The sequence below is a fragment of the Acinetobacter sp. WU_MDCI_Abxc222 genome (assembly GCF_025514755.1).
Taxonomy (GTDB): Bacteria; Pseudomonadota; Gammaproteobacteria; order Pseudomonadales; family Moraxellaceae; genus Acinetobacter; species Acinetobacter geminorum.
In genome coordinates, this window is the sequence record NZ_JAHPVG010000008.1 from 1 (window position 1) to 115343 (window position 115343).

109 protein-coding genes and 2 pseudogenes (1 of these 111 running past the window's edge) are annotated in these 115343 nt (G+C 38.8%); 73 read left to right on the top strand and 38 right to left on the bottom strand.

The window, feature by feature from the left end; translation table 11 throughout:
* The first annotated feature begins 183 nt into the window (after positions 1–183).
* A complete protein-coding gene (locus tag KTJ10_RS12740) occupies positions 184–495 on the top strand; it encodes an ankyrin repeat domain-containing protein (protein ID WP_262442138.1) in 312 nt (103 codons plus the stop codon).
* Between the two features lie 44 nt (positions 496–539).
* On the opposite strand, the gene KTJ10_RS12745 is transcribed toward KTJ10_RS12740, so the two are convergent.
* The 5 genes from KTJ10_RS12745 to ribF all read right to left on the bottom strand — a co-directional run bounded on the left by KTJ10_RS12745 (position 540) and on the right by ribF (position 6127).
* A complete protein-coding gene (locus KTJ10_RS12745; RefSeq protein WP_199978338.1) occupies positions 540–1082 on the bottom strand; it encodes an NADPH-dependent FMN reductase in 543 nt (180 codons plus the stop codon).
* 137 nt (positions 1083–1219) lie between these two features.
* Positions 1220–1702, bottom strand: a complete 483-nt coding sequence (locus KTJ10_RS12750) for a peptidylprolyl isomerase (RefSeq protein ID WP_086376339.1) — start codon at positions 1700–1702, stop codon at positions 1220–1222.
* Position 1703: 1 nt separating this feature from the next.
* Entirely contained in the window at positions 1704–2234 is a 531-nt protein-coding gene (gene lspA / locus KTJ10_RS12755) for a signal peptidase II (protein ID WP_005804840.1), read from the bottom strand.
* The gene (ileS, locus tag KTJ10_RS12760) at positions 2227–5064 is read right to left on the bottom strand and encodes an isoleucine--tRNA ligase (protein ID WP_262442139.1); all 2838 of its coding nucleotides are present in this window, start codon (positions 5062–5064) and stop codon (positions 2227–2229) included. The genes lspA and ileS overlap by 8 nt, the downstream gene beginning before the upstream one ends.
* 61 nt (positions 5065–5125) lie before the next feature.
* The gene (gene ribF, locus KTJ10_RS12765; RefSeq protein WP_032005779.1) at positions 5126–6127 is read right to left on the bottom strand and encodes a bifunctional riboflavin kinase/FAD synthetase; all 1002 of its coding nucleotides are present in this window, start codon (positions 6125–6127) and stop codon (positions 5126–5128) included.
* 207 nt (positions 6128–6334) lie between these two features.
* Between ribF and KTJ10_RS12770 the strand changes: the two genes are divergently transcribed.
* Together KTJ10_RS12770 and KTJ10_RS12775 are read left to right on the top strand one after the other, a co-directional pair.
* Positions 6335–7468: a TDT family transporter gene (locus KTJ10_RS12770; RefSeq protein ID WP_086266094.1), complete on the top strand. Its 1134-nt coding sequence runs from the start codon at positions 6335–6337 to the stop codon at positions 7466–7468.
* Positions 7469–7548: 80 nt separating this feature from the next.
* Positions 7549–8115 carry a 5'-nucleosidase gene (locus KTJ10_RS12775; protein WP_262442140.1) on the top strand — a complete coding sequence of 189 codons (567 nt, stop codon included), beginning with the start codon at positions 7549–7551 and terminating at the stop codon, positions 8113–8115.
* A 36-nt stretch (positions 8116–8151) separates the two neighbouring features.
* On the opposite strand, the gene KTJ10_RS12780 is transcribed toward KTJ10_RS12775, so the two are convergent.
* From KTJ10_RS12780 to ubiG, 12 genes are all read right to left on the bottom strand, one after another.
* A complete protein-coding gene (locus KTJ10_RS12780) occupies positions 8152–8772 on the bottom strand; it encodes a TetR/AcrR family transcriptional regulator (protein ID WP_009387703.1) in 621 nt (206 codons plus the stop codon).
* Between the two features lie 259 nt (positions 8773–9031).
* Entirely contained in the window at positions 9032–9832 is an 801-nt protein-coding gene (locus tag KTJ10_RS12785) for an ABC transporter ATP-binding protein (protein ID WP_069141599.1), read from the bottom strand.
* A 13-nt stretch (positions 9833–9845) separates the two neighbouring features.
* Complete coding sequence (gene ssuC / locus KTJ10_RS12790) at positions 9846–10643, bottom strand: aliphatic sulfonate ABC transporter permease SsuC (protein WP_002120785.1); 798 nt, start codon at positions 10641–10643, stop codon at positions 9846–9848.
* A complete protein-coding gene (ssuD, locus tag KTJ10_RS12795; protein WP_231762202.1) occupies positions 10640–11815 on the bottom strand; it encodes an FMNH2-dependent alkanesulfonate monooxygenase in 1176 nt (391 codons plus the stop codon). The genes ssuC and ssuD overlap by 4 nt, the downstream gene beginning before the upstream one ends.
* A gap of 26 nt (positions 11816–11841) precedes the next feature.
* Positions 11842–12825 (bottom strand): sulfonate ABC transporter substrate-binding protein, encoded by a 984-nt coding sequence (locus KTJ10_RS12800; RefSeq protein ID WP_262442141.1) that lies wholly within the window; start codon positions 12823–12825, stop codon positions 11842–11844.
* A gap of 72 nt (positions 12826–12897) precedes the next feature.
* Positions 12898–13866 (bottom strand): sulfonate ABC transporter substrate-binding protein, encoded by a 969-nt coding sequence (locus tag KTJ10_RS12805; protein WP_032063257.1) that lies wholly within the window; start codon positions 13864–13866, stop codon positions 12898–12900.
* A 334-nt stretch (positions 13867–14200) separates the two neighbouring features.
* On the bottom strand, positions 14201–15556 hold the full coding sequence (gene argA / locus KTJ10_RS12810) for an amino-acid N-acetyltransferase (RefSeq protein ID WP_057085049.1): 1356 nt from the start codon (positions 15554–15556) through the stop codon (positions 14201–14203).
* A gap of 120 nt (positions 15557–15676) precedes the next feature.
* Positions 15677–16006, bottom strand: coding sequence for an RcnB family protein (locus tag KTJ10_RS12815; protein ID WP_057085047.1), 330 nt, complete (start codon positions 16004–16006; stop codon positions 15677–15679).
* A 242-nt stretch (positions 16007–16248) separates the two neighbouring features.
* On the bottom strand, positions 16249–16662 hold the full coding sequence (locus tag KTJ10_RS12820) for an RcnB family protein (RefSeq protein ID WP_009387402.1): 414 nt from the start codon (positions 16660–16662) through the stop codon (positions 16249–16251).
* A gap of 217 nt (positions 16663–16879) precedes the next feature.
* On the bottom strand, positions 16880–17626 hold the full coding sequence (locus KTJ10_RS12825; RefSeq protein ID WP_057085045.1) for a YciK family oxidoreductase: 747 nt from the start codon (positions 17624–17626) through the stop codon (positions 16880–16882).
* A 68-nt stretch (positions 17627–17694) separates the two neighbouring features.
* Complete coding sequence (locus tag KTJ10_RS12830; protein ID WP_081035361.1) at positions 17695–18396, bottom strand: HAD family hydrolase; 702 nt, start codon at positions 18394–18396, stop codon at positions 17695–17697.
* The gene (ubiG, locus tag KTJ10_RS12835; RefSeq protein ID WP_005804826.1) at positions 18393–19106 is read right to left on the bottom strand and encodes a bifunctional 2-polyprenyl-6-hydroxyphenol methylase/3-demethylubiquinol 3-O-methyltransferase UbiG; all 714 of its coding nucleotides are present in this window, start codon (positions 19104–19106) and stop codon (positions 18393–18395) included. The genes KTJ10_RS12830 and ubiG overlap by 4 nt, the downstream gene beginning before the upstream one ends.
* 180 nt (positions 19107–19286) lie before the next feature.
* Between ubiG and KTJ10_RS12840 the strand changes: the two genes are divergently transcribed.
* Positions 19287–19904 carry a thiol:disulfide interchange protein DsbA/DsbL gene (locus tag KTJ10_RS12840; RefSeq protein ID WP_002120747.1) on the top strand — a complete coding sequence of 206 codons (618 nt, stop codon included), beginning with the start codon at positions 19287–19289 and terminating at the stop codon, positions 19902–19904.
* An 88-nt stretch (positions 19905–19992) separates the two neighbouring features.
* Here the strand turns inward: KTJ10_RS12840 and KTJ10_RS12845 are convergent, their stop codons facing one another.
* Complete coding sequence (locus tag KTJ10_RS12845; RefSeq protein ID WP_025464204.1) at positions 19993–20640, bottom strand: TetR/AcrR family transcriptional regulator; 648 nt, start codon at positions 20638–20640, stop codon at positions 19993–19995.
* Between the two features lie 138 nt (positions 20641–20778).
* Positions 20779–21417: a TetR family transcriptional regulator gene (locus KTJ10_RS12850; RefSeq protein ID WP_262442142.1), complete on the bottom strand. Its 639-nt coding sequence runs from the start codon at positions 21415–21417 to the stop codon at positions 20779–20781.
* Between the two features lie 173 nt (positions 21418–21590).
* On the opposite strand from KTJ10_RS12850, the gene KTJ10_RS12855 reads away from it, so the two are divergent.
* The 6 genes from KTJ10_RS12855 to KTJ10_RS12880 all read left to right on the top strand — a co-directional run bounded on the left by KTJ10_RS12855 (position 21591) and on the right by KTJ10_RS12880 (position 27666).
* The gene (locus tag KTJ10_RS12855; protein WP_262442143.1) at positions 21591–22616 is read left to right on the top strand and encodes a ferredoxin reductase; all 1026 of its coding nucleotides are present in this window, start codon (positions 21591–21593) and stop codon (positions 22614–22616) included.
* 30 nt (positions 22617–22646) lie between these two features.
* Positions 22647–23789, top strand: coding sequence for a fatty acid desaturase family protein (locus KTJ10_RS12860; protein WP_262442214.1), 1143 nt, complete (start codon positions 22647–22649; stop codon positions 23787–23789).
* A gap of 159 nt (positions 23790–23948) precedes the next feature.
* On the top strand, positions 23949–24665 hold the full coding sequence (gene rph / locus KTJ10_RS12865; protein ID WP_002120794.1) for a ribonuclease PH: 717 nt from the start codon (positions 23949–23951) through the stop codon (positions 24663–24665).
* 133 nt (positions 24666–24798) lie between these two features.
* Positions 24799–24933 carry a hypothetical protein gene (locus KTJ10_RS12870; RefSeq protein ID WP_262442144.1) on the top strand — a complete coding sequence of 45 codons (135 nt, stop codon included), beginning with the start codon at positions 24799–24801 and terminating at the stop codon, positions 24931–24933.
* Between the two features lie 21 nt (positions 24934–24954).
* The gene (locus tag KTJ10_RS12875) at positions 24955–27123 is read left to right on the top strand and encodes a phosphocholine-specific phospholipase C (RefSeq protein WP_262442145.1); all 2169 of its coding nucleotides are present in this window, start codon (positions 24955–24957) and stop codon (positions 27121–27123) included.
* Between the two features lie 375 nt (positions 27124–27498).
* Positions 27499–27666, top strand: coding sequence for a hypothetical protein (locus tag KTJ10_RS12880; RefSeq protein ID WP_000938938.1), 168 nt, complete (start codon positions 27499–27501; stop codon positions 27664–27666).
* Here the strand turns inward: KTJ10_RS12880 and nadC are convergent.
* Entirely contained in the window at positions 27663–28508 is an 846-nt protein-coding gene (gene nadC, locus KTJ10_RS12885) for a carboxylating nicotinate-nucleotide diphosphorylase (RefSeq protein ID WP_262442146.1), read from the bottom strand. The genes KTJ10_RS12880 and nadC overlap by 4 nt on opposite strands.
* 171 nt (positions 28509–28679) lie before the next feature.
* Between nadC and ampD the strand changes: the two genes are divergently transcribed.
* Together ampD and murJ are read left to right on the top strand one after the other, a co-directional pair.
* Complete coding sequence (gene ampD / locus KTJ10_RS12890) at positions 28680–29249, top strand: 1,6-anhydro-N-acetylmuramyl-L-alanine amidase AmpD (protein WP_039765932.1); 570 nt, start codon at positions 28680–28682, stop codon at positions 29247–29249.
* Between the two features lie 72 nt (positions 29250–29321).
* A complete protein-coding gene (murJ, locus tag KTJ10_RS12895) occupies positions 29322–30872 on the top strand; it encodes a murein biosynthesis integral membrane protein MurJ (RefSeq protein ID WP_262442147.1) in 1551 nt (516 codons plus the stop codon).
* Positions 30873–30920: 48 nt separating this feature from the next.
* Here the strand turns inward: murJ and KTJ10_RS12900 are convergent, their stop codons facing one another.
* The 5 genes from KTJ10_RS12900 to KTJ10_RS12920 form a co-directional block, all read right to left on the bottom strand.
* Positions 30921–31616, bottom strand: coding sequence for an FKBP-type peptidyl-prolyl cis-trans isomerase (locus KTJ10_RS12900; RefSeq protein WP_262442148.1), 696 nt, complete (start codon positions 31614–31616; stop codon positions 30921–30923).
* Between the two features lie 48 nt (positions 31617–31664).
* Positions 31665–32390, bottom strand: coding sequence for an FKBP-type peptidyl-prolyl cis-trans isomerase (locus KTJ10_RS12905; RefSeq protein ID WP_262442149.1), 726 nt, complete (start codon positions 32388–32390; stop codon positions 31665–31667).
* Between the two features lie 190 nt (positions 32391–32580).
* Positions 32581–34764, bottom strand: a complete 2184-nt coding sequence (locus tag KTJ10_RS12910) for a polysaccharide biosynthesis tyrosine autokinase (RefSeq protein ID WP_262442150.1) — start codon at positions 34762–34764, stop codon at positions 32581–32583.
* A gap of 18 nt (positions 34765–34782) precedes the next feature.
* Positions 34783–35211: a low molecular weight protein-tyrosine-phosphatase gene (locus KTJ10_RS12915; RefSeq protein WP_262442151.1), complete on the bottom strand. Its 429-nt coding sequence runs from the start codon at positions 35209–35211 to the stop codon at positions 34783–34785.
* Positions 35212–35215: 4 nt separating this feature from the next.
* Positions 35216–36316, bottom strand: a complete 1101-nt coding sequence (locus tag KTJ10_RS12920; RefSeq protein ID WP_262442152.1) for a polysaccharide biosynthesis/export family protein — start codon at positions 36314–36316, stop codon at positions 35216–35218.
* Between the two features lie 332 nt (positions 36317–36648).
* Between KTJ10_RS12920 and KTJ10_RS12925 the strand changes: the two genes are divergently transcribed.
* The 21 genes from KTJ10_RS12925 (at position 36649) to galE (ending at position 58727) form a co-directional block, all read left to right on the top strand.
* Entirely contained in the window at positions 36649–37521 is an 873-nt protein-coding gene (locus tag KTJ10_RS12925; protein ID WP_262442153.1) for a hypothetical protein, read from the top strand.
* A 291-nt stretch (positions 37522–37812) separates the two neighbouring features.
* Entirely contained in the window at positions 37813–39108 is a 1296-nt protein-coding gene (tviB, locus tag KTJ10_RS12930) for a Vi polysaccharide biosynthesis UDP-N-acetylglucosamine C-6 dehydrogenase TviB (RefSeq protein WP_262442154.1), read from the top strand.
* A 32-nt stretch (positions 39109–39140) separates the two neighbouring features.
* The gene (locus tag KTJ10_RS12935; RefSeq protein ID WP_014208044.1) at positions 39141–40091 is read left to right on the top strand and encodes a Gfo/Idh/MocA family protein; all 951 of its coding nucleotides are present in this window, start codon (positions 39141–39143) and stop codon (positions 40089–40091) included.
* The gene (gene wbpD, locus KTJ10_RS12940) at positions 40088–40666 is read left to right on the top strand and encodes a UDP-2-acetamido-3-amino-2,3-dideoxy-D-glucuronate N-acetyltransferase (protein WP_262442155.1); all 579 of its coding nucleotides are present in this window, start codon (positions 40088–40090) and stop codon (positions 40664–40666) included. The genes KTJ10_RS12935 and wbpD overlap by 4 nt, the downstream gene beginning before the upstream one ends.
* Before the next feature lies 1 nt (position 40667).
* Positions 40668–41747, top strand: a complete 1080-nt coding sequence (locus KTJ10_RS12945; protein ID WP_262442156.1) for a DegT/DnrJ/EryC1/StrS family aminotransferase — start codon at positions 40668–40670, stop codon at positions 41745–41747.
* Between the two features lie 7 nt (positions 41748–41754).
* Complete coding sequence (locus tag KTJ10_RS12950; RefSeq protein WP_262442157.1) at positions 41755–43032, top strand: lipopolysaccharide biosynthesis protein; 1278 nt, start codon at positions 41755–41757, stop codon at positions 43030–43032.
* Position 43033: 1 nt separating this feature from the next.
* Entirely contained in the window at positions 43034–43684 is a 651-nt protein-coding gene (locus KTJ10_RS12955; protein ID WP_262442158.1) for a hypothetical protein, read from the top strand.
* A 19-nt stretch (positions 43685–43703) separates the two neighbouring features.
* A complete protein-coding gene (locus KTJ10_RS12960; RefSeq protein ID WP_410468415.1) occupies positions 43704–44198 on the top strand; it encodes a hypothetical protein in 495 nt (164 codons plus the stop codon).
* Between the two features lie 20 nt (positions 44199–44218).
* Entirely contained in the window at positions 44219–45112 is an 894-nt protein-coding gene (locus KTJ10_RS12965; protein WP_262442160.1) for a glycosyltransferase family 2 protein, read from the top strand.
* A gap of 30 nt (positions 45113–45142) precedes the next feature.
* Positions 45143–46270: a glycosyltransferase gene (locus tag KTJ10_RS12970; protein WP_262442161.1), complete on the top strand. Its 1128-nt coding sequence runs from the start codon at positions 45143–45145 to the stop codon at positions 46268–46270.
* Positions 46263–47297: a polysaccharide biosynthesis protein gene (locus KTJ10_RS12975; RefSeq protein WP_262442162.1), complete on the top strand. Its 1035-nt coding sequence runs from the start codon at positions 46263–46265 to the stop codon at positions 47295–47297. The genes KTJ10_RS12970 and KTJ10_RS12975 overlap by 8 nt, the downstream gene beginning before the upstream one ends.
* 2 nt (positions 47298–47299) lie before the next feature.
* Positions 47300–48409 (top strand): UDP-2-acetamido-2,6-beta-L-arabino-hexul-4-ose reductase, encoded by a 1110-nt coding sequence (wbjC, locus tag KTJ10_RS12980; protein WP_199978316.1) that lies wholly within the window; start codon positions 47300–47302, stop codon positions 48407–48409.
* Positions 48410–48421: 12 nt separating this feature from the next.
* A complete protein-coding gene (wecB, locus tag KTJ10_RS12985) occupies positions 48422–49552 on the top strand; it encodes a non-hydrolyzing UDP-N-acetylglucosamine 2-epimerase (RefSeq protein ID WP_056484122.1) in 1131 nt (376 codons plus the stop codon).
* Between the two features lie 10 nt (positions 49553–49562).
* On the top strand, positions 49563–50750 hold the full coding sequence (locus KTJ10_RS12990; protein ID WP_199978315.1) for a glycosyltransferase family 4 protein: 1188 nt from the start codon (positions 49563–49565) through the stop codon (positions 50748–50750).
* A gap of 15 nt (positions 50751–50765) precedes the next feature.
* Entirely contained in the window at positions 50766–51704 is a 939-nt protein-coding gene (locus tag KTJ10_RS12995) for an NAD-dependent epimerase/dehydratase family protein (protein WP_199978314.1), read from the top strand.
* A gap of 7 nt (positions 51705–51711) precedes the next feature.
* Positions 51712–52713, top strand: a complete 1002-nt coding sequence (locus KTJ10_RS13000; RefSeq protein ID WP_262442163.1) for an MraY family glycosyltransferase — start codon at positions 51712–51714, stop codon at positions 52711–52713.
* A 452-nt stretch (positions 52714–53165) separates the two neighbouring features.
* Complete coding sequence (locus tag KTJ10_RS13005; RefSeq protein WP_004795444.1) at positions 53166–53786, top strand: sugar transferase; 621 nt, start codon at positions 53166–53168, stop codon at positions 53784–53786.
* 20 nt (positions 53787–53806) lie between these two features.
* Positions 53807–54682, top strand: a complete 876-nt coding sequence (gene galU, locus KTJ10_RS13010; protein WP_262442164.1) for a UTP--glucose-1-phosphate uridylyltransferase GalU — start codon at positions 53807–53809, stop codon at positions 54680–54682.
* 106 nt (positions 54683–54788) lie between these two features.
* Positions 54789–56051, top strand: coding sequence for a nucleotide sugar dehydrogenase (locus tag KTJ10_RS13015; protein WP_262442165.1), 1263 nt, complete (start codon positions 54789–54791; stop codon positions 56049–56051).
* Positions 56048–57718 carry a glucose-6-phosphate isomerase gene (pgi, locus tag KTJ10_RS13020; RefSeq protein WP_262442166.1) on the top strand — a complete coding sequence of 557 codons (1671 nt, stop codon included), beginning with the start codon at positions 56048–56050 and terminating at the stop codon, positions 57716–57718. The genes KTJ10_RS13015 and pgi overlap by 4 nt, the downstream gene beginning before the upstream one ends.
* Complete coding sequence (galE, locus tag KTJ10_RS13025; protein WP_262442167.1) at positions 57711–58727, top strand: UDP-glucose 4-epimerase GalE; 1017 nt, start codon at positions 57711–57713, stop codon at positions 58725–58727. Before pgi ends, galE begins: the two co-directional genes overlap by 8 nt.
* 47 nt (positions 58728–58774) lie before the next feature.
* Here galE and KTJ10_RS13030 read toward each other — a convergent pair whose 3' ends face one another.
* Positions 58775–60145 (bottom strand): phosphomannomutase CpsG, encoded by a 1371-nt coding sequence (locus KTJ10_RS13030; protein ID WP_262442168.1) that lies wholly within the window; start codon positions 60143–60145, stop codon positions 58775–58777.
* A 374-nt stretch (positions 60146–60519) separates the two neighbouring features.
* On the opposite strand from KTJ10_RS13030, the gene lldP reads away from it, so the two are divergent.
* The 4 genes from lldP to dld all read left to right on the top strand — a co-directional run bounded on the left by lldP (position 60520) and on the right by dld (position 66268).
* Positions 60520–62187, top strand: coding sequence for an L-lactate permease (lldP, locus tag KTJ10_RS13035; RefSeq protein ID WP_199978307.1), 1668 nt, complete (start codon positions 60520–60522; stop codon positions 62185–62187).
* A 19-nt stretch (positions 62188–62206) separates the two neighbouring features.
* On the top strand, positions 62207–62959 hold the full coding sequence (lldR, locus tag KTJ10_RS13040) for a transcriptional regulator LldR (protein ID WP_002120807.1): 753 nt from the start codon (positions 62207–62209) through the stop codon (positions 62957–62959).
* Positions 62956–64098, top strand: coding sequence for an FMN-dependent L-lactate dehydrogenase LldD (gene lldD, locus KTJ10_RS13045; RefSeq protein ID WP_086398827.1), 1143 nt, complete (start codon positions 62956–62958; stop codon positions 64096–64098). The genes lldR and lldD overlap by 4 nt, the downstream gene beginning before the upstream one ends.
* A 463-nt stretch (positions 64099–64561) precedes the next feature.
* On the top strand, positions 64562–66268 hold the full coding sequence (dld, locus tag KTJ10_RS13050) for a D-lactate dehydrogenase (RefSeq protein ID WP_262442169.1): 1707 nt from the start codon (positions 64562–64564) through the stop codon (positions 66266–66268).
* A gap of 48 nt (positions 66269–66316) precedes the next feature.
* On the opposite strand, the gene KTJ10_RS13055 is transcribed toward dld, so the two are convergent.
* The gene (locus KTJ10_RS13055; RefSeq protein WP_262442170.1) at positions 66317–67531 is read right to left on the bottom strand and encodes an aromatic amino acid transaminase; all 1215 of its coding nucleotides are present in this window, start codon (positions 67529–67531) and stop codon (positions 66317–66319) included.
* A 335-nt stretch (positions 67532–67866) separates the two neighbouring features.
* Positions 67867–68001, bottom strand: a pseudogene (locus KTJ10_RS13060) (hypothetical protein).
* Positions 68002–68046: 45 nt separating this feature from the next.
* On the opposite strand from KTJ10_RS13060, the gene KTJ10_RS13065 reads away from it, so the two are divergent.
* The 9 genes from KTJ10_RS13065 to KTJ10_RS13105 all read left to right on the top strand — a co-directional run bounded on the left by KTJ10_RS13065 (position 68047) and on the right by KTJ10_RS13105 (position 77460).
* Entirely contained in the window at positions 68047–68757 is a 711-nt protein-coding gene (locus KTJ10_RS13065; protein WP_001153627.1) for a GntR family transcriptional regulator, read from the top strand.
* A complete protein-coding gene (prpB, locus tag KTJ10_RS13070) occupies positions 68750–69634 on the top strand; it encodes a methylisocitrate lyase (protein ID WP_005071840.1) in 885 nt (294 codons plus the stop codon). The genes KTJ10_RS13065 and prpB overlap by 8 nt, the downstream gene beginning before the upstream one ends.
* A gap of 259 nt (positions 69635–69893) precedes the next feature.
* Positions 69894–71051 carry a 2-methylcitrate synthase gene (gene prpC / locus KTJ10_RS13075; RefSeq protein ID WP_002120737.1) on the top strand — a complete coding sequence of 386 codons (1158 nt, stop codon included), beginning with the start codon at positions 69894–69896 and terminating at the stop codon, positions 71049–71051.
* The gene (acnD, locus tag KTJ10_RS13080) at positions 71051–73657 is read left to right on the top strand and encodes a Fe/S-dependent 2-methylisocitrate dehydratase AcnD (RefSeq protein ID WP_262442171.1); all 2607 of its coding nucleotides are present in this window, start codon (positions 71051–71053) and stop codon (positions 73655–73657) included. Before prpC ends, acnD begins: the two co-directional genes overlap by 1 nt.
* An 80-nt stretch (positions 73658–73737) precedes the next feature.
* Positions 73738–74487, top strand: coding sequence for a hypothetical protein (locus KTJ10_RS13085; RefSeq protein ID WP_262442172.1), 750 nt, complete (start codon positions 73738–73740; stop codon positions 74485–74487).
* Between the two features lie 4 nt (positions 74488–74491).
* The gene (locus KTJ10_RS13090; protein ID WP_262442173.1) at positions 74492–75238 is read left to right on the top strand and encodes an alpha-ketoglutarate-dependent dioxygenase AlkB family protein; all 747 of its coding nucleotides are present in this window, start codon (positions 74492–74494) and stop codon (positions 75236–75238) included.
* Between the two features lie 473 nt (positions 75239–75711).
* Positions 75712–75846, top strand: coding sequence for a zinc ribbon-containing protein (locus tag KTJ10_RS13095; RefSeq protein WP_001983336.1), 135 nt, complete (start codon positions 75712–75714; stop codon positions 75844–75846).
* 122 nt (positions 75847–75968) lie between these two features.
* Entirely contained in the window at positions 75969–76544 is a 576-nt protein-coding gene (locus KTJ10_RS13100; RefSeq protein ID WP_262442174.1) for a DUF4126 domain-containing protein, read from the top strand.
* 406 nt (positions 76545–76950) lie between these two features.
* Positions 76951–77460 (top strand): GNAT family N-acetyltransferase, encoded by a 510-nt coding sequence (locus KTJ10_RS13105; RefSeq protein ID WP_262442175.1) that lies wholly within the window; start codon positions 76951–76953, stop codon positions 77458–77460.
* Positions 77461–77826: 366 nt separating this feature from the next.
* Here KTJ10_RS13105 and KTJ10_RS13110 read toward each other — a convergent pair whose 3' ends face one another.
* Together KTJ10_RS13110 and KTJ10_RS13115 are read right to left on the bottom strand one after the other, a co-directional pair.
* Positions 77827–78111 (bottom strand): hypothetical protein, encoded by a 285-nt coding sequence (locus KTJ10_RS13110; protein WP_262442176.1) that lies wholly within the window; start codon positions 78109–78111, stop codon positions 77827–77829.
* Positions 78112–78781: 670 nt separating this feature from the next.
* Entirely contained in the window at positions 78782–79474 is a 693-nt protein-coding gene (locus KTJ10_RS13115) for a tetratricopeptide repeat protein (RefSeq protein ID WP_262442177.1), read from the bottom strand.
* A gap of 258 nt (positions 79475–79732) precedes the next feature.
* Here KTJ10_RS13115 and KTJ10_RS13120 point away from each other — a divergent pair, with 258 nt between their 5' ends.
* The 6 genes and pseudogenes from KTJ10_RS13120 to KTJ10_RS13145 all read left to right on the top strand — a co-directional run bounded on the left by KTJ10_RS13120 (position 79733) and on the right by KTJ10_RS13145 (position 85128).
* Complete coding sequence (locus KTJ10_RS13120; RefSeq protein WP_262442178.1) at positions 79733–82495, top strand: type VI secretion system Vgr family protein; 2763 nt, start codon at positions 79733–79735, stop codon at positions 82493–82495.
* Between the two features lies 1 nt (position 82496).
* Positions 82497–83327: a triacylglycerol lipase gene (locus KTJ10_RS13125; RefSeq protein ID WP_086266257.1), complete on the top strand. Its 831-nt coding sequence runs from the start codon at positions 82497–82499 to the stop codon at positions 83325–83327.
* Entirely contained in the window at positions 83324–83812 is a 489-nt protein-coding gene (locus tag KTJ10_RS13130; protein WP_262442179.1) for a hypothetical protein, read from the top strand. Before KTJ10_RS13125 ends, KTJ10_RS13130 begins: the two co-directional genes overlap by 4 nt.
* Before the next feature lie 8 nt (positions 83813–83820).
* Positions 83821–84230 (top strand): annotated as a pseudogene (locus KTJ10_RS13135) (hypothetical protein).
* Complete coding sequence (locus KTJ10_RS13140; protein WP_086266254.1) at positions 84184–84606, top strand: hypothetical protein; 423 nt, start codon at positions 84184–84186, stop codon at positions 84604–84606. Before KTJ10_RS13135 ends, KTJ10_RS13140 begins: the two are co-directional and overlap by 47 nt.
* 45 nt (positions 84607–84651) lie before the next feature.
* Positions 84652–85128 carry a hypothetical protein gene (locus KTJ10_RS13145; protein WP_262442181.1) on the top strand — a complete coding sequence of 159 codons (477 nt, stop codon included), beginning with the start codon at positions 84652–84654 and terminating at the stop codon, positions 85126–85128.
* A 78-nt stretch (positions 85129–85206) separates the two neighbouring features.
* On the opposite strand, the gene KTJ10_RS13150 is transcribed toward KTJ10_RS13145, so the two are convergent.
* The 5 genes from KTJ10_RS13150 to KTJ10_RS13170 all read right to left on the bottom strand — a co-directional run bounded on the left by KTJ10_RS13150 (position 85207) and on the right by KTJ10_RS13170 (position 89418).
* Positions 85207–86274 carry a zinc-binding alcohol dehydrogenase family protein gene (locus tag KTJ10_RS13150; protein ID WP_262442182.1) on the bottom strand — a complete coding sequence of 356 codons (1068 nt, stop codon included), beginning with the start codon at positions 86272–86274 and terminating at the stop codon, positions 85207–85209.
* A 5-nt stretch (positions 86275–86279) separates the two neighbouring features.
* Positions 86280–87173 carry an AvrD family protein gene (locus tag KTJ10_RS13155; RefSeq protein WP_199993140.1) on the bottom strand — a complete coding sequence of 298 codons (894 nt, stop codon included), beginning with the start codon at positions 87171–87173 and terminating at the stop codon, positions 86280–86282.
* A gap of 55 nt (positions 87174–87228) precedes the next feature.
* Positions 87229–87906 carry an AAA family ATPase gene (locus KTJ10_RS13160; RefSeq protein WP_199978290.1) on the bottom strand — a complete coding sequence of 226 codons (678 nt, stop codon included), beginning with the start codon at positions 87904–87906 and terminating at the stop codon, positions 87229–87231.
* Positions 87907–87989: 83 nt separating this feature from the next.
* Positions 87990–88607, bottom strand: coding sequence for an FMN-dependent NADH-azoreductase (locus KTJ10_RS13165; protein ID WP_199978289.1), 618 nt, complete (start codon positions 88605–88607; stop codon positions 87990–87992).
* Between the two features lie 109 nt (positions 88608–88716).
* Entirely contained in the window at positions 88717–89418 is a 702-nt protein-coding gene (locus KTJ10_RS13170) for an SDR family NAD(P)-dependent oxidoreductase (protein WP_199978288.1), read from the bottom strand.
* A gap of 80 nt (positions 89419–89498) precedes the next feature.
* Here KTJ10_RS13170 and KTJ10_RS13175 point away from each other — a divergent pair, with 80 nt between their 5' ends.
* From KTJ10_RS13175 to KTJ10_RS13210, 8 genes are all read left to right on the top strand, one after another.
* Positions 89499–90086 carry a TetR family transcriptional regulator gene (locus KTJ10_RS13175; RefSeq protein ID WP_199978287.1) on the top strand — a complete coding sequence of 196 codons (588 nt, stop codon included), beginning with the start codon at positions 89499–89501 and terminating at the stop codon, positions 90084–90086.
* Positions 90087–90214: 128 nt separating this feature from the next.
* Entirely contained in the window at positions 90215–90799 is a 585-nt protein-coding gene (locus KTJ10_RS13180; protein WP_199993141.1) for a TetR/AcrR family transcriptional regulator, read from the top strand.
* A 200-nt stretch (positions 90800–90999) separates the two neighbouring features.
* A complete protein-coding gene (locus KTJ10_RS13185) occupies positions 91000–92199 on the top strand; it encodes an MFS transporter (RefSeq protein WP_262442183.1) in 1200 nt (399 codons plus the stop codon).
* A gap of 487 nt (positions 92200–92686) precedes the next feature.
* Positions 92687–93190 (top strand): DUF2867 domain-containing protein, encoded by a 504-nt coding sequence (locus tag KTJ10_RS13190; RefSeq protein WP_262442184.1) that lies wholly within the window; start codon positions 92687–92689, stop codon positions 93188–93190.
* 77 nt (positions 93191–93267) lie between these two features.
* Positions 93268–93969: a DUF1003 domain-containing protein gene (locus tag KTJ10_RS13195; RefSeq protein ID WP_151283530.1), complete on the top strand. Its 702-nt coding sequence runs from the start codon at positions 93268–93270 to the stop codon at positions 93967–93969.
* 111 nt (positions 93970–94080) lie between these two features.
* Positions 94081–94746, top strand: a complete 666-nt coding sequence (locus KTJ10_RS13200) for an RluA family pseudouridine synthase (RefSeq protein ID WP_151283529.1) — start codon at positions 94081–94083, stop codon at positions 94744–94746.
* A gap of 127 nt (positions 94747–94873) precedes the next feature.
* Positions 94874–95251 carry a ribonuclease E inhibitor RraB gene (locus KTJ10_RS13205; protein WP_069035888.1) on the top strand — a complete coding sequence of 126 codons (378 nt, stop codon included), beginning with the start codon at positions 94874–94876 and terminating at the stop codon, positions 95249–95251.
* A gap of 28 nt (positions 95252–95279) precedes the next feature.
* Positions 95280–95657, top strand: a complete 378-nt coding sequence (locus KTJ10_RS13210; protein ID WP_151283528.1) for a nuclear transport factor 2 family protein — start codon at positions 95280–95282, stop codon at positions 95655–95657.
* A gap of 45 nt (positions 95658–95702) precedes the next feature.
* On the opposite strand, the gene KTJ10_RS13215 is transcribed toward KTJ10_RS13210, so the two are convergent.
* Positions 95703–97793, bottom strand: a complete 2091-nt coding sequence (locus KTJ10_RS13215) for a TonB-dependent receptor (RefSeq protein ID WP_262442185.1) — start codon at positions 97791–97793, stop codon at positions 95703–95705.
* 75 nt (positions 97794–97868) lie between these two features.
* Between KTJ10_RS13215 and KTJ10_RS13220 the strand changes: the two genes are divergently transcribed.
* Positions 97869–99014, top strand: a complete 1146-nt coding sequence (locus tag KTJ10_RS13220) for a DUF1624 domain-containing protein (protein ID WP_086376391.1) — start codon at positions 97869–97871, stop codon at positions 99012–99014.
* A gap of 41 nt (positions 99015–99055) precedes the next feature.
* On the opposite strand, the gene KTJ10_RS13225 is transcribed toward KTJ10_RS13220, so the two are convergent.
* The gene (locus tag KTJ10_RS13225) at positions 99056–99523 is read right to left on the bottom strand and encodes an Lrp/AsnC ligand binding domain-containing protein (protein ID WP_005804788.1); all 468 of its coding nucleotides are present in this window, start codon (positions 99521–99523) and stop codon (positions 99056–99058) included.
* A gap of 136 nt (positions 99524–99659) precedes the next feature.
* On the opposite strand from KTJ10_RS13225, the gene KTJ10_RS13230 reads away from it, so the two are divergent.
* From KTJ10_RS13230 to KTJ10_RS13250, 5 genes are all read left to right on the top strand, one after another.
* Positions 99660–100925, top strand: a complete 1266-nt coding sequence (locus KTJ10_RS13230) for a D-amino acid dehydrogenase (protein ID WP_025464200.1) — start codon at positions 99660–99662, stop codon at positions 100923–100925.
* Positions 100926–100945: 20 nt separating this feature from the next.
* Complete coding sequence (alr, locus tag KTJ10_RS13235) at positions 100946–102049, top strand: alanine racemase (protein ID WP_262442186.1); 1104 nt, start codon at positions 100946–100948, stop codon at positions 102047–102049.
* A 10-nt stretch (positions 102050–102059) separates the two neighbouring features.
* Positions 102060–102419: a RidA family protein gene (locus KTJ10_RS13240; protein ID WP_005037543.1), complete on the top strand. Its 360-nt coding sequence runs from the start codon at positions 102060–102062 to the stop codon at positions 102417–102419.
* A gap of 162 nt (positions 102420–102581) precedes the next feature.
* Entirely contained in the window at positions 102582–104021 is a 1440-nt protein-coding gene (locus tag KTJ10_RS13245) for an amino acid permease (RefSeq protein WP_262442187.1), read from the top strand.
* A gap of 370 nt (positions 104022–104391) precedes the next feature.
* Positions 104392–105825 carry an amino acid permease gene (locus KTJ10_RS13250; RefSeq protein ID WP_410468416.1) on the top strand — a complete coding sequence of 478 codons (1434 nt, stop codon included), beginning with the start codon at positions 104392–104394 and terminating at the stop codon, positions 105823–105825.
* Between the two features lie 57 nt (positions 105826–105882).
* Here the strand turns inward: KTJ10_RS13250 and KTJ10_RS13255 are convergent, their stop codons facing one another.
* Positions 105883–106764 (bottom strand): LysR family transcriptional regulator, encoded by an 882-nt coding sequence (locus KTJ10_RS13255; RefSeq protein WP_005071920.1) that lies wholly within the window; start codon positions 106762–106764, stop codon positions 105883–105885.
* A 166-nt stretch (positions 106765–106930) separates the two neighbouring features.
* On the opposite strand from KTJ10_RS13255, the gene KTJ10_RS13260 reads away from it, so the two are divergent.
* From KTJ10_RS13260 to KTJ10_RS13290, 7 genes are all read left to right on the top strand, one after another.
* Positions 106931–108448, top strand: coding sequence for a CoA-acylating methylmalonate-semialdehyde dehydrogenase (locus tag KTJ10_RS13260; RefSeq protein ID WP_044425017.1), 1518 nt, complete (start codon positions 106931–106933; stop codon positions 108446–108448).
* A gap of 11 nt (positions 108449–108459) precedes the next feature.
* Positions 108460–109350 carry a 3-hydroxyisobutyrate dehydrogenase gene (gene mmsB, locus KTJ10_RS13265; RefSeq protein WP_262442188.1) on the top strand — a complete coding sequence of 297 codons (891 nt, stop codon included), beginning with the start codon at positions 108460–108462 and terminating at the stop codon, positions 109348–109350.
* Between the two features lie 76 nt (positions 109351–109426).
* Positions 109427–111076 (top strand): AMP-binding protein, encoded by a 1650-nt coding sequence (locus tag KTJ10_RS13270; RefSeq protein ID WP_262442189.1) that lies wholly within the window; start codon positions 109427–109429, stop codon positions 111074–111076.
* Between the two features lie 11 nt (positions 111077–111087).
* Positions 111088–112215: an acyl-CoA dehydrogenase family protein gene (locus KTJ10_RS13275; protein ID WP_002050572.1), complete on the top strand. Its 1128-nt coding sequence runs from the start codon at positions 111088–111090 to the stop codon at positions 112213–112215.
* Positions 112216–112236: 21 nt separating this feature from the next.
* Positions 112237–113010 (top strand): enoyl-CoA hydratase, encoded by a 774-nt coding sequence (locus KTJ10_RS13280; RefSeq protein WP_262442190.1) that lies wholly within the window; start codon positions 112237–112239, stop codon positions 113008–113010.
* 12 nt (positions 113011–113022) lie between these two features.
* Positions 113023–114048 carry an enoyl-CoA hydratase/isomerase family protein gene (locus KTJ10_RS13285; protein WP_262442191.1) on the top strand — a complete coding sequence of 342 codons (1026 nt, stop codon included), beginning with the start codon at positions 113023–113025 and terminating at the stop codon, positions 114046–114048.
* Positions 114049–114168: 120 nt separating this feature from the next.
* Positions 114169–115343: the 5' portion of an MFS transporter gene (locus tag KTJ10_RS13290; RefSeq protein WP_202724736.1), read on the top strand. The gene runs 178 nt beyond the window's last position; the window shows 1175 of its 1353 coding nt (coding positions 1–1175); its start codon is at positions 114169–114171; the stop codon falls past the right edge of the window.

Sequence of the window (115343 nt, forward strand, 5' to 3'; positions counted from 1 at the left end):
GGTTACCCATGTGAGAGTAAGTCATCGCCAGCTCATTATTCTAAACACCCCCATTCCAATGAATGGGGGTGTTTTTTTATGCGTGGTATTTAATTTTTATAAAAGATAGATCCAAAATTAGATTTGTATTCTGGCTGTATTCTATGAATATAATGATAAACTCTATTATTTTTGGGTGCGTCCATGAAAATCAATTCTTTCTCTCCAATACCTGAAGATGATGAAGAGCTATCTTTGCCTGCATTGATTTATTGGGCATCTCTAGGTGATATAGATCAAGTAAAAGAATTACTAATAGAGGGAGAAGATCCTAATCAGACAGATGATGAGGGATATAGTGTTCTACAAGCAGCTGCTGAGAATGACCATTTAGAGATAGTTCAACTCTTAGTTGAAAAAGGGGCGAATGTTGCTTATAAAAGCGAATATACAGCACTACAACTTGCAGAAATGGCGGGTAATACTGATGTAGTGGAATATTTAAAGAGTTTATAAAATTAAAAAGCCTCTTTTGTTGGGAAAAGGGGCCTTTTGTTCAATTAAGACAAATGATATTTCTGTAGTTTCTCAACAATGGATTGAAGACCTTTTACTTCAAACTCATTAGCTTCGAATTTTTCATCTTTATTACGTTTAAATATATCTCTTATCTCTATTACAGCATTTGGATCAATGATACTTAAACTTGAGGTGACTTGACGTATTTGGCTAATCGAGCGAGAGCCATTTGTTGACCCATAGCCAATAAATGCAGCAGGTTTACCACTCCACTCTTTGCCTAAATAGTCCAAAGCATTTTTTAAGGCTGGACTGTAACCATGATTGTATTCTGGACTGATAAAAATAAATGCGTCTGCTTGAGCAATTTTGTCTGCCCATTCTTGTTGTTTAGGTTGATCATAAATCCCGGTAGCAGGTGGGTGAGAGCCTGAAAATAACGGTAAATTCCATTCTTTTAAATCAATTACTTCTGTCTGAAAATCTTCTAGATTAAATGATGGAATTGTGGATTCTAGCCAATTGGCAACTTTAATTGCTGTACGTCCTTCACGAACACTTCCTACGATAATATAGACCAGCATGTATTTTTCCTAAGAATTTTTATCTTTATAACTTAATTCATTATATAGGTAGGAGAGAATATAGAATTTGTAAGGATTCTTATGTCTCTAATAAAAATTGAATCATAAAAAAGCCCTCATTTAGAGGGCTTTTTTATTTACATTAGCTTAATGCCTTGTTGGCCTTCAGGAGTAACCTTGAATATTTCCACTTCAAAGGTAATATTTTTCCCAGCTAATGGATGATTAAAATCAATTTCTGTAATGTCATCATTAACTGATTTTACTACACCGAATAAGGTGGTTTTTGCCTTATCTTCAAATTCGATCATGTGACCAGGAATAGGGCGTTGCTCAAACTTAATTGTATCGAAAGTTTGAACATTTTCTGGATTCCACGGACCAAAAGCATCTTCTGGTGGAAGGTGTACTGTACGGCGGTCACCCGCACGTAAACCGAATAATGCTTTTTCGAAACCTGGTAAAAGGTTTCCGTCACCAATCGTCAGACTAACTGGCTCTTCACGGCTACGTGTATTGTCAATTTCTACACCATTTTCGATAGCTACAGAAAAGTGTAGATCGACTTTAGAACCTTCTTGGATACGAATTTCTTCGTTAGGTTGAATAATTTCGGTCATATTATGCATCCGAATTTTGGTTACGTTGCTTCTCAAGGAAGAATGTATCAATGAGTAGCAAAATCGTACCTAGGGTGATGGCACTGTCCGCAATATTAAAAGCTGGAAAGTGATGATTTTGGTAATAAACATGAATGAAATCGACCACATAACCTAGGGTAATACGGTCAATTAAATTGCCTAAAGCTCCACCTAAAATTAAAGCGATGGCTACAGGTAGTACCACCATTTTTTTAGGCATACGCATTAACCAAAATACAAAAAGTACTGAAACTAAGCCCGCTAAAGATGTGAAGAAATAGCGCTGCCATCCTCCTGCATCAGATAAAAAGCTAAAAGCTGCACCATAGTTATGTAATAGTGTCCAGTTTAAAAATGGAAGTACTGGTACAGGATCTGCATAGTTGAGATGTGTACTTGCAATCCATTTTGTCCATTGATCCAATACAATGGCAAGGACAGAAAGTCCAAGCCAAATCAGATTATGTGGATAAAACTGGAATAAGCCTTTTTTAGCTTGTGAATTAGGCATATTTTCTCACTTCGCCACGACCAGTGACGTTCACAATACAACGACCACATAAACCAGGATGATCGGCATGTGTATTTACATCTGGAAGAACGTGCCAGCAACGTGCACATTTTTCACCTTCAGCTGCAGATATTTGTACACGTAAGCCTTCCATTTCAGTTGCTTCACCTCGCTCAGCAAATGGATGTACTACTACTTGCGAAGTAATAAGAACAAAACGGAGTTCATCAGCCAGTTGGTTTAAAACTGTTTGTAATGATTCACTTGCCCAAAGTTCAACTTTGGCTGAAAGATTACTGCCGACAAGTTTAGCGTTACGTGCTGCTTCAATCTGTTTATTTACTGCAGATTTTACGCTAATCAATGTTTGCCAATCTTCTTCAGAAAGCAAGTTTGCTTTTGATGAAACAGGCAAGTCATACCATTCTGATGTAAATACATACTTTTCAGTTTGTTCTGGAATCAGTGGCCAAGCTTCTTGAGCGGTAAAGCTTAGGATTGGGCTCATCCAACGAATAAATGCTTGGACAATATGGTAAAGCGCTGTTTGAGCAGAACGACGTGCCTGAGAATCCGCTTTAGTGGTGTATTGGCGATCTTTAATAATGTCTAGGTAGAAACCACCTAAGTCATTAATACAGAAGCTCGTTAACGCACTACACACCACATGGAAGTTCATTTCTTCATAGGCAGTGATAATAGTTTGTTGTACTTCATTTGCACGCTGTAAGATGTATTGATCTAGAGCAATAAGGTCATCTACGTCCAAAGCATCAGTACTTGGTTTGAAACCATTTAGATTGGCAAGTAAGAAGCGTAGAGTATTACGAATACGACGATAGCTATCACTTACACGGCTAAAGATTTCTTTCGATGCTGCGATTTCATAACGGTAGTCACTAGAAGCTACATATAGACGTAAACCATCGGCACCAAGCTGTTTGATGATTTCTTCAAGTGGGATATAGTTACCTAAAGATTTTGATAACTTACGACCATTTTCATCCACTGTAAAACCATGTGTTAACAAGGCCTTATATGGTGCACGATTGTGAATTGCCATAGACGTTAATAAAGAAGATTGGAACCAACCACGGTGTTGGTCTGAACCTTCTAAATATAAATCGGCAGGGCTTTCTAATTCATCACGTTGCTCAAGTACAGCGTAATGCGTTGTACCAGAGTCGAACCATACATCGAGTGTATCGCGAACAGCGTTATATTGTTCAGCATCTTCACCGATGAAGTCTTTTGCTTCACGTTTGAACCATGCTTCAATGCCTTCTTCTTCGATCAGTTGAGCAACTTCTTCGATGAGTTCAGGTGTACGCGGATGTAATTCGTTCGTATCTTTATGAACGAAGAATGGAATTGGAACACCCCAAGTACGTTGACGTGAAATACACCAGTCCGGACGACCTTCGATCATTGATTCAATACGGTTTTTACCCCAGTTCGGTACAAACTCGATATCATTTTCAATAGCATTAAGCGCACCTTCACGTAACCCTTTTTGATCCATGCTAATGAACCATTGTGGTGTAGCACGGAAAATAATAGGAGTCTTATGGCGCCAGCAGTGTGGGTAGCTGTGTTTAATTGGTTGATGAGCCCATAAACGGCCTACAGCGCCCAAAGCTTCGATAATCTTTGGATTGGCTTTATAGATGTGCTCACCAGCATAGATTGGAGCAGTTGGAAGATAAACACCGTTACCACCCACTGGGTTATCTACTTTAAGGTTGTATTGAAGACCTACTTTATAGTCGTCTGCACCATGGCCAGGTGCTGTATGTACGGCACCTGTACCGCTTGTTGCGATAACGTGTTCACCTAAAATAACCGGAACTTGACGATCAGTAAGTAGAGGGTGTTGTAAGGTAAGGTTTTCAAGAGCCGAACCTGTAAAATCAGCTAAAACAACTGGATTTTCAAGCTTGTAACGCTCAATCGCAGAAGCAACTAGGTCTTTAGCAAGAATGAAGTTTTGCTTACCGCGCTCAGTTGTCACTTGTACCAATTGATATTCAATTTCGGCATGCAACGCAACTGCTTGGTTAGCTGGTAATGTCCAAGGTGTAGTGGTCCAGATCACGATATCTGTCGGATCTTGAACTTCTATGTTTAAGCGAGCACTTAAATCTTTTAGATCGACAACGCCAAATCCAACGTCAATTGCGTCAGATTTTTTATCTTCGTATTCAACCTCTGCTTCAGCAAGAGCTGAACCACAGTCCATACACCAGTTCACTGGCTTTAAGCCTGGCTGGATATGGCCATTTTTCTGGATGAGACCTAGAGCACGAACGATATCGGCTTCTTGTTTGTAATTCATGGTGAGATAAGGATTATCCCAATCACCTAAAATACCAAGACGTTTAAAGTCAGTACGCTGTAAATCAATTTGTTTTAGCGCGTATTCACGGCAAAGTTTACGGAAAGTTGCTGCGTCAACTTTTTCGCCCACTTTACCCACTTTCTCTTCGACTTTTAGTTCGATTGGCAAGCCATGACAGTCCCAACCTGGAACATATGGTGCATCAAAACCTGAAAGCGTACGGCTTTTTACAATAACGTCTTTGAGTACTTTATTGACCGCGTGACCCAAGTGAATTGTACCGTTCGCATATGGAGGGCCATCATGCAAAATATATTTTTTCTTGCCAATACGCGATGCACGAATCTGCTGATAAATGTTGTCGGTATACCACTCTTCTAACCATTTCACTTCACGTACTGCCAAATTTGCTTTCATTGCAAATTGAGTATCCGGCAGGTTTAGCGTGGCTTTGTAGTCCACTGCATTCTCAGGAGTTTGCTTATCGCTCATGCAAGTTTTCTTCCAGTTTAATCAGCTTGGGAGCTGACATGTTTTACAATCAAAATTCGAATTAAAAAGGAAATTGTGTCGTGTCGTTACGATATTGTCGTAACTGTTGCACGTCATTATCAATTCCTGCCTTAAGTGCCTCAAGCGAAGGGTAGTTCAATTCACCATGAAGATAGTGAAGAAAAGTCACCCGCATAAATAAGCCATACAGATTAGCAGAAACATCAGGGAAATGTACTTCTAATCTCCATTCTGGATGTTCTTGCTGAATGGCGGGACGTGTACCGACATGACCTGCGCCATAGAGGCTATTTTCATGATATCCGGCAATTCCCGGTTTCTCTGGTGTTTCTTGGCGTACTTTTTCAGTGAGTGAAGTTGTTTCGCAAATGACTTCAACGCCATAAATACCGTTTAAACAAGGTTTGTGGCGGTTGAGACGAACATTAATGGTTGGAAAATCAAGAGTTCGTCCAATTTGGTCGCCATATTGGACACGTCCAGTAATACTGTACGGACGGCCTAATAATTTAGCTGCTAAAGCGAGATTACCCACTTGAAGTACTTGGCGAATACGGGTTGAACTTACGCGTTCACCTTCAAGTTCAATGGTATGTAAATTTGTGACTTGGAAGCCATAATCTTTTAAAAATTCACTATTGCCTTGGCGGTCTTTACCGAAATGAAAGTCATCCCCTAAAACTAATGACTGGGCATTTAATTTATTTTTTAATAAATCTGCGAAGGCAGATGCGCTCATGCTACGGAAATGTTCATCAAATTTAGCAACCGCAATATAGTCAACGCCAAGCTCAGCTAGGTATTCAACTTTTTCCCGTAATGAATTAATACGAGGAGGTGCATCGTAACCTTTGAAGAACTCAAGCGGTTGTGGCTCAAAAATCATGACCAGTGTTTTTAAGCCTTGTGCTGCAGCAATGTTTTTGAGTTGAGCAATCATCGCTTGGTGGCCTAAATGGACACCATCAAAATTACCAATAGTTACCGCTGTTGGAGGTAACTGAAAATTGGGCGATAACGCATTAAGACGAAGCAGTTTCATGAACTTAAAATATGGCTATTTTTGCAAGGGCTATATATTGCCATAATCTCACAGATTCGTCTTGTTGTTGTGTTTTTACTCAGTTATTTTTCAATATGAATATTTTTATATTTAAAACACTGATGAATTAAATAAAAATAAATCAATTTTGCTTATTAATGGTTTGCTCTACTATGCCTTTATCCACTCTTTGATTAGAGAACTAAGATGAAAAAACCCTTTTATCAATTAAATCAAAGCAAAGATGTTATACGACATTTTACCCCAAATTGGTTTACAGCGACTATGGGTACTGGCGTGGTGAGTATGATTTTAATCCAGCTGCCATTTGCTCAATCTTTTTTATTCACGTTAGCAACTTGGTTATGGCAATTTAATATTGTCTTATTCAGTGTTTTTTCAGTTCTTTATTTATTGCGGTGGTTTCTTTTCCCTCATGAGGCGAAGCAAATTTTTAATCATCCAAATATGAGCTTGTTTTTAGGGGCTATCCCGATGGGGCTCGCAACGATATTAAACGGGTTTCTAAGCTTCGGTTTTGGGCTTTACGGTGAAGTCGCAATCCATATCGCCCAAGCTTTATGGTACATCGATGTCTTTTTAGCGCTAGCAATTGCGTGGATTGTGCCGTTTTGCATGTTTAGCCGTCAGAACCATCAGTTACATACGATGACCGCAATCTGGCTTTTACCTGTAGTTGCTTGTGAAGTAGCAGCAAGTTCTGCGGGGATGTTGGTTGCACATTTACCAGCAGATGTGCACAGCTTTCATCTATTACTGGCTGGTTATGTGCTCTGGGGAATCTCTGTTTTACCAGCATTCGCTATTTTGACAATTTTAATGTTGCGTATGGCTTTGCATCAGTTACCTGAAAAAGAAGTCGCTATTTCTAGCTGGCTCTCTTTAGGCCCGATTGGTACAGGTGCATTAGGTTTATTGTTATTAGGGCAGCAGGCACAAAGAGTAGCGCCAAACGTAGGATTTGACCAATTTGCGAATATCTTTCAAGCCTTAGGAGTTGTAGGTAGTCTCGTGCTTTTAGGCTTTGGGTTATGGTGGCTTGGTCTTGCGATTTTAACAACGCTTCGGCACGCAAAGACAGGTATTCCATTTAACTTGGGCTGGTGGGGCTTAACTTTTCCATTAGGCGTATTTATTCTCGCCCTATTTAACTTAGGACATCAGGTTGAAGTTGTATTTTTACAATACGTTGCTGTGGCATTGAGTTTTTTATTATTGGCAATGTGGGGCGTGGTAATGAAGAAAACGCTTGCAGGCGCATATAGCGGTCAACTGTTCTTTTCACCGTGTTTAATCGCTTTACAACAAAAAGTGCAGTAATGATGAAAAGGTGCAAAAAGCTTTTGCACCTGATTTATACTTATTTTCTAACTTATTTAATTTTGATTTGAGCTTTTTGAATGAACACTGATATTGCTTTAATTATGGCACTTCCTAATGAATCTAAGGGTTTATTTGAACACGCAGGTGTAGAAGTCCATTACAGTGGTATTGGTAAGATTAATGCTGCCTTTAAAGCATTTGAAGTTATTCAAAAAACAGGATGCAAAACTTTAATTAACCTCGGTACAGCTGGAAGCTCTGCATTTAAACGACATGATTTGGTCGAAGTAAAAACTTTTGTACAACGTGATATGGATGTTTCTCCCTTAGGTTTTGAAGTAGGAGTAACGCCGTTAGATGATCACTTGCCAGCTGAAATTCATCTTCAAACACATTTTGCTGATTTGCCAAAAGCAATTTGTGGAACTGGAGACTCATTTGAAACAGGTCATCCAAAAGTCGCGTGTGATGTCGTGGATATGGAAGGCTATGCTTTAGCCAAAGTATGCCATAAGTTAGGCGTACGACTAATTTCGGTGAAGTATATTACTGATGGGGCAGATGACACCGCGCATCTGGATTGGGAAGAAAATTTATTGTTAGGCGCCCAGAAACTTTTAGCTCTTTATCAAAACCATTTCTAAAAAAAGATCGGCAAATTTGCCGATCTTTTTTTTGTTTTAACGAGGCAATACGCCGTAGAGCATCAGGTGGACTGTATGCTCAATCGAACGCTGGAACATACTGCGGTTACGAAGCGTTTTACCGGTCACCATTTCCATTTGAGTTGCAAAATCTGCATAGTTTTGCGTAAGGCCCCAAATATTTAAGATTAATAATTCTGGGTCGATATCTGGGGAAATCTTTCCTTCTTCTTGCCAAGTCTGAATGACCTTGGCTTTGCGCTTAAATAGCTTTTTCAAAGGCCCTTTCAGTATTGGTAAAATATGTGGAGCGCCTTGAATAATTTCTAGTGCAAACAATCTTGATGCTTTCGGTTGGCTACGAGACAGTTCGATTTTTTGAATTAAATAGTGAGATAAGGCTTCGGCTGGTTCTAATTCAGCTTCTAAAGTTTGTAATGGGGCCAACCATTTTTGTAAAACGGTTGTGAGCACTTCTACATATAAAGACTCTTTATTTTCATAGTAATAGAAAATATTCGACTTATGCATGTCGGCGAGTTGGGCAATTTCATCCAGACTTGCTCCACTGAACCCATAGACTGAAAAGACGTCAAGGGCCGCAGCAAGAAGCTGATTGCGCTTTTGGGTACTCTTTTTTTGTTCCATCTGCTGCATAATTAAAAAAATAATATTCCCATTGTAAGGGAAATTGTTTGATTTGTGCACAGGTGTCTTGCTTTTTTAATCAAAAAACAGCTAGTTATTTGCGTAATAGATATACTATTGTGCAAAAAATAGAGAGATTCACTAGTTTATTGTTATTCTTAAAAATATTTTTTTATTTTCGCCCTAAAAAAGAGCAATAAAACAGCAGTTTTATTGCTCGTAAATTGGGCATTTTTCGGCTGAAATATTCTCATTGCTCATCGCAACCTTAAGTTGCTAAAACCGCATCGAGTACTTGTTGCTCAAGCTGAGCAAAAGTAATACTTTTTTTACGCGGACGCGGCAAATTAACTTGGAAACTTTGAGCAATTTTGCCCTTATCTAATAAGATAATACGGTCAGCCAATTGCACTGCTTCACTCACATCGTGTGTGACCAAAATTGCAGTAAAGCCTTGCTCTTTCCATAAACGTTCAATCAAGCTTTGCATCTCAAGCCGAGTTAGAGCATCTAATGCACCTAACGGCTCATCTAACAATAATATGCGGGGTGTATGCGAAAGTGCACGTGCTAAAGCTGTACGCTGACGTTGACCGCCTGAGAGTTGGGAAGGCCATTGCCCAGATTTTTCTTTTAAACCGACTTTTTCTAGTAATTCTTCTGCCAAAGCATGTTGTGATTTTGGTAACCCAAGTTGAACATTTTGAAGAATATTTCTCCAAGGAAGTAAACGAGGATCTTGGAACATTACTCGAATATCATCGTTTGTAATGCCTTCACGTAAATGTCGGGCAGATTTAAATTTGATTTCCCCAAAACTGGCTTTTTCAAGTTGGGCAATTAAACGTAGTAACGTACTTTTGCCACAACCACTTCGGCCAACAATTGCTAAAAACTCGCCCGGCTGGATATGTAGATCAAGATCTTCGAGGACCTTTACCTCACCATAAAATTTATAAAGTTGCTCAATCAGAATCTCTGCTCCTAATACAGGTTCTTGAGATTCTGTTGGTTCTTCCGGAATGAGCTGCACTTCATTCTGATTAATATTTAAATTCAGATTTGTCATGTTGTAAGCTCCCTTATTTCTGATATCCAGAATGCCAACGTAGTAAATAGCGTTCCAAAAGCTGTGCTAAAACATCTGCCAGTTTGCCTAGTAAGGCGTACAGAAGAATACCGACCAGAACTACATCCGTTTGTAAAAACTCACGTGCATTCATGGTCATATAACCAATACCTGCTTGAGCCGAAATGGTTTCAGCAACAATGAGCAATACCCAAACCAAACCTAAAGCAAAGCGTAAACCCACTAAAATAGAAGGCATCGCACCTGGTAGGATAATTTCTTTATAGAGCTGCCAACGTGAAAGTCCATAGCTTTTGCCCATTTCAATTAATTGAGGATCAACTGACCGAATACCGTGATAGGTATTAATATAAATCGGGAAGAAAACACCTACTGCGACTAAAAATAATTTTGCTGTTTCATCAATGCCGAACCACAAGATGACAAGTGGGATAAGTGCTAAGGCAGGGATGTTACGAATCATTTGTAAGGTCGTATCGAGCAGGGTAGAGGCGAAACGCGAAGACCCGTTGAGTAGACCCAATAACAAGCCTAAGCCACCGCCAATCAACAACCCTAGTAAAGCACGTCCTGCACTTACTTTAACGTGCTGCCAGAGTTCACCACTCACCAGTAGATGCCAAAAAGCGGAAACTACAGCAGTAGGTGCAGGTAAAATACGGCTTTCTAAAAGACCCGAACTTGAGGCAATTTGCCAAACAACTAATAGAAGAATAGGGAAAATCCAAGGCAGCAAACGCTGCCCGATTTGTTTTGTTCCACGTGAAACAACACTTTCAGCTTTGCTCATGCAGGCTCCTTGACGGAACTATTTTGCTTCTTCTCGTCTGGAACATAATTGTTGGCAATAATTTCCCCGAATGGACCGGTTAAATTTGGCTGAGCAAGTTTAGCGCGAGTTTCAATTGGTAATAACGGGAATACCAATTCTGCAAAACGGATTGATTCTTCAAGGTGTGGATAGCCTGAGAAAATGAAGGTATCAATACCTAAGTCAGCATATTCCTGAATGCGAGCAGCAACTGTTTCAGGATCACCTACAAGAGCTGTTCCAGCACCACCACGGACTAAGCCAATACCTGCCCAAAGGTTTGGAGATACTTCAAGCTTGTCTCTGTTGCCGCCGTGGAGAGCCGCCATACGTTGTTGGCCTACAGAGTCCATTTGTGCAAATTTTTTCTGTGCGGCAGCAATAGTCGCATCATCAAGATATTGGATAAGCTCGTTAGCTGCTGCCCAAGCTTGTTCGTTGGTTTCACGAACAATCACATGCAAGCGAATGCCGTAAGTTAATTTACGACCTTTAGTCTCAGCTTTAGCACGAACATGTTCGATCTTTTGTTTGACAGCTTCTGGTGGTTCCCCCCAAGTGAGGTAAGTATCGACTTGCTCAGCTGCAAGATCGACAGCGACGTCTGAAGAGCCGCCGAACCAAAGTGGTGGATAAGGCTTTTGAACAGGTGGGTAAAGTAGTTTTGCATCATCCACTTGTAAGCGTTCACCGTGGAATGTAAAAGCTTCACCTGTATGTGAGCGTGTCAAAATCTCACGCCAGATTTTTACGTATTCATTAGCAGTTTGATAACGTGTTGAGTGATCTTCATATAAGCCATCACCGCGTAGTTCTGCTTCATCACCACCAGTCACTAAGTTGAGTAACACACGGCCATTCGACAAACGGTCAAACGTTGCAGCCATACGTGCTGCCAACGCTGGTGTCGTTACACCTGGTCGTAATGCAACTAAAAATTTAAGGTGTTGAGTTGCATCAATTAGGCTAGCCGCCGTAATCCAAGGGTCTTCACATGAACGGCCTGTTGGAATAAGTACACCTTCGTAACCTAAATTATCTACTGCCACAGCAATTTGCTTCATATAGGCATGGTCAACCTGACGAGCGCCTTTACTTGTACCTAAATAGCGACTATCACCGTGGGTAGGAATAAACCAGAAAATTTTCATGTGCATTACCTATATGTCTATTGAAATTACTTGGCATCCCAAACAGCTTGTTTAATGCTGATTGGTTTTGGAATGATGCCTTGTTGAGTAAAAATGTCTGCGAGTTGCTGCTGCTCAGCAATCACTTTGCTGCTGAGTGGAGCTGCCGATGATGGGCGTGGACGTCGTTTAATGAATAAATCACTGGTTGTAGGCTTAAGTCCTGTGCTTTGGCCAATCGCACCTGCCGTTTCTGCTTGATGGCTTTGAACCCATTTGTCAGCTTGATTGATTTGTTTGATGAGCCCTGAAACAGCTTTAGGATGTTGTTTAACAAAATTTGGAGCTGCTAAATAAAATGTATAGTTCGGGCTTAAACCTTTACCCGATGCAAGAACACGCGCTTGGTCTTCTAGTTGTGCTGAAGCAAAGTAAGGATCCCAAATTGCCCATGCATCAACAGCACCCTTTTGGAATGCTGCGCGAGCATCGGCAGGAGTAAGCCAGATCGGAGTAATGTCACTCCAGTTTAGGCCTGCTTTACGTACGGCTTGTACAAGTAAGTAATGTGAACTTGAACCTTTTTGCAGCGCAATACGTTTGCCTTTAAGGTCTTTAAGCTGTTTGAGTTGCGAGTTTTTGGGAACTAGAATTGCCGATGCCAATGGCTTAGCCGCTTCATAAGCAATGTAATATAAAGGCTTGCCAGCCGCTTGTGCATAGACAGGAGGTGTATCTCCAGTAACGCCGACATCGAGTGAGCCAACAGCCAATGCTTCTAAAATTTGTGGACCAGCAGGGAATTCATTCCAAGTAATTTTTGCACTTGGGAATTCTTGCTCAAATAGCTTTTGCTGTTTGGCAATTGCAAAGTTAATCGAGCTTTTTTGAAAACCAATACGAAGTTCTTTCACAGTTGGATCAATTGCCCAAGCTGGCGCTGCGATTGTTAAGCCTAATACAGTGACTGCACTGAGGCGCTTAATTAATTGTGTCCACTGACTCTTACTAAATAATGACTGATGTTGCATATTGATATCCTTGTTCCCCTTGAGGCAAGACACAGCATTTATATCGTTATTTAAGCTGTGCCCAAGCTGGGGTTATTTCAGTTTTAAAATGGCGTCTTGAATGGTGAGTTTGTTTGGAATGAGCTTTTGTGCATAAAAAGCATCAGCCACATATTGTTGTTCTTGTGCCACCTTGTCAGATATTGGCTGCACTCCAAAACCCATACGTGAAATGGAAGTTTTGAGTACATCAAACTCAAGTGCGGTAGGTTTTTCGAGTAACTTGGCAGCTTCATCCTGATGTGAACTTACCCACTCAGTGGTCTGGTTAAGTGTCTGTACAACAGTGTTGAGTACTTTCGGATTATTTTCTGCAAATTTACGGTCAGCTAAATAGAACTGATGATTACTCACCAAGTTTTCACCTGTTGCTAAAACTCGGGCCTGAATTTGATGTTCAGCCGCTGCAAAGAACGGGTCCCAAATGACCCATGCATCGACTGCACCTTTTTCAAAGGCAGCACGAGCGTCTGATGGCGGTAAATAAACTGGTTGAATATCACTTAAGCTTAAGTTGTTGGCTTCTAAAACTTTTAACAATAGGTAATGAACATTCGAGCCTTTGTTAAGAGCAACACGTTTGCCTTTTAAATCTTTAATAGATTGGATTGGAGAGTCTTTTTGTACCAATAGTGCTTCAGCTTTTGGCGCAGCAGGTTGGTTTGCGACATAGACTAAATTTGGATTGGCAGCCTGAGCAAAGATCGGTGGTGCTTCACCAGCTTCCCCCAGCGAAACACTTCCTACGTTTAAACCTTCAAGCAATTGAGGGCCAGCAGGGAACTCAACCCATTTTACTTGCACGCCTTGTTCTTTTAATGCTTTTTCTAAGTCACCACGAGCCTTTAAAATAGGAAGAATCCCATATTTTTGGTAGCCAATATTTAAAGTTGTGGTGGCTTGTTCCTCTTTTTTGGCACAACCACTTAACATCATCACTCCTGCAAGGCTGGCTGCGATGACTGAATATTTTGCCCATGAAGTGGTGTTGAAAAGTGCCATGAGATTTCGTGCTCCCCGAAAGAGAAAAAGAAAAAATAATTGGATGAGCAGATACCCTAAATGGATTTTTATTTCAGAAAAAATAAGTATTCGGTCTTTATTTATGCAAAAAAAAGCTAAACACAATAGACTATAAACTTATGCGAAAAAATGATTTATCTAATAGAAATATATTTAATGAATTGCGAGTAAGTTGATGTAAATAAAATAAAAAATATTAAAATCTTAAAAAAATAGATTTTAAAAAAAGTACAACCATAAATTAATCGTGTTTACGGTTGTACTTTTTGAACTAAGCTTATCTGAAATAAGAATATCTTAAAAATAGCAAAGGCTAAGGAAGTGGTTTTTTAAAGACTAAAGAATTTCTCTGATAGTTATAGAGTGCCTGACGAGCATTGGGTAAGTCATCAACAGTAACTTGATGAAAACCATGCTCCAAAAACCAGTGAGCTGTCCGAGTCGTTAAAACAAATAATTGACGAATACCTTGTTCTTTTGCCTTTTCTTCAAGGAATTGCAAAATTTGGCTGCCACGGTTCGATTTACGATAACTTGGATGTACTGCGACGCAGGCAATTTCTGCTGAACGTGTTTCATTAAATTCTGTTGGAATTGGATAAAGTGCAGCACACGCTAGAATCGTACCATCGCGCTCAATAACAGCGAACTGGCTAATCTCTTGCTCTAAACGTTCACGTGAACGATAAACCAAGATACCTTCTTCTTCTAATGGACGTAATAAATTCATTAAACCGCCCACATCTTGAATGTTGGCCATGCGAACTTCTTCATAATGCGCATCGGTAATCATGGTACCAACACCATCACGAGTGAATAGCTCTTCAATTAGTGCACCATCATAGGCATAAGAAATAAGATGAACACGGTGTACGCCTGATAAAGACGCTTTTTTTGCTTGTTGCAAATGTAAAGTAAGTGTTGGGCTAAGGGTTTGGTATTGTTGAATATAGTAGTCCAGTTGATGTGGGCTTAATTCACGTAATATTTGCTCATCTTCATTCAGTAATCCTTGTTGCTCCCCAAGAAAAATGAGTTTATCTGCTTTTAAGTAAGTTGCTGTTTTAGTTGCCACCTCTTCAGCTCTTAAGTTAAATACCTCACCTGTAGTGGAGTAACCTGTTGGTCCTAGCAGTACAATATTATGGTTGTCGAGATGCCGATCAATCGCATCGGTATCGATAGAACGAACTTCACCTGTGAGCTGGAAATCCATGCCATCACGAATACCATAAGGTTTAGCAGTCACAAAATTACCTGATACCACATCTATGCGAGCGCCGTACATTGGCGAGTTTGCTAAGCCCATAGAAAGTAATGCTTCAATTTCAAGGCGAATAGAACCTACAGCACTCATGACACAGCTTAAAGATTCACGTGTGGTAATACGGCTGTTGTCATAAAAAGGAGTTTCGATTCCTTTTTCTTTAAGATTTTGATTAATTTGTGGACGTGCGCCATGAACTAAGATTAAGCGGATGCCAAGAGAATGTAATAAAGCAATATCATGAATGATATGTTCGAAATTAGGATGTCGGACTGCTTCACCACCAAACATCAACACAAATGTTTTATCGCGGTGAGCATTAATGTAGGGCGCTGAGTGTCGAAACCAGTGTACATAATGCTGGGTGTTATTATGCGACTTACTTTCAGGCTTACTTGGCATACCGATCTCGAATCAACAGCAAAAAGATATAAAGATGATTCTAAACAAAAAAGACTAAAGCCGCATGTTTTAGATAAAAAAACACCCAAATTGAAATTTGGGTGTTTAAATTTTTTTTGATTAGTGAACAACTCTAATGATTTTATGACTTTGTTCATTCACTAATACGTAAGTTCCGTTCACTTTATACCATTTTTGATAGCGACCCGGTTTAGTCAATTTTTGGTGTTGACGATAGTCGATCACGTAACGTGAATGTCGATACTCATGCGGTACAACCTGACCTACTCTCCACGCATTACGATGGTCGTCTTTTTTAATCACTTTAACTGTTTTTACTTCATGGTTTTGATAGTTGCCATGATGATTATGATCATTTGGTGCTGCCATTGCTGTTGTTGCAACTAAACCACTAAGTGAAAGAACAATCGCTGTTGTTAATTTTTTCATTGTGAACCTCGAATGATGAGCTAAATTTCAATAACTAAAGATTAGTGAACAATTGCAGATAAATCGTGGAGGCTAAGAAGAATAAATGTGAAAACTAATTGTGAAATAAGAAGAAATTAAGAAAATATCTAAAGTGAAAATATAAAAAAGCTTGTATTTTTAAGATAGATAAACAATAAAAAAAGGATAAAACCCAAAGGCTTTATCCTTTTTTTACTCAGCGATAGCGAGGGCCTATCGCCTTAAAAACCACGAATACTCACAATGCTATTAGAGTCTGTGTCGACTAAAATATAGTCATTGTTGATTTTGTACCATTGCTGATTACGGCCTGGTTTCGGCAAGTTACTGTCTTTATAGTCGACTTTATAGCCATTACCACGATAGTGCTGTGGCATAACATAGCCAGGCTGCCAGCGATGTTGTTTTAAGCGTTCAAAGCCACGCTCTTCGCGCATACGGCGTTCGTCACGGATACGATCCTCATCATGATCACGTCCAAATCCTGGCCCACGATCATTCCACTCACCGCGTGGCCCTCCACCTTTAGGTCCTTTGGGACCATGGCCTCGGTCAAATGGAGGATCGGCAAAGCTTGCCATACTTGTGGTCAGTACGGTTATGCAAAGGGCTAAGATGGTGAACAACTTTTTCATGATGCATCCTCGTTTACATCTGATGTCTCTCATGTTGAATACTCTACGCGCAAAATGCAGAGAAACTGTGAAGATCATTTAATGGTTCAATTAAAATTACGGATAGATCAAGAGTTTTTATCAATAATAAAAAAGGCTTGTATATATCTTTTCAGGTATAGGCAAGCCAGATTTGATGATTGGCCGTAATTTAATCTAGCTTTTCATCTTTAACTTTTTAATCCTGCGCATCAATACTTTGACCATTGAGTGCCAAGCTATCTTCACCCATTAAATAGAGATAGGCTGGCAAGATCGACTCTGGTGTAGGTAAGGTTTTCGGATCTTCTTGTGGGTAAGCTTTCGCACGCATTGCAGTACGTGTTGCGCCTGGATTAATGCAGTTAAAGCGAATATTTGGATAAGTATTCTCCGCTGCAAAAATTTTGCTCACTGCTTCAATGGCAACTTTTGAGACAGAGTATGCGCCCCATAAAGCACGTGCTTCACGACCTACACCTGAACTGGTAAATACGACAGAGGCATTTTCTGATTTTTGCAAAAGTGGCAATAAAGCTTGAGTCAGGGCAAAAGGAGCTCGTAAGTTAACTGCCATCACGTCATCCCATACTTCGGTAGGATAATGTGCTAGCTCTACACGCTCACCTAAAATACCGGCATTATGCAAAATACCATCTAGACGTCCAAATTGCTTTTCAAGTGTATCGACTAAAAAGTCATAATCACGGTCAGAGGCACTTGAAAGTTGTAATGGTAAAATCGCGGGCTGAGGTGCGCCTAGACTTTCAATTTCATCATAAATCACTTCAAGTTTATTTAAGGTTCTACCATGCAGGACAACAGTCGCACCATGTAGGGCATAACTTAGAGCTGCAGCTCGCCCAATTCCATCACCAGCACCGGTAATTAAAATAATTCGATCTTTGAGTAGATCTGGACGAGGTTGGTATTCTGAATATTTCATTGGTAAACCTCCTTCTTTTTATATTGATAAAACAAATAGCCGTTAAAAAAGTCTATAAAACTCTTAAGTTAACTTATCATACGCTGATTTTCCTGTAGAGCAGGAAGCTTTTGACGTAACATATCGTGTAATTCTGTCACTGTATTTACAATCGAATCGGCCTGCCAAGCGGCTAAATCATCACGGTGTTCAATAGGCAAATAACCGTACGCAGCCAAAATAGTGTACATATTGGCATTGCGACCAGCATCGATATCACGTGGATGATCACCTACATAAATAATTTCATCTGCTGATATATTTAACTGTTTAGCAGCCAAATACATTGGTTCAGGGTCTGGTTTGGTTTTACTGACATCTTCAGGACATACCAAAACCGCACAGCGTTCTGTCAGATTTAACTTTTCTAAAAGAGATTCACTTAAACCGCGTGGTTTGTTGGTCACAATACCCCACGGAATTTGCGCAGCTTCTAACTCTTCTAAGAGTGGATACATACCTTCAAACAGATCTGTATCAACCACAATATTATTGCCGTAAATATCTAAAAAGTTTTGACGATGTGCCAAGAAAATTGGATTGGCCATATCCAGCTCTGGATAAACCAATTTCACCATCGCACGTGCGCCTTCAGACACCTGAGTGCGAATAAGATCGGCTTCTACAACAGGGCGTCTTGCATCACGGCACATTTGCTGAATAATACGAATGAAATCCGCAGCTGTATCGATAAGCGTACCGTCTAAATCAAATAAAACAGCTTTCATCATGCACCTGTATTAATCGTATGAACCATATAGTTAACGTCAACATTTGGCGCTAACCAGTAATGCTTGGTCAGTGGGTTGTAATGTAGTCCAGTCATTTCTTTTAACGTAAGGCCTGCATTACGAATATCATGTGCCATTTCAGATGGTCGAATAAATTTATGATAATCATGTGTACCTTTTGGCAACATGCGTAGTACGTACTCTGCACCAATAATGGCAAATAAATAAGATTTTGGGTTACGGTTAATGGTCGAGAAGAACACATGGCCGCCCGGTTTAACCAGAGCCTGACAAGCTTTTACAATAGATGCCGGATCTGGAACGTGTTCCATCATTTCCATACAAGTCACCACGTCGTATTGACCTGCTTGTTCTTGTGCTAATTCTTCTACAGGAATTTGACGATATTCAATATTTTGAACATTTTCTTGCTGAGCATGCAAACGGCCGACAGCTAGAGGTGCTTCACCCATATCAATGCCTAATACATCTGCGCCACGGCGTGCCATGCTTTCGGCCAAGATGCCGCCGCCGCAGCCGACATCAAGTACTTTTTTACCAGCAAGACCGCCTGCACGTTCATCAATCCAGTTTAGACGTAAAGGATTGATTTGATGAAGTGGGCGAAATTCAGAATGTTGATCCCACCATTTGGCAGCAAGTGCTTCAAACTTTGCGATTTCTTGTAAATCAACATTCAATTGCGACATGGTGCTACCTCTAAACTTGAGTTATCTTTTTGGATGTAGTTCGCCGTTAGTGTAGCGATTATTGGGAAAAAAGCGATAAACCCAATAAAAAACTTCACAGAAGCAAAACGAATTTAGCATATTTGTTTTATATTTAGGGCATAAGCTAATGCATAACAACTTAGAGGAAAAGCTGTAGCAATGAAAAAATTGGTTTTGGGTGGTTTGAGTGCAGCAATTATGGCCGTATCGGGTAGTGCAATGGCAGCAGATTTTGTTGCTGGTAAAGACTACACCGTGATTGCCAATCCAGGCAAAGTGGAAGTTCCGGGGAAAATCGAAGTTCGAGAGTTCTTTTGGTATGGATGCCCACACTGTTTTAAACTTGAACCACATATGCAAACGTGGTTAAAACAGATTCCTAAAGATGTACGTTTTGTACGTACACCTGCTGCAATGAATAAAATGTGGGAGCAAGGGGCGCGTACGTATTATACATCTGAGGCATTAGGTGTACGTAAGCGCACGCATTTACCACTATTCCATGCGATTCAGGTGAACGGTCAACAAATTTTTGATCAGGCTTCTGCTGCGAAATTCTTTACTCGTTATGGCGTACCTGAGCAGAAATTTAATAGTACTTATAACTCGTTTGCTGTGACGGCAAAAGTTGCTGAGTCAAATAAACTTGCTCAACAGTACCAATTAACAGGCGTACCTGCAGTGGTCGTGAATGGTAAATATGTTGTGCAGGGTGAAGATGGTAAAGTTACTCAAGTTCTTAATTATTTAATTGAGAAAGAACGTAAAGCAAAATAAGTTGTTTAGGCTTTACTTCAAAAAATGGGCTTCAGATGAAGCCCATTTTTATATTTAATTTATCGTTAATTATCACGAAATAATTCAATTAATTTTTCTGGTTTTCATCTTCAATTTGAAAATTTAAAACGTCAAAATTAGCGGTTTGAGTCGGCAGTGATAATGCTTGATTAATATATAAATTAATTAATTTTTGGCGAGAACCAATCGAACGCTGATAATAAGTAGAATTTAAAAGTAGTGATGCACCATAAGTCAGTGACCAGATATAAGACAAATAATCACGAATCGACATGTCATAATTTAATGATTTTAAATACTTTTCGGTAATATCTTTAATTGCCAAAATACGCTGCTGTCGAATTTCATACAGCTCTTCGAAAAGATGCTTCAACTTAGACTCTGTCATCGTCAGATTTTCTTCAAGTTGATGCAATAGAATCGTTTTACCTGGTGCAAGTAAATGATGAAGCATGTAATGAGGAGCATACTCTTTGAAATCTGTATTATATTTTTTAGAAATTTCTAAAATTTGCTTTTCATTTTGAATAATGAGCTCAAGTAGAAGCTCATTTTTACTTCTAAAATGCTTATAAAGTGTGCCTTTAGCAATATCTAGCTCGGCCACTAACTCGTCTAGAGTAATTTCCTGATTGTTTTCTAATAACAACTTTTCTGCCACGCTCAGAATTTTTTCTTTACGCATCAAAAACTGTGTATGACGATCAAGATTCATAGGTATTCCCACACCAGTTTGGCCTAACTAATAGTTTACTTCCTGTAAAAAAGAAAAAGACTTTTCTCGAAATTTTTAGCCTTTTTCTTTCTCTCTTTACGTATTACCACATAACCTGTTTTTTGTCATTTGCCGCTTCTATCGTTCCCAGTTTGCAATCCCTCTAAAGAGTAAGCGAACTTGTGTAGAAGCATTTTCAATAAAGACAGTTTGTTGCAGCTTGAGCTGTTCACCTTGATATTGTTTCGATAGGTTGAGCCACGTCATTGCCCATGTAAATGACATATTAGTCAAAATGGTAGATAAGACATTTAAGTCTTGAGAGTTTTGAATATGTTTAAAATTTTCAAGTTTCGTAAGATCAGTTGTTAGATCTTCAATCAGAAATTCAATTTCTCGTGCAATTGCTGCACGGACTGTTTCTGAGCCGCCCCAACGTTCAGCAATCATAAATTGCCATTGCTTAGGGCTATGATTCACCGCCTGCACAAATAGCTCAATACTGGTTTGGGTTTTAGCAGACTTGTGCTGTAAATAACTTTGACCGAGTTGATGTAAGACACTTTTTAAATGTAGGGCAACTTGATCGACCAATTCCTTGCCGAGCTCATCCATGTCCTGAAAATGGCGGTAGAACGCTGTCGGTACTAAGCCTACCTCACGTGCAACTTCACGCAAACTGATACTACTGAACGAACGCCCAGACGTGCTTAGATGCAAGGCTGCATCGAGAAGTGCCTGACGACTTTGCTGCTTTCGTTCATCGCGTATCGACATTAAAAGAACCTATTTAAACCGTGAGCCAAAGTCTAACAAAAAAGAGCAAACTTTCATAAAAAAAATAGTGAACAAGTGTTGACTGAGTGAACAGTTATAAATATAGTGTACATATGTTCACTATACGAACATGTGTTCACTCAAATAAATAGCCAGATACAAAAGAGGAACGTATGAACGCAACACTTAGCTATCAACCACATTGGGTTCGAGAAGATTTCGTTGATTTTGTCTTGCAGAAAATTAACGTGACTTGGGCGTGGAAAAGGGTACTTGCAGAAGTTACTGCAGTTCAGCCACTGCATACCGATATGGTGCTCATTAGACTTAAACCAAATCGTAATTTTAATTTCGATCAGGTTCGAGCGGGTCAAAGTATTTTACTGACTTTACTTATCGATGGCGTTTATCAACAACGTAGTTACTCGATTATTGAAGTGACAACGCAAGGTGAAATTGCTTTAGGTATTAAAGTCCAAGGCTTGGTGTCTCGTGCAGCTCAACTGTTACATGTGGGTGAGTGTGTTGAAATTTCACAGCCACAAGGTGATTTCACTTTGCATCAAGGTCAACAGCCTGCCATTTTAATTGCATCAGGAAGTGGCATTACTGCAATTTATTCACTCTTGCAGCAAGCTTTGAAACAGCAGCTTGAACAAATTCATGTCATTTATTTTAATCGTGCGGAAATTTTTCATGCTGAATTAAAAGCTTTGGCAGAACAGCACCCACAGCTTCAATATCACTTTTTTAATACCAGCGAGCAAAAACAGCATTTAACTAAAAGCTTACTGCAAAAGCTGGTTCCAGATTTCGAGCAGACAGCAACTTATGTTTGTGGTCATCACGGTATGATGCAGCAGGCGAATGAAATTTATGCGCAAAAAGGTGCTCAGTCTCAGCTTCACCAAGAATATTTCCAACCACTTCAAGTGACTGGTACACATGCAGCACAGCCTGTTATTTTCCGCCGTGCGCAACACGAGTTTTTAGCTGAAACGAATTTACTGAGCAGTGCAGAGCAGGCAGGTTTACGTCCGCAACATGGCTGCCGTATGGGTGTTTGTAATAAATGCAGTTGTACCAAAGTGAGCGGAGTTACTCAAAACCTGTTAACAGGTGAAATTGAAGACCAACCGAACCGTCCAATTAAACTATGCGTGAGTCAGGCATTAAGCCCAGTCACGATTGATCTATAAAAAGAATTACAGAGGATTAACCCTATGAATATGGCATTAAAAGTTTCTATAGCTTCTAAATCTGCTCATTTAACCCCTGAACAGATTGAAGAGTTTGGTCGCCGTGTTGAGCAGATTCGTCAAGACGTTATGCAAAGTCTTGGTGAGCAAGATGCAAAATATATCTACAAAGTACGTAATTTTGTTCGCTATACCGAAATCGCATCACGTGGCATGTTGATGTTTGGTGGTTGGATTCCGCCTGTTTGGCTACTAGGCACAGGCTTATTAGGTATTTCTAAAATTGTAGAAAATATGGAACTTGGTCATAACGTTATGCACGGTCAGTTTGACTGGTTAAATGAACCAAGTCTGAATGGTAATACTTACGATTGGGATACCATTGCATCGGGTGATGACTGGCGTGAAACACATAACTATGTGCACCACACCTATACCAATATTGTCGGTAAAGACCATGATGTTGGTTATGGTATTTTGCGAGTAAGTGATCAACAGAAGTGGGAACCTCGCCACCTGTTTAATATTCCTCTAGGTCTACAGTTAATGTTTTTCTTTGAATGGTATGTGGGTGTGCAAAACTTACATCTTGAAGATGCATTAGTTTATAAAACCAAGAGCTGGAAACAGGTTTGGAAAGATTCGGCTAAAGTGCGTAAAAAAGCAACGCGCCAAGTTTTAAAAGACTATGTGTTTTTCCCTGTCATCTCTGGTCCTATGTTTTTACCAGTTTTTGCAGGAAATGTAGTTGCCAATATTATTCGGAATTTGTGGTCATCTGCGGTGATCTTTAATGGTCACTTTACTGAAGATGCAGAAACGTTTGAACCAGATAATACTGATACCGAAACTAAGGCAGAGTGGTATTTACGCCAGATTCGTGGTTCAAGTAATTTTAGTGGTACAGAATGGCTGCATTTTATGAGTGGTAACTTAAGCCATCAAATTGAACACCATTTATTTCCAGATATGCCAGCTAACCGCTATAAAGAAGTAGCCCCGAAAATTAAAGCACTTTGCGCAGAATATGGCATTAACTACAATGAAGCGAACTTTATGCGCCAGTTCTGGAGTGTATGGGTACGTTTAGCGAAATGTTCACTGCCAAACCATACCACTGGAAAAGTGATGCAGACATTGGAAAAGTTAAAAGCAAAATTCAAGTTTGCATAATCTAAATTATTTCAAAATAGCTCCTTTTTAGGGGCTATTTTTATTTTTGAATTATAAAAATTGCAGACTTACATTTGAAAGTAGGGAATAAACTCAACCTGTCAAAATCCTTTGCTATACTATGCCCAAGTTTGTATTTAAGAGAAGTTAGGAAGGATTATGCGTATTGACCAACGTGCATTAGACCAATTACGTGAAGTGAAAATTACACGAAACTACACCCGTTATGCTGAAGGTTCTGTGCTGGTCGAATTTGGTCACACCAAAGTCCTTTGTACTGCAAGCATTGATAACTCAGTGCCACGCTTTTTAAAAGGCCAAGGCCAAGGCTGGGTAACGGCAGAATATGGCATGTTACCGCGTTCAACACATTCACGTTGTGACCGTGAAGCGGCTCGTGGCAAACAAACTGGTCGTACTCAAGAAATCCAACGTTTGATTGGCCGTAGCTTACGTGCGATGGTTGATTTGAAAAAGCTTGGTGAAAACACGATTACTATCGACTGTGATGTCATTCAGGCTGATGGTGGTACGCGTACTGCTTCAATCACTGGTGCTGCTGTAGCATTGGTTGATGCGATGAATGTTTTATTGTCTCAAAAGAAAATTAAGCATGATCCGCTTAAAGGGTTGGTTGCTGCAATTTCTGTCGGTATGTATCAAGACGAAGTGTTGCTCGATCTTTGCTATGAAGAAGACTCGAACTGTCAAACTGACTTAAATGTAGTAATGACACAAGCTGGTGAGTTTATTGAAATTCAAGGTACTGCCGAAGACAAACCGTTTACCCGCGCTCAAAGCAATGCCATGTTAGAAATGGCTGAAAAAGGGATTGCCGAGCTCATTAAAAAGCAACAAGAAGCTTTAGGCTGGTAATTTTACGCTTTCTAAAAAACGCATCTTTGGATGCGTTTTTTTATGCCTTCATCAAATCGACATAAAAACATCACTTGCCTGTCACTTTTACGCTTTATTAGTAGTTCGCATTTAAACCGTTTGGAAAAAACCAATGCGAAAACTTTCACTTTTATTCATTACATCTTTAGCGCTTATGCTCAGTGCTTGTAACGATGATAACGACTCAGATAATTCATCGCCAACAACACCGCCCACCAGTAATTGCAAAATGCACTGTGCACCATAATAAGAACTCAGGATAGAACTAATGAATCGTCGCGAATTTCTTTTAAACTCTACAAAAACAATGTTTGGGACAGCTGCTCTAGCGAGTTTCCCGCTGAGTATTCAAAAAGCGTTAGCAATTGACGCCAAAGTTGAAAGTGGAACAATTCAAGATGTTAAACACATCGTCATTTTGACTCAGGAAAACCGTTCTTTCGATAATTATTTCGGAACATTAAAAGGTGTACGTGGTTTTGGTGATCGCTTTACCATTCCTATGACAGAAGGCCGAAAGGTTTGGGAACAATATGATGCGAATAAAAAGAAAGTATTGCCATACCACTTAGATAGTCGTTTAGGAAATGCTCAGCGTGTTACTGGTACAAATCATTCATGGTCAGATGGCCAAGCAGCTTGGGACAATGGTCGAATGAGTGATTGGGTAGCACACAAACAACCACAGTCAATGGGTTACTACAAAAAACAGGAAGTGGAATATCAGTTTGCCTTAGCGAATGCTTTTACGATTTGTGATGCCTACCATTGTGCTATGCATGCGGGAACTAACCCGAATCGTAAATTTATCTGGACGGGAACAAATGGCCCTACAGGTGCAGGTGTGGCTAGTGTAGTAAATGAATTTGATGGGATTGGGCCATCAACAAAAGGTTATGAATGGACGACTTATCCTGAGCGCTTACAGCAGGCTGGGGTGACATGGAAAGTTTATCAAAACATGCCAGATAACTTTACCGATAATCCTTTAGCTGGTTTCAAGCAATATCGCCGTGCAAACGAGCAATCTGGTCAGCCTGTCAGTAACGATGTGCTAACGTGCCCAGCATATGATGAAAAGATTGATGCGACTCAACCGCTTTACAAAGGTATTGCCAATACCATGCCGGACGGGGGGTTTTTAGGAACTTTTAAAGCTGATATCGCACAAGGTAAATTACCGCAGGTGAGTTGGTTAGTTGCTCCTGCAACTTACAGTGAACATCCAGGGCCATCTAGTCCTGTACAAGGTGCTTGGTATATTCAGGAAGTATTAAATGCATTAACTGAAAATCCTGAGCTGTGGAGCCAAACTGTTCTATTGGTAAACTTCGATGAAAATGATGGTTTCTTTGACCATATTCCTTCACCAAGTGCACCGTCTAAAGATATTAAAGGTGTCGTATATGGAAAAACGACTTTAAGTGATCAGCAACTAGCTTATGAATATTTTGACCATCCCGCAGTAGCGGCTTCAAAATCTCAACCTAAGCCAGATGGTCGAGTGTATGGACCAGGCGTACGCGTTCCAATGTATGTGATTTCACCGTGGAGCCGTGGAGGATGGGTAAACTCTCAAGTCTTTGACCATACCTCTATTTTACAGTTCTTAGAAAAGCGCTTTGGTGTGCAAGAGCTTAACATTAGTCCATACCGCCGTGCTGTATGTGGTGATTTAACCACAGCTTTTGACTTTAAAACACCGAATCTTCTACCTATCGCTGAACTAGACGGGAAAAAAACAAAAGCTGAAGCCGATGCGATTCGTATTGCTCAAGAATTATTGCCGCAAGTTTCTGTTCCAAGCCAACAGCAATTTCCTCAGCAGGAAATGGGGATTAGACCATCACGGGCTTTGCCATATATTTTGCACACCAGTGCCAAAGTTAATACGACTAAAAAAACGGTAAAGCTAATGTTCTCTAATACAGGTAAACAGGCAGCAGTTTTCCATGTTTATAACCGATTAGATCTAATAGCAACTCCACGCCGTTATATGGTTGAGGCGGGTAAACAGCTCGATGATGTATGGAATACTACAAATGGGCAGTATGATTTATGGGTACTTGGACCAAATGGTTTCCACCGTGCGTTTAAAGGCAATTTGAACCAGCTTAGCCAAACTCAAGCATTACCGGAAATTAGAGTATGTGTGGAAGAGTGTGATGCGAATTTGTATTTAAAAGTTCGTCACGATGGTAATAAATCAGTCAAAATCAACGTCAAGGCAAATGCTTATCTTCCAAACAAGACATGGACGATTGAAACGAATAGTTCTGAAAAAGAACTAGTTTGGGATATGTCTGAATTTGGTGGCTGGTATGACTTTACTGTGACTTTAGCTGATGACGCTACGTTTAGTCGTCGTTTTGCAGGTCGTATTGAAACTCAAGAAGATTCAATTTCTGATCCATATATGGGTTATTTAGAGTCTTAGGTTATATAGCCTGAATTGGAATTGTTATTTAAAGTCGTTTTAAATGACTTTGATAAAAAAGCACAGCCTCATATCACATGAAATTCAAATAGATGTTGTATAGGCTTCCTCACTTTTGAAAGGTCAAAAGTGACAAAAACCTCTGTTTCTCTGATGTTACTTCCATGTAACACAGAGAAACGGTGACATCCATGTCACCTGTCACGATAGTAAATAAAGGGAATAGGCTGTTGATATAAAACTTTATGCATAAAATATTGTCGTATAGATGAATAATAAAAATAAAGGCTTACCTTTTGTAACAGAATCTCCTAAGCCTCGTCATATTTATCTTTTATCTTGAAACCCTGATTTTTAAAGTAATGGGGAAACTTTATGCTACAAGGTTTTATTGTATTATTAGCAGTCGTTACATTTGTTTTAATGGCGGCCGACCCACGTGATGGTGGGGCACAAGCGACTCAGTCAGCATGGCAGAAAACACAAGCGGCAGACATGACCAAGTCGCAAAAAAATACCAATAATGACGCAGATTTTATCTAAGCATTAAAACGCATAGATAAATCAACAGCTTTAACGTCTTTAGTTAGGACGCCCATAGAAATATAGTCAACGCCAGTTGTGGCAACTTCACGCAAGTTTTCAATAGTGATATTGCCAGATGCTTCGAGTTTACAGCGTCCCGCCACATATTTTACGGCATCAATCATTTGCTGTTGGCTAAAATTGTCGAGCATGACAATGTCCGCACCAGCTTCAAGCGCTTGGTTTAGTTCATCCCAAGTTTCAACTTCGACTTCAACCGGTTTGCCGGGCGCAATTTGGTGTGCTTTGGCAATTGCTTGAGCAATACCGCCCGCTGCCATAATATGGTTTTCTTTAATTAAGAACGCATCAAATAAACCAAGACGATGGTTTTGTCCACCGCCAATAGCCACAGCATATTTTTGTGCAATACGTAAGCCCGGTAGGGTTTTACGTGTATCGAGAAGTTTTGTATTTAAACCTTCAAGATGCTGAACATATTCAGCAGTTTTTGTTGCAACAGCAGATAAAGTTTGAATAAAGTTTAAAGCAGGGCGCTCTACTGTTAGTAAGCTACGTGCAGAACCAGCAAGCTTTAAAAAGGCTTCGTTTGCAGCAACACGTTCACCTTCTTGTTTTAGCCAAGTCACTTGAACAGTATTGTCATAAGCTGAGATGAGTGCATTAACCCACGGTTGTCCAGCTAAGACCATATCTTCGCGGCTAATAATGGTTGCCGTGGCTTGCTCATCTTCAGGTGTGAGCATAGCGGTAATGTCACCGTCCCCAATATCTTCTTGTAATGCTTGTTGAATATTGATTTGAATTGATTGTTCAAGCAAAGACTGAGGTATGCTCATACGGTTTCCATTTTGTCGATGACCCTAAAACTTGCGATATATTAGCACCGTCGACCTGAAAAATAAGCTGTTTTATGAGATTAATCGCGATAAACAATCGCATTTACTACTTTGAAAAGCACATAACTGTTTTAAACTAAAACAATTGGCAAGCAATTTATTGGCGTCTCAATGAAGCAAATCACAGCGTATGAAGTTATAGATGGACAATTAAAAGGGGCGAGACAAATCCCTTCTCCAAATTTTAACCAGCGTCCGACTGGCACCGAAATTCAAATGATTGTGGTTCATAATATTAGTTTGCCACCGTCTCAGTTTGGAGGTGGCTATATTGAGCAGTTTTTTCAAAACAAGTTAGATTGGTCAGTTCATCCTTATTTTCAGACTATTGAAGGCATGCAAGTTTCTACACATCTGTTAATTTTACGAACAGGTGAAGTTCTGCAGTTTGTTAACTTTAACGAGAGAGCATGGCATGCAGGGCGTTCAAGTTATTTAGCTAAAGTTGAATGCAATGATTATTCAATTGGTATAGAACTTGAAGGAAGTGATGATTTACCTTTTGAAGATATACAATATGAAGTGCTAACTGACGTTGTTACTGCAATTCGCCAAGCTTATCCAGAAATTAAAAACCATATTGCAGGGCATTCGGATGTTGCTCCTGGCCGAAAAACCGATCCGGGACCTTATTTTAAATGGCAGCACTTTAGACAATTGTTAGCTCAGAAAAAAACTTGAGTTTGTTCATCATTTCACAACGAAAAGATTTTCTAGTTTCATTACAATAGCGTCTTTCGAATATAGCTGTAGGTGAGTGCGATGGCATTGTGGCGATCGACTTTTATTGTCAGTGCAATGACGATGTTGTCACGAGTGTTAGGGCTCGTGCGTGACGTCGTATTGCTCAACGTGTTTGGTGCAGGTAAAGATTTTGATACCTTCGTCGTCGCTTTTCGTATTCCCAACTTCTTTCGACGACTATTTGCCGAAGGCGCCTTTTCTCAGGCCTTTATCCCAGTCTTAACTGAATATAAAACGGGTCGAGCACACGCTGAAGTACAGATCTTAATTAGTCGGGTATTTGGCTGTTTGCTAACAGTTATGACCTTACTCACTTTTGTAGCTATGGTTTTAGCACCTGCAATTATCTATATGTACGCACCGGGCTTCCACAGCGATCCGGAAAAGTTCGATTTAGCTGTCAGCATGTTCCGTTTGACCATTCCTTATTTAATGTTTATGTCGCTCACGGCTTTTGCCAGCAGCATCTTAAATAGTTATGGCTCGTTTGCCTCACCAGCTTTTTCGCCAGTTTTACTCAATGTAGCGATGATTGCAGGAGCGTGGTGGCTTACGCCGTATATGGCGGAGCCAATCAAAGCATTAGGCTGGTCAGTTGTTGCGGCTGGGGTATTACAGTTAGCGATACAAATTCCTGAATTGTGGCGTAAGAATCTGCTGATTCCACCTAAGGTTGATTTTAAACACGAGGGTGTAGAGCGTATTTTAAAACTGATGCTGCCTGCATTGTTCGGGGTGTCAGTCACGCAAATTAACTTGTTGCTCAATACTATTTGGGCATCGTTTATGCAGGATGGTTCAGTGTCATGGTTGTACAGTGCTGAACGTATGACAGAATTACCTTTAGGTTTAATCGGTGTTGCGATTGGCACAGTAATTTTGCCTTCGCTTTCTGCCCGTCATGCAGAGCAGGATCAAGCAAAGTTCCGCGGTATGATCGACTGGGCTGCAAAAGTCATTGTATTGGTAGGATTGCCGGCAAGTATTGCTTTATTTATGCTTTCAACACCGATTATTCAAGCATTATTCCAGCGCGGTGAGTTTGATTTGCGTGATACACAAATGACAGCTCTAGCATTGCAATGTATGAGTGCAGGTGTAATTTCTTTCATGCTCATTAAAGTATTTGCACCAGGTTTCTATGCTCAGCAAGATACGAAAACACCAGTGCGTGTAGGTTTAATGTCAGTTGCAGCTAATGCGATTTTAAACGTTATATTTATTGGCTTCTTTAAGCTTATTGATTGGCATGCAGAACATATGGCACTTGCATTAGCATCTTCAGGTTCAGCATTAGTAAATGCCGGTTTACTCTACTTCTATTTGCATAAGCGTAATATTTTCCGATTTGGTTCACATTGGAAGAAATTGGGACTTCAATATGGTTTAGCAAACCTTGTTATGATTGCAGCACTTTGGTTTGGGCTCAATTGGTATAACGGAGAGCTTTCACAGTGGTTACGTGTTGCCGAAGTCGTAGGGCTATGCGTAGTTGGGATAATTGCTTACCTGATCGGTTTAATCCTTACGGGGTTTCGACCTAGAGATTTAAAACACTAAAAATAAAAAAAGCGATCTTAAATGATCGCTTTTTTTATACTAATACATTTATTTTGGCAGAACTTGTAGCAATTCAATATCAAAAATTAAAGTGCTGTTTGGACCAATCGTGTCACCTGCACCGACTTCACCGTAAGCGAGATTTGCAGGGATAAAGAAACGAGTTTTACCGCCTTCTTTCATGGTTTGCAGACCTTCAGTCCAGCCTGCAATCACTTGACTAAGCTGAAACTCAACAGGATGATTACGTGCGATTGAGCTATCAAATACAGTTCCGTCGAGTAAACGGCCTTCATAATTTACTTTAACACGTGATACAGCTTTCGGTTTTTTACCTGTACCTTCTTTTAATATTTGATATTGGAGACCTGATTTAGTCGTGATTACACCTGATTTTTTTGCATTATCAGCAAGAAATGCAGCACCTGCTTGAGCATTTTGTTGACCTACTTTTTGAAATTCAACAAGCTGCTTAGCTTCTAAAGTTTTTTTATAATCATTAATCGCTTTCGCCATTTCTTCATCAGTTAAGCGTGCTGTTTTACTCTGAGCACCTTCCTGTAGGCCTTGATAAAAAATATCTAGATTCAGATCTTTTAATGCATCAGTATTATTACGGCCCATCAAATAGCCATAGCTATAGCTAAATTGTTCTTTCGCCGGGCTTTTATTTGTAATAGGTGCAGCAGCAAAAACAGATAAACTCATTGTTGATGTTGCAATAATTAAACCAATTTTTTTCATGCCGTTTTCCAAAAAAAGGAGAGTACTGCTTTACTCTCCTGAATGTTTTTATTTCACTGAAATGAGTTCTACATCAAAAATCAGCGTACTGTTTGCTGGAATACCAGGAAGTTCCTGAGGACCATAAGCAAGATTAGATGGAATGAAGAACGTCGCTTTACCACCTTCTTTCATGAGCTGAAGTCCTTCAGTCCAGCCTGGAATAACTTGATTGAGAGGAAACTCAACAGGCTCACCGCGCTTATAAGAACTATCAAAAACTTGACCGTTAATTAAACGGCCTTCGTAATGTACTTTAACCATAGACTGCGCAGTTGGTTGTTTACCTGTGCCTTCTTTTGTAATGATGTATTGCAAGCCAGATGCTGTAGTTTTTACACCAGCTTTTGTTTTATTTTCTGCTAGGAATTGAACATCTGCAGATTCAGACGCTGCTCCAGCAGCTTGCTCTGGTTTATCTTGTTGTTGCATTTTTTGCTGCAACTCTTTTTCATAAGCAGCAACAGCAGCTTTTAATTCTTCTTGAGTATAAGCACTTTGTTGCTTATTACGAGCATCATGAATCCCTTTCACAAATGATTTTGTATCTAGTTCAGGTGGAGTTTGCTGAGCAACTTCGTACCCAAGAACATAACTGATTTTTTCAATTGGAGAGGCATTTTTATTTGCTTTGCTTCCGACTTCTGTGGTCGGATGTTGGCTTGCATAATAAACTGGTACAAGTGCAGCACCGCCTAAAACTACAGCGACAGCAATGGGTAAGGCTTTACTCATAAAAGGTTCCAAAAATAATCATTTGAGTCTAAAAAGGCTGCTTTTGATCTTAGCATGCTTAAGCATAGAATGTTTAAGAAAAAAAACGAGTGGTTTTTTATATATTTTAGTTAGTTTTAGTTGGAATAAACTTAAAAAAACTTAAATAAAAAACCGGATCATTTGATCCGGTTCTCTTATCACTTTACGATTAATCTTCTTTTTGTGCTTTATAAGCATAGGCATAGTTATAGCCATAACCATAGCCGGCACTAGCACGTTGAATATCGTTAAGAATAAAGCCGTTGACTTTAACACCTGCTTGTTCAAAGCGATTAAGGGTTAATTCAAGCTCTTTTATTTGCGACTTAGCATAACGCGCAACAATTAAGTTCACACCTGTATATTGCGAAATAATAATACCATCGGTTACTGCAAGTACTGGTGGGGTATCAATAATGATGTGGTCATACTGACTTTGTAGTTGCTCAAGTAGTTCTTTAAATTGGTTAGAGCTTAAAATCTCTGAAGGATTTGTTGGACTCTTACCGCGAGTAATCACATCAAGGTTTGCCACAGGAGTTTTGTGTAATACTTTTTGTAGATCAGCTTGTCCACTTAACAATTCAGAAAGACCGGGCTTTACATCAACATCGAAGTATTTATGCATATAACCACGACGCATATCGGCATCAATCAATAGTACTCGTTTGTCGCCTTGTGCAAAAATCGTTGCAAGATTCGTCGAAATAAATGATTTACCAACTTCTGGTGAAGGGCCAGCAATCATAATGATATTGTTTTTTGCATTTGCTAAAGCAAAGTGAATGGCGGTACGGATACTACGTAAGCTTTCAATTGCAATATCATCACTATTTTTAACCGCAAGAATAGGAATATTCTTTTTCTTCTTTAAAATCTTGATACGACTTTCTTGAATTGGAGAGCGAGGAACAGTTGCATAGACTGGTAAATCCAACTCATTTTCAATTTGGCCAGAATCTTTAATACCTGTACGTAACATATTACGTAATAAGGCAATTAATGTTCCTATGAAACCACCTAAGAATAAAGATAAAATAAGGACTTGTAACTTTTTAGGTTTAATTGGCTCAACTGGCTCAACAGCAGTATCTACAATACGAACATTTCCAATTTCACCAGCTTTTGCGATACGAAGCTGTTGATAGGAGTTTAATAAAGCAGTGTAAAGTTGGGTTTTAACCTCAACTTCACGGTACAACTGTAAGTACTGGCGCTGTACATCTGGCAATTGTTTTAAAGTACTGTTGAGCTCACTAATTTGTTTATTGACTGCTAAAAGCTGGCCATTAATTTCACGCATTGCAGGATGGTCAGCAGTATATTTTGCGGCCATTTCTGCCTGCTTCTGTTCAAGCTCGGCTTTTTTGGTTTCTAAAGTAATACTTTGAGTTAAATAAAGCTCAGACTCTTTAGTCACATCGACAGTATTGTACTGTTGACGAAACTTATTAAATTGACGCTCAGCATCATCTAATTGTTTTTTCAAATCAGGTAATTGTTCATCTAAAAACTTTAAAGTTTGTGCAGATTCGGCTGAGCGACGTTCAATATTTTGTGCACTATAAGTGGCTAAAATAGCATTTAAAACTTTAGTAATATATTCCTTATCTTGACCCTGATAATTTAAGCCTAGAACCCCACTAAGTTTACCTTTTTCTCCAACTGAATAATTTGAACTTATTCTATCTACCGCAGCTGGTAATGATAGGTTAGTAATATTATAAGTTACATCAAATTGATCTTTAGTGAAGACAGAAACCTTCCAAATTCCATGTGGCCCTACAGCTTGATTTAATTGGTTAAGTGGTAGAGTTAATATCGTTTGTTCTGTATCTGGATCAGTTAAACGTAACGACTGCTTATCAAAATCCAGTAATAATTTTTTGTCTAGATAGTATGCTGGCACTTCAAATTGGCGAATTTCAAAACTTTTTAAGTCATCTTTAAATAAGACAGATTTTTTAGTGTATTCAGTTTTGTATTCAGTGGCGTTTAATAATCGGTGAGTAAGCGTATTCTCAGTACTAGAAATCTGTACATTTAAATGTAGATCTTTAATAACTGAGCCTAAAACCAAACGAGATTTTAAAATTTCGATTTCTGCTTGAGCAGGAGATTTTTGCTCAATCATTTGTGATAAATCACCTAAAAGAGCAGCAGAAGCCCCTTTACTGTCTTCGACCTGAACCAAAGCATCAACTGAGTAAGTATCTGGTGTTACCCGTAAATAGAGCAGGGCGAATACAAGGCTCAAAATGATGCAGAGAGCAATTAATTTCCATTGGGCAATCAGTGAAAAAAATAATTCTTTTAAATCAATGGAGTCTTCAGTGTTGGTATTTGGGTTCATAAGCTTAAAATCTTGGCGTTAAATATAAGGTTTCCAGTCAGCAATACATTGTTGAATGAGTTGACAGGTTTCATCAAAAATAGCTTGGTCGTGCTGATATGGATCGGGCACATTTCTATTCTGCCAATGGCCTAAGCGGTAGGTTTTACCTTTTGCAAAAGGCCAAGTCTGCTCAATATGTTTTTGCTGGTTGTGACTCATGACCAAAATTAGGTCAGCTTTTTTAATGTGTTCGGCATTTAGTCTTTTAGCAATATGGGGCTGCATATCGATGCCTAGACGTTGCATACAAAGTTGAGCTTTTTGGTCTGCTTTGTGACCGATAAGCCCAGAAATACCTGCAGACTCAATATTCAACTGAGGATATTGCTGTTTTAAGAAATACTCTGCCATGGGACTTCGACAGATGTTTCCAATACAGACCACCAAAATATTCTTAAATTGCATAAGATTATTGCCCCAAACGATCTAAGTTATATAAGGCATTTGAGAATGGAAGAATCTGATTGACTACACGTTGCCAGCGAGTCAAGCCTGTTGCATCAACATATACAATATCATTACTACGCAGTCTAAACTGGTTGGCTAAACCAAAGTCTCCAATACTCATTAAATTTAAATGATAAATTTCAGTAGAGTGATCATGTGGATTGGTGCGCAATACATAAATACGACTTGCGCTGCCTGAGGTTGGATTAATTCCTAAACTTTCACCTAAAGCATCAGTTAAGGTCATGCCTTGGTCACGCATTGGCAAAGCTTGGTTTTTCCCTGATTCTCCCATCACATAAATTTTTTGATTTTCACGAGTGCTTACATAAATTGTATCATTCGGCTGAACTAAAAGTTTATGTAGTGAATAACCAGCTTTTTCTAATTCAATTGTATTTAAATTATAAGTTGTACCATTTCGAATAAGTTGAATGTAAGTATTGTCACCTTTGTCTGTTATTCCACCAGCGAGCCCTAGAGCTGTGTATACACTAACAGGTTGATCACTTAAGTAAAATTGTCCACCTTTTATGACGCTACCCTGCACAGAAAAACGTTGTCCCTCATATGATAGTACTCTCACTACAACATCTGGATTTTTTAAGAACCGGGCAAGTTGGCCGCGCAATTCACGGTTAACTTGAGCGAGAGACTTGCCCCCAGCTTTGTAACGGCCTACAAGTGGAAATTGAATATAGCCACTTTGATCAATAGGATAGCCGCTTGCTTGGATGGATTGTTCATTAGTGATATTATTTACGGGTGGAGTAATTTCAGGATATGCCCATAGTTGAATAGAGAGAACATCACCTGGACTTAAGTGGTATATAGGTTGTTGACTTTTAAATAATGAATAATAATTAGCTTGATAATTAATTTGAGCAGGTTGTATAGCAGGTAGTGTTTCTTGAGAAATTTTAACTACATTAACAGTAGTTCCAAGATCAGTTTTATAAACACCTTCATTTGGAATATCATAAGTTTGTAAACCAGAAGTCACCGCACAACTTGCAGCACTTAAACTCAAGGCAAGAATAGAAAAAAACTGACAATATTTCACACGAAACCCTTTGTGTATTTATCTTTAATTGATATCAAATGATATCGTTAATCGTTTAGCACGGAGTGCGTATCTTAGATATAGACGTTGTGATTCTAGCGGAAAAAAACTTAAAAAACACACAAAAATAGTAGCGGTTTGTATGTTTAGTTTATCTTAATAGGTTGCTTTAATTATAGAGTTATAAATTCTGCCCCGATTTTCCTTGGAAAATTAAAATGTGACCGAAAACATTACATTATCAAAGTTTAGAGAATACAAAAAATATATTGTTTTATACTATTAATTTGAAATAGTTTGTGAGTGAAGTTTTTATCTTTGAAATATGAATTATGTCAAAACTTAATCGCTATGGAATTCAAGCTTTAATTTTAAGTTTTTTGTGTATTTCAAGGGTTTATGCTTTTGATTTGTATCATTTTATAGATTGGAGGGACTATACTAATTCTCAAGGTAAAAAAGTAACAACTCAGAGTAAAAGTGAATTTGATGACTTTTTGAAAAGTCAAAATATAAAAAGATTTAATCTTTTTTATATGAGTTCTCTAATTACTAATCATCAAGTAGATCCAAAAAAAATTAAAAAAGCTGTAGAAATTGCAAATCAGACACCTAGTGTTCCAGTATGTTTTGATATTGAAACAGGAACTGAATCACATGTTGAGACTACCTTACCTCTTCTTTTAGACGCTTTAAAGATGTATCGTGATTTTGGTGGTATAGCGCCTATTGGTGTATATGGAGTTCTACCTGAAATTACTCCTAATACCTATTTGTCAGAGACGCAGAAAGACTACTTTAGGCATATGAATGATAAATATGAAGAACTTGCAAATCATGTAGATTATTTATTTCCCACTCTATACTTTTATAGTCTTGATGACATGAAAGTTTGGGATGCAAAAGCTGAGTTTAGTATTGCTGAGGCAAAACGGTTTGCAAAAAATCGGGAGATAAAAATATTACCATTTTTATCAACTAGTACTTGGGTATTTCCTGGACATAATACCTTTAAAATCAAACCTTTATCTGAGGTAGATATGTTGCATAGCTTAAAATATTTGAAGAATCTTGGTGCGGATGGAGTTATGCTTTGGGAGGGACCACTAAAGACACAAAATAACCCTGTAATATTTGATGTTAATAAAAAATCATTTAAAGCTATTGTAAAATTTGCGAAGCAATATGGAGGTGGAGCAAATTAACAAAAAATATGTAATTCAAACTTTCAAAGCAGAGCTTCATCAGTAAGAAATAACAATTACTCATTATCGTTTTTTATATTTTGAAAATATTTATATCTTTTTACAAAGCAATTGTGAAATTTAATAACCAGTTATATGGAATGCTGTAGAACTTTCTTGTCTGTAAACACTTTTATACAATTGCGTTACGGAGAATAAAAAAAAACTGCTATAGTTACGCTCGACTATATCCAGTTAACATGCAACATATATTTAATAGATACAATCTTGTAAGGAAAAAGGCTAACTTTTATGCAACTTGCCGATTTAAGAATAGCGATTATAGGTTTAGGATATGTAGGCTTGCCATTGGCAGTTGAGTTTGGGAAAAAAGGGCCAGTAGTTGGATTTGATATTAATCAAAATCGTATTAATGAACTAAAGAGTGGTCAAGACCATACGCTGGAAGTTACACCAGAAGAACTTCAAAAAGCAGAAAAATTAAGTTTTAGTGCAAATCTAGCGGATTTAGAAGAAAGTAATTTTTTTATTGTAACTGTTCCAACCCCCGTAGATCAGGTGAACCGTCCTGATTTAACTCCTTTAAAAAAAGCAAGCGAAACTGTCGGGCAAGCTTTAAAGAAAGGCGATATTGTAGTTTATGAATCTACAGTATATCCAGGGGCTACAGAAGAAGTCTGTATCCCAATATTAGAAAAGATATCCGGTCTTAAATTTAACCAAGATTTCTTTGCTGGTTATAGCCCTGAACGAATTAATCCTGGAGATAAAGTTAATACCCTAACTAAAATCAAAAAGATTACAAGTGGCAGTACGCCAGAAGTGGCTAATGTTGTGGATGCTGTTTATGCAAGTATTATTACTGCAGGTACTCATAAAGCATCTAGCATTAAAGTTGCTGAGGCAGCAAAAGTTATTGAAAACACCCAACGTGATTTAAATATTGCTTTAGTGAATGAACTGTCTGTAATTTTTGATCGTATTGGTATCGATACTTTAGATGTATTGGAAGCAGCCGGTAGTAAATGGAATTTTTTACCATTCCGTCCTGGTTTGGTAGGTGGACACTGTATTGGTGTTGACCCTTATTATTTGACTCATAAAGCAGAAGAAGTGGGTTACCATCCCCAAGTAATTCTTGCAGGCCGTCGTATTAATGACAACATGGCACGCTATGTGGCGCGTAACACGATTAAGCTTATGCTTCAAAATGGTATTGATGTACCGCGTGCAAAAGTTGGTGTACTCGGGGTAACTTTTAAAGAAAACTGCCCTGACATCCGCAATAGTAAAGTAGCTGATCTCATTAAAGAGTTAGAGTTCTGGGGTGCACAAGTTGTAGTTGCAGACCCGTGGGCAGATGCAGATGAAGTTAGACATGAATATGGCATTGAGCTTGGAAAAGTTGATGCTCAAAATCCTGTAGATAGTGTGATTGTTGCCGTAGGTCATAACGAATTTCGCTCACTTTCTGCAAATGAGTTACGAAATTATGTGAAATGTGAAAAACCTGTATTGGCTGATGTAAAGAGCCTTTTTGACCGCACCGAAATGTCAGATGCTGGTTTTACTGTATTCCGTCTCTAACTTTATCTTATTATTAAATTGAAGTTTTGATTATGAAAAAATTTGCACTTATTGGTGCTGCTGGTTATATCGCACCACGTCATTTAAAAGCTATTAAAGAAACTGGTAATACCTTAGCGGTTGCTATGGACGTAAATGACTCGGTTGGGATTATGGATAGCCATTTTCCAGAAGCTGAGTTTTTTACCGAGTTTGAAGAATTTGAAGCTTATGTAGAAGACCAAAAACTAAAAGGTGAAAAGTTAGATTACGTAGCGATCTGTTCACCGAACTATCTACATGCTCCGCATATGAAATATGCTTTGAAAAATGGCATTGAGGTCATTTGCGAAAAACCCTTGGTGCTTAATTCAGAAGATTTAAATATGCTTTCTGAATATGAAAAGCAATATGGTGCTAAAGTAAACTCAATTTTACAATTACGCCTTCATCCCTCAATTATTGCTTTGCGTGATAAAGTTCAAGCTGCACCAGCAGACAAAGTATTTGACGTAGACCTTACCTATCTTACATCTCGGGGTAAATGGTATCTAAAATCATGGAAAGGGGTAGATAATAAATCAGGTGGCGTAGCAACTAATATTGGTGTGCATTTTTACGATATGTTGCATTTTATTTTTGGCAAAATTGTTAAAAATGAAGTGCATTTCCGTGATGAGAAAACCGCTTCGGGTTATTTAGAATATGAGCGTGCGCGCGTACGTTGGTTCTTGTCAATTGATGCGAATAACCTTCCAGAAAATGCTGTACAAGGTGAAAAGCTAACTTATCGTAGTATTACTATTGAAAATGAAGAGCTTGAGTTTTCAGGTGGCTTTACCGATTTACATACACAGAGTTACCAGCGTGTATTGGAAGGTAAAGGTTATGGTGTAGAAGAAAATCGTGCAGCGATTGAGACGGTTGAAGTGATTCGCGTTTCTCCAATTGTAGAAAACCCAGAAAATCCACATCCACTATTGGCAAAGGTGAAAAAAGCATGAGCTTTTATCAACATGAAACAGCCATAGTTGATGATGGTGCACAAATTGGTGAGGGCTCCCGTGTTTGGCATTTTGTTCATGTCTGTGGCGGAGCAAAAATTGGAAAAGGTGTGTCCTTGGGCCAAAACGTATTTGTTGGTAACCGAGTTGTGATTGGTGACCACTGTAAAGTCCAAAATAATGTATCGGTTTACGATAATGTATTTTTGGAAGAAGGGGTTTTTTGTGGCCCAAGTATGGTGTTTACAAATGTCTATAATCCACGTTCCCTCATTGAGCGTAAAGACCAATACCGAGACACCTTAGTGAAAAAGGGTGCTACGTTAGGCGCGAATTGTACGATTGTCTGTGGCGTTACCATTGGTGCTTATGCTTTTGTTGGGGCTGGTGCCGTTATTAATAAAGATGTACCAGCTTATGCGCTGATGGTGGGCGTGCCTGCAAAACAAATTGGGTGGATGAGTGAGTTTGGTGAACAGCTTGATTTACCTTTGCAGGGACAAACTCAGGCTATCTGTTCTCATACAGGAGCTGTTTATCAACTGGATGGAACGACACTGACAAAGCAGGGTTAATATGATTGACTTTATTGATTTAAAAGCACAACAAAATCGAATTAAAGATAAAATTGATGCTGGCATTCAAAATGTATTGAAACATGGACAATATATTTTAGGCCCAGAAGTAATTGAGCTAGAAGAAAAGCTTGCTGCTTATGTGGGTGCTAAACACTGTATTACTTGCGCTAATGGAACAGATGCCTTGCAAATTGCACAAATGGCATTTGGTATTGGGCTAGGTGATGAAGTGATTACTCCAGGTTTTACTTATATTGCTACTGCTGAAACAGTTGCACTCTTAGGTGCAAAACCTGTCTATGTTGATGTAAACCCGAAGACCTATAATTTAGACGTTGAAAAACTAGAGGCAGCAATTACACCTCGGACCAAGGCTATTATTCCTGTAAGTTTATATGGCCAATGTGCAGACTTTGATGCAATCAAAGCAATTGCTGCAAAATATGGCATTCCTGTAATTGAGGACGCAGCGCAAAGTTTTGGTGCAACCTATAATGGTCGTAAAAGCTGTAATCTAAGTACAGTTGCTTGTACGAGCTTCTTCCCAAGTAAGCCATTAGGCTGCTATGGAGATGGAGGTGCTATTTTTACCAATGATGATGAACTAGCTAAAGTGATTCGACAGATTGCAAGACATGGTCAAGATAAGCGTTACCATCATATTCGTGTGGGTGTGAACAGCCGCTTAGATACCTTACAAGCAGCTATTTTGTTACCAAAATTAGAAATTTTGGATGATGAAATGCAAGCACGTCAAAAAGTAGCTGAAATTTATAATCAATTATTTAGTCAATCAGGTATTAATACTACCCCATTTGTTGAGTCATATAATACGAGTGCCTGGGCACAGTATACGATTCAGGTTGATAACCGTGCAGAAGTACAAGAGAAATTAAAAGCTCAAGGTATTCCAACAGCTGTGCATTATCCAATTCCACTTAATAAGCAACCTGCTGTAGCGGATAGTGAAATTCATCTCCCTATTGGAGATGCGATTGCTGAAAAAGTAATGAGTTTACCTATGCATCCTTACTTGACTATTGAAGCTCAAGAGAAAATTGTTCAGGCTTTAGGTTGATTTAACAGTGAAACGCCTTCTTGTAAAGATAAATAGTAAGTTAAATGCTCAAGGAGGCTTTTTAAAGGCTGTATCTGTACTAGTTAGTGGAACATTATTCGCGCAAGGAATTTCAGTTCTTACCCTACCTATCTTAACTAGACTATATAGTCCAAAAGATTTTAGCTTATTTGCTGTTTATACCTCATTACTAATGATTTTGTCAGTCGCTAGTTGTTTAAGGTTTGAAATTGCTATTCCAATTCCTAAAGATAATAATGAAGCAATACATCTTGTTTTATTATCTTTAATTAGTAATTTCATAATAAGCATCTTTACTGCTTTAATTATTTTGATATTTCATAATGAATTAATTAGGGTGTTAAAACAACCAAATTTTTCAATTTTAATTTGGTTGATTCCAATAGGTGTTTTTTTTTCAGGTATATATAACACCCTACAATATTGGGCAATACGCAAAAAAAAATTTGCAACTGTTACTAAGTCTCGGATGATTCAGTCTATTAGTGGTGTATTTGTACAAGTTTCTATGGGATTGGGAGGAAGCTCGGCAATAGGACTAGTTATCGGGCAAATATTTAAAGTATCAGCAGGTATTTGGCGTTTAGCAATAGATTTATGGAACGATACTTCACAAGTTATAAGGGGTATAAACCTTCACCATCTAAAACAATCATTTAAGAAGAATGATAATTTTCCAAAATATTCTACACTCGAAGCATTAGCTAATTCTGCAGGTATACAATTACCAGTAATATTAATTGCTGCCTTATCTATTGAAACAGAAGCAGGTTATCTGATGCTTGCAATGCAAATTATGGCTATACCTATGGGATTTATAGGGGGCGCAGTTGGCCAAGTATATTTAGCACATGCACCAGAAAAGTATTTAAAAGGTGAGCTAAATAAATATACATATCAATGTATCCTGCAATTAATAAAAATAGGAGCATTGCCACTCATTATAATTTGTATTTTGGCTCCATTTTTTATTCCTTTTATATTTGGTTCAGTATGGCAAAGAACAGGTGAAATGATGTTGTGGATGCTTCCTTGGTTCATGATGCAATTATTAGTTTCCCCGGTATCTATGTCGTTAAATATAATAGGAAGTCAGAAATTGGCTTTAATTCTGCAGTTATGCGGCTTATTTATTAGGTGTGGAGGGTTGTGGTTATTAAGTTTGTATAGTGTTAAATATATATTTGAATATTATGTTTTGTCAGGATTTGTATTTTATATAATTTATTTTTTTATGGTCTCTTTTTGTTTGAGAGGTAAATAATATGATGGATGTTGGAAAGCTATATTTAAATACCTCAAAACTAATATTTTTAATATATTTGCCAGTTACATTTCTTATATGGTATTCAATGTTAGATGGGTCTGGAGGAGGAGTTACTGCTTTTCTAACTATCTCAGTTTTTGCTTTCTCTATCTTATTTATAAAATATCAAAAACTTGATATTAATTTCACATTATTTTTGTTTTTTATAATGTATTGCTTTCTTTATGTAGTTATTTACTATGTTTTTTTTGGTGACCTTGTAGATGGAGCAAATAGAAGTTTATTTTCTTATCACCTTATAGGAATATTAATGTATATTGTTTCCTATATAATTGGACGCAATTATGTTGAGCAAAATGAAAAAATTCTAATAGCTATCTTTTTTTTGATGATGTTTAAAGTGATTTCAAATGCTGATTTATCTGTATTTAGAATAGACCTTAGTTCTGTAGATGATAACCTAAAAGGATTATATTTAGGGTTGTCCGATATCTTTTGTATTTTTGCAATTATACTTGTTGGTACTTTGAAAAAACAATCGTGGCAAATATATATATTTATTTTATCGATTCTATCTCTTTTTATACTAAATTCTAGATCTTCACTTTATATTTATATATTTTCTATTTTATTTTATTTTATTTTTTAGAGTGAGCAAGATTTTATATTTGTCTACTTTGGTTTTGATTATTTTATTTTTCTATTCATCAAAGCTTTTAAGTCTTTTATCTGAAAATAATAGAATGTTCTCAGTGCTATCCTTTGATGGAGCTGATCAGTCAAGTCAAGAGCGAGCATCTTTAAGTGAACAAGGATTAAAGCAAATATCTGAACATATGCTTTTAGGAGATTATGGAGGAGTAATTAAATTACATGGGGATTTAGGTGCTTATATTCATAACATATTTTCATATTGGCAAAACTATGGATTAATTGCTTTTTTATTAGCTCTCTATTTTTTTGTATATCAGACAATTAAAGCTGGTTTTAAAGCTTATAAATACAGGGAAAATAGTAAATATCATTATGTATTTATATTGAGTATTTACCTTATTTTAACAGTTTTATTTACTAGATCATATAACTGGTATTTTGCTTGGTTTGCCTTAGGGGTAGTCCATAACTTTTTAAATATTAAATTTAAAAAGTTATCCACCGTATAATTTATTTTGGAGTATCTTTAATGAAGATATCTTATTTAGTACCTTTATATAACAAGGAGAGTTATATTATTGAATGTATTGAGTCTATTTTATTGGAGGATAATGGGCAATTCGAAATTGAAATATGTATAGTAGATGATGGTTCAACTGATAACTCTTTGAAGATTGTTCAAGAGAAATATGGAAAAAATGATAAAGTAAAAATTGCTAAATTTTCATCTAATAAAGGAAAAAATGCTGCTTGTAATGAAGCCTTTAAAATTTCAACGGGTGATTTTATTTGTGTATTTGGTGCGGATGATGTTGTAGTACCAGGGCGTACTAATAAATTATTACAAATGAGTTTAAATAATGATAAAAAAGCTGTTTATGGTGGTCTCATTGCTAAAGATGAAGAATTAAAAAAGGAGCTGTATAAAATACTACCTCATAAACAAGATCTGTATAGTATTACTATGGGTAATGGATTAAGTGGAGGGTGTTGCTTTATTCCAAAAAAATTATGTTATGGAATTTTCCCTATACCTGAAAATTTAAAATTTGAAGACTGGTGGATTTCTTACAACCTTGTAAAAGATCATAATTACTCAGTTTTAGATGAGCATGTTACTATCTATAGAATTGGTACGCAAAATGACTGTGGATTTTATGGTGGAGATATTTACCAAAATATTAAAAGGGATTATGTTCGTCATTTTGATTGTTTAAATAGATTTTTAATGATTTCAGAGGATAATCCATTTATCCAAAAGTCATTAGACTTGAGAAACGCTTTTTTAGGAAAAAGGGTTAATAAAATATTATATTTAAAACCATTTGACTCTTTTTCTATTAAGATTTTTTTATATAAAGTATTTGGTGCTAAGTTAATTTGCAAGCTACAGAATTTATATCAATCTTTTAAGAGATCTTAAAATGATGTCCACTCTTGTAGGTATGTTATAGTGAAAATATTAATTAATGCTGCTAATTTACATAGTGGTGGTGGTGTTCAAGTGGCTAGTTCTTTTATTAATGAGTTGCCTCTTTTGTCGAACAATAACATCAAATCTTTTGATGTCATTGTGTCGTCTGAAGTAGATAAAAATATTAATCAGTCTGCAAAAAAATTTTTTAAAAATTATAATGTGTATAATATTTTTGGTTTGAAAGGCTATAAAAAAAATTTAGGTTTTTTTGATAATTATGATCTTGTTTTTACTATTTTTGGTCCTTGTTATTATAATGTTAAAGGTGTGAGTTTAACGGGTTTTGCTCAGGCTTGGATTATATATCCAGATAATGAGTGTTATAATATGTTGCCATTTGTTGATAAAATTAAATTCAAAATAAAATTTTTTTTGCAAAAATTTTTTTTTAAGAGGTCAGATTTTATTATTGTTGAGCTGGAACATGTTAAGAATCGTCTGGTTGAATTAAATGTATTTAAAGAAAATAATATTAGTGTGGTTTATAATACTGTTTCGAATATATATTTTTCTCCTCACGATTGGGAAAAGATCAGTATTAAAAAATCTGATAAATTCAAAATTGGTTTAATTAGTCGAGACTATTTTCATAAAAATACTGATATTTTGCCAAAAATTAAAGAAGTTTTGAAAACTAAATATCAAAAAAATATTGAATTCTATGTGACTTTTAGTGAGCAGGAATGGGCTAATAAAGAATCTAATTTTCAGTCCAATATCATTAATGTAGGTCCATTAAAAGTAAACGAATGTCCAAGTTTTTATCAGCAAATGGATGCAATTATATTTCCTAGTCTTTTAGAGTGTTTCTCTGCAACACCTTTAGAAGCTATGATTATGAAAAAACCATTATTTGCTTCAGATAGAGGTTTTATCAAAGATGTTTGTTTAGACTTTGCATTTTACTTTGACCCAACTGATCCAGATTCTATAGCAGCCGTAATTAATAATTTTATTGAAAACAAGCAAAACAAAGAATTAGATATTCAATTAACCGCTGCAAAAAAACATGCTGAAAATTTTTCCAGTGCACGACAACGTGCAGTTAAATATACACAGATTATTGAAAATTGCTTAAATGAGGAAGAGAATTCATATGTTTAAAGATAAAGTTTTATTAATCACTGGTGGTACAGGATCTTTTGGTAACGCTGTTTTAAAACGTTTTTTAGAAACAGATATTAAAGAAATCCGTATTTTTAGTCGCGATGAGAAAAAACAAGATGATATGCGTAAGAAGTATCACTCATCAAAATTAAAATTCTATATTGGTGATGTGCGTGACTATAACAGTATTTTAAATGCGACTCGCGGCGTTGATTATATTTATCATGCAGCAGCTTTAAAACAGGTGCCGTCTTGTGAATTCCACCCAATGGAAGCTGTCAAGACGAACGTAATGGGTACTGAAAATGTACTTGAAGCTGCAATTCAGAACCATGTTAAACGTGTCGTGTGCTTAAGCACAGATAAAGCTGTTTATCCAATCAATGCCATGGGTATTTCTAAGGCTATGATGGAAAAAGTTATGGTTGCAAAATCACGTAACTTAGAAGGTCTGGATACAGTTATCTGTGGTACTCGTTATGGTAATGTAATGGCATCACGTGGTTCGGTAATTCCTTTATTTGTTGATCAGATTCGTCAAGGTAAACCTCTTACTATTACCGATCCGAATATGACTCGTTTCATGATGACTTTAGAAGATGCAGTAGACTTAGTTCTGTATGCTTTCGAGCATGGTGAAAACGGAGATATTTTTGTACAAAAAGCTCCTGCAGCTACAATTTCAGTATTAGGTGAAGCATTAAAACAGTTATTAAACGTTGAAGATCATCCTATTTCTATTATGGGTACCCGTCATGGTGAAAAAGCTTTCGAAGCTTTATTAAGCCGTGAAGAAATGGTACATGCTTTTGATCAAGGTGATTATTTCCGCGTACCAGCAGACCAACGCGACTTGAACTATGAAAAGTATGTAGAAGATGGTGATTTAAAAATTACTGAGTTTGAAGATTACAACTCGCATAACACTACTCGTCTAGATGTAGAAGGTATGAAACAATTATTGCTTAAACTAGATTTTGTTCGCGCATTAACAAGAGGCGAATATATTTCACCAGAGGCGTAAGCATGAAAGTTTTAGTTACCGGTTCTAATGGTTTTATTGCGAAAAACTTTATTCAGTTTTTATCAGAGAAGCCTGACGTTGAGATTTTAAAAGCTCATCGTGAAACAACAGATCAAGAGTTAGAGCAATCAATTCTCGATTCAGATTGGATTGTACATTTAGCAGGTGTAAATCGCCCTTTAAATGAAAGTGAATTTGCCGAAGGCAATACCACTTTAACAGAAAAAATCTGTCAAATTTTGCAGCAAGCGAATAAGAAAACCCCGGTTATCTTATCGTCTTCTATTCAGGTCGAACGTGATAACCCCTATGGTAAAAGTAAGTTAGGTGGAGAGCAGGCATTGGTAGCTCTCAACCAAGCAGAAGGTAATCCGGTCTATATTTGCCGTTTAGCCAACGTTTTTGGTAAATGGTCACGTCCGAACTATAACTCTGCAGTTGCAACTTTTTGTCATAATGTTGCAAATGATTTGCCACTACAAATTCACGATGAAAATGCTGTGATTCGTCTTGTTTATGTCGATGATGTAGTTGAGACATTTTGGAATATTATCAATGGACAACAGGTGGAACAATTTTTTCAAGTTGAACCTGAATATCAAATTACCGTAGGCGACTTAGCTAAAGTTTTAAATGGCTTTAAAGCATCTCGAGATACGCTTATTACAGATCGAGTGGGAACTGGGTTAACTCGTGCACTTTATTCAACTTATTTAAGCTTCTTAAAGCCTGAGCAATTCGATTACAGTGTTCCAAAATATGGTGATGCTCGCGGCGTATTCGTTGAAATGCTGAAAACCCCAGATGCAGGACAGTTTTCTTACTTTACTGCTCATCCAGGAATTACCCGTGGTGGTCATTATCACCATACAAAAACTGAAAAGTTCCTTGTTATTAAGGGTAAGGCACTATTTAAGTTTAAGCATGTTGTGACAGGTGAATTTTATGAACTTGAAACACAAGGCGATGAACCAAGAATTGTAGAAACCGTACCGGGTTGGACACATGATATTACTAACATCGGTGAAGATGAGATGGTAGTAATGCTATGGGCAAATGAAATTTTTGATCGTGATAAGCCAGATACTTATGCGATGCCAATAACAAATTAAGAGTATAGATTTGTGAAAAAGTTAAAGTTAATGACAGTGGTGGGCACACGTCCAGAAATTATTCGTTTATCTCGTGTAATGGCTGCGTGTGATGAGTATTTTGATCATGTTATTGTTCATACAGGTCAAAACTATGATTATGAATTGAATGAAATTTTCTTTACTGATTTGGGTATTCGCAAACCTGACCATTTCTTAAATGCAGCGGGTGCGACAGGTGCAGAAACGATTGGTAATGTAATTATTGCAGTTGATAAAATTTTAGATGAAGTGCAACCTGAAGCTTTACTTGTTTTAGGTGATACTAACAGCTGTATGGCAGTCCTACCTGCAAAACGCCGCAAGATTCCAACTTTCCACATGGAAGCTGGAAACCGTTGTTTTGATATGCGAGTTCCTGAAGAAATTAACCGCCGAATTGTCGATCATACGGCTGATATCAATTTAACTTACAGTACGATTGCTCGCGATTATTTATTAGCAGAAGGCTTACCAGCTGACTTAGTAATCAAAACGGGTAGTCCAATGTTTGAGGTACTTCATCATTACAAAGCAAAAATAGAAGCTTCTGATGTCCTTGAACGTTTAAATTTAAAAGAACATGAATACTTTATTGTGAGTGCTCACCGTGAAGAAAATATTAACTCAGATCAGAACTTTTTAGATTTGGTTGAAATGTTAAATGCAGTTGCAGAGCAATATCAGTACCCTGTGATTGTATCAACACATCCTCGTACCCGTAAGCGTATTGAAGAGTTAAATGTTGAATTTCATCCTTTAATTCAATTATTAAAACCACTGGGTTTTAGCGACTACAATAAGTTACAGCTTTCAGCAAAAGCGGCATTGTCTGACAGCGGAACAATTAACGAAGAATCATCAATCTTGAATTTCCCTGCACTTAACTTACGTCAAGCTCACGAGCGTCCAGAAGGAATGGAAGAAGCTGCTGTAATGATGGTAGGTTTAAAAGCGGAACGCATTTTACAGGGTTTAGCAATTCTAGAAGGGCAGTCTAGAGGCGAAAATCGTCTTTTACGTTTAGTTGAAGACTACAGTATGCCAAACGTAAGTGAAAAAGTTGTGCGTATCATTATGAGTTACACAGATTATGTAAATCGAGTGATTTGGAAAAAGTATTGAGGTTTAAGCAGTGAAGAAGAAGGTCTATTTAATCACAGAATATTATCATCCATATCAAAATACGACAGGTTACTTGTTAGGAAAATTGTATGACACGTTGAATATACAAAGTGATATAGACCTTGTTCTTATTGCAAAAGAGGATATGAATTGTCCTCAACATGCAAATTCACATTTTATTAAAGCTAAAAAGCCTAATAAAGCGAGTTTGTTTAAAAGATTTTTGTATGAGTTAGTTATTGCTTTTAGTTTCTTAACTAAAACTCTGAAAGTAGTGAAAAAGGATAGTATTGTCTTTACAGGTACGACTCCTATTTTGCTCCTTTTTGTTTTATTCATTATTAAAAAGTTTCTAAATTTTAAATGGATATTGTTAGTGCATGATGTTTTTCCAGAGAATTTGGCAGCGGCTAAAATTTTAAAAAATGATCATTTTCTATTTAAAATATTAAAAAGTTTATTTGATAGGATTTATGCAAGTGCTGATGAGGTTATTGTCATTGGCAAAGACATGAAAGAATTAGTGCATCAAAAAACGAATCAAAATAACAATATTACTGTAGTGCAGAACTGGATTGATTCTTCGGATATTGGTACAGAACTTAAAACTGATAACCGAATTTTGAAAGAATTGAATTGGCTTGATAGTGAAACTACGATTTTTCAATTTTTCGGAAATATTGGCCGTGTTCAAGGTGTAGAAAATATTCTGCATGCGATTCAGAAAATGGAATATGCACATTTGGCAAAATTCATTTTTATTGGTGATGGTGCATACGTGGCTCGTCTTAAAGAACAAATTCAGTCTTTAGGTTCTCAAAATATTCTTTACTATGGATCTTTAGATCAGAAAGAAAAAACGACGGGTTTAAATGCGTGTGATGTTGCATTAATTACATTGGCTGATGGAATGTTAGGTTTAGGTGTTCCAAGTAAATCTTATTTTTCTATGGCGGCTAATAAACCTTTGCTCGCGATTATGGATAGTGAATCAGAAGTCGCAGATATGATTAATACACATCATATTGGTTGGGTGGTTCCCCCTAATAATGAAGATTTGTTGGCTAAACAACTTGATGAAATTGTATTAGCAAAACATCAATATTCGTTTAATTCATCAAGAAAAATACTCAATGAATTTTATTCAGAAAGAGTAGCAATGGATAAAATTCTAAAAATTATTAGAAAGCTTTCTTAAGACTGTACTTTAAAAATGAAGATATTAATTACAGGAAGTAATGGTTTTGTGGGTTCACATTTATGTGAATATTTTTCGACAATTCCCGAATATAGTGTTCTTGCTCAAATTCGGGAAAAAACACAAAATTTAAGTACGTCCATAGAAACTATCATTTTTGATTTAAATGATGATCTAACAAATCTTGATTTAAGTTCAGTAGATGTTGTTGTGCATTGTGCTGGACGTGCTCATATTATGAAAGAAGTAGAGAGTGAGCCACTTTCCATTTATAGACAGATAAATGTAGAAGGTACACTTAATTTAGCAAAAAAAGCAGCTAAAGCTGGCGTGAAACGTTTTATCTTTATGAGTAGTATAAAGGTAAATGGTGAAGTAACTGCCAATAGGCCATTTACACCAAATGAAAGTGTTTCAAGTCCTCAAGATCCTTATGGATTATCAAAATTTGAAGCTGAGCAAGCTTTATTAAATTTGGCTCAAAACGTTAAAATGGATGTAGTTATTATTCGTCCAGTATTAATTTATGGGCCAAATGTTAAGGCAAACTTTAAGAGTATGGTAAATCTGGCTGCAAAAGGAATTCCTTTACCTGTTGGCTGTCTTGATAACAAAAGAAGTATGGTAAGTATTTATAATTTAATTGATTTTATCCATATTTGTTTATTACATCCTTTAGCAAAAAATCAAATTTTTTTGATAAGTGATCAAGATGATATAACAGTTAAAGAATTATTTACGAAGCTAGCTAAAGTTCAAGGTAAAAAGCTTATCACTTTACCTGTACCTAAAGTACTGATTAACTTTGTAGCTAAACTTTTTAATAAAGATGCTATTGCCTCACGGCTTTGTTCGTCATTAGTGGCTGATACATCAAAGAATGTAGAACTATTGGGTTGGAAAGCGCCTTATAGTGTTGATGACTGCTTAAATTTAATGTTTAAAAAAAATTAACGCTATTATGAATGTCGTGATCCCCCTTATTCTTTTTTTTCTTCTTTCTTTTACTTTGACTTATTGCGTTCGTAGATATGCCTTAAGAAAAAATATTATTGATTTACCTAATTTTAGAAGCTCACATGTTACACCAACACCGCGTGGTGGTGGTTTAGCAATTGTCTTAACTTTCATGTTAGCTTTGTTCTATTGTTTTATAAATCAATTGATAAGTTTTAATGAGTTCTTCGTCATAGGTGGAGGATGTTTAGGCATTGCTATTCTCGGTTTTTGTGATGACCATACTCATATCAACTCTATGCTTCGTTTAACTATTCATTTTATTGCTGCAATTTTTATAGTGTTTAATTTGAGTGATCTTAGTCAAGTTGCTGTTTTTAATGACTTAAGTTTAGGCTTTTTTACCAATATTTTGGCCGTCTTATTTCTTGTCTGGATGTTAAATTTATATAATTTTATGGATGGCATTAATGGCATCGCAAGTATTGAAGCAATATCTGTAGGAATAAATTTAGCTTTGATATATGGCTGGTATGGTTCTAATAATTTTATATTACTTGCAATAGCTTCTATAGTGAGTGGTTTTCTGTTTTGGAATTTCCCAAAAGCAAAAATTTTTATGGGAGATGTAAGCAGTAGTTTTTTAGGATTTTTATTCGCAGTTCTTGCTTTATATGCATTAAAAATAGATTTTAATTTATTTCTGGCTTGGATTATCTGTTTAGGAGTTTTTATTGTAGATGCTACATTTACACTCGTGAGACGTATCTTCCGAGGTGAAAAAATTTATCAGGCACACCGAAGTCATGCTTATCAATATGCTGCTAGATATTTTTCTAGCCATACAGTAGTGTCTTTAGCAATTTTATTAATTAATTTCGTGTGGCTAATGCCTTGTGCACTTTTTGTATTAAATAAAAGTATATCTCCATTATTTGGTTTAATCATTGCTTATATTCCTTTAATATTTTTAGCTCTATATTTTAAAGCCGGGAAATCTGAATAGAATTTATGACTTTTCATAGGGCTATATAAATTTTTCTAATACTATATATAGAGTTTTTTTAGTTTTTCTAAATTCATAGATTAACTTTGGCTTTCAGTTCTCCAGAGAAATGTTTATTTTTGTTTTGAAATTGATGCAGAACTAAAATGTAAAACATGAAAACTATAATTTTATAGTCGATACTGAAGAGATGAAGTGTTTCAAAATATTTTAAATATCAATATTTTATTTATTTTTGAAAGTCAAAAAGTTATAGTTGTTTAGCAAGGTAGATGGGTGATTTTTTAGATAACAAATAAGTAATATTGAAGTACGATTTATAGCAGGGTAAAAGTTACGTCATCCAATCTATGATAGTATGCTCTGCATAAATCGTCTTGAGAGAGACAAATGCTAAATAAAGCATATTTTTTAGTTTTCTTTGTAAATCAATTGAAAATAAGAGTGAATACATGATGAAACGGATAGTTGACATCGTAATTTCCTTAACCGCATTAATCATTTTGTCCCCAATCTTTTTTTGGGTAGCATATAAGGTTCGTAAAAATTTAGGTTCTCCAGTTCTCTTTTATCAAGAAAGACCGGGGAAAGACGGAAAATTATTTAAAATGATTAAATTCCGTTCTATGAAAGATGCGTTCGATTCTGAAGGTAATCCATTACCAGATGAAGAGAGAATTACTCCATTTGGGCATAAGTTGCGTTCTACAACTTTAGATGAAATGCCACAGCTCATTAATGTTTTAAAAGGTGATATGAGTATTGTTGGTCCTCGACCTCAGTTAGCTGATTTTTTAGAACATTATACCTCTCGACAAATGCGTCGTCATGATGTTAAACCAGGAATGACAGGCCTTGCTCAGATCAGTGGAAGAAATAACTTAAGTTGGGAAGAAAAATTTGAGCTTGATATAGAATATGTTGAAACACATAATCTATCTCTGGATTTTAAGATTATGGCTAGAACAGTTTTAGTTATGTTGAAAAAAGAAGGCATTAATGCGCCAGATCAATTGGTAGGTGCGAGTCGTTTTTCTGGTTCAGCACGTGATGAAGATAAAGCAAGTTTATAAAATAGTAAGTAGCTATTCATATGATTAAAAAGGCAGTTCTACCTGTAGCTGGATTAGGTACACGTTTTTTACCGGCAAGTAAGTCAATTCCTAAAGAAATGGTAACAGTGGTTGATCGCCCTGCGATTGAATATGTAGTGCGTGAAGCTGTAGAAGCTGGAATTGAGCAAATTATTTTGGTAACGCACTCATCTAAAGCATCAATTGAAAATTATTTTGATCGAAACTTTGAACTTGAAACGACTTTAGAGCAAAAGAAAAAGTTTGATCTGCTTGATGAGATTACTCAGATTATCCCACCTCATGTAAGTGTAATAAGTGTAAGACAGCCTCAAGCTTTGGGCTTGGGGCACGCTGTTTTATGTGCAAAAAGTATTATTGGCCAAGATGATTTTGCTGTGTTGTTACCAGATGTGTTGGTTAAAGATAACTCAGGGCAAAATGATTTATCGCGTATGATTTCTCGTTATGAAGTAAGCCAAGCTGCTCAAATCATGGTTGAAGCGGTGCCAGATCATTTAGTAGATCAATATGGGATTGTTGATGTAAAACAGAGCCCGGCTGAGGGTGAAAGTATGGTCATGCAGGGTATTGTCGAAAAGCCCGCTGTTGGCTCCGCACCTTCTAACTTATCTGTAGTCGGACGTTATATTTTACCTGCCAAGATTATGCAGCTTCTAGAGAATACGCAAAAAGGAGCAGGCAATGAAATTCAGTTAACTGATGCTATTGCGATGCTTCAAAATACAGATAGAGTTGAAGCCTATCGGATGCAAGGCCAAACTTTTGACTGTGGCAGTAAACTTGGTTATTTGAAAGCTGTACTACACTATGGTGTTGCACACCCTAAACTAGGATTAGAATTTAAACATCTGATTCAAGAACTTAAACTATAAAGTTTTGTAGCTCTGCTTAAGTATTTGTAAAAACTGCTGAATATGGTAGCAGGGCAGTATATTCTTTTCCTGGAAAAGGAATAGAAATCTATAAATCAGGTGTGCAATGAAAATCGCAGTATTTGGAACAACGTTACATGCCGGTGTTATGGCGGCATTATTGGCTGAATATGGTAACCAAATTTATTGGTGTACCTGTGTAAGTTGTGAAGAAGATATTTCTGTCCTTACGTATCAAGATCAAGAAGTAAATAATTATTTAAATAAACAAAGAAAAGCAGGTTTTTTAATTGAGAGCCCTTTTTCTGAAATTCCTTTAGATATTGAAGTATATTTATTTTGTTTTAGTCCAACACAAATTGAGCTTGCTTTAAAAACAGTAGAAAAATTGAGTGAACGGCCAATTGTTCATCCTAGATTAATGATTAATGGTTCAACTTTTGGTTTACACGGTACAGAAAAATTAAAACAGCACTTGCCAAAGGATGAGTGGGTTTACTTTCCTGATGTGATTCAGGAGGGTAATGCTATCAATAGTGTATTGAATGTAAAACATGTCATTGTTGGTGTTGAATCTAGAGATGCAAGTGAAATCATGCAAGAGCTATTGCGTCCTTTTTTCCAATTTAGCTATCAATATTTATTTATGCCAATTTTAGATGCGGAGTTTACCAAACTTAGTATCTCGGGCATGTTGGCGACCCGTATTAGCTATATGAATGATTTGGCTATGGTTGCCGAAAAGTTAGGTATTGATATTGCGAATGTAAAGCATGGTATTGCTGCTGATACACGAATTGGCTCTGCCTATTTATCGCCAGGTGTAGGATTTGGTGGTGAGAATTTTTCACATGATATTTTAACGCTTTCAAGTACTGTATCTGAAACTGGAACAAAAAGTCGTCTTTTAGAGCAGGTTTGGGCGATTAATGAGCAGCAGAAAGAAATCTTATTCCGTAAATTATGGAATTATTATCACTGTAGTCTAAATGGTAAAACGGTTGCCATTTGGGGGGCTTCTTTTAAAGAAAATACTTCAAATATACATAACTCGCCGATTCATATTTTATTGGCTGCGTTGTGGGCACAAGGCGTAATAGTGCGCTTGCATGATCCTCAAGCTTTAGATGAAATAGCTGCGACTTATGGGCCTCGTGAAGATTTAATTTTATGCACTGATCAATATGAGGCTGTACAGGATGCTCATGCATTGTGCCTAGTCACGGCATGGAAGCAATATTGGAGCCCTGACTTTAAGCAACTACAACAGTTAATGAAGCATCCGTTAATTTTAGATGGACGTAATATTTATGATCCAGCATATGTAAAAGCGAAAGGCTTTGCTTATGAAGGAGTAGGTCGCTTATGAGTAAATCAATTGAGCAATTTCCGAAGGAATTAGTCTCGCCTCTAGTTCATCTTCAAACTTTAGGTGAAGAAAACTCAAAATTACATATCAAAGAGTTATTTGCTTTAGAGCCAGATCGTTTTCATAATTACTCAGTAAAATTTGATCAATTATTTTTTGATTATAGTAAGCATCGCGTAACCAAAGATATTTTGGGACAACTCGTAGCTCTTGCGAAGAATAAAAATTTAACCCAATGGATTAGTCGTCTTTTTTCACAAGATAAAATTAACTGTACCGAACAACGTGAAGCAATGCATTGGGCATTACGTTTACCCGCTAATTATTCAAAGTTTCCAGATTTAACAGAACAAGTGCATAGTCAATTAGAACGTATGTATACCTTAGTGGAAAAAATCCACGCAGGGCAATATCGTGGTGCTACTGGTGAAGTGATTCAGGATGTTGTCAATATTGGAGTGGGTGGTTCTGATTTAGGACCACAAATGGTGACTCATGCGTTATCTGATTTTAAGGTGAAAACGGCTAAGCCCCTTAACACTCATTTTGTTTCAACGATGGATGGTAGTCAGTTATCAGAGCTGCTCCATCAACTTCGCCCAGAAACCACTTTATTTATTATTTCCTCAAAATCTTTTGGGACAATTGACACTTTGTCAAATGCCCAAACTGTACGTCAGTGGTTAGAAAAGGCGTTAGGTAAACATGCTCGCGTATTAAAAAGCCATTTTATTGGTGTGTCTACGAAAGCTGACAAAATGTCTGAATGGGGAATTGCACCTGAAAATCAATTATTGCTGTGGGATTGGGTAGGTGGCCGCTATTCACTATGGTCTTGTATTGGTTTGCCTATTGCTTTGACGATTGGTATTGACGGGTTTAAGCAATTTTTAGCAGGGGCTCACGCTGTCGATGAGCATTTTCAAAATACGAGTTTTGATCAAAATATTCCTGTTTTAATGGCATTATTAGGAATTTGGAATAATAATTTTTTAAATATTCAGACTCACGCGGTCTTGCCTTATGATGGCCGTTTAAAATATTTTGCTGCTTATTTACAACAATTGGAGATGGAGTCTAACGGTAAGTCGGTGCAGCGCAATGGCCAAAAAGTTGAGCTAGATACTTGCCCTATTATATGGGGGGAAGTTGGCCCAAACGCTCAGCATGCGTTCTATCAATTGCTACATCAAGGTTCACAGGCAGTCAGCTGTGATTTCATTGCCCCTATTCAACGTTATAATGCAGATCACTTTACTTATGCTGAAAATGCTGAAGCCTTAGTTGAGCAACATCATCTTGCTCTGTCGAATTGCTTGGCGCAATCACGCTTATTGGCTTTTGGTAATGAGGCTTTGGATTCAACTGAATTAGAAAATCTGCCAATTTATAAGCAATATGAAGGTAATCAGCCGAGTTCTACCTTATTATTAAAAGAACTTAATCCTTATAGTTTAGGAATGTTAATTGCTTTATATGAACACAAAGTTTTTGTTCAATCTGTAATTTGGAATATTAATCCATTTGACCAGTGGGGAGTTGAAAAGGGTAAACAGATCGCTGATCAGTTACTCCCGATTTTAAGTGGTGTTCAAAATGATTCTTCAAAACTTGACGCCTCAACACGTGGATTAATTAATATTTTGTTAGGAAAAGTAGATGGCTAAAATTCTAGTCACTGGTGGCGCAGGTTATATTGGTTCACACACATGTGTTGAACTTTTGCAGGCCGGTCATGAAGTTGTCGTTTTTGATAATCTTTCAAATAGTTCTGAAGAATCTTTAAATAGAGTTCAAGATATCGCCCAAAAAAGTTTAACTTTTGTGCATGGTGACATCCGCAATGCAGATGAGTTGGACCGTGTATTTCAAATACATACTATTGATGCGGTTATCCACTTCGCAGGTTTGAAAGCAGTGGGGGAAAGTCAGGAAAAGCCACTCATTTATTTTGATAATAATATTGCCGGCAGCGTTCAACTGGTTAAATCGATGGAAAAGGCAGGTGTCTATACGCTTGTATTTAGCTCATCTGCAACAGTTTATGATGAAGCCAATATATCTCCATTAAATGAAGAAATGCCAACAGGTATACCAAGTAATAACTATGGATATACTAAACTGATTGTTGAGCAATTATTACAAAAGTTGTCGGCATCTAATCCAGAGTGGTCAATTGCATTGCTTCGTTATTTTAACCCTGTAGGTGCACATAAAAGTGGACGTATTGGGGAAGACCCACAGGGTATTCCAAATAATTTAATGCCGTATGTGACACAAGTTGCTGTTGGTCGCCGTGAGAAACTATCCATTTATGGTAAGGATTATGAAACAGTGGATGGTACTGGTGTGCGTGACTATATCCATGTGGTCGATTTAGCGAATGCGCACTTATGTGCTCTCAATAACCGATTGGATGCGACAGGTTGTCGTGCATGGAATATCGGTACGGGTAATGGTTCATCTGTTTTACAAGTTAAGGATACATTTGAAAAAGTTAATGGCGTGCCTGTAGCTTTTGAATTTGCACCGCGGAGATCTGGAGATGTAGCCACATCTTTTGCAGACAATCGCCGTGCAGTTGCTGAGCTAGGTTGGCAACCACAATATGGTTTAGAAGATATGCTTGCTGATAGCTGGAATTGGCAGAAGCAGAATCCTAATGGCTATAATTAAGTAAATAACAATAAAAAAGGAGCAATTTGCTCCTTTTTTATTTCTGATTAGCTTTGAATCAATCCAGTCAATTCATCTACATAATGTTGCATTGGCTGAGCTTGGTGGTCTGCACGGCTTTCAATATTGAGACGTAATAAGGGTTCAGTATTTGAAGCGCGGACGTTAAAACGCCATACACCAAAGTCGAGGCTTACACCATCGGTACGATCAATTTGTGGATTTTGATCGGCATAGAAGTCGAAAATCTTTTGAATAGTGGTTTGTGTATTAGCTACTTTAAAGTTGATTTCACCACTACAAGGAAATTTGGTAATCATATTTTCAACGAGTGTTGAAAGTGATTGTCCTGTTTCAGAGAGTAGGGCAACGGTGAGTAACCAAGGAATCATGCCGCTGTCGCAGTAAGCAAAGTCACGGAAATAGTGATGGGCACTCATTTCACCGCCATATACGGCATTGTGTTCACGCATCACGTCTTTAATAAATGCATGACCAGATTTTGACTGTACAGCAACACCTTTGTATTCATCTACGATATCAAATGTATTCCAGACTAAACGTGGGTCATGAACAATTTTTTCACCAGACTGTTTGATTAAGAAAGCTTGAGCCAAGAGTCCAACAATATAGTAGCCTTCAATGAACTGTCCCTTTTCATCAAACAAGAAACAGCGGTCAAAGTCACCGTCCCAAGCAATTCCCATATCCGATTTATGCTCAAGTACAGCATTTCGGGTACTGTCACGATTTTCAATTAAAATTGGGTTAGGAATACCATTTGGGAATGTACCATCTGCTTCATGGTGAATTTTAATAAATTCAACGGGTATGTTAAGCGCTTTAAATTTTTCTTCAATGGCATCAATCACATGACCAGCTGCACCATTACCCGCGTTTACCACTAACTTTAATGGACGGATTTTTGCAGGTTCAATATAAGTCAGTAGATGGTCAACGAACTCAGGCAAAATGTTATAGCTTTGAGTTGTACCTTTTTGGCTAACTTCTTCAAAGTTATTGCTTTCGGCTAAAGCCTGAATTTCTTTTAAACCAGTATCTGCGCTAATTGGACGAGCATTTTCTCGAACTAATTTCATACCGTTATAGTCCATTGGATTATGGCTCGCAGTAACTTCGATACCACCTTGCACATCTAAATGGAAAGCAGCGAAGTAAACTTCTTCAGTACCTGTCATGCCCAAATTAAGAACGTCCACACCCGCATCATTTAGGCCGTGGATGGTTGCTTGTTTTAAAGATTCACTGCTTAGACGAATATCACAACCTACAACCACAGTCTTTGGTTTATAGATTTGTCCGTACGCGCGGCCAATTTTATAGGCGATTTCTTCATTCAATTCGGTGCAGAGTTTGCCTCGGATATCATAGGCTTTAAAACAGGTTAAAGTAGTCATTATTCAGTTCAATACAAATGATTTAAGTTTTGAGCATTATTATACATTTATCAATAAATGATTATGTTTATTGTTTTATGTTCAAATTTTTCACTTCATTTCTGTAAGTCATATTTAAGTTTATAAGAAAGTATTTTTAAGACTTTAGTCTAATAAGAAAATTTCTAAATTAGAAAGAGCTTGATTTTACTTAATACTGTTGGTCTTACCAATTATGGTGATTATTTAATGATTGATCTTACCAATATCTGTGTTTATGATGCGGACTGTGGTTTAAGGAACAACATTTGCACTTAATTTTTAATTGGTAATACCAATTGTGTTGAATGTTTAAGAATTTAAGGTACAAAAATTCGCCCCGGCATTTCAAGGAGATGACAATGCTCAATATGTGGCAACAACTTTATGACCCTTTAAATAATATTTGGCTGTCCAGTGCGGTTGCATTAATCCCGATTATTTTCTTCTTTTTAGCATTAGCAGTTTTTCGTTTAAAAGGCAGTATCGCGGGTACAGGCACAGTCATTATTGCATTATTGATTGCACTATTTTTCTATCAAATGCCGGGTCAAATGGCCTTTGCGTCGATCATTTACGGTTTCTTCTACGGTCTATGGCCAATTTCATGGATCATTATTGGGGCAGTTTTTCTATACAAAATTTCGGTAAAAACAGGTCAGTTTGAAATTATTCGTTCAAGCATTTTGTCGATTACCGAAGACCAACGTCTGCAAATGCTATTGGTTGGTTTTGCATTTGGTACTTTCCTTGAAGGGGCGGCGGGTTTTGGTGCTCCTGTAGCAATTACCGCTGCACTGCTTGTCGGTTTAGGGTTTAAACCACTTTACGCTGCTGGTTTATGTTTAATTGTAAATACGGCGCCAGTGGCATTTGGTGCAATGGGTATTCCAATTATTGTGGCAGGGCAGGTTTCTGGTGTAGACACCATGGAAATTAGCCAAATGGTTGGTCGTCAGTTGCCATTTTTAGTCATTATTGTGCTGTTCTGGATCATGGCGATTATGGATGGCTGGCGTGGTGTTAAGGAAACTTGGCCTGCGGTATTGGTCGGTGGTGGCGCTTTTGCGATTGCCCAATATCTTACATCTAACTTTATTGGCCCTGAGTTACCAGACATTACCGCAGCAATTGCTTCATTGGTGAGCTTAACTTTATTGTTTCGGGTTTGGAAACCAAAACATATTTTCCGTTTTGAACCTGAAGTGGGTCAGACTTTGATTCAGCAACCTACTACGGTTCAACGTTATAGCATTAGCAAAATTGTAAAGGCATGGTCTCCATTTGCCATCTTAACGGTGATGGTCACCATCTGGAGTGTTAAGCCATTTAAAGCATTATTTGCAAAAGATGGTGCTCTTGAGCACTGGATTTTTAAATTAGAAGTACCGTATTTGCATAAATTGGTCGAAAAAATGCCGCCAATTGTGGCAGAGATGAAGCCATACGAAGCGATTTATAAGTTTGACTGGTTCTCTGCAACAGGTACTGCAATTTTTATTGCTGCAATCATCACTGCTATTTTCTTAAAAATGAAAGCAAGTGATGCAGTAACAACCTTCGGTGAAACGCTCAATGAGCTAAAAACACCGATTTATTCGATTGGTATGGTGTTGGCGTTTGCTTTTATTGCGAACTATTCAGGTTTATCTGCAACTTTGGCTTTGGCTCTATCGCATACGGGTCATGCGTTTACTTTCTTCTCACCATTTTTAGGTTGGCTTGGTGTATTCCTTACGGGTTCAGATACCTCTTCAAATGCTTTGTTCTCGGCATTACAGGCGACCACAGCTCAGCAGATTGGTATTCCAGAAGTATTGCTTGTAGCTGCTAATACCAGCGGTGGTGTAACGGGTAAGATGATTTCTCCGCAATCAATTGCGATTGCGTGTGCAGCGGTAGGCTTAGTTGGAAAAGAGTCTGACTTGTTCCGTTTCACGGTAAAACATAGCATCATATTCACTGTCTTTGTTGGCATCATTATTACGGTTCAGGCTTATCTGGTGCCGTGGATGATTCCATAACTCCAGTGAAGGAAACGCGATGAGAATCTCCGATCAAGTGGTCATGAAATTGCAGGCATTAATTGAAGAACGTCACATGAAAAAAGGTGATCGTTTGCCTGCCGAGCGCCAGCTTGCAACTAGCTTAGGGGTTTCTCGTCCGTCTTTGCGTGAAGCAATTCAACAGCTCAATAGTCAAGGGGTGCTCAGTAGCCGCCGCGGTGATGGGACTTATATTCAGCAGTTACCTGAACAGTGGCCACAGCAACTGATTGTGAACCCAATTAGTAACCTGATTGAAGAAGATCCACTCTACCGTTTTGATGTGCAAGAGGCGCGGTTATTGCTTGAGGGTGGTACTGCTTGGTATGCCGCATTACGCTCAACGCCTGAAGATCGCGCCAAAATCCATCATTATTTTAATGAAATTAGTCGCCATCAAAATGCGGGTGATTCGGCGCAAGCTGCTGTGGCAGATGCTGAGTTCCACTTAGCGATTGCTGAAGCATCTCACAATGTGGTGCTGATTCAGATGATGCGTAGCTTGTTTGATTTGCTGCAATACAACGTCTTGTTAGGGCGTAAGAAAGTTTATAACGACCCTGTAAATGGTGACTTGCTGAGCGAGCAGCATTTTCAGGTAATGGATGCTATTGATCGTAAAGATCCCGAGGCCGCACGCCAAGCTGTCTGCGGTCATATTGAATTTGTGATTAATCATGTGCGTTCTCTGGATGAAGACGAAGCTCGCCAGAAACGTGCAAATCGTTTAAATAGAGTTGATTCAAAATGATTATATCTTCTGGCAATGATTACCGTGCTGCGGCACAACGTCGCTTACCTCCATTTTTATTTCATTACATTGATGGTGGAGCGTATTCGGAATATACCTTAAAGCGTAACGTACAAGATTTGTCAGAAATTGCATTGCGTCAACGTGTGCTGAATGACATGTCAGCGTTAAGTTTAGAGACAAAACTGTTTAATGAAACCTTGTCGATGCCAGTTGCGTTGGCACCGGTTGGTTTAACAGGTATGTATGCGCGCCGTGGTGAAGTTCAGGCCGCGATGGCAGCCGATAAAAAGGGCATTCCATTTACGCTTTCAACAGTTTCTGTTTGTCCGATTGAAGAAGTTGCACCTGCAATTAACCGTCCGATGTGGTTCCAGCTTTATGTATTACGTGACCGTGGTTTTATGCGTAATGCTTTGGAACGTGCAAAAGCGGCAGGCTGTTCAACACTCGTATTTACCGTAGATATGCCTGTGCCGGGTGCACGTTACCGTGATGCACATTCGGGTATGAGTGGGCCAAATGCTGCGATGCGCCGCTATATGCAGTCAATGTTCCATCCGCATTGGTCGTGGAATGTCGGCTTAATGGGGCGTCCGCATGACTTGGGCAATATCTCTAAATATTTAGGTAAACCAACTGGGCTTGAAGATTATATTGGTTGGTTAGGTTCAAACTTTGACCCATCGATTTCATGGAAAGACCTTGAGTGGATTCGTGAATTTTGGGATGGCCCAATGGTAATTAAGGGTATTTTAGACCCTGAAGATGCCAAAGATGCTGTACGTTTTGGTGCCGATGGAATTGTGGTATCAAATCACGGTGGTCGTCAGTTAGATGGCGTGATGTCGTCTGCTCGTGCATTGCCTGCAATTGCTGATGCCGTCAAAGGTGATTTGGCGATTTTGGCTGACTCAGGCATTCGTAATGGTTTAGATGTGGTGCGTATGTTAGCGCTCGGTGCCGATACGGTTTTACTTGGCCGTGCATTTGTTTATGCCTTGGCAGCAGCAGGTGGGCAAGGGGTGTCGAACTTGCTTGATTTGATTGATAAAGAAATGCGTGTTGCGATGACGTTGACGGGTGCTAAGTCGATTTCGGATATTAATGCGGATTGTTTAGTGCAAGCGATGAAATAAGGTTTTTAAGAAATAACTTTTTAAGTGAAGCAATAAGCACAGCCTCAGAATTTGGTGATTTGCTAATGTTTTACATATAGGCATTTGTCACTTTTGAAAGGTCAAAAGTAACCAAAAACCTTTTGTTGAGCAAACCGTACTTCCTTGTACGGTTGCTCACCAGGCGGCATCCATGCCGCCAACGCGTAGCCAATTTGAATTAAATCTAACACCTAGAGATTAGCTGCTAGTGCTAAGCGTCACTTACAGCCTGCGTGGTATGAGCAAAGATTTGTTTTTGCAATGTAAATTGAAAAATGGCTATAGCGAACAGGTTCTGTAAGTGACAGTGCCTTTGGTTACTTTGGGCAAAACCAAAGTAACAGAATGAGCTGCTTACATCGAAGTTTTCCCTGTAAGACTACGTCGTGTTGCTCTAAATTTAAAAAAACTATGTGGTATGGATGACCAAAAGGAAACCATCATGCAAACATTTTCTCCTCAAGCAGTGATCGAACGCTTACAAAATATTGTAGGGCGTTCTTATGTTTTGACCGATGACCAAAGTACGCGTCAATATCGTCAAGGTCGTCGTTTTGGTGAGGGGAAAGTACTTGCTGTGGTGGTGCCGGGTACCTTGCTAGAGCAATGGCAAGTGTTGCAGGCTGCAATTGATGCAGACTGTATTGTGATTATGCAGGCAGCAAATACAGGACTCACTGGTGGTTCAACGCCATATGGCGATGATTATGATCGTCCTGTGTTGGTCATGAGTACGCGCCGATTAAAGGGCATTCAGGTCATTCATGACGGTAAGCAAGTCATTTGTTTACCGGGTGCGACCTTAGATAATTTAGAGCAAATTTTAAAGGGCTATGACCGTGAACCTCATTCGGTGATTGGTTCATCTTGTATTGGGGCATCAGTACTAGGCGGTGTGTGTAATAACTCGGGCGGTGCATTGGTACGCCGTGGACCTGCGTATACTGAACTGGCGTTATATGCTCAGGTGAACGCTACTGGTCAGTTAGAACTGGTGAACCATTTAGGGGTGAATTTAGGCTCGACTACTGAAGAGATTTTGACTCGTTTAGAGAAACAGCAATACCAAGCCGCAGATATTTTAGATGATAGTGAAAAGCAGGCATCTGACCATCGCTATGCGCATGATGTGACGCAAGTTGATGAAGATACACCCGCTCGTTTTAATGCAGACCCGTCACGATTGTTTGAAGCATCGGGTTCGGCAGGTAAAGTCTGTGTGTTTGCTGTACGCCTTGATACTTATGAAAAAGTAGAGAGCAATGTTTTTTATATTGGTACTAATGATGCCGATGATTTAACAGCGATTCGCCGTTACTTACTGACCTCACTGCCAAGCCTGCCGATTGCAGGTGAGTATATTCACCGAGACGCTTACTTAATTGGTGAGAAGTACGGGAAAGACACGTTCTTATTTATTGAAAAATTTGGCACAGCCAATGTTCCAAAAGCTTTTGCGATGAAAGATAAAGTCGATGGCTTTTTAGAAAGATTCAAAATTAAAGGCTTAACGGATCATATTTTACAAGCGATTACCTTCTTTTTACCGAGTCATTTGCCTAAGCGTATGACCGAATATCGAGACCGTTATGAGCACCATTTAGTGTTGCGTGTCGAAAATAATTCAAAAGCTCAGACCGAGCAGTTTCTAAAAGAATATTTTGCGGTGCATCAGTCAGGTCACTATTTCGTATGTAGTGAAGAGGAAGGCCGAAAGGCGTTCTTGCACCGCTTTGCGATTGCGGGGGCGGCAATTCGTTATCGTGATACGCACCGTAGTGAAGTTGAAGATATTGTCGCGCTTGATATTGCTCTACGCCGTAATGACCGTGAATGGGTAGAGCAACTACCAGCCGAGATGGAAAAGAAAATCATCCATAAACTCTATTATGGGCATTTCTTTTGTCATGTGTTCCATCAGGACTATATTCTTAAAAAGGGCAATGACCCGTTAGAAATGGAACATCAAATGTGGAAATTACTCGATGCGCGCCGTGCTGAATATCCGGCAGAGCATAATGTCGGGCATCTTTACATTGCCAAGCCTGCCTTAGCGAATTTCTATCAAAAACTCGACCCGACCAACAGCTTTAACGTAGGTATTGGTCATACCTCAAAACTAAAATATTGGGGCAAGGCTAAATCGTAATATCGAGACATAAAAAAAGGCGCCGAAGCGCCTTTTTTTATAGATGTATTATGCCGCTTCTGTTGATTTAGCAAGTACTTCTGCAACTGCTTTAGCAACAGTGTAAACATTGTTCATGTTTAAACCTGCTACACAAATACGGCCACTACGTACTAAGTAGATTGCATATTCTTCACGCAAGATATCCACTTGCTCAGCAGTTAGACCTGTGTAGCTGAACATACCTTTTTGGTTTACAAGGTAGCTAAAGTCACGGTCTGGTAATGCTTTAGTAAGTTCGTCTTTCAAGATGCTACGCATTTTAATAATACGCTCACGCATCTCTTTCACTTCGCCTTGCCATTGTTGGTTAAGTTCAGCGTCATTTAACACTTCATCAACTAACCAAGCGCCTGTTGTAGGAGGGCTAGAGTAAATACGACGTACAGTCGCTTTTAACTGACCAAATGTGCACTGAGCAGCTTCTGCATCGTCACATACGAAAGTTAAGCCGCCAACGCGCTCGCCATATAAAGAGAAGATTTTAGAGAACGAGTTGCTCACAATGAAGTTTAGACCCGCTTGGTCTAAAGCACGGATTGCATACGCATCTTCTTCCATACCATCGCCAAAACCTTGGTAAGCGATGTCTAGAAATGGAATAAGGTTACGGTCTTTTAATACTGCAATTACTTGGTCCCACTGCGCTGGGTCTAAGTCAGCACCCGTTGGGTTGTGGCAGCATGGGTGCAACAACACAATGCTTTGCTCAGGCAAAGTTTTAAGTGTAGAAAGCATACCGTCAAAATCTACACCACGTGTTTCGTTATCGAAATATGGGTAGAAATGAGTCTTGATACCAGCGCCATTGAAAATCGCAACGTGGTTGTCCCAAGTTGGTTGGCTTACCCAAACGTCAGAATTTGGGAAATAAGTTTTTAAGAAATCTGCACCAACTTTCAATGCACCTGAACCACCAAGCGTTTGGATGGTTACAGCACGGCCAGCTTTAACTGCTGGGCTGTTTGCACCAAATAAAAGTGCTTGAATTGCTTCACGGTAAGGTTTGAAGCCTTCCATTGGCAAATAAAGTTTGGTTTTACCGTTCTTAGGCTCAATACGCTTTTGCGCCTCGATAATGGTCTCTAACTGAGGAACAATGCTGTCTTCATTATAGTAAAGACCAATACTCAAGTTTACTTTTCCAGAACGAGTATCAGCATTGAACTGTTCCATTAAAGAGAGAATTGGATCGCCTGCGTATGGGGGGATATGTTGAAACATCAAAAAAGTCCTTTCATTCAACAATATGCATAGTGCTCGGTTTTTTCTGTCTCGAAAAATACGCCACAACTATGTCGATGCTCAATAATGTATCAATAAAGCTACCGTGAAGCACCTGATAATTTCACTAATATCGATATTTTCTGGATGAAAATAATAAAAAGTTTTAAAAGAAATTACGGTAAATAGATACTAATTTATAACTCATGCTTTCATTCAAGCAAATTGTCTACAATCTTGCTGTAATACATTGGTTGTAGACTAAAGTTTGAAACAAAAGTTTAATGACTAAAAAGTAACTAAGAAAGAGTTATAAAACTATAGACAAATTGACACTAAATTATTGTTTTATAAATACTAATTTGCAAGTGGTTTAATGCTTTAAATATAAGGTGATATAAGTGGTTAGGCTATAAAAATTGACCTGATGCGTTCTGTAAAGTGTCAACAATCACCTTGATTTTTTTCATTCATACCGCTATAAAACTCATAATTGATTAAAAATTGTCGACAATATGCAAGATTTGACCTTCGCACCAGAGCCACTACAAAGTCAGGGAAGAACACTGACCGAGAATGTATTTAAACAAATACAGACGGCGATTGTTTTGGGTCAAATTCCAGCAGGTAGCAAAATTTCTGAGCCTGAGCTGGCACGCACTTATGGCATTAGTCGTGGGCCTTTACGTGAAGCGATTCATCGCCTTGAAGGGCAACGTTTGGTTGAGCGTACTGCACACGTGGGCGCGCGCGTGGTTTCGCTTTCACTGCAACAGTTTAAAGAGCTTTACCAGATTCGTGCGTCATTAGAAGGTTTGGCTTGCAAACTTGCTGCACAGCATATTGATAAAAAGCAAATTTTGGCGCTACGTGATGTCTTACGTATGCATGCCGAAGATGAAAACTTTAAAGCAGGTAAGGGATATTACTTACAAGAAGGACAGGACGATTTTCACTACTGCATTATCAAAAGTAGTGGCAATAAAACCCTAGAAAAAATGCTATGTGATGAGCTCTATCATCTCATCCGCATGTACCGAATTCAATTTTCAAACACACCCGATCGACCGAGCAAAGCTTGGGATGAACATATCCGTATTTTAGATGCAATTGCAGAAGGCGATGGTGAACTTGCCGAGCTGCTTATGCATCGACATATCAATGCTTCTTACAAAATTATTGAGCAAACACTGCTACAAGCACAAGGAGAACATAACAATGGCTAAACAATCCGCAGGTCAGCTATTTCGCGATGCCGTAGCCCAAGAAAAGCCATTACAAGTGGTTGGAACCATCAATGCCAATCATGCACTTTTGGCAAAACGTGCAGGTTATAAAGCGATTTACTTATCAGGTGGTGGTGTAGCAGCTGGTTCTTTAGGCTTACCTGATTTGGGAATTAGTAACCTGGATGATGTGTTGACAGACGTACGCCGTATTACCGATGTATGTGATCTTCCTTTATTGGTCGATGCGGACACAGGTTTTGGTGCTTCTGCATTTAACATTGCCCGTACTACAAAAGCACTGATCAAATTCGGTGCTGCGGCAATGCACATTGAAGACCAAGTGGGCGCAAAACGTTGTGGTCACCGTCCGAACAAAGCCATTGTGACTCAAGAAGAAATGGTTGACCGTATTAAGGCTGCGGTTGATGCGCGTGGCGATGACAGCTTCGTGATTATGGCACGTACCGATGCATTGGCAGTAGATGGCTTACAAGCTGCCATTGACCGTGCAGGTGCCTACATTGAAGCGGGCGCAGACATGTTGTTCCCTGAAGCAATTACTGAGCTTGATATGTACAAGCAATTTGCTCAGAAGACTGGTGCACCAATTTTGGCAAACATTACCGAGTTTGGTTCTACACCACTGTTTACCACTGAAGAGTTAGCATCTGCCGATGTAAGCCTTGCGCTTTATCCGCTTTCTGCTTTCCGTGCTATGAACAAAGCAGCCGAAACTGTGTATGAAACCTTACGTAAAGAAGGTACTCAAAAGAACGTGATTGATATTATGCAAACGCGTAAAGAGTTATATGAACGCATTAACTACTATGCGTTTGAAGACTACTTAGACAACGCATTTGCTAAAAAGAAATAAACCAACCCTCTTTTAAAAGAAGGGGAAACGATGGTCTTGGCTATCGTGAGGGCGGCATGGATGCCGCTACGTTGGACTGCGATATAGGGATATATCGTCAGACCAACAAGGATTTTTGCTTACTTTTCATCCGTGAAAAGTAAGGCGAACGGCAGGTTAAACCAAAAATTGGATGAGAACTCGGCAAGACGCTGTCGCGTTTTCACCCAAGTAAAAATTGAACAAACAACAAATTCTGGTTGATATAAAGGATGATTCTATGAGCTCAAATGAAACAACAACAGGCTTCAAACCAAAAAAATCAGTTGCACTTAGTGGACAAGTTGCAGGCAACACAGCCCTTTGTACCGTAGGACGTAGCGGTAACGACTTGCACTATCGTGGCTATGACATTCTTGACCTTGCAGCGGGTAGCCAGTTTGAAGAAGTTGCTCACTTGCTCGTACATGGCAAACTACCAAATAAAGCTGAACTCAAAGCGTATAAAGCAAAATTAAAAGCACTTCGTGGCTTACCAGCAGCACTTAAAACTGCTCTTGAGCAATTACCACCTTCTGCACACCCAATGGATGTGATGCGTACAGGTGTATCAGTGCTAGGTTGTTTAACACCAGAACACGAAGACCACAACGAAGCGGGCGCAAAAGACATTGCCGATAAATTAATGGCAAGCCTAGGCTCAATGTTGCTTTATTGGTACCACTTCAGCAACAACGGTCGTCGTATTGAAGTTGAAACTGATGACGACTCAATTGCAGCGCATTTCTTACATTTGCTTCATGGCGAAAAACCATCTGAAGAATGGATTCAAGCAATGCATACCTCTCTGATTTTGTATGCTGAGCACGAGTTCAACGCATCTACATTTACCTCACGTGTGGTTGCAGGTACAGGTTCTGACATGTACTCGGCAATTACAGGCGGTATTGGTGCACTTCGCGGACCTAAGCACGGTGGTGCAAACGAAGTTGCATTTGTCATTCAACAACGTTACGACAACGCAGACGAAGCAGAAGCTGACATCCGTAAACGTGTTGAAAATAAAGAAGTCGTGATCGGTTTTGGTCACCCTGTATATACAGTTTCTGACCCACGTAACGAAGTCATCAAGAAAGTTGCGCACGACTTAGCACAAGCACAAGAGAACACCAAAATGTACCTCATTGCTGAGCGTTTAGAAGCAGTGATGAAAGAAGTGAAAAACATGTTCCCGAACCTCGACTGGTTCAGTGCAGTGAGCTACCACTTAATGGGTGTTCCAACTGCAATGTTCACACCATTATTCGTGATCGCACGTACAGCAGGTTGGTCAGCGCACGTGATTGAACAACGCCAAGACGGCAAAATCATTCGTCCAAGCGCGAATTACACAGGCCCTGAAAACCTCGAATTTAAACCATTGGCGGAGCGTGGTTAATGAACACAAAATACCGTAAACCGCTGGCAGGAACCCAGCTTGAATATTACGACGTGCGTCAAGCCGTTGAAGATATTCAGTCAGGCGCATACGAAAAACTGCCTTACACCTCAAAAGTACTCGCAGAGCAATTGGTACGCCGTGCCGATGCCGAGAACTTAACTGCTTATTTAACGCAGTTGATTGAACGTCGTCAGGACTTGGACTTTCCTTGGTATCCTGCGCGCGTGGTGTGTCATGACATCCTAGGTCAAACTGCATTGGTTGATCTTGCAGGCTTGCGTGATGCGATTGCTGACAAAGGCGGTGACCCATCTAAAGTTAACCCAGTTGTGCCAACACAGCTCATTGTTGACCACTCTTTAGCAGTGGAATACGGTGGTGCTGACCCAGACGCTTTTGCAAAAAACCGTGCTGTCGAAGACCGTCGTAACGAAGACCGTTTCCACTTTATTGAGTGGACCAAAACAGCATTTAAAAATGTCGATGTGATCCCTGCGGGGAACGGCATTATGCACCAGATTAACCTAGAGAAAATGTCTCCGGTGATTCAGGCGCGTGATGGCGTGGCATTCCCAGACACTTGCGTTGGTACAGACTCACACACGCCACATACAGACGCTTTGGGCGTAATTTCTGTGGGTGTTGGTGGCTTAGAAGCTGAAAACGTAATGTTGGGTCGTGCATCTTGGATGCGTCTACCAGACATTATTGGTGTTGAGTTTGTAGGTCAGCGTCAGGCAGGCATTACTGCAACAGATATCGTACTTGCTTTAACTGAGTTCTTGCGTAAAGAGCGCGTAGTTGGTGCTTACCTTGAGTTCTTTGGTGAAGGTGCTGACAGCATGTCTGTGGGCGACCGTGCAACCATTTCGAACATGACACCAGAATATGGCGCTACGGCTGCGATGTTCTACATCGACCAAAACACGATTGACTACTTACGCCTAACAGGTCGTGAAGATACTCAAGTGGCACTGGTTGAACAGTACGCAAAAGAAATTGGCCTTTGGGCATCTGACATGACCAAAGCAGAGTACCCACGTGTACTTCGTTTTGATCTATCGACAGTCACACGTAACATTGCTGGTCCATCAAACCCACATGCACGCGTTTCAACTGCGGACCTAAAAGAAAAAGGCATTGCAGGTGTTGTTGAAAACCGTTCTGACGGCTTAATGCCAGATGGCGCAATCATTATTGCCGCAATTACTTCGTGTACCAACACTTCTAACCCGCGTAACACGGTGGCGGCAGGTTTGTTGGCACGTAAGGCGAATGAGCTAGGTTTAGTTCGTAAACCTTGGGTGAAATCATCATTTGCACCAGGTTCAAAAGCGGCTGCACTTTACCTTGAAGAAGCAGGCGTTCTAAAAGACTTAGAACAACTTGGTTTTGGTATTGTGGCTTACGCTTGTACAACGTGTAACGGTATGTCGGGCGCGTTAGATCCAGTCATCCAACAAGAAATTATTGACCGTGACTTGTACGCAACAGCAGTACTGTCTGGTAACCGTAACTTCGATGGCCGTATCCATCCATATGCAAAACAAGCATTCTTGGCATCTCCACCGCTTGTTGTGGCGTATGCAATTGCAGGTACGATCCGTTTTGACATCGAAAAAGATGTGTTAGGTCATGACAAAGAAGGTAACCCGATTTACCTCAAAGACATCTGGCCATCTGACGCTGAAATTGATGCCTTAGTTAAAGAAGCCGTGAAGCCTGAACAGTTCCGTAAAGTCTACATTCCAATGTTTGACTTGGGCGAAGTTGAACAAGCGAAGAGCCCACTTTACGACTGGCGTCCGCAAAGTACTTACATCCGCCGTCCACCATATTGGGAAGGGGCGTTGGCTGCACCACGTACTTTGGCAAACATGCGTCCGCTTGCGATTTTGGGTGACAACATCACTACCGACCACTTATCGCCTTCAAACGCGATTTTGATGGACTCGGCTGCGGGTGAATATCTTCACAAAATGGGCGTACCAGAAGAAGACTTCAACTCATACGCAACACACCGTGGTGACCACTTGACTGCACAACGTGCAACATTTGCCAACCCGAAACTTTATAACGAAATGGTAGTTCGTTCAGACGGTACCATTAAGCAAGGTTCAAAAGCGCGTGTAGAGCCAGAAGGCGAAGTGATGCGTATGTGGGAAGCGATTGAAACCTACATGAACCGTAAGCAGCCGTTAATTATTATTGCGGGTGCTGACTACGGTCAGGGTTCAAGCCGTGACTGGGCTGCGAAAGGTGTACGCCTTGCAGGTGTTGAAGCGATTGTGGCAGAAGGTTTTGAGCGTATTCACCGTACTAACTTGGTGGGTATGGGCGTGTTACCGCTCGAGTTTAAACCGGGCGTAAACCGCAAGACTTTAAAACTAGATGGTACAGAGCTTTATAGCGTGATTGGTAATATTGCGCCGCGTTCGACTTTAACTTTAGTTATTGAACGTGCCACAGCGGATGGTAAAGAAGAGATTCTTGAAGTGCCTGTGACCTGCCGTTTAGATACAGAAGAAGAAGTTTCTGTATATGAAGCAGGCGGTGTATTACAGCGTTTTGCGCAAGACTTTTTAGAAGGCCAAGTGGCTTAATACTTTAGTTAAACATTATTGATATTGTTTAAAAAAAACCCTATCTTGATGATGGGGTTTTTTCAATTTTAGGGATAATAATGCCAGATAAAGTAATAACAGCCATAAGGAATGATCAGATAACCGAAGAAAATATTTCATTTAATCTTGTAAGACAAATCGCAGGAAATGAAAATGATAGTCAGGTATGGTGTTCACTAGGATATGGAAGAAATATATTAGTTTCATGCGAGCAATTAGATCAATATTTATATTCGTATGGCCCAATGATACAGAGTCAATGGACACAAATTTGTGAGGGTTTGACTATTGATGAGGGAAATATAACACTTTTGGATTATGGATGTGGTCAAGGCTTAGCATCTTTGTTGCTTTTAGACTGCGTTCAAGAAGAATTTCGATATAATGTATCTCAACTCATTTTAATTGAGCCGTCTGATATCGCATTAACACGAGCAGAGCATATAGTTCAGATCTGTTATCCAAATGCGCGAATTAGACGAGTTCATTGCAATTTCGACTCGGTTACGAATGGAGATCTTCAAACTAATAATGATGATATAAAAATTCATTTAATGTCTAATGTTTTAGATATTGATGGATTTGACCATTTTGAATTAGTGAGCAAATTAGGTGAAGCCAAAGGCGTACATTATTTTATTGCTGTAAGCCATGATCGGGATTTCCTCGGCGGAACAGCTCGACTTAAAGGGTTATATGAGGCTTTTAACGAACAGCTTGCAGATAATGTGTTAGAGTCTGAAATTAAGAATTTTAGTTGTAGCAATGGTCAGCCTGCAATTAGTTTTATGGTAAAATTGGAGATGTAAATACTTGGATTTATTTGACGATTTTCGGGAAGTAAATTTATTACCATTTATTTTGCCTAAGCAAAATGGATATAGTGTGTTATGGAACGAAGATCTAAATGGATTTGAAATCAAATTACCAAATGGGGAATTATTTTATTCCCCCCAATTTTTTGATAAGAAAATAAGTGATCATTGTATAAAATATTTTCTTGAGAATGATAAGTATGATATCTACACAACAAATTGGAAAGATTTAGAATTAGAAGAATTTAATAAAGTAATTTTTAAAAATATAATTTGGAAACAAGATTTCATTAACTTATATGGAAGAAAACCCTTACCCAGACTTACTAGTTGGTATGGCGATAGTGGAAAAAGTTACTCTTATTCAGGTATTAAGTCGGAACCAAACCCTTGGAATAAAGGATTACTTTACCTGAAGACCGAAATAGAGAAAATTGCAAAAGAGCAGTTCAATAGTGTTTTACTTAACTGGTACAGGAATGGTGATGACTATATGAACTGGCATGCTGATGATGAAAAAGAACTAGGAAAAAATCCAATAATTGCTTCTGTCAATTTTGGGGAAACAAGAGATTTTGTTCTTAAAAATAATCAGGATGAAAATATAAAAATAAAAATTCCTTTAAACCACGGCACTTTACTAATTATGAAAGGAGCTTTACAACATTTTTGGCAACATTCTGTGCCGAAACGGGCAAATATTAAAAAGTCGAGGTTTAATTTAACATTTCGTACGATTAAATAGCATTGATAGTAAAATATTCAACTTCATTTTTTAAGATTTTATTTCAGTAGAATGAAAGTACTAATTTGGTACAACACTAATCTGTAATAAGTTTAAACTCATCAAGTGACTTTATAGATGACAGTCCTTTTAGCATTTAGCAGAAAAATAAGAATATAAAAAAAGCCCGACATCCTGTCGGGCTTTTTCGTATTTGGTTGCTAGATATGACTCCTGTCGTATCTCACGATCCTGATGCATGAACCTATTATTGTTGTTTTATGTTCCGGAACATCCTGTTCCTGTATGAGTTCATATTAGAAAAAAAGCAGGGGACAGCCAATCCGCTAAATCCCTAAATCTATGTAAGATAAATCGTACAAATAACATTTTTTGCATTTATGCCATCATCATCGGGCGAAATGGACAATTGACATTCACTTTAACTGGGTTATATTCCTGTTTAATATATATACGATTATAGGAATGTAATCATGGTAACAGCTGGCGAAAAACCCGGAACAGGCTTCTATTTCTGTGCTCAGTGCGGACATAGAGTGTTTTTAGAAATTAATACCGACCCTTTACCACCTTGCACCAAATGCTACTGCACGCAATTTAAACGTTAAGAATGAAATAATATTTGCGTTCGCATTTAACAAAAAGCCCTGTCACCCGATGGGGCTTTTTGTTAATTTAAAAATAAGACTTACATAACAAGACCCGTGATGGGCATGAAAAGGAAACCATTATGGAAACAATATTGGGTTTATGTATTGGCGTTGGGCTGAGCGCTGCCTGCGGTTTTCGGGTGTTTGTGCCGCTACTGGTTATGAGCATTGCAACTATGATGGGATGGTTTGAGCCGTCGAAAGGTTTTGAATGGTTAGCTCTGCCATCGGTGTGTTTGGCTTTAGGTGTGGCAACGGTGTGTGAAGTCGCAGCTTACTATATTCCGTGGGTCGATAATGCCTTAGACACAGTTGCAACTCCTGCGGCGATGATTGCGGGCACATTAGCGACAATGGCGGTTAGCAGCGGAGAAATGTCTCAGTTTGCCAGTTGGGCGGCAGCGATTATTGTTGGCGGTGGTACGGCTGGTGTGGTGCAAATGAGTACCGTTGCTGCACGTGGTGTTTCAACTGCAACTACGGGTGGCTTGGGTAATTTTGTTGTTGCGACAGGTGAATGGATTGGAGCGATCTTACTTTCAGTTTCGGCCATGTTAGTGCCTGCACTTGTTGCGGTAGTGGTGCTGATTGCGGTTATTTTAGCGGTACGTTGGATACGCCATAAAAAACAAGAACAGGTGCATACTCTTCTATAGGTTTAGCCTAAACATAACTTTAAATAGCAATAAAAAAAGCCCAACATCCTGTTGGGCTTTTTCGTATTTGGGTACTAGATATGACTCCTGTCGTATCTCACGCTCCTGGTGCTTGAACCTATTATTGTTGTTTTGTGTTCCGGAACATCCTGTTCCTGCATGAGTTCATAATAGTAAAGAAGGAGGGTGTCGCCAATCCGCAAAATCCCTAAAAGTTTGTAGGTTAAAACGTACATTGAAACATGGTGTAGGGCATTTTGTAGTTACCACGGGGGCGAATAGAAGGGGCTTACTTTTATACCTAATCATTTAAGATGTTGAGAAGAATAAGAGTTGCTATTGATAACAATATGTTATGTTTAAGTTTGGTTGTAAAAAGAACAATTTTATCGGGAGTTATAAATAAATGACCGTTATGTTGGTAAAACCTCATTTAAGATTTAAAGAGAGCTATAACAACTATATTAATGAATTAGCAGATGAAGATCGTCACCCTTTGACAACGGAGTTTGACCATACAAATTTTGAATCATTTTTGAATAAATTGAGAGATTATGAAAAAGGGGAATCCCTAGAAGAAGGGCATGTTCCCAACATTACATATTGGTTAGTAGAAGGTAATGAAATTATTGGCGCGTCTAACTTGCGACTTAAACTCAATGAACAGATTGAATATTGCGGTGGGCATATTGGTTTAGGTATTCGTCCTTCTAAACGTGGACAGAATTTTGGCTCGAAATTGTTGGAGCTTACAATTGAGGAGGCATGGAAGCTAGGTCTAACGGAGTTACATATACATTGTTATAAATCTAATTTAGCTTCTGCAAAAGCTATTCAAGCAAACAATGGTCGTCTTGATTCCGAAATTACTCTCAACCAAGTAGTTCAAAGGTATGTTGTGAATAAAACAATATAAGAATTTTCTTTAAGTTGTTTTTAAATGAACATAAAAAAAGCCCGACATCCTGTCGAGCTTTTTCGTATTTGGTTGCTAGATATGACTCCTGTCGTATCTCACGCTCCTGGTGCTTGAACCTATTATTGTTGTTTTGTGTTCCGGAACATCCTGTTCCTGTATGAGTTCATATTAGGAAAAAAGAGGGGAGTCGCCAATCCGCAAAATCCCTAAAAGTTTGTAGGCTAAAACGTACAAGATCGCTTTCGATATATATTATTTTGAATTCAACTTTAGGCCTCTGTGCCGCAACAGACTTTAATCTTTTGCGCTGATTTAAAGTAATAAACCATTGCAACACAGAGATAGAGGAGCTAAGCCAAACGTTTAGCCCATACTACTTTTGTCACACCGCTGCATGACGCTAAAGAAAGTAGGGGCAAAGTCCTGTGGGAGAACAGGACTTTGCAAACTGACATGTTCTAGGTGCTGCATCAGCTTGGGTGAGTAGGTTTGTTCAAGTCGCTGATAAATACATCCACAACTGGTCTTAGTGTGTCCACCCGACAGGCAAATTTTTTCAAACTCCTGCTGAGTGTGTAAGTTACAACCCGAAATTCCCAAGCTCGCTACAACCAAACTTAAAGCCATAATAGATTTATAAATTGTCATATTATTCTCATAATGATTTATATCTATGAGTAGAATAAAAATATAATTAGTTTTAAGGTTTAAAATAATTTTAGGTAATAATTAACCCTCCCATGTATATAGGAAAATAAAATAATTAAATTTTTAAAATAAAGATAATTTATTTATTTAAAAATTGGGAGTAAAAAACCAAATTTTAAATAAATAAAATGATTAATCTAAAGAGGGAATAAGTTTGAAAAATGTCATGGTCAACTCCTTAAAATTATGGAGTCCTACCACCAGATTACCGCGAATTAATTTATGGTGGTAGAACGGAAAGGGGTTGACAGACTGGGATCCATAGAACCAGCACGCACAGGGCGTCCCCCAACCGTCCTACCGCAAAGAAGGGGGACGCAAGGGTCCAGCGAATTATAGCAGAACTATAATCCGTGGTGGATCAGCGGTCTGTCAAAACCGACTGGCAATGTAGGCCAGCAACGAAATAATAATCGGTGATTTTAATTGCGTCAATTTAATATTTAAAATATTTTTGATTTAATAATAAATCTAAATGTATTTTTAAAATAATGGAATTAATATTTAAATTTAATTAGAAAAAATAAATAATAAAATAATTTGTAAATGCAATGTTGTTAATAATAGAAATTTATCCTCTTATAAATAAAATATTATAGAGATGGCTACTTTATTCTAAACTTTTAAGCATTTCTTTAGCATCTACATCGCCTGCATCGGCAGCTTGCTGAAACCATTTCTTTGCCAGTGATAGGTTTTTCGGCGTGCCTTCACCATTTAAATACATCTGGGCCAAGTTGTATTGGGCATCGCTTTCATTGTGCTCAGCCGCTTTGGTGTACCACTTAAGTGCTTGCTCATCGCTTTGTGAGACGCCGTGACCTTTTTTATATAGATGAGCTAAATTATATTCTGCGGGTGGGTAGCCTTGCTTGGCAGCACGACTAAACCATTCAAACGCCTTTCCATAATCTTGCGCAGTTCCTTCACCTCTGTCATATAACACCCCTAAGTTATATTGCGCTTTCGCATGGTCCTTGGCCGCAGCCTTAGTAAAATAATCAAAAGCGCGCTTGGCATCTTTTTCAACACCCGTGCCTGTGTAATACATCATCCCTAAACTATATTTTGCCCCCATACTTCCATTTTGATCAGCCACAGTTAGCCATTTAAACGCTTGTTCATAGTTTTTAACAACGCCTTGTTCGCCACTTAAAAGCATCATCCCCAAATGATATTGGGCAACGGATTGCCCTTGCTCTGCACGATATTGAATATCGGCCACACTCGGTTCAGCAAATGTTGAAGAATGAAGTGAAAAAATCACCGTAAATATATAAAAATCAGACTTTTTTATTTTCATATCTCATCCTGAATTTTATTAATTTGAGTATTTTTCTTTAATATCTGGTTGAATGTAAAAGAAAAATATTAAGTATATTTGGTTGGTTTATAGCGCTTTAAAATGATCTGATTTTACGGTTTAAATACCTATTTAATAAGAAATTAACCTAAAACTGCATATTTAGACTAGTTACATTTTGAAAATGAGTATAGATAGACAGATTAGTCTTTTTTTAATTAAAATGCGGCCTAAATATAAGTTTGATTGATAATAAAAATGCAGATGAGTGTGTCGAGTATATTGGAGCGTTTAGGCCTTGTTTCACAAAATCGCGCTGTTCATATCCAATTCTCAAATCAGTCTTTAAATCAGCAAGTTTTCTTACAACGCATTGAGGGCGAACATACCCTCAACCAAGGTAGCGTTGCTGAGTTACTGTGTCTGTCGACCAACGCACATATTGCATTAAAACAATTTATTGGCTGTCAGGTTGCTGTTGATCAGGTCACTGACACAGGCCAGTTTTTTAGAATAACAGGCATTATTACCGAAGCTAGCCAAGGGCAAAGTGATGGCTCACTCACCATTTATAATTTAAGTTTAAAAGACCCAACTGCTCTCTGGCATAAACGCCGCAATAGCCGCGTGTTTATGAACAAAAGCGTGCGCGATATTAGCGAAATTCTATTTAAAGAATGGCAGGGGAAAAGCCCGTTATTTGCTTCAAGCTTAACACTCGACACATCTGGCTTAACCAAAGACTATGATGTGCGTCCATTTGTGATGCAGTCAAACGAAAGCGATTATGACTTTTTAACCCGTTTATGGCGTAGTGAAGGCATTAACTGGTTGGTCGATGAATCGCAACTTTTTGTCACTGACCCGAATGCTTCCATTCAGCCACAAGTGTTACGTTTAATTGACGATAACCAAAATTATCAGGCGCTTGAACGCCGTAGTCTCCGCTACCAACGCAGCAGTGCGACAGAACAGTTCGATACCATTACCCAAGTTAAAGCTGAGCGCCGCTTACAACCAACCTCGGTTCATGTGCAACGCTGGCAAGCCGATGCTTTGCAACAAGAAGAAGGTAGTGGCAGCGTACAAGGCACGCAAAAGCACAGCGAACACTATGACAATGCAAGCTTGAATCTTGAAGATGCATGGCACGTTAGCCCCGCTTGGATGCAGGACTTAAAAGGCGAAGATCAAGCCACCGCTTCAGGTAATAGCCAGATTGAACAGCTTAACCAGCACATTAATGCTTACCATCACCTGAGTTCTAAACAGTTTACCGTTTCAGGTAACGTTCGTGATGCACAGGTCGGTTACTGGTTTGTACTCAATGACCACCCAGAACTCGACCGACATGATAATGCAGATAAAGAATTCTTAATCTTAAGCAAGCACTACTATAACCAGAATAATTTACCGAAAGAATTACAACAGCAACTTGAGCGCTTATTACCAAAAGACAAGTTCAAGGCAGCCGAACTCGACAACCAAAACCCTGAGCTACGCCACTTTGCTGAGCTTAACGTGGTTCGACGCAATGTTAAAGCTGTACCTGAATATAACCCGCTAGAGCACCGACCAGCCGCTCACCCGCAGCGCGCTAGAGTGGTTGGGTTAGAGGGCGAAAGCATCCATGTCGACCAGTGGGGACGCATTAAAGTCCGATTCCTGTTTACCCGAACTGACGACCACAGTCATGACGGTGGAGCAGGCAGTAACGACAATGACACCGACTCGGCTTGGGTTGATGTGCTGACTCCGTGGGCAGGCGCGGGTTATGGTGCACGCTTCCTGCCACGGGTCGGTGAGATCGTGGTGATCGACTTCTTTGATGGCAATATTGATCGCCCGTTTGTGGTGGGACGTATTCATGAAGCTGAACGTCACCCAACCCAGTTCGACCAGAAAGGCCAGCTACCCGACACTAAAAAACTCAGCGGCATCCGCTCCGAAGAAGTCGACGGTAAAGGCTTTAACCAGCTACGTTTTGATGACACGACAGGCCAAATCAGTGCCCAGCTACAAAGTAGTCATGCGGCAAGCCAGCTCAACTTGGGTAACTTAAGTCATCCAAAAGACAAGGCCGAAAGTGATGGTCGTGGTGAAGGCTTTGAACTCAGAACAGACCAATGGGGTGCGGTAAGAGCGGGTAGCGGCTTACTCATTAGTACCCACAAACAGGACCAAGCTCAAGGCGTACATCTTGATGCAAATGAGGCCAAACAACAAATCGAAGGCGGCCTCAATAATGCTAAGGCACTCAGTGAAGTTGCTAAAAATCAGCAAACTGACCCGTTAGAAAATTTAGAAAACCTAAAATCCTTTATTGAAAAACTTGAGCAGCAAGACAACGCAAAAGCCAAAACATTTAAAGAGGCTATTATGCTGCTGGCGAGCCCAAATAGCGTCGCGCTGAGCAGTAATGAAGACATTCACTTAAGTGCAGATGGCCAGATAAACCAAACTGCTGGAGACAGCATTAATCTGTCTACCCAAAAGAATTTAATCGCGCATGCTCAAAACAAAATTAGTCTTTTTGCAGCGCAAGAAGGCGCAAGACTCTATGCAGGCAAAGGCAAAGTTGAGATACAAGCACAAGGCGATGGTGCAGATTTAATTGCCCGTAAAGCTGTTCAGATTATTTCAGCAGAAGACAAAATCGAAGCGACCGCAGCCAAAGAAATTGTACTCACCGCAGGCGGTTCTCAAGTCAAAATTACCGGTTCAGGCATTTTTATGACCACGAGCGGCAAGTTTGAGGTTAAAGCTGGGCAGCATTTATTTATGGGAGGTGGGAGTGTGAATAGTTCATTACCGTATCTACCCGAACAAGGAAAACAAAAATATGGTTTATGGTTTGATGTAATGGATAAACAAGGAAATAAACTAAAACCTGGCACGGAATATATTATTTTTGACGAAAATGATAAAGAAATTGAGCGCGGTAAGTTAGATCGAACTGGCTTAGTTAAGTTGGAAACAGAAGAGCCGAATAAGCAATATAAAATACATGTGGTAAATTGAAATGGATAATGTAATAGATGCCAATAAAGATATAAAAAAACAAGCAACTGAATTGTTAAAAAAAGCACATGGAAAAGTAAGTAATGTGCCGCCAGTAATTCCAGTTAAGTTAACAACTTATACTCATAGTTTAACAATCTTCATTGGAGGGGCAGCTGATAAGTATGTATTTACACCCGGAGATGTTCCTGTCGGGTGGGGGGATTTTAGACCTATTGGCCCAACATACTTTGTTGGAAACTATGTTAATAATTATTTTGCAACTATAAAAGGTGGCAGTAAAAATGCATTTGTTAAATATTATGGGTATGAAGAGGCATATGTATCTGATACAAGAGAATTAACAGTAAATACAAATAAGGATAAAAAATTAAATGCTTTCAATGATGTAAAAAAATTTTTAAAAACCTATCCTCAAACACAAGTAAATATTGTTGGTCATAGTTTAGGTGGTTGGAATGCAGCTGGATTAGCTGAAATATTGCATAAGAATAATATTTGTAAGGTTAACGTGCTGATAACTATTGATCCAGTGGGAGAAATATTATCTAAAATTGGTTTGGGATCTAGAACTAGTATCTATTATAGTAGACCAAAGCCAGTATTTAATCTTTGGATTAGTATAAGTTGTGACCCTAAAAGTTATGAGTGGAACAATGATTTGATTGCAGATTTAGGTGGGCAATGGAGTAGTTATCCCTCTAGTAATAGTTCCTATTACTATGTAACAAGGTATAGCCATGCAGATTTCAGATTAATGATGCAAGAGAAAATTGTTAATAATTTAAGTGTGCAGGATATTTTGTCAAAAGAGTTGAGTAGAATAAAATGAAATATTTTTTATTAACATTGCTTTCTATAACATTGTCAGCATGTAATCCTTTTATAAATAATGAGGAAGCATCTAACAATAATGGAGAGATTAAGAGTTTAACTTACTCACGTCTGGATGGTATGAGTGGTGATATTTTTAAATTTAATTTAGAAACAAATGATGATTTAAATAAGATTTATCAAGAGAATAATTATAAATATTCACATTTTAAGTGCGATAATATTAAAAATTACTTTGTGACAGGAGCTATTTCAGTCGAGGGCGAGAAGTTAGAAAATGGAAAATATACTTCATCTGGGTACTTCAAAGTCTGCGAAGATGAATCCATGAATGTATGTATCGATAAGAATCAATTGGAAAAATTGTTAACTAGCAATATGTCTTGTAGAGTAGTTTTTGGGGGCTTATTACAAAGTAGTAAAGTTGTAGCAGATAATATTTTAATATCCAAAGAAGCTATAAGAAAATCCAATTTCCAATAGAGTTTTAAATGAAGAAATTTCTTTACCTATTAGGGCTAATTTTTTAAGTGGATGTAGTGAAAAAACTTCAAATTTCACAATAGAACATACTAGGAAAAGTAATGAAAAATTAAACTTTGCTATGAAAATTGAAGATAAGGAAGTTTTAAATAAAATAAAAGAATCTTCATCAAAAAAAATTGTTTGCAAAAATACTGCTAATAATAATCAAATGGTGGATGCTTATATAGATAAGATTGAAAATAACAAAATTGATGTATCTGTAGAATTTTGCTCAAATAATGATAATAGAAGCTGTGAGCCTATAGATATCAGTTCACTTAAAAAAATTAATTTAGAATGCCAAGCAATTTTCTCTGCAATGATTGGTAATGTCTCTAAATCAGAAAAATTTCCAATTGTATGGGAAGAAAAATAATTTGTTTAAAAATCTGAAACTTGACTTGATAACTTTAGGTATTCCCTTGTTACTTATGGCAGGGTGTGGTCACGAATATACAATTGAGCCTGAAAGACTTCCAGTAGCCTATGTAGGTAAGGCATATAATCAGCAATTAAACATATCAGGTGGTAGAGTGATACCACAGTCTTTTGAAGTAAAAGATAATTTTCCAAGTGATATGAATATCTCTATTGAACCAATAGATCAAAATGAAGCAGATGCTTATAACAATTTAAAAATTTCTGGAGTTCCAAAATATAAGGGAACTTTTACGATTCATATATATGCGGGTTTTTATGCTAGTGGGGATGGGAAGTTAGATAAGACCTATGAATTTATTGTAAATGAATAAGATATTTAATCATGTGATTTTATTTAGTTTAAATAAGAGATAAGTATGAAAAAGAATTTATTAATTACCATATTAATTTTACTTTTTATCGTTCAGTCCTTATTAAATTATTACTTCTGGAATCGTACAAAAACACCCGAAACTCATGTTTTAGAAAAACCTTTAAAGATATATTCGTTTGAAGGTAAATATTCGAAAAACAGCACTTTGCTAGAATATTATATTCTACCACAAGGTACTGTTTTATATGATGATAGTGATTCTTTAAATCGAAGAGTTATGGTTTATTTTAATTTGCAAGGTGTAGATTTTAAATTTGAAAAACAAGATCCAGATATCTTGAAACAACCTAGTGAAGTCAGTGGAATAAGGTCGAAGGACTTGCCTGATTTACTAAAAGAAATTCCTCTGACTAAAAAAGATATTTATTTAATTATTAAATATGATGAACGTATAAAAGACTCTGTACGCTCTATTTTATTTAAAAAATACAAAATTGATCCTTCAGAGTATGAAAAATAATTAAATAATTTTATGCCAAAAAGGATAAATTTTAAAAAGTAGAATAAGCGTAATTTATTACGCTTATTCTACTTTTACTTAATTGGACTTTTCATTAACCACTACAATCTTGCCAATTGTCTTATTAGATTCAACCAACTGGTGTGCTTGCTTAATTTTTTCAGCGTTAATAGGATGTAGCGATGTAAATCGTGGTGAAATAATAATATTTTGATCAATTAACTTTGCAATATGATCTAAAATTTCAGATTGTTTTGCCATATCTGTAGTTTGAAAACTAGAGCGTGTAAACATAAGTTCCCAATGGAATGACAGGCTTTTTTTCATCAATAGATTGAAATCTTGAGAATGAGAAAAAGGCACAATATTACAAATTTTTCCAAATGGCTTAGTAATACTTGGCAGAATATTAAAATATGAATCTGGTGAGTTACAGATCAAGACATAGTCGACCTCAGAGTAACCCAATTTGGCTAATTGAGTTGGAATGTCTTGAGTATGATCTACGATATGATCGGCACCTAATTGTCTACACCAGTTACTCGTTTCTTGCCGTGAAGCAGTGGCGATAACGGTTAACTGTGGTACAAGTTTAGCAAGTTGAATTGCCATTGAGCCTACACCACCAGCACCTCCAATCACCAATAAAGATGCCGATTTATTGGTATTTTGAAGTAGGCTGTTTGGATGAACAGAGTTAATCTGAAGTGATAATCTTTCAACTAGTGCTTCCCATGCAGTTAATGATACTAACGGAAGAGCCGCTGCATCTTCTATAGAAATACTGGCAGGCGCATGAGCAATCAATCTTGAGTCAATTGCATGGTAAGTACAATTACCTCCAGAGCGGCTAATATCACCAGCATAATAGACTACATCTCCGATTTTAAATTTTTCAGAGACTTGTTGACCAATTTCGGCAATAGTTCCAACAACATCCCATCCTAAAACTGTAGTTTGGTCGTCTTTAGTTTTTCTGCGTCTAGCACGTGTATCGGCAGGGTTAATAGAGATTGCTTGAACTTTGACAATAACATCGTGTGGCAGTGCTTGTGGGTAAGGAATTTGAACATCCAGAAATGAATCTGGATGCTCAAGTTCTAATGGTTCACAAATAGCAACTGCATAATTTATTTTGCTATTCATAGGGGTTAAGAAGTATGGGGTAGTTGATGAGTAACGCTACAAATAATTTTTGTATTACCTAGAATTGAATAGATATCGGCTTTTCTCCAATCATGGTCGCCTGCTTTATAGCGTCTTACATTATCTAAACGAGTAAAGATAGGGTGAGAGGCATCCATATTTGGTCGATCTGAGAGAAAGTGGATTTCTGTCTTTTTCATCCATAAGGTATTACTTTCAGCTCGACTGATTGAATCTAATTGATATAGTAAAATCTGACCAAGCTGTAAACCGACTGAAAATAAACAAGATGTTGACCATGGTTCAATATGCTCATTTAAAATTCGTTTATTAATGACCAATGCAGAGGCTTTAAGTTCATCTACATTTATCATGACATCGTTAATTTCTAGTGGGGTTTTGAGGTATTCTCCAAATTCACTAGGTTCCATTTTATTTGCGTCGTTTTTATAAAGAATCTCAATACTCATATTTGAGATATTAAGATTCATTACATTGGTACCATGGCCTGATTGCCCCATAGTTCCACTAATCTCGATTTTATCAAAGTCAGATTCAATTGGGCTTTTACCTGCACGGATCACCATCTTATGGATCAGTTTTTTATAACAAATCGTACGATTGTGAATAGCCTGAATAAGTTGATCAAATGTGAGTAGTGAAAGCTCAATAATATCAATCGTACTTAAATGTGGTTTTTGACTCCTATTATTTTTGATCGACCAGGTTTGAGGTAAAACAACTTTGCCTAAGCAGTTGAATTTTATAGTTTCTAAATCTTCAGGCTCATATTGAAAATTATAGATATCATGAGCACTGTTAATATAGCCTGCGCCAAAATAGCGCGTATTTTTATCACCTAAAAATTCATCAACTTCTTTGAAAAATGATAGGTTCACTTCACACCTCTATAGTAATTGGATGTTGAATGGTTGTTATTGTTTAAGACGAAGATTACATAATTAAAGTTTTATATTTTTCATTAGCCGCAGCAATAGATTCCTCGATTGATTTCACGGGTTTAATTTTTAAAATATCTGAAATACTATTTGCGCGTTCTTCTAAGCTACCACCAACAATGTGATACTGGATGCCCAACTCATCAAATGTTTCTTTTAAAAGTTCATCTGAAGCTGAACGGAAAAGTTCATTCACTGGTCGGTGACCATCTTTTGCTAATGGAAGTTCATTGGGTAAATGAATGAATGCATCAAATGATTCTTTTACATGGCGTTTGAATACTTTACCCAACTCGCTCATGATGCTTTCGAAATAGGCAAGTTCGGTAGTTTTAGAGACACTTTCACCTTGTTTTAAGTGAACGGACTGATTTGGATTCATACCATATTTAACGCGAACACTTCCATAAATCCATTCTTGCAAAGAACAACCATCTGAAATAAAGCGTTCTTTATGTTTATATTCATGAACTACACGATCCATGTGTCTGGTAATAATCATTTGAATGAGTTCGGGAGAGCTTACTTCTTCAAGTGTTTTACCTGGTGCTGCATGCGGTAAGATTTCACGCATTGTTCTTGCTTCTGTACGAGGGAGATTTAAATAATCACTAATGATTAAAGAGGTTAAAGTTTTACCGGATGAATATGTTCCAGTTAAGCCAATACGCATTATTATTACCTTCTTCTCAGAATTTATTATTAAGTTAAGTTGCTGAGGTTTATTAAAAAATTAATAAACCTCTTTTTTTGTAATTAAGCGATTAGTTTCTCAACATCGCTAATAACTTCATTTTTTGTTTTTTCATAGTCTGTATTTAATACAGTTGGAGAAATTCGGATATTTTCAATATCGGTTACACCAATAAACTTCAACCAGTCATTTAAGTAAGGTGTTGCAAAGTCCGAACCAAAGTTATTAGAAATACCTTCGTAGTAAACACCACTTGCAATCACTAAATATGCTTTTTTGCCATTTAACAAACCTGTATATCCAGTGTTTGGATCAAAGCCAAAAGACCAGCCTGGTTGTGTTACAACGTCAATCAACTGTTTTAGGATGTAAGGAATATTGTTGTTCCAAAGAGGTACGTTAAATACATAGATGTCGGCAGATGCAAAACGGTCATAAACCTCTTTGATTTTTGTCCACGCTTCTTTTTCTTTAGAGTTTGACTCTTGTCCTGTAAACAATGCCATTTTTGCACCAACAGCATTTTTATCAAACGCAGGGAGGTCATCTTCAAAAAGATTAAACTCATCTACAACTAAATCACTATGCTTAGCTTTAAGTTTAGCAATTACTTGTTCAGCAATAAGTAATGATTGACTATTTTCACCACGAGTTGATGAGTTGATATGAAGTACTTTCATAATATCCTCTATATTAGAGATGTTGTTAAGATATTGTTATTTAATAAATTATTTTAAATTTATTAAATATGTTATTCATAATGAATTTATAAATTATGAAATTTTAGCTTCAAGCGACTTTAATAGTTTTACCGCACAGTACTGTGGTTTCTTTCTTATGTTGTTGCAAATACCAGAACTGCTCTGCAATAGTTTCTGGGTGTACCGTATATGCTTTATCTTCTGACCCAGGAGTTCCATCTACAAAGCCATTTACAACGACTTGACTCACGTAAACATCTGAGTCTGCTAGGCTATGGGCAAGCAAATTTGTTGTTTTATATTGTGCGGCAGCAGCAATTGCTAAAGATGAGTATTCTTTTGCGACTAAGTCTATGCCAACTGAATCAAGTGCAAATACACCATTTGTTGATAAGATACTGCCTTGATTTTTTTTCAAATCATCTAAGCAAGCTTGTACTGTTGCAATGTAGCTTGAAACTCGAATATGAAAACTTTTGGTTAAATCGAGTGGATTTGTTTCTAATAAATTTCCTTCAATTTCATGAAAAGCATTCCAGTGAATATTTTTAATCTCTCCAAATTGATTTTTAATTTTTTTGATGAGCTCAGGGATATTTTCGATATCACTTAAATCACTTGAAAATGCATAGACTTCAATATTATGTGCGTTAAGCTCTAGAGTAGCCTGTTGAAGTTTTTCTGCATTTCGTGCAACTAAACCAACAGTATAACCCTCTTTACCAAAACGGTATGCGAGTGCTCTAGAAATTCCTGTTCCATAACCAAAAATTATAATATTGTTGTTCATTATGAAGTTCCAAAAAATCCAACTAATTGGTTGGATACACCTTATAATATTTTTTTGTAATATATGCAAGAGGAAAAATTATGTCTTGGGATACGGTAGGGACAAAACAAAAGATTTTGGATGCGGCCGTTGGTGAATTTGCTCGGCAAGGTCCTGATGGCACGACTATTGATAAAATTGCAAAGATTGCAGGTGTTAATAAAGAGCGTGTCTACAATTATTTTGGTCCCAAAAAAGAGCTATTTGCTGTTGTTTTAAGTAATGAGTTAATTAAAGTTGCTAAAGCTGTACCGCTTAAATCCTTTGAAGAAGAAGATATTGCTGAGTACGCAGGCCGTGCTTATGACTATCATCGTGCTCATCCTGAACTTAGCCGTTTATTACTTTGGGAAGGATTGATTTATTCTTCACAAGAAGTACCAAATGAAAGTAGCCGTCGTGAAAACTATAATTATAAAATTCAAGCAATTAAAAAAGAGCAAGAGGAAGGTAGGGCGACCAATGAAATTGAAGCGAGCTATTTGGCTTTCCTGATTTTAGCGCTTGCGAATAGTTGGTTTATGCTGCCACAGGTCGCCAGAATGTTAACCCCTGTAGAAGATGCTGATAATCATGAAAAACGTAGAGCGATTATCATTGAATCAGCTAAACGATTGCTGGTGAAATAGTTTTTATAAGTAATATTGTTCTTAATCAAAAACATTCTAAATAAATCACCTAAAATAACTTTTAATTTGACTTATTTATCTTCATATAATAAATTAACTGGAATGATCGTTCCTGTTAGGTCTGTTTTATGCGAACCAAAGAATTTGAAACTGATGATATTGCTGATGCTGCAATGCAGGTTTTTTGGCGCCGTGGTTATGCTGCAACTTCAGTTCAAGACTTGGTTGACGGTACGGGGCTATCTAGAAGTAGCCTTTACAGTACCTTTCAAAACAAACAGGGTCTTTATCAAACAGCGTTACAGCGCTATGAACTTTTAACTACACTTAATAATGTGAAGCTGTTATCTGGTTCCGGTTCACCGAAGGCACTTATTCGACAATTACTGGTAAATGTGGTCGAAGATGAGCTGAATGATTCAGAACACAAAGGCTGCCTCGTTGCAAATGCTTGTTTGGAACTGGCTGGACATGATGAAGATGTCTCTCAATTCGTTGTAAGTAATCTACAGAAACTACAACATGCTTTAGAAAATTTATTAATTAAAGCTCAACAATCTGGTGAAATTGCTTCTAATCAAAACCCGCGTGCGTTAGCAAGTTTCTTTCTAAATACTATGCAAGGTCTGCGTGTTTTAGGGAAAGGCAGTCCTCATGAACAAAGAAAGCAGTGTTTAATGGATGTGGTGGAGGTTGCTTTAAACGTTTTATAAAACTCATTTAAACCTTAACTATTGTTGAGCTGGATAGTTAGGGTTTTTATTTAACTTAAATTGGAATGATCATTCTAGAATAATGATTCTACTTCACATGGAGAACAAATGCCTTCCTACCCTACTAACCTTATAAAACAAGCTTATAGCGATGCAGAGCAGAGTAAGTACGCTGTAAAAGAATGTGAGCGTAAAACTTTATGAATATTAAGAGTGATGGAACATCTCATCAGCTAACTAATGAATTCTCTACTCAATTACCAATTTGGAAATTGTTGGCTTTTACAGTTGCAGGCTTTCTGACCATTATGACAGAAACCATGCCAGCAGGGCTTTTGCCCCAAATTAGTCAAGGTTTACATATTTCAGAAGCTTACGCAGGTCAGCTTATTGCAGTATATGCCTTAGGTTCGGTTCTGGCGGCAATACCGCTGATTAGCCTTACCCGTAGTTGGAATCGGAGACCCTTATTACTCAGTGCGATTGCAGGGTTACTTTTATTTAATGCAATTACGGCCTTATCAAATGATTATATTCTGACTTTAATTGCTCGTTTTATTGCAGGGATGGCAGCAGGTGTTATTTGGGGGCTTTTAGCAGGTTATGTAAGACGTATGGTCTCTACATCTTATCAAGGACGAGCTTTAGCAATTGCTGGGGTTGGGCAGCCAATTGCTTTATCAATTGGTGTGCCTTTGGGTGCATGGTTGGGAACGCTGTTTGAGTGGCGTGGCGTGTTTTGGATCATGTCTTTACTGGCATTAATTTTATTTGTCTGGATTCGTTTTAGTATTCCTGATTTTGCAGGGCAGTCAGCACAGAAAAAGTTGCCCATTTTAAAAGTTCTTTTAATGCCGGGCATTAGAGCTATTTTAGCAGTCGTCTTCCTTTGGATATTGGCTCATAGCATTCTTTATACTTATATTTCACCATTTTTGGCCTCAACAGGGCAGCCATGCAACGTTGAGACTATCCTGTTTATATTCGGCATTTCTTCAATTGTAGGTATTCTCATTACAGGCATGTTTATCGACCGTTCATTAAGAAAAATAACGCTTATAAGCTTATTTATCTTTGCAATCGCAACAGCGCTATTAGGTGTTTATAGTTCTTCAAGTTTTATCGTACTGGCGTGTGTTGGGTTCTGGGGAGTCACTTTTGGTGGGGCTCCAACACTATTACAAACAGCTCTGGCAAATACTGCGGGACATGAAGCAGATGTAGCACAGTCGATGTTGGTCACGGTATTTAACCTTGCTATCGCATTTGGTGGAATGATAGGTGGGGGACTGCTTGAAAGTTTTGGAGCAGCTTCTTTTCCGTGGTTTATGCTAGTTTTTGCCCTGATTGCGTTATGTACTGTTTACCATGCTCGTAAACATGGTTTTATTTCTTCATAAAAGATTTTTGCCCTTCATGGTTAAAAAGTGAAGGGTGACTTAATTTTTATAGCTTGATGTACTGTCACTCAAAATAATTAATAACTTGGTAAAATAAACCGAAAAATACAAACAAAGTGGAATTTAAGTTTAACTAATTATAATTAAATGGAAATAAATTCTTTTAAATTTGTCTAATGACGTAAAAATTCCCAAAAATAGTAAAAATTCGCTTTTCTTAGAAAAACAATCCCGCAGGGTGCTGGCTAAACTATATCTCAAGGGTGTGATAGGGATCGAAAAGAGTAGCATGCACCAAAACGTATAACGTTAGTGTGTACTCACCCAAAAGGTCTCGATTCGGCTTAGGACGCTATAGATCAAAAGTTTATAGGCACAAGGTTATAACTTACAAAGTTATGATTGTTGAAGTAAACCATAGATGTTTTCCCTTGACACCCTAAAAAATTCTCTATAATAAAAACGATACTTTACAAGAATATAATTTATGAATAAGCCTTATCTTTCTGCTTTACCTACCGACAGTCAAATCTCATCTCAATTGAATAATGCTTACTTCCACGACTCGTGGAGCATTGTGCTTGGTCAGCCCGACCTAAATGTATTTCAGCAACTTATTAAGCTATTCCAGCACACTCCGCAGTGGGTAGAGTGGAGCATGAATATGCGTAATAAAATTACTTCAAAGATTGGGCTTAAAGATTTAGGAGGCTTTAAGCAGATTGATACTCATAAAAAAGAAAATGAGTATGGCGCAGGCGACCGAATTGGAATTTTTACCTTGTTGCAGCGTACAGAAAATGAATTAGTGATTGGAGACGATGACAAGCATTTAAATGTGACTTTATCTATATACAAGAATGAAAAGACCAAAGAGCTTACCCTAACCACAGTGGTACATATTAAAAATTGGCTAGGACGACTTTATATGGTGCCTGTGATTCCTGCCCATCGAAAAATAGTACCAGCGACTCTACAGATTTTAGGTTAGAACACTATTTTATTTACGGTGCGATCAACTAAAATCGTTTATATACTAATCTTATTATCAATTGCGAGCTAGATAATATGGAGAATAAAAACCAGAATCGGCAATGTGCCGTTTGCAGCAAGAATTTTCCATTAAAAGATCTAGTATCTGGTGAAGTCATTCGTAATGTGATTAGTGATGAAATTTTAAAAGACCATCCAGACTGGAGTTACTCAAGTTTTATTTGTCGGGCTGATCTGGCAGATTATCGAATTAAATATGTGCAGTCCCTGTTACGCTCAGAAAAGGGTGAGTTATCTAATTTAGAAAATGAAGTGATTGGTAGTATGCAACGCCATGAGCTGATTAGTCGAAATACAGAGTCAGATTTTGATCAGAATTGGACATTTGGAGAAAAGTTAGCAGATAAGATTGCGACATTTGGTGGTAGCTGGGCTTTTCTTATTTGCTTTGCTTTATTTTTGACAGGTTGGATTATTCTAAATACGGTAGTGATGGTAGTCCGTCCCGTCGATCCTTATCCCTTTATTTTGCTGAATTTAGTATTGTCATGCTTAGCTGCAATTCAGGCACCTATTATTATGATGAGCCAAAACCGCCAAGAAGCCAAAGACCGCTTACGTTCTCAACATGATTATCAAATTAATTTAAAAGCTGAACTTGAAATTCGCCATTTGCATGAAAAAATGGACCACCTTTTATCGCATCAATGGGAAAGGCTTGCGCATATTCAAGAAATTCAGCTTGATCTTTTAGCTGAAATGAATAAAAAACGATAAAGATTTTCTGAGTTTCACGTGGAACATGAGTAGAGCGTTATAGATTATTTTGCGGTAGGTTCGAAATTTCTTTATGATTTGCCGCCATGCTCCATTGCTGCTTCTACGACCATGCCTTTAAACGACAATTTTGTTTACGCTCCGCCACAAGATCCGCTTTCAATTTTATTTGAAGACGATGATCTGATTGTGGTTGATAAACCTGCGGGCTTGTTGTCGGTGATGGGGCGTTTACCTGAGCATCATGACAGCGCTTATTTAAGGGTGTTGGAAAAGTTTCCTTTAGCAAAGGTCACGCATCGTTTAGATATGGCGACATCAGGCTTACTCATGTTTGCCAAACATCGTGATGCAGAAGTTGCGGTAAGTAAAATGTTTCAGGCCAGAACAGTCAAAAAACATTATATTGCTTTGGTGCAAGGCCAAGTCGCACAAGAGGGCAGCGTTGAAGTTCCGCTCATTACCGACTGGGAAAATCGCCCAAGACAAATTGTACATTTTGAATTAGGCAAACATGCCAAAACCTTATTTCAACCTCTCATCTATGATGAAAAGAACGATCAAAGTCGAGTATTACTTGAACCAGTAACAGGACGTTCGCATCAGTTACGTGTGCACATGATGCATATAGGACATCCGATTATGGGCGACAAGTTGTATCACCCTGAGCCTAAACGTTTTCATTTAAGCCGTATGGCTTTACATGCTGCTTATCTGGCTTTCCAACATCCCTTAAATGGAACGGATGTGGTGATTGAGTCACAAGTGCCTTTTTAAAATTTATATAATTAAAAAAATTAATTTGATGCAATTGGGAACTGAATATATACCCAAACTGCAATAAAAGTCGGGTATTCTTGATGTCGAATAATATTAATACCGCAACAACAACAAGGATCACTTTATGACTCGTGACTACGAACAATTTCCAGATGATGATAACGGCAATGTACTTTGGCAAATGGCTGAAGACGGGGATGATTTAACCGAACTGCATGAAATTGAATTTTCTATTGCTTTTCATGATCAGAAAAATGCAGAGCAATGTGCACTCTATTTGCTTTACCAAGAACAAAAAGTTTCACTTTTTCAAGATGACTCTGTTGAGCCAAATGAATGGGTGATTACCATCTTCGTTAACATGGAACCTGAGTATTCAGATATTGTTGACTTGGAACAATGGTTTGCCAGTATCGCTGAGAAATTTCAGGGCGAATATGATGGATGGGGCTGTATGGCCTATGTCTTCGAGGAAGATGACGAAGAAGATCTGTTACAGTAAGGTCTAAAATAAAAAGTAGGAGATAAATATGAACTTATCTCAAAAACAAATTGCAGTACGGTTTTTAGAGCTTGCCGCAGCTGGTGAAGTCGATGAAGCCTATAGCAATTACACCGCGCCAAACTTCAAGCATCACAATCCTTATTATGCGGGTGATGCGATTTCTTTGAAGGAAGGGATGCGTGAAAGCGCGGCTGAAACGCCTAACAAAGTCTTTGATGTTCAACATGTCATTGAAGAGGGCGATTTGGTTGCAGTGCATTCAAAACTTGAAATGCAGATGAATGGGTTAACCACCTTGGCTGTGGTTCATATTTGCCGTTTTGAAAAGGGTAAAATTGCTGAGTTTTGGGATATTGGGCAAGTACAGCCCGACCCGCTCGTCAATGAAAATGGTATGTTCTAATAAAAAAGCCCGAAAATAATTCGGGCTTTTTTATTTATGTATGAATTAAAATTTCCACTGTGCCGAAATTGAGGCGTTCAGGGGTTCACCTGGTTGAACCCATAAGTCGCTATAGCTTGAAACATAGTAGGTTTTATCAAACAGATTATTTACGTTCAGTTGATAACGTAAACGATCAGATGGGGCATAGTAGCTATTTAAATTGACCAGCGTATAGTTTGGTAAATTAAATCCATTATCTAGATTATGCCCGCTGCGTTCACCGACATAGGTGAGGTTGGCACCTACACCTGCTTTTCGTGGACCTTCTTGTAGAAACTCATAATTGGTGCTTACTGAGCCTTGGTGTTTTGGAACATTGCTCAGACGAGCGCCTTTTGCCAAGTCTTGGTCTTTTTCAATTTGAGCATCAGTATAACTATAGTTAGCATTGACGAACCAGCGGTCATTGATTTGGCTATTTAAGTCAAACTCAATCCCCTTACTACTCACTTCACCTGCTGCGGTTTGAAAATTACTGTCGATTGGGTCGGTTGTCAGTACATTCTGTTTTTTCATTTTAAACAGAGCGAGACTCAGCACACTTTGGTCGTTTATTTTATATTTGGTGCCGACTTCATAGCTTTCTCCTTTTTCAGGAGCAAAAGTTTGACCATTTCGGTTCATACCGCTGTTCATGGCAAATGAGCGGCCATAGTTCGTATAAAAAGCCCATTGGTCAGAGGCTTTAAAGTTTACTCCGAAACGTGGACTATTTTGATGAAGTGTCTGGTTGCTTTTGGTCTGAGTGAGGTGATTTTTAAAGTCTTGTTCGACCTGATCAAAACGGTTGCCAAATAGAACACTCCATTGATCATTGAAAAAGATCTGATCTTGAATATTGAGTGCAAAGTAACGCTGTTGCTCTTTGGTGTTGGTAAACGGTGCTAGGTTTGGTAAATATTTGCCATATTCGGGTTGGTAAATATCAATTGTGTTAGGCATGCCAGCACTGTGATTACGACGAAGCTGGTTTTGTTTATAGTCGAGTTGACCAAGCTCGGTTGAAAGCAAAATTTCATGGCGAGCCCATGAGGTATCAATCTTGCCAAGTAATTCTGTCTGAGCGAGCACATCTTCACTCTTATAATCACGATAGCGACGTTGACGCTCTAAAGTACGTCCATCGGCTTGCATACGCCGTGGTTCGGTTGCAAAACCGACCATTTTGGCGTCTTTATAGCTGACTGCACTATTTAGCTTCCAGTCAGGGTTAAACTCGTGACTCAGACGTAATTGGTAAAAGTAATCTTTTATTTTCAAATCGCCGTCGTCAGGTTCACCTGTAAATGTTTTCGGGTCCATCACAAACTGGTGATTGACTGTGCTTACCCCACGATCAAAGGTTCCTTTGTGCTCTGTAAATTCACTGTCAAAGTCGAGTTGTGTCTGGTCTGAAATTTTCCATGTGAGCTGCGGTGAAAAGAACCAGCGTTCACTGCTGACATGATCACGGAAGCTTTGATTATCTTCGTGAGCCACTGCTAAACGATAGGCCAGTTCATCGTTAATAGGGGCAGTATGCTCCAGACTTATGCGATATTGTTCTTGGGTATTGGCACGTAAGTTAAGTTCACTTTCGCTTTCCCACTGTGGTTTTTTACTGTTGAGGTTAAGCAAACCACCTGTTTCGCCGCGACCATATAGCGCCGCCATCGGTCCTTTTAAAAACTCTAAAGATTCAATATTCACTACATCTTTTGGAGCGCTAATTCCTCGGTTAACACTCAAACCGTTACGGATCATAGCCGCACCTAAATTGGGATCGGTACTAAAACCGCGGAAAGAGTAATTATCCCAAAAGCCACCACCGAAACTGTTTTGATGAAAAACCCCGCTCACTAAGCTTAATGCATCATCAATCCGTTGCACGTCTTGCTGTTCCATTATTTGTTTAGAAAGATAAGCACGGTTAAAAGGGACATCTAAAACATCGTGAGTAAATTTAGTTGCCGAGCTATTTTGGCTCACATCTTCTCGGGTACTTTCAGCCTGAACACGTATGGTCTCAAGTACCGTTGACGTTTCCTCTCCCCAAGTGAGTGTCGATATAAATGATAGACCTAACGAAGACAACAATCCTAATTTGTGTCGCATAAATAATCAGCCATAAAAAGACAAAAGGAATTAAATGTAATAGTATAACGTTACATTATTTTGTTGATTACTGCTATGTCTATAGAAAAAAATATTGAACGTTTACAGTCGATTGATGCATTGCGTGGTTTGGTGATCATCATTATGTTGCTCGACCATGTAAGAGAAACTTTCTATTTACATAAACAGGTTACCGATCCAATGGACGTAACAGTAACAGAACCAGCATTATTTGGCAGTCGATTATTGGCACATATTTGCGCTCCGGTTTTTGTACTTTTAACGGGTATTTCTGCGTTTTTATTTCAATCAAAAAAACAGGACTTACAACAAACGCGTGCCTTTCTATTAAAACGTGGCTTATTTTTAATTGTATTAGAGCTTACGCTTGTGAATTTTGCATGGACAGCAACTTTTCCACCCGAAGTCATTTATTTACAGGTGATCTGGGCGATTGGTATTAGCATGGTGGTGCTAGCGTGCTGTGTAAGTTTGCCTTTGCCTGTTCTTGCGGGCGCAGGTTTAGTTATTGTTTTTGGGCACAACTTGCTAGATTCAGTGCACTTCTCACAAGGCATCCTACAGAATATATGGTTGGTTTTACATGACCGTGGTTGGATTGAGATTGCAGGCATCAAGCTTCGCACAAGCTATCCTGTTTTACCTTGGATTGGCGTGATTTTATTGGGCTATGCGTTAGGTCAGTTCTTTAGTTCAAAATATTCAGCAAAGCAAAGAAGCCGCACTTTACTCAGCCTTGGTTTAGTAAGTATTGGATTGTTTGTTTTACTGCGTTTTATCAACGTCTATGGCGACCAGCCGTGGCAACATTTTGAGTCATTACAACTGAGTCTCATGAGCTTTTTTAATCTCACCAAGTATCCGCCGTCTTTATTATTTATTTTGCTGAATATTGGAATTGGCTTGATTGTGCTGGTGGCTTTTGAGCGTATGCAGCAATATTCATTTCTAAAACCCTTGGTGGTGTTTGGCTCGGTGCCTATGTTCTTTTACTTACTGCATTTATATGTGTTGAAACTGATGTATGTGTTTGCGCTCAGTGTGTGGGGAGCTAACTACGGAAACTATTTGTCGGTCAATCATGTGTGGATGCTGTGGTTAATCACGATTGTGTTGTCTTTTGCGCTCTATCCAGCAGTTAAGTGGTTCTCGAAGTTCAAACATCAAAATAAACATATTTCGATTTTAAAATATTTCTAATTTCCAAAAGGTGAGTAAAGCGATTTCAATTAATGCTCGCTTTACTTGCTTACATCTAGATATAGAGTTTCTTTGACTTCTTCCATAACCACATAACTGTGTGACGATGCTGAAGCGGGGAGTTTCTTTAGTAGATCTCCTAATAAGCGACGATATGCACTCATTTCTTTTAAACGCGCTTTTACGAGGTAGTCAAATTCGCCTGAAATAAGGTGACATTCAAGCACTTCAGGAATTTCGACTAAGTCTCTGGCTACCTGATCAAACACATCGCCAGATTTGGCAGATAACTTAATTTCTAAAAAGACAAGCAGGTTACGGTCCACAAAGGCTGGGTTTAACCGAGCGTAATAACCCATGATAATGCCATCGCGTTCTAGGCGTTTTACACGCTCCGAACAGGGGGTGGTCGACAGGTTAACTCTCGATGCCAATTCACTAATCGCAATTCGTCCTTCGCGCTGCAAAATATCCAGAATCATGCGATCTATACGATCTAAGGGGCGCATAGATATTTCCTCTTTTTTTAAAATTCTCGTGAGAAAAACATAAATTTACCTAGATTATAGCCTGAAAAACAGTGAAATAAACTATTGAAGCAGAAATATACTAGTTAAATAAACTGGTGTGCGTGAGGGAATGGAAATGCGCGTAATTGTTTTAGGTAGCGGCGTTATTGGAGTGGCAAGTGCCTATTATCTAGCTCAACAAGGAGCTGAGGTTACTGTTCTCGATCGCCAGTCAGGTCCTGCTGAAGAAACAAGCTTTGGTAATGCAGGTCAAATTTCGCCTGGGTATTCTACCCCTTGGGCAGCACCAGGAATTCCTTTTAAAGCCGTGAAATGGATGTTTCAACACCATGCACCGCTTGCGATTAATTTAGATGGCAGCATGTGGCAGTTACAGTGGATGGCTCAAATGCTAAAAAATTGTAATCCACAAAGTTATGCTGTTAACAAAGAACGTATGATGCGCGTGGCTGAATACAGCCGTGATTGCTTACGTGAACTTAGAAAAGATACAGGCATTAATTACGAAAACCGTGCTAAAGGTACTTTGCAGTTATTCCGTAAAGAAGCTCAAATGGAAGCGGTTCAACGCGACATTAGCGTGCTACAAGAATGCGGCGTAAGCTACGAATTATTAAATGGCAACGAACTTGGTCGTGTAGAACCAGCTTTGGCAAATGCGCAAGATAAACTGGTTGGTGGTTTACACTTACCAAATGACGAGACAGGTGACTGTTATTTATTTACCAATGCTTTAGCTCAAATTGCTAAAGAGTTGGGCGTTAACTTCCAGTTCAACCAGAACGTAGAAAAGTTGATTGTTGAAGGTGATGAAATTAAGGGTGTTTTGGTCAATGGTAAGGTCTTAACCGCAGATCGTTATGTCCTAGCGTTTGGTAGCTATTCACGTGATTTCTTGAAACCACTTGATCTACAGTTACCTGTATATCCTGTGAAAGGTTATTCGTTGACGATTCCAATTGTTGACCCTGCTTTTGCTCCGCAATCTACAGTGCTTGATGAAACCTACAAAATTGCGATTACTCGTTTTGACCAACGTATTCGTGTAGGTGGAATGGCAGAGTTAAGTGGCTTTAACTTAGGCCTGAATGAAGACCGCCGTGCAACATTGCAAATGGTGACTCAGGATTTGTTCCCGGGCGGTGATATGGCACAGGCGTCTTTCTGGACTGGTTTACGTCCAATGACACCAGACAGTACACCAATTATTGGAGCGACTCGCTTTAAAAATCTGTTCTTGAATACAGGTCACGGTACTCTAGGCTGGACAATGGCATGTGGTTCAGGAAAATTAATCAGTGACATCGTATTGAATCACAAGACTGATATCAGTACCGATGGCCTTTCAATTCAGCGTTATTCACACGCGCATGCTGCATAACGGACGTTAGGAAAGTAATCATGCCTCGTCCTATTACCGCAGTCATCCACCGTCAAGCCTTACAAAATAACTTGGCGGTGGTACGCAAGGCTATGCCAAACAGTAAGGTCTTTGCCGTTGTAAAAGCCAATGCTTATGGACACGGAATTGAACGTGTTTATGAAGCATTTAAAGCAGCAGATGGCTTTGCCTTACTTGATCTTGATGAAGCAAAACGAATTCGCGCTTTAGGCTGGACAGGTCCAATTTTATTGCTCGAAGGAATTTTCTCTCCTCAAGACTTATTCGATTGTGTGCAGTATCAACTCAGTTTCACCATTCATAGTGAAGCGCAAATCGAGTGGGTAGAAAAGCATCCTTACCCAGCTCAATTTGATGTTTGCCTAAAAATGAACAGTGGTATGAACCGCCTTGGTTTTAAACCTCAGCACTATGTTCAGGCTTGGGAACGTTTAAATAACTTGGCGAACGTGTCCAAGATTACGCACATGATGCATTTTTCAGATGCAGATGGCGATCGTTTCGGTCAGCAGGGCATTGATTATCAAATCACTGCATTTGAAGAAATTGTTAAGGATTTACCGGGCGAAAGATCGGTAAGTAATAGTGCGGCAATTTTGCGCTATCAAGATCAGCTCAAATCAGATTATGCCCGTAGCGGCATTATGCTCTATGGCAGCTCGCCAGATTACCCGACCCATAGTATTGCGGACTGGGGCTTACAACCGACCATGAGCTTACGCAGCGAAATTATTTCAGTTCAGCATTTAGAACCGAATGAAAGCGTAGGTTATGGCTCAAACTTTGTCGCAGAGCAACCCATAACGATTGGGATTGTTGCTTGCGGCTATGCTGATGGTTATCAACGTATTTCACCAACAGGTACGCCTGTTTTAGTGGACTCAGTCCGCACTCGTACAATTGGTCGCGTCAGCATGGATATGTTGGCAGTCGATTTAACAGGTATTGAAAGTGCCAAAGTCGGCAGTGAAGTCGTGCTTTGGGGCCAATCAAGTACAGGCGTCGTTTTACCTATTGATGATGTCGCTGTTTCATCCGGTACGGTGGGATATGAACTGATGTGTGCTGTCACCGCCCGTGTTCAATTTATTAATCAGGTATAAGGAAATCCGAATGTCTAATTCAGATATACAAAAGATTAACACTAACGAAGTCATGAGCGCCGTGACTGTTTTTAACAAAGTCGTTTATCTGTCAGGTCAGGTACCTAAAAATACCGAGCAAGACGTGGCAGGCCAAACTCGTGAAATTCTTGCAACGATTGATGAACTTTTGGCATTAGCCGATACCGACAAATCTCGCTTGCTCTCTGCACAGCTCTATTTGAAAAATCTTTCTGACTTTTCAACCGTAAATGCAATTTGGGTTGACTGGTTAAAAGGGTGTGTTGCTCCATCGCGTGCCACAATTCAGGCCGATTTGGTCAATCCAGATTGGTTAATTGAAATTGCCGTGACGGCAGCACAAAAGTAATTCGTTTTTACTCCAAAAATGATGATGTATCTAACAGAAGGAAGATAGATACGGTTTATCCAGTCATTTTTTGGTGAACAGATTCAGTGACCTATAGCATACGGTTCGATTTTCGCCATAGGTTGCTGATCTTAACAAAGGAATTCAAAAAGGAATTTTAATATGACAACGGCTCGTCATTCAGATACGGAAAATTCTCCTGATCATCTGCAACGAAAACTGTCTAACCGTCATTTACAACTGATTGCTATTGGCGGTGCAATTGGAACCGGCCTGTTTATGGGTTCGGGCAAAACCATCTCCCTCGCAGGTCCTTCAATTCTTTTGATCTATATGATTATTGGAGGAATGTTCTTTTTCTTAATGCGTGCAATGGGCGAGTTGCTCCTTGCAAATCTGCATTACAAATCTTTTGTTGATATGGCTCATGACCTGATTGGTCCTTGGGCTGGTTATTATTTGGGCTGGACTTATTGGTTAGGTTGGGTGCTGGTGGGTATTGCGGACCTTTCAGCGGTCATTAACTATTTAGGTTTCTGGCTACCCGATGGTGCAAGCTTCTCTCCGATACAGCAAGCCATGATTAGTGCAGGCTGTGTGTTGTTTGTGATGGGCCTTAACCTACTGACAGTACGCCTATTTGGTGAAATCGAATTCTGGTTTGCTCTCATTAAGATCTTGGCGATTATTGGCCTGATCGGAGTGGGTGGCTACATGATTTTCAGCCATTTCCAAGCTCCTCAAGGCGCTGTTGCAAGCATTAGTAATGTCTGGTCACATGGCGGTTTATTCCCGAAAGGTACAGAAGGCTTCTTGGCAGGATTCCAGATTGCTGTATTTGCTTTTGTCGGGGTGGAACTTGTAGGTACAACAGCCGCTGAAACCAAAGATCCACAGAAGAACTTACCGAAAGCGATTAATGCGATTCCGGTACGTATTATTTTATTCTATGTGTTGGCACTGTTTATTGTGATGTCGGTAACCCCTTGGGATCACATTCGTGCAGATAAGAGCCCGTTTGTTGAGTTGTTCTTAAATGCGGGTATTCCGGTTTCTGCGATCATCATGAATTTGGTGGTGCTATCTTCTGTCATGTCTTCAATGAACAGCGGCGTGTTTTCAACCAGCCGTATGTTGTTTGGTTTATCAAAAGATGGTCAGGCACCCGGTGCATTTGGACGCTTATCAAAACGCGCAGTTCCTTCAAATGGTTTGATTTTCTCTTGTACGTTTATCATGGGCGGAGCGGTACTTCAGTACTTTGTTCCAAACACAATGGAGGCATTTACTTTGGCAAGTTCACTTTGTGTGATTCTATTCATTAGTGTCTGGAGTCTCATCATGGTGTGCTATTTACGCTACCGTAAATTGCGTCCTGAATTACATGAAAAATCAACATTTAAAATGCCAGGTGGTGTTTGGATGAGTTATATTGTTTTGGCATTCATGCTTTTCACTTTAGTTATCTTGGCATTAGAGCCAGATACATTGAAAGCTTTATATGTCAGTCCAGTATGGCTAGTTATTTTAGGTGTTACCTATCATGTGTTGTATAAACCACGTATGAAAAAACTAGGACGTGAACTCGTCAACGATCATTAAGTTTTATTAAAAAGCCAATCAATCATGATTGGCTTTTTTTATTTTTATTAGATTTTTTATCGGAATAATATTGTTTATTTTTGGATCAATAGAGCAGTTTGGAGGGTATTGGAAAAGTACATATAGCAGGATCACATGCTACACTTCGGCTAATCTGGAAACCCAGATTGATTAATTAAAATTGCCGTGAAGGCAGTACATAAATAATGTGACTTAAAAAAATCAGGACAAACGATTTATCAATTAAGGAAAAAATATACTTGAACATCTTGTCCTGAGGTATAGACTCAGCAACCCACGATATACGGTTCGTTTTTCTCCCTATAGGTTGCTGATTTAAGTTAAGCAAAATATAAAAAGGACTTCTAATATGACAATGGTTCATCATTCTGATGAGGCAGGCTCCCCTGATCATTTACAACGGAAATTAAATAATCGCCATCTACAAATGATTGCAATTGGCGGTGCAATTGGAACCGGCCTATTTATGGGCTCGGGCAAAACCATCTCCCTCGCAGGTCCTTCAATTCTCGTTATCTACATGTTAATTGGTGGCATGTTCTTTTTTCTGATGCGTGCATTGGGTGAACTACTGCTTGCCAACTTACATTACAAATCATTTGTCGATATGGCTTATGACTTGATTGGCCCATGGGCTGGCTATTATATAGGCTGGACTTATTGGTTAGGCTGGGTACTGGTCGGTATTGCTGATTTGTCTGCGGTCATTAACTATTTAAGTTTCTGGCTGCCCGAAGGCGCCAGTTTCTCACCAATGCAACAGGCCATGATTAGTGCAGGCTGTGTACTATTCATTTTAGGGCTTAACCTTCTTACGGTGAAGTTGTTTGGTGAAGTTGAATTTTGGTTCGCACTCATTAAGATTTTAGCCATTATTGGCCTAATCGGAGTAGGTGGCTACATGATCCTTACTCATTTTCAAGCTCCGCATGGTGAGGTTGTAAGTGTAAGTAACGTGTGGTCGCATGGTGGCATATTTCCAAAAGGTGTAAGCGGATTTTTGGCAGGTTTCCAGATCGCCGTATTTGCCTTTATTGGTGTTGAGCTGATTGGTACAACAGCCGCTGAAACGAAAGATCCAAAGAAGAATTTACCCAAAGCAATTAACGCGATTCCTGTACGTATTATTCTGTTCTATGTGTTGGCACTCTTTGTGGTGATGTCAGTAACACCTTGGGATCACATTCGTGCAGACAAAAGTCCGTTTGTTGAGTTGTTCCTAAATGCAGGTATTCCTATTTCAGCCATCATTATGAACTTGGTCGTACTGTCTTCAGTGATGTCTTCAATGAACAGCGGTGTGTTTTCAACCAGTCGTATGCTGTTCGGTTTATCGAAAGATGGGCAGGCGCCGAGTGCATTGGGGCGTTTATCAAAACGTGCCGTACCTTCAAATGGTTTAATCTTCTCATGTATTTTCATTATGGGTGGGGCAGTGCTTCAGTACTTTGTTCCAAACACGATGGAAGCATTTACTTTGGCAAGTTCACTCTGTGTGATTCTCTTTATTAGTGTATGGCTTCTGATCATGGCATGCTATTTACGTTACCGTAAGTTGAGTCCGGAGTTACATGCTAAATCGACCTTTAAAATGCCGGGCGGGGTGTTGATGGCGTATGTGGTCATTGCATTCTTCTTGTTTACTTTGGTGATTTTGGCACTAGAGCCAGATACTTTGAAAGCACTCTATGTTAGTCCATTATGGCTAGTTGTTTTAGGCGTTAGCTATCATGTGTTTTATAAACCACGCATGAAAAAACTAGGCCAAGAAACTTTTGATTAATTATTAATAATTTCAAAAAAGCCAATCAATCATGATTGGCTTTTTTATTTACACTCTCTAATCAACCAACAAATGTTGATATTTATCGGCTTGTTTACGTAGATAATCCCAGACGAGTTTAATGCGCGGTTCATGTTGTAAATCAACAAAGGTCAGCATCCAAAACGTGTGGGTAAAGCGAACTTGTTGCTCTAACACTTCTTCAAGTTCCGGTTTATCATCTGCCAAAAACTTGGGCAAAATCGCAAGTCCTGCGCCAGCACTCACCGCAATTTGTTGGGCCAAAATACTGCTGCTACGGAAGTTGGCATTCAGCTTTAGAGGGAGTCGTTCTAAACAGTACAACTCAGGGCTATACACCAGATCATCAATATAATTCACAAAGCGATGTTGGGTTAAATCTTCTAAGGCTCGGATAGGCGGGTTTTGGGCCAGATAGTTTTTGCTACCATAAATTTTTAAACAATAATCTGATAATCGCGTAATGATGTAAGGGCCAGACGTAGGACGATCAATTGACACAACAATATCTGCCTCACGGTGTGAAAGCTTAATCATTTTTGGCACTGGAATTAGGTCGATGGTGAGCAGTGGATATTGAATCGAGAACTCAGCCAATAACCGAGCTAAAAAAGCAGTACCAAAACCTTCAGGTGTGCCAATTCGCACACGACCTTGCAAAGGTTGGTGTGGTTTTTCAATTTGTAAGAAAGCTTGTTCCATTTGCTCAACTCGAGGAACCAGTGCCATCCCTTCGAGTGTTAGCTCATAACCTGTCGCTTCACGCTTAAACAGCGTTGTACCCAAAGCAAGTTCTAGGGCCTGAATCCGTCTAGCCACTGTACTGTGTTCGACACCAATAATCCGCGCAGCGTTGGTCAAAGTTTTAGTCCGAGCTAAAACCAGAAAAAAATGTAGATGATCCCAATCCACTTTCATTTTTGTTGTCATCCTTGTGCATATTTGCACAACAATCGTGCATGAATTTCCGTTGGTGGTCAAAGTTTTCTTTGCTAGTCTCAATTGAAACTGAAATAAAGAAAATACGATCAAAAAGTATTTTCTAATAATTGAACACAATAAAAATATGGCCTACGGAGAGGTTATGAACACAATCCAAAAAATCGAATTGGAAACCGCTAAATTACTCATTAACGGAAATTTTATCGAATCTGAAACACAAGAATGGCAAGACATTATTAACCCTGCAACACAGGAAGTGATTGGTCGTGTACCATTTGCAACGGTTAAAGAAGTTGACGCTGCTATTCAAGCTGCACAAGATGCTTTTGCTTCTTGGCGTCAGACCCCAATTCAGGCACGCATGCGCATCATGCTCAAGCTACAAGACTTAATTCGTGCCAACATGAAAGAAATTGCGCAAGTACTAACGGCGGAACAAGGCAAAACCTTGGCAGATGCAGAAGGTGATATTCAACGTGGTTTAGAAGTCGTTGAACATGCCTGTTCAGTTGGTACTTTGCAAATGGGTGAATATGTTGAAGGTGTCGCGCGTGGTGTAGACACGTATACCTTGCAACAACCTTTGGGTGTTTGTGCGGGTATTACGCCGTTTAATTTCCCAGCCATGATTCCACTTTGGATGTTCCCAATGGCAATCGTGTGCGGCAATACATTTGTTTTAAAACCATCAGAACAAGACCCGTTATCAACCATGATGCTGGTTGAACTTGCCATTCAAGCAGGTATTCCAGCAGGCGTACTCAACGTTGTACATGGTGGCAAAGAAGTGGTTGACCGTTTGTGTACCCATAAAGACATTAAAGCGATTTCATTTGTAGGTTCAACTGCAGTCGGCACTCATGTTTATAACCTTGCAGGACAACATGGCAAACGTGTGCAGTCGATGATGGGTGCAAAAAACCATGTGGTTGTGATGCCTGATGCCAATAAAGAGCAAACTTTAAATGCTCTAGTGGGCGCAGCGTTTGGTGCAGCAGGGCAACGTTGTATGGCATTGTCTGTTGCAGTCATGGTCGGTGACAGTAAACAGTGGATTCAAGAGTTAGTCGAAAAAGCCAAAACCTTAAAAGTAAATGCAGGCCATGAACCAAATACTGACATTGGCCCAGTCATTTCAAAACGTGCTAAAGCGCGAGTGCTGGACTTAATTAATAGCGGTGTTGAGCAAGGTGCAGAGTTGCTACTCGATGGTCGTGATGTTCAAGTACAAGGCTATGAATCGGGTAACTTTGTCGGCGCGACGATTTTTAGTGGCGTAAATACCGACATGCGTATTTATAAAGAAGAAATCTTTGGTCCAGTTCTTTCGATTATTTGTGTAGATACCCTTGAGGAAGCGATTGCGCTTATCAACGCCAACCCATTTGGTAACGGTGTAGGTCTATTTACACAAAGCGGTGCGATCGCACGTACTTTCCAAAACTTAATTGATATTGGACAAGTCGGTATCAATATTCCAATTCCTGTGCCAGTGCCTTTCTTTAGTTTTACGGGTTCAAGAGGTTCAAAACTGGGTGATTTGGGACCATATGGCAAACAAGCTGTGCAGTTCTACACTCAAACTAAAACCATTACCAGTCGCTGGTTTGAAGATAGCCATGAAGTTGGCGGTGTAAATACAACCATTAGTTTACGTTAAGGGGATCACGGATGAATATCGCCTTTATCGGTCTAGGCAATATGGGCGGCAAAATGGCCCATAACCTACTTAAAGCCGGACTCAATGTTTATGGATATGACCTCAGTGAGGTTGCTATTCAGCACTTTGCCGAGGCAGGTGGTGTGGTCTGCGACAGCCCACAGGATGCAGCTAAACAAGCAGATGTGGTCATTACCATGTTGCCTGCGGCCAAGCATGTTAAAGAAGTTTACTTGGGTGAAAATGGTGTTTTAGAAGTACTAAAAGCAGGTAGCTTATGCATTGATAGCAGTACCATTGACCCACAAACCATTAAAGACATTGCTGCTGTTGCGCATAGTAAAAATATTAAAATCTGTGATGCACCCGTCTCTGGTGGAACCATTGGTGCTCAAGCAGGAACCTTAACCTTTATGGTGGGTGCTGATGAGCAAACCTTTAACGAAGTGAAACCTGTGCTCAGCCACATGGGCAAAAATATTGTTCATTGTGGTGATGTTGGAGCAGGCCAAATTGCCAAAATCTGCAATAACCTGATTTTGGGTATTTCAATGGCAGCGGTGGCCGAAGGTATGGCACTGGGTGTGAAACTCGGCATCGACCCACAAGCATTGGCCGGCGTCATTAACACTTCAAGCGGTCGTTGTTGGAGCTCGGATGTGTGTAACCCATGGCCGCATATTAATGAAAATGCCCCAGCATCTCGAGGCTATCAAGACGGCTTTGCAACTCAGCTGATGCTAAAAGATTTGGGTCTTGCAGTAGAAGCGGCAGGCCAAGTCAAACAACCCGTTGTATTAGGTGGCATGGTGCAACAGCTGTATCAGCAAATGTGCATGCGCGGTAATGCCAATCTCGATTTTTCGAGCATTATTCAGCAATACCTGCCACAAGAGGCATAACGGTAAAGCCAAAGGATGGCTTTAAACACATAAACCCTGTCGTGAATAACAACAAATCCGGACTGAGGGAAAAGATATGATGGATTATCAAAATGCTGCACAGACTTTCGATTTGGAAAGCACTGCAAAACAGATGTTATCAGGTTCACTTGATGCCTTAAATGCTTGTTATGAATGCTGTGATCGACACGCAGATGGCGACAAAATTGCGCTGTATTGGCAAGGAAAAGATGGTCGCAAAGAGCAATATACCTTCCGTGAATTAAAAGAGTGGTCGAGTCAGTTTGCTAACTTTTTAAAATCACAAGGTGTAAAAGCAGGTGACCGTATTTCAGGTCTATTACCAAGAACACCTGAATTGATCGTGACGATTTTTGCAGCTTGGCGAATTGGTGCTGTCTATCAACCACTATTTACTGCATTTGGCCCAAAAGCGATTGAGCACCGTATTCAGCTTGCACAAAGTAAGCTAGTGGTGACCGATATGGGCAACCGTAGCAAGCTTGATGAAATTGAAAATTGCCCTGCAATTGTGAGTGTCGCCGACGCACAAGGTACTCCGCTTAAAGCAGGTGATTTTAATTTTTGGAATGAAGTGAAACAGCAGTCTGATCAATGCGATCTGGTTATGCGTAGCATTCAAGATCCTTTCTTGCTCATGTTTACTTCAGGCACTACAGGTCCTGCTAAACCATTGGAAGTGCCATTAAAAGCACTAATTGCCTTTGGTCGATATATGCAAGATGCCATTGGTTTAACCGAAGAAGATTCGTTTTGGAACATTGCCGATCCGGGCTGGGCGTATGGTCTCTACTATGCGATTACTGGGCCGTTATTCTTAGGTCACGCTACTTTGTTCTATGAGGGTGGTTTCAGCACAGATAGCCTATGCCAAATTGTGAAAGATTATAAAGTTAACAATTTGGCAGGTGCACCAACGGCTTACCGTATGATGATGGCAGCTGACCCAGCACAAATGGCACCCTTAAAAGGGCAGTTCCGTGTAGTGAGCAGTGCAGGTGAGCCGCTGAATCCAGAAGTAATTCGCTGGTTTAAACAAGTGCTTGATGCTCCAATTTATGACCATTATGGACAAACCGAAGTGGGCATGGTGGTGTGTAATCATCATGGTTTAAAACATGAAATTCATGCTGGTTCAGCAGGTTTCCCAAGTCCGGGCTATCGCGTTGCGATTGTCAATGAACAAGGTGAAGAACTTCCGCCAGATACACCGGGAATATTAGCAGTCGACATTAGCCAGTCTCCAATGATGTGGTTTGGTGGCTATAAAGAAAGCCGAAAATCGCCATTTGTTGGTCATTACTATTTAACTGGCGACACTGCCGAGCTTCATGCCGATGGCAGCATGAGCTTTGTTGGTCGTAGTGATGATGTAATCACTACATCGGGCTATCGTATTGGGCCTTTCGATGTAGAAAGCGCACTACTCGAACACGATGCTGTAATTGAAGCAGCAGTGATTGGTGTGCCTGATCCGGACCGTACCGAAGTGGTTAAGGCCTTCGTAATTTTAGCTGCGGATGCTCAACCTTCCGATACGCTTGCTGAACAACTCAGTCAATTTGTAAAAAAACGGCTTTCTGCACATGCATACCCACGTTTAGTTGAATTTGTGAGTGAATTACCTAAAACTCCAAGTGGTAAAATTCAGCGCTTTTTATTGCGTAATCAAGAAATTGCTAAACAACAAGCTAAAGCAGGGTAAAGGAAATAATAATGCAATTTACCGAAGAACAATTACTCATTCGTGATATGGCGAAAAGTTTCGCTCAAGAACAAATTAAGCCTAATGCCAGCGATTGGGACCGAGACGGGACATTCCCGAAAGATACTCTGACTCAAATGGGGCAACTCGGTTTTATGGGAATGCTTGTTTCAGAGCAATGGGGTGGTTCAGACACGGGTAACTTAGCCTATGTACTGGCTCTTGAAGAAGTTGCGGCAGCAGATGGCGCAACCTCAACCATTATGAGTGTACATAACTCGGTTGGCTGTGTGCCTATTTTAAAATTTGGTACCGACGAGCAAAAAGAGCGTTTTTTAAAGCCTTTGGCTCAAGGTGAAATGATCGGCGCTTTTGCCTTAACTGAACCACATACTGGCTCAGATGCGGGAGCCATTAAAACCCGAGCGGTGAAAGATGGCGATGATTACATTTTAAATGGTGCCAAGCAGTTTATTACCTCTGGTAATAATGCTGGCGTCATTATTGTGTTTGCCGTGACCGACCCGAGCGCAGGTAAAAAAGGCATTAGTGCCTTTTTAGTTCCACGCGAAACTCCAGGCTATGAAGTGATTCGTGTTGAAGAAAAACTAGGTCTGCATGCTTCAGATACGTGTCAGATTGCTCTAACAGATGTGCGCATTCATAAAAGCCTCATGCTAGGCAAAGAGGGCGAAGGCTTAAAAATCGCTCTCGCCAATTTAGAAGGTGGGCGTATTGGTATTGCTGCACAAGCAGTTGGTCTAGCACGTGCGGCACTCGAAGAAGCAACTCGTTATGCCAAAGAACGTATTACTTTTGGAAAACCAATTTTTGAGCATCAAACCATCGCGTTTCGTCTTGCTAGCATGGCAACAGAAATCGAAGCAGCGAGACAACTGGTTCACTACGCTGCGCGTTTAAAAGAAGCAGGTCAACCATGTCTCAACGAAGCTTCAATGGCCAAGTTATTTGCTTCAGAAATGACGGAGCGCGTGTGTTCGAGCGCCTTACAAGTGTTTGGTGGCTATGGTTATCTCAGAGACTTCCCAATTGAGCGCATCTATCGTGATGCGCGTATTTGCCAAATTTACGAAGGCACCAGTGATATCCAACGTTTAGTGATTGCACGTAGTCTATAAAATCAGAACAAGGAATAAGTAATGCAGTGGCAAAGTATTTTATTAGAAAAGTGTAATGGGGTTGGACTGATTACATTAAATCGCCCTCAAGCGCTCAATGCTTTAAACAGTGAATTAATTAGTGAAATTAATCAGGCATTAGATCAGCTCGAAAAAGACCGCGAAATTGGTTGCATCGTATTGGCAGGTTCTGAAAAGGCTTTTGCCGCAGGCGCTGATATTAAAGAAATGGCTGATTTGGCATTCCCTGATATTTATTTAGATGATTTTTTTCATCTTGCAGACCGTATTGCACAGCGCCGTAAACCTTTAATTGCTGCGGTGAGTGGCTATGCATTGGGTGGTGGCTGTGAATTAGCACTCATGTGTGACTTTATTTATTGTGCTGACAACGCCAAGTTTGGTTTACCCGAAGTCACTTTAGGGGTAATTCCGGGTATTGGTGGGACACAGCGTTTAACCCATGCCATTGGTAAAGCCAAAGCAATGGAAATGTGCCTTACCGCTCGTCAAATGGGTGCAGTAGAGGCAGAACAAAGTGGTTTGGTTGCACGTGTGTTTAGTAAAGAAGAATTACTTGAACAAACCTTGCAAGCCGCTGAAAAAATCGCAGCACGGTCTTTAACTGCAAACATGATGCTCAAAGAAACCATTAACCGAGCTTTTGAGGTGAACCTCACCGAAGGTTTACGTTTTGAACGTCGCATGTTCCATTCAATATTTGCAACATTTGACCAAAAAGAAGGAATGCAGGCTTTTGTTGAAAAACGAAAGGCAAATTTTAAAAATCAATAAGAGATCAATAAAATGAATACAGAAAATCACTTAATGATTGAGCAACAAGGTAAGTTGGGCATTATTACCTTAGACCGAGTGACTCATCTCAACGCATTGTCGCTAGATATGATTAAAAGTATTGGTGCCCAATTGGAACTGTGGCGAAATGATGCTGCTGTTCAAGCAGTTTTAATCAAATCAAATAGTCCAAAAGCCTTCTGTGCAGGTGGAGATATCCGCTATCTCTATGACAGTTATAAAAATGGCACGGCCGACTACAAAGGCTACTTTAGCGCCGAATATAAAATGCTAAATATACTGCGTGAATATGAAAAGCCAATCATTGTTGTGCTTGATGGCTATGTATTAGGTGGCGGTTTTGGCTTGGCTCAGGCTTGTCATATTGTGGTGAGCAGCGAAAAGTCCAGATTTGCCATGCCTGAAACAGCGATTGGTTTTTTCCCAGATGTTGGGGCAACACACTTCCTGTCTCGCCTTGATGATATTGGTGTTTATATGGCAATTACGGGTGAACAGATCAGCAGTAGCGATGCGCTTTACCTCGATTTAATTGACTACCATGTGCCAAGCGAGCAGTTACAAGCGTTGCAAGATGCTCTCGTTGAAGCGCCAAGTTTAAGCAAAGAGGGAATTGAACGCATCATTACCCAATTTATTACTCGCCCTGCCGAAAGCGAATTACAACAATTGGCTGAAGGTATTCGTAAACACTTTGGATATCAGCATTTAGATGAAATCGAGCAAAGTCTTGAAAATGAACAAGATGAAAGCTTAAAAACTTGGGCAAGTAAGATGCTCAGCATTTTGCAGCAGCGCTCATTTATTGCCAAACAAACCAGTTTAAAACTACAACATTTAGGTCGAGGGCTCTCTTTACCTCAGTGCATGCAGCTTGAACGTGATTTACAAGATATCTGGTTTGAGCATGGCGACTTTATTGAAGGTGTTCGTGCACTCATTGTCGATAAAGATAAACAACCACAGTGGCAAGAACGTAATTCGAGATTTGAGCCAATTTTAGAAAAATTGAGCTAAACCGAATTACAAAAACATAAAAAGCTTAAGGAGATAAAGCGAGACCTGAACATGCTTATGGTCAGGGCTGGTCATAAGCATAAAAAAGATAAAACAAGAAAATCTAAAAAGGATATTACGATGCAATCAATACATGGAAACGGTTCAAATACTAAAAAGTCGTCACATCGATTAGCAGGCATCTCTAGCATGGTCGGCACCACCATTGAGTGGTATGACTTTTTTATTTACGGTGCGGCGGCAGCGCTCATTTTTAATAAGCTATTTTTCCCAAATCTAGACGCACTTACCGGTGTGCTTGCTGCATTTGCAACCTATGCCGTTGGATTTATTGGGCGACCATTAGGAGGCCTAGTCTTTGGTCACTTTGGTGACAAGATTGGCCGTAAATCGATGTTGCTACTGACCTTGATGCTCATGGGGATCCCAACCGTACTGATTGGCTTATTACCGACTTATGAATCAATTGGATATTGGGCTGCGATTGGTTTGGTTGTCTTGCGATTCATTCAAGGTATGGCAATGGGCGGTGAATGGGGCGGTGCTGTGCTCATGGCCGTTGAACATGCACCAGAAGGCGGTAAAGGGTTCTGGGGAAGCTTGCCTCAAGCCAGTACAGGCGGTGGATTAATGCTTGCCTCAATCGCGTTGGGTCTGGTGTCGTTATTACCTGAAGAAGCACTGTTTAGCTGGGGTTGGCGTTTACCATTTCTTGCCAGCATTATTTTACTGGCAGTGGGTTGGTATATACGTGTAAAAGTGCCTGAGTCACCAGATTTTGAAAAAGTAAAACAACAGTCTGAAGAAGTCAAAGTTCCTGCTTTACAGGTTTTTAAAAACCATCCAAAGCAACTCATCACCATTATTTTGGCTCGCGCAGCTGAGAATGCATGGTTTTATATTGCCTCAACATTTACATTGGCTTATACCACTGCACAGCTTGGAATCCCACGCCAAGATATTTTATTTGCCACCATTTGCGGCGCAGCCGTCATTTTATTTATGACACCGTTATGTGGACATTTGTCGGATAAAGTCGGCCAACGCAATATGTTTATGTTTGGTCTATGCATATTGGCGCTTTACTGCTATCCATTTTTTACCATGCTCAACACAAAAGATCCTGTATTAGTTTGGACAGCAATTGTTTTAGCGATTGGTGTTGTGTTTCCGATTATGTATGCACCCCAAGCTCAGCTTTTTGCGCGTCAATTCCCCGCTGAAATTCGTTATAGCGGAATTTCAATTTCGGTGCAGTTGGCTGGCGTATTAGGTGGTGGTTTAGCACCAATGAT

What these genes read in the sequence shown, in the direction of transcription:
- KTJ10_RS12965 (WP_262442160.1), top strand. Translation starts at nt 44,219, where the DNA reads ATGAAGATATCTTATTTAGTACCTTTATATAACAAGGAGAGTTATATT.
- ribF (WP_032005779.1), bottom strand. Translation starts at nt 6,127, where the DNA reads ATGAAACTGCTTCGTCTTAATGCGTTATCGCCCAATTTTCAGTTACCT.
- KTJ10_RS13150 (WP_262442182.1), bottom strand. Translation starts at nt 86,274, where the DNA reads ATGAATAGCAAAATAAATTATGCAGTTGCTATTTGTGAACCATTAGAA.
- KTJ10_RS12995 (WP_199978314.1), top strand. Translation starts at nt 50,766, where the DNA reads ATGAAGATATTAATTACAGGAAGTAATGGTTTTGTGGGTTCACATTTA.
- KTJ10_RS13105 (WP_262442175.1), top strand. Translation starts at nt 76,951, where the DNA reads ATGACCGTTATGTTGGTAAAACCTCATTTAAGATTTAAAGAGAGCTAT.
- KTJ10_RS13110 (WP_262442176.1), bottom strand. Translation starts at nt 78,111, where the DNA reads ATGACAATTTATAAATCTATTATGGCTTTAAGTTTGGTTGTAGCGAGC.
- KTJ10_RS13215 (WP_262442185.1), bottom strand. Translation starts at nt 97,793, where the DNA reads ATGCGACACAAATTAGGATTGTTGTCTTCGTTAGGTCTATCATTTATA.
- KTJ10_RS12910 (WP_262442150.1), bottom strand. Translation starts at nt 34,764, where the DNA reads ATGAACCCAAATACCAACACTGAAGACTCCATTGATTTAAAAGAATTA.
- ileS (WP_262442139.1), bottom strand. Translation starts at nt 5,064, where the DNA reads ATGAGCGATAAGCAAACTCCTGAGAATGCAGTGGACTACAAAGCCACG.
- alr (WP_262442186.1), top strand. Translation starts at nt 100,946, where the DNA reads ATGCCTCGTCCTATTACCGCAGTCATCCACCGTCAAGCCTTACAAAAT.
- KTJ10_RS13125 (WP_086266257.1), top strand. Translation starts at nt 82,497, where the DNA reads ATGGATAATGTAATAGATGCCAATAAAGATATAAAAAAACAAGCAACT.
- KTJ10_RS12820 (WP_009387402.1), bottom strand. Translation starts at nt 16,662, where the DNA reads ATGAAAAAGTTGTTCACCATCTTAGCCCTTTGCATAACCGTACTGACC.
- ampD (WP_039765932.1), top strand. Translation starts at nt 28,680, where the DNA reads ATGAAGCAAATCACAGCGTATGAAGTTATAGATGGACAATTAAAAGGG.
- KTJ10_RS13055 (WP_262442170.1), bottom strand. Translation starts at nt 67,531, where the DNA reads ATGTTTCAACATATCCCCCCATACGCAGGCGATCCAATTCTCTCTTTA.
- KTJ10_RS13160 (WP_199978290.1), bottom strand. Translation starts at nt 87,906, where the DNA reads ATGCGTATTGGCTTAACTGGAACATATTCATCCGGTAAAACTTTAACC.
- lldR (WP_002120807.1), top strand. Translation starts at nt 62,207, where the DNA reads ATGAGAATCTCCGATCAAGTGGTCATGAAATTGCAGGCATTAATTGAA.
- KTJ10_RS12915 (WP_262442151.1), bottom strand. Translation starts at nt 35,211, where the DNA reads ATGCAATTTAAGAATATTTTGGTGGTCTGTATTGGAAACATCTGTCGA.
- KTJ10_RS12925 (WP_262442153.1), top strand. Translation starts at nt 36,649, where the DNA reads ATGTCAAAACTTAATCGCTATGGAATTCAAGCTTTAATTTTAAGTTTT.
- KTJ10_RS12745 (WP_199978338.1), bottom strand. Translation starts at nt 1,082, where the DNA reads ATGCTGGTCTATATTATCGTAGGAAGTGTTCGTGAAGGACGTACAGCA.
- galE (WP_262442167.1), top strand. Translation starts at nt 57,711, where the DNA reads ATGGCTAAAATTCTAGTCACTGGTGGCGCAGGTTATATTGGTTCACAC.
- KTJ10_RS12740 (WP_262442138.1), top strand. Translation starts at nt 184, where the DNA reads ATGAAAATCAATTCTTTCTCTCCAATACCTGAAGATGATGAAGAGCTA.
- KTJ10_RS13240 (WP_005037543.1), top strand. Translation starts at nt 102,060, where the DNA reads ATGTCTAATTCAGATATACAAAAGATTAACACTAACGAAGTCATGAGC.
- KTJ10_RS12860 (WP_262442214.1), top strand. Translation starts at nt 22,647, where the DNA reads ATGGCATTAAAAGTTTCTATAGCTTCTAAATCTGCTCATTTAACCCCT.
- KTJ10_RS12945 (WP_262442156.1), top strand. Translation starts at nt 40,668, where the DNA reads ATGATTGACTTTATTGATTTAAAAGCACAACAAAATCGAATTAAAGAT.
- KTJ10_RS13030 (WP_262442168.1), bottom strand. Translation starts at nt 60,145, where the DNA reads ATGACTACTTTAACCTGTTTTAAAGCCTATGATATCCGAGGCAAACTC.
- KTJ10_RS13120 (WP_262442178.1), top strand. Translation starts at nt 79,733, where the DNA reads ATGCAGATGAGTGTGTCGAGTATATTGGAGCGTTTAGGCCTTGTTTCA.
- KTJ10_RS12850 (WP_262442142.1), bottom strand. Translation starts at nt 21,417, where the DNA reads ATGTCGATACGCGATGAACGAAAGCAGCAAAGTCGTCAGGCACTTCTC.
- prpB (WP_005071840.1), top strand. Translation starts at nt 68,750, where the DNA reads ATGGCTAAACAATCCGCAGGTCAGCTATTTCGCGATGCCGTAGCCCAA.
- KTJ10_RS13100 (WP_262442174.1), top strand. Translation starts at nt 75,969, where the DNA reads ATGGAAACAATATTGGGTTTATGTATTGGCGTTGGGCTGAGCGCTGCC.
- KTJ10_RS12870 (WP_262442144.1), top strand. Translation starts at nt 24,799, where the DNA reads ATGCGAAAACTTTCACTTTTATTCATTACATCTTTAGCGCTTATGCTC.
- KTJ10_RS12880 (WP_000938938.1), top strand. Translation starts at nt 27,499, where the DNA reads ATGCTACAAGGTTTTATTGTATTATTAGCAGTCGTTACATTTGTTTTA.
- prpC (WP_002120737.1), top strand. Translation starts at nt 69,894, where the DNA reads ATGAGCTCAAATGAAACAACAACAGGCTTCAAACCAAAAAAATCAGTT.
- argA (WP_057085049.1), bottom strand. Translation starts at nt 15,556, where the DNA reads ATGCCAAGTAAGCCTGAAAGTAAGTCGCATAATAACACCCAGCATTAT.
- KTJ10_RS13205 (WP_069035888.1), top strand. Translation starts at nt 94,874, where the DNA reads ATGACTCGTGACTACGAACAATTTCCAGATGATGATAACGGCAATGTA.
- KTJ10_RS13170 (WP_199978288.1), bottom strand. Translation starts at nt 89,418, where the DNA reads ATGAACAACAATATTATAATTTTTGGTTATGGAACAGGAATTTCTAGA.
- lldP (WP_199978307.1), top strand. Translation starts at nt 60,520, where the DNA reads ATGACAATGCTCAATATGTGGCAACAACTTTATGACCCTTTAAATAAT.
- wbjC (WP_199978316.1), top strand. Translation starts at nt 47,300, where the DNA reads ATGAAAGTTTTAGTTACCGGTTCTAATGGTTTTATTGCGAAAAACTTT.
- KTJ10_RS13225 (WP_005804788.1), bottom strand. Translation starts at nt 99,523, where the DNA reads ATGCGCCCCTTAGATCGTATAGATCGCATGATTCTGGATATTTTGCAG.
- wbpD (WP_262442155.1), top strand. Translation starts at nt 40,088, where the DNA reads ATGAGCTTTTATCAACATGAAACAGCCATAGTTGATGATGGTGCACAA.
- KTJ10_RS13065 (WP_001153627.1), top strand. Translation starts at nt 68,047, where the DNA reads ATGCAAGATTTGACCTTCGCACCAGAGCCACTACAAAGTCAGGGAAGA.
- KTJ10_RS12805 (WP_032063257.1), bottom strand. Translation starts at nt 13,866, where the DNA reads ATGGCACTTTTCAACACCACTTCATGGGCAAAATATTCAGTCATCGCA.
- KTJ10_RS12775 (WP_262442140.1), top strand. Translation starts at nt 7,549, where the DNA reads ATGAACACTGATATTGCTTTAATTATGGCACTTCCTAATGAATCTAAG.
- nadC (WP_262442146.1), bottom strand. Translation starts at nt 28,508, where the DNA reads ATGAGCATACCTCAGTCTTTGCTTGAACAATCAATTCAAATCAATATT.
- KTJ10_RS13130 (WP_262442179.1), top strand. Translation starts at nt 83,324, where the DNA reads ATGAAATATTTTTTATTAACATTGCTTTCTATAACATTGTCAGCATGT.
- pgi (WP_262442166.1), top strand. Translation starts at nt 56,048, where the DNA reads ATGAGTAAATCAATTGAGCAATTTCCGAAGGAATTAGTCTCGCCTCTA.
- KTJ10_RS13280 (WP_262442190.1), top strand. Translation starts at nt 112,237, where the DNA reads ATGCAGTGGCAAAGTATTTTATTAGAAAAGTGTAATGGGGTTGGACTG.
- KTJ10_RS13275 (WP_002050572.1), top strand. Translation starts at nt 111,088, where the DNA reads ATGCAATTTACCGAAGAACAATTACTCATTCGTGATATGGCGAAAAGT.
- KTJ10_RS13245 (WP_262442187.1), top strand. Translation starts at nt 102,582, where the DNA reads ATGACAACGGCTCGTCATTCAGATACGGAAAATTCTCCTGATCATCTG.
- KTJ10_RS13270 (WP_262442189.1), top strand. Translation starts at nt 109,427, where the DNA reads ATGATGGATTATCAAAATGCTGCACAGACTTTCGATTTGGAAAGCACT.
- KTJ10_RS12815 (WP_057085047.1), bottom strand. Translation starts at nt 16,006, where the DNA reads ATGAAAAAATTAACAACAGCGATTGTTCTTTCACTTAGTGGTTTAGTT.
- KTJ10_RS13140 (WP_086266254.1), top strand. Translation starts at nt 84,184, where the DNA reads ATGTCTCTAAATCAGAAAAATTTCCAATTGTATGGGAAGAAAAATAAT.
- mmsB (WP_262442188.1), top strand. Translation starts at nt 108,460, where the DNA reads ATGAATATCGCCTTTATCGGTCTAGGCAATATGGGCGGCAAAATGGCC.
- ssuC (WP_002120785.1), bottom strand. Translation starts at nt 10,643, where the DNA reads ATGAGCAAAGCTGAAAGTGTTGTTTCACGTGGAACAAAACAAATCGGG.
- KTJ10_RS12845 (WP_025464204.1), bottom strand. Translation starts at nt 20,640, where the DNA reads ATGAATCTTGATCGTCATACACAGTTTTTGATGCGTAAAGAAAAAATT.
- galU (WP_262442164.1), top strand. Translation starts at nt 53,807, where the DNA reads ATGATTAAAAAGGCAGTTCTACCTGTAGCTGGATTAGGTACACGTTTT.
- KTJ10_RS13190 (WP_262442184.1), top strand. Translation starts at nt 92,687, where the DNA reads ATGAATAAGCCTTATCTTTCTGCTTTACCTACCGACAGTCAAATCTCA.
- KTJ10_RS12770 (WP_086266094.1), top strand. Translation starts at nt 6,335, where the DNA reads ATGAAAAAACCCTTTTATCAATTAAATCAAAGCAAAGATGTTATACGA.
- KTJ10_RS12785 (WP_069141599.1), bottom strand. Translation starts at nt 9,832, where the DNA reads ATGACAAATCTGAATTTAAATATTAATCAGAATGAAGTGCAGCTCATT.
- KTJ10_RS12875 (WP_262442145.1), top strand. Translation starts at nt 24,955, where the DNA reads ATGAATCGTCGCGAATTTCTTTTAAACTCTACAAAAACAATGTTTGGG.
- KTJ10_RS13285 (WP_262442191.1), top strand. Translation starts at nt 113,023, where the DNA reads ATGAATACAGAAAATCACTTAATGATTGAGCAACAAGGTAAGTTGGGC.
- rph (WP_002120794.1), top strand. Translation starts at nt 23,949, where the DNA reads ATGCGTATTGACCAACGTGCATTAGACCAATTACGTGAAGTGAAAATT.
- dld (WP_262442169.1), top strand. Translation starts at nt 64,562, where the DNA reads ATGCAAACATTTTCTCCTCAAGCAGTGATCGAACGCTTACAAAATATT.
- ubiG (WP_005804826.1), bottom strand. Translation starts at nt 19,106, where the DNA reads ATGTCGCAATTGAATGTTGATTTACAAGAAATCGCAAAGTTTGAAGCA.
- KTJ10_RS13230 (WP_025464200.1), top strand. Translation starts at nt 99,660, where the DNA reads ATGCGCGTAATTGTTTTAGGTAGCGGCGTTATTGGAGTGGCAAGTGCC.
- KTJ10_RS13095 (WP_001983336.1), top strand. Translation starts at nt 75,712, where the DNA reads ATGGTAACAGCTGGCGAAAAACCCGGAACAGGCTTCTATTTCTGTGCT.
- KTJ10_RS13015 (WP_262442165.1), top strand. Translation starts at nt 54,789, where the DNA reads ATGAAAATCGCAGTATTTGGAACAACGTTACATGCCGGTGTTATGGCG.
- KTJ10_RS13255 (WP_005071920.1), bottom strand. Translation starts at nt 106,764, where the DNA reads ATGAAAGTGGATTGGGATCATCTACATTTTTTTCTGGTTTTAGCTCGG.
- KTJ10_RS12905 (WP_262442149.1), bottom strand. Translation starts at nt 32,390, where the DNA reads ATGAGTAAAGCCTTACCCATTGCTGTCGCTGTAGTTTTAGGCGGTGCT.
- KTJ10_RS13195 (WP_151283530.1), top strand. Translation starts at nt 93,268, where the DNA reads ATGGAGAATAAAAACCAGAATCGGCAATGTGCCGTTTGCAGCAAGAAT.
- KTJ10_RS12830 (WP_081035361.1), bottom strand. Translation starts at nt 18,396, where the DNA reads ATGATGAAAGCTGTTTTATTTGATTTAGACGGTACGCTTATCGATACA.
- KTJ10_RS13200 (WP_151283529.1), top strand. Translation starts at nt 94,081, where the DNA reads ATGCCTTTAAACGACAATTTTGTTTACGCTCCGCCACAAGATCCGCTT.
- KTJ10_RS13000 (WP_262442163.1), top strand. Translation starts at nt 51,712, where the DNA reads ATGAATGTCGTGATCCCCCTTATTCTTTTTTTTCTTCTTTCTTTTACT.
- KTJ10_RS13085 (WP_262442172.1), top strand. Translation starts at nt 73,738, where the DNA reads ATGCCAGATAAAGTAATAACAGCCATAAGGAATGATCAGATAACCGAA.
- KTJ10_RS13165 (WP_199978289.1), bottom strand. Translation starts at nt 88,607, where the DNA reads ATGAAAGTACTTCATATCAACTCATCAACTCGTGGTGAAAATAGTCAA.
- KTJ10_RS13185 (WP_262442183.1), top strand. Translation starts at nt 91,000, where the DNA reads ATGAATATTAAGAGTGATGGAACATCTCATCAGCTAACTAATGAATTC.
- ssuD (WP_231762202.1), bottom strand. Translation starts at nt 11,815, where the DNA reads ATGAAAATTTTCTGGTTTATTCCTACCCACGGTGATAGTCGCTATTTA.
- KTJ10_RS13250 (WP_410468416.1), top strand. Translation starts at nt 104,392, where the DNA reads ATGACAATGGTTCATCATTCTGATGAGGCAGGCTCCCCTGATCATTTA.
- KTJ10_RS12750 (WP_086376339.1), bottom strand. Translation starts at nt 1,702, where the DNA reads ATGACCGAAATTATTCAACCTAACGAAGAAATTCGTATCCAAGAAGGT.
- tviB (WP_262442154.1), top strand. Translation starts at nt 37,813, where the DNA reads ATGCAACTTGCCGATTTAAGAATAGCGATTATAGGTTTAGGATATGTA.
- KTJ10_RS13145 (WP_262442181.1), top strand. Translation starts at nt 84,652, where the DNA reads ATGAAAAAGAATTTATTAATTACCATATTAATTTTACTTTTTATCGTT.
- lspA (WP_005804840.1), bottom strand. Translation starts at nt 2,234, where the DNA reads ATGCCTAATTCACAAGCTAAAAAAGGCTTATTCCAGTTTTATCCACAT.
- acnD (WP_262442171.1), top strand. Translation starts at nt 71,051, where the DNA reads ATGAACACAAAATACCGTAAACCGCTGGCAGGAACCCAGCTTGAATAT.
- KTJ10_RS12935 (WP_014208044.1), top strand. Translation starts at nt 39,141, where the DNA reads ATGAAAAAATTTGCACTTATTGGTGCTGCTGGTTATATCGCACCACGT.
- KTJ10_RS12955 (WP_262442158.1), top strand. Translation starts at nt 43,034, where the DNA reads ATGATGGATGTTGGAAAGCTATATTTAAATACCTCAAAACTAATATTT.
- KTJ10_RS12840 (WP_002120747.1), top strand. Translation starts at nt 19,287, where the DNA reads ATGAAAAAATTGGTTTTGGGTGGTTTGAGTGCAGCAATTATGGCCGTA.
- KTJ10_RS12780 (WP_009387703.1), bottom strand. Translation starts at nt 8,772, where the DNA reads ATGCAGCAGATGGAACAAAAAAAGAGTACCCAAAAGCGCAATCAGCTT.
- lldD (WP_086398827.1), top strand. Translation starts at nt 62,956, where the DNA reads ATGATTATATCTTCTGGCAATGATTACCGTGCTGCGGCACAACGTCGC.
- KTJ10_RS12855 (WP_262442143.1), top strand. Translation starts at nt 21,591, where the DNA reads ATGAACGCAACACTTAGCTATCAACCACATTGGGTTCGAGAAGATTTC.
- KTJ10_RS12800 (WP_262442141.1), bottom strand. Translation starts at nt 12,825, where the DNA reads ATGCAACATCAGTCATTATTTAGTAAGAGTCAGTGGACACAATTAATT.
- KTJ10_RS13210 (WP_151283528.1), top strand. Translation starts at nt 95,280, where the DNA reads ATGAACTTATCTCAAAAACAAATTGCAGTACGGTTTTTAGAGCTTGCC.
- KTJ10_RS13180 (WP_199993141.1), top strand. Translation starts at nt 90,215, where the DNA reads ATGCGAACCAAAGAATTTGAAACTGATGATATTGCTGATGCTGCAATG.
- KTJ10_RS12975 (WP_262442162.1), top strand. Translation starts at nt 46,263, where the DNA reads ATGTTTAAAGATAAAGTTTTATTAATCACTGGTGGTACAGGATCTTTT.
- KTJ10_RS12900 (WP_262442148.1), bottom strand. Translation starts at nt 31,616, where the DNA reads ATGAAAAAAATTGGTTTAATTATTGCAACATCAACAATGAGTTTATCT.
- KTJ10_RS13115 (WP_262442177.1), bottom strand. Translation starts at nt 79,474, where the DNA reads ATGAAAATAAAAAAGTCTGATTTTTATATATTTACGGTGATTTTTTCA.
- KTJ10_RS13220 (WP_086376391.1), top strand. Translation starts at nt 97,869, where the DNA reads ATGTCTATAGAAAAAAATATTGAACGTTTACAGTCGATTGATGCATTG.
- KTJ10_RS13260 (WP_044425017.1), top strand. Translation starts at nt 106,931, where the DNA reads ATGAACACAATCCAAAAAATCGAATTGGAAACCGCTAAATTACTCATT.
- KTJ10_RS12825 (WP_057085045.1), bottom strand. Translation starts at nt 17,626, where the DNA reads ATGAAATATTCAGAATACCAACCTCGTCCAGATCTACTCAAAGATCGA.
- KTJ10_RS13175 (WP_199978287.1), top strand. Translation starts at nt 89,499, where the DNA reads ATGTCTTGGGATACGGTAGGGACAAAACAAAAGATTTTGGATGCGGCC.
- KTJ10_RS13005 (WP_004795444.1), top strand. Translation starts at nt 53,166, where the DNA reads ATGATGAAACGGATAGTTGACATCGTAATTTCCTTAACCGCATTAATC.